Source organism: Leifsonia sp. 22587 (genome assembly GCF_052044215.1).
Lineage (GTDB): Bacteria > Actinomycetota > Actinomycetes > Actinomycetales > Microbacteriaceae > Leifsonia > Leifsonia shinshuensis_C.
Genome location: NZ_JBQENB010000002.1, coordinates 617616 through 729180 on the forward strand (window position 1 = coordinate 617616; position 111565 = coordinate 729180).

General features: G+C 69.9%; 109 protein-coding genes and 4 pseudogenes (2 of these 113 only partly in view). 35 read left to right on the top strand and 78 right to left on the bottom strand.

Annotated elements, in window-relative coordinates; all coding sequences use genetic code 11:
- Positions 1-237: pseudogene (locus tag ACTJI1_RS10925) on the bottom strand (response regulator transcription factor) (it extends 481 nt beyond the left edge of the window).
- A 123-nt stretch (positions 238-360) separates the two neighbouring features.
- Here ACTJI1_RS10925 and ACTJI1_RS10930 point away from each other — a divergent pair.
- The 3 genes from ACTJI1_RS10930 to ACTJI1_RS10940 are packed head-to-tail and all read left to right on the top strand — an operon-like array spanning position 361 to position 2353.
- Entirely contained in the window at positions 361-1026 is a 666-nt protein-coding gene (locus ACTJI1_RS10930) for a glycosyltransferase family 2 protein (protein ID WP_440742633.1), read from the top strand.
- A complete protein-coding gene (locus ACTJI1_RS10935) occupies positions 1023-1646 on the top strand; it encodes a TIGR04282 family arsenosugar biosynthesis glycosyltransferase (protein ID WP_440742634.1) in 624 nt (207 codons plus the stop codon). The genes ACTJI1_RS10930 and ACTJI1_RS10935 overlap by 4 nt, the downstream gene beginning before the upstream one ends.
- The gene (locus ACTJI1_RS10940; RefSeq protein WP_440742635.1) at positions 1643-2353 is read left to right on the top strand and encodes a class I SAM-dependent methyltransferase; all 711 of its coding nucleotides are present in this window, start codon (positions 1643-1645) and stop codon (positions 2351-2353) included. The genes ACTJI1_RS10935 and ACTJI1_RS10940 overlap by 4 nt, the downstream gene beginning before the upstream one ends.
- Before the next feature lie 25 nt (positions 2354-2378).
- On the opposite strand, the gene ACTJI1_RS10945 is transcribed toward ACTJI1_RS10940, so the two are convergent.
- From ACTJI1_RS10945 to ACTJI1_RS10955, 3 genes are read right to left on the bottom strand one after another with little or no spacing between them, the layout of a single operon-like run.
- Entirely contained in the window at positions 2379-2813 is a 435-nt protein-coding gene (locus ACTJI1_RS10945) for a hypothetical protein (protein ID WP_440742842.1), read from the bottom strand.
- A complete protein-coding gene (locus ACTJI1_RS10950; RefSeq protein WP_440742636.1) occupies positions 2813-3427 on the bottom strand; it encodes a molybdopterin-dependent oxidoreductase in 615 nt (204 codons plus the stop codon). The genes ACTJI1_RS10945 and ACTJI1_RS10950 overlap by 1 nt, the downstream gene beginning before the upstream one ends.
- Entirely contained in the window at positions 3420-3995 is a 576-nt protein-coding gene (locus tag ACTJI1_RS10955; RefSeq protein ID WP_440742637.1) for a hypothetical protein, read from the bottom strand. The genes ACTJI1_RS10950 and ACTJI1_RS10955 overlap by 8 nt, the downstream gene beginning before the upstream one ends.
- A 112-nt stretch (positions 3996-4107) precedes the next feature.
- On the opposite strand from ACTJI1_RS10955, the gene ACTJI1_RS10960 reads away from it, so the two are divergent.
- From ACTJI1_RS10960 to ACTJI1_RS10970, 3 genes and pseudogenes are all read left to right on the top strand, one after another.
- Positions 4108-5553 carry a glycosyltransferase 87 family protein gene (locus tag ACTJI1_RS10960; RefSeq protein ID WP_440742638.1) on the top strand — a complete coding sequence of 482 codons (1446 nt, stop codon included), beginning with the start codon at positions 4108-4110 and terminating at the stop codon, positions 5551-5553.
- A complete protein-coding gene (locus ACTJI1_RS10965) occupies positions 5550-6392 on the top strand; it encodes an MTAP family purine nucleoside phosphorylase (RefSeq protein ID WP_440742639.1) in 843 nt (280 codons plus the stop codon). The genes ACTJI1_RS10960 and ACTJI1_RS10965 overlap by 4 nt, the downstream gene beginning before the upstream one ends.
- A pseudogene (locus tag ACTJI1_RS10970) lies at positions 6389-7459 on the top strand (NAD-dependent epimerase/dehydratase family protein). The gene ACTJI1_RS10965 and the pseudogene ACTJI1_RS10970 overlap by 4 nt, the downstream one beginning before the upstream one ends.
- A 4-nt stretch (positions 7460-7463) precedes the next feature.
- Here ACTJI1_RS10970 and ACTJI1_RS10975 read toward each other — a convergent pair.
- On the bottom strand, positions 7464-8555 hold the full coding sequence (locus ACTJI1_RS10975; RefSeq protein ID WP_440742640.1) for an agarase: 1092 nt from the start codon (positions 8553-8555) through the stop codon (positions 7464-7466).
- Positions 8555-9223: a TetR/AcrR family transcriptional regulator gene (locus ACTJI1_RS10980; RefSeq protein ID WP_440742641.1), complete on the bottom strand. Its 669-nt coding sequence runs from the start codon at positions 9221-9223 to the stop codon at positions 8555-8557. The genes ACTJI1_RS10975 and ACTJI1_RS10980 overlap by 1 nt, the downstream gene beginning before the upstream one ends.
- Positions 9224-9307: 84 nt before the next feature.
- Here ACTJI1_RS10980 and ACTJI1_RS10985 point away from each other — a divergent pair, with 84 nt between their 5' ends.
- Entirely contained in the window at positions 9308-10060 is a 753-nt protein-coding gene (locus ACTJI1_RS10985; RefSeq protein ID WP_440742642.1) for an SDR family NAD(P)-dependent oxidoreductase, read from the top strand.
- A gap of 13 nt (positions 10061-10073) precedes the next feature.
- On the opposite strand, the gene ACTJI1_RS10990 is transcribed toward ACTJI1_RS10985, so the two are convergent.
- The 11 genes from ACTJI1_RS10990 to ACTJI1_RS11040 all read right to left on the bottom strand — a co-directional run bounded on the left by ACTJI1_RS10990 (position 10074) and on the right by ACTJI1_RS11040 (position 21505).
- Positions 10074-10778: a YoaK family protein gene (locus ACTJI1_RS10990; protein WP_440742643.1), complete on the bottom strand. Its 705-nt coding sequence runs from the start codon at positions 10776-10778 to the stop codon at positions 10074-10076.
- Positions 10778-12349 carry a gamma-glutamyltransferase family protein gene (locus ACTJI1_RS10995; protein ID WP_440742644.1) on the bottom strand — a complete coding sequence of 524 codons (1572 nt, stop codon included), beginning with the start codon at positions 12347-12349 and terminating at the stop codon, positions 10778-10780. Before ACTJI1_RS10995 ends, ACTJI1_RS10990 begins: the two co-directional genes overlap by 1 nt.
- 55 nt (positions 12350-12404) lie before the next feature.
- Positions 12405-13187 carry an amino acid ABC transporter ATP-binding protein gene (locus ACTJI1_RS11000; protein ID WP_440742645.1) on the bottom strand — a complete coding sequence of 261 codons (783 nt, stop codon included), beginning with the start codon at positions 13185-13187 and terminating at the stop codon, positions 12405-12407.
- A gap of 1 nt (position 13188) precedes the next feature.
- On the bottom strand, positions 13189-13977 hold the full coding sequence (locus ACTJI1_RS11005; protein ID WP_440742646.1) for an amino acid ABC transporter permease: 789 nt from the start codon (positions 13975-13977) through the stop codon (positions 13189-13191).
- A 3-nt stretch (positions 13978-13980) separates the two neighbouring features.
- Positions 13981-14844 carry an ABC transporter substrate-binding protein gene (locus ACTJI1_RS11010; protein WP_440742647.1) on the bottom strand — a complete coding sequence of 288 codons (864 nt, stop codon included), beginning with the start codon at positions 14842-14844 and terminating at the stop codon, positions 13981-13983.
- A 149-nt stretch (positions 14845-14993) separates the two neighbouring features.
- Positions 14994-15629 carry a TetR/AcrR family transcriptional regulator gene (locus tag ACTJI1_RS11015; protein WP_440742648.1) on the bottom strand — a complete coding sequence of 212 codons (636 nt, stop codon included), beginning with the start codon at positions 15627-15629 and terminating at the stop codon, positions 14994-14996.
- A 20-nt stretch (positions 15630-15649) separates the two neighbouring features.
- On the bottom strand, positions 15650-16423 hold the full coding sequence (locus tag ACTJI1_RS11020) for an SDR family NAD(P)-dependent oxidoreductase (RefSeq protein WP_440742649.1): 774 nt from the start codon (positions 16421-16423) through the stop codon (positions 15650-15652).
- Positions 16424-16503: 80 nt separating this feature from the next.
- Complete coding sequence (locus ACTJI1_RS11025; RefSeq protein WP_440742650.1) at positions 16504-18102, bottom strand: alpha-amylase family glycosyl hydrolase; 1599 nt, start codon at positions 18100-18102, stop codon at positions 16504-16506.
- 7 nt (positions 18103-18109) lie between these two features.
- A complete protein-coding gene (locus ACTJI1_RS11030; protein WP_440742651.1) occupies positions 18110-18958 on the bottom strand; it encodes a nitrilase-related carbon-nitrogen hydrolase in 849 nt (282 codons plus the stop codon).
- Positions 18959-18962: 4 nt separating this feature from the next.
- Positions 18963-20462 carry an APC family permease gene (locus ACTJI1_RS11035; RefSeq protein WP_440742652.1) on the bottom strand — a complete coding sequence of 500 codons (1500 nt, stop codon included), beginning with the start codon at positions 20460-20462 and terminating at the stop codon, positions 18963-18965.
- A 146-nt stretch (positions 20463-20608) separates the two neighbouring features.
- Positions 20609-21505: a LysR family transcriptional regulator gene (locus ACTJI1_RS11040; RefSeq protein WP_440742653.1), complete on the bottom strand. Its 897-nt coding sequence runs from the start codon at positions 21503-21505 to the stop codon at positions 20609-20611.
- 72 nt (positions 21506-21577) lie between these two features.
- Between ACTJI1_RS11040 and hisD the strand changes: the two genes are divergently transcribed.
- Genes hisD through ACTJI1_RS11065 form a run of 5 tightly spaced genes read left to right on the top strand, consistent with a single transcriptional unit; the run spans position 21578 to position 27702 of the window.
- A complete protein-coding gene (gene hisD, locus ACTJI1_RS11045) occupies positions 21578-22897 on the top strand; it encodes a histidinol dehydrogenase (protein WP_440742654.1) in 1320 nt (439 codons plus the stop codon).
- A 50-nt stretch (positions 22898-22947) separates the two neighbouring features.
- Positions 22948-24279: an ABC transporter substrate-binding protein gene (locus ACTJI1_RS11050; protein ID WP_440742655.1), complete on the top strand. Its 1332-nt coding sequence runs from the start codon at positions 22948-22950 to the stop codon at positions 24277-24279.
- On the top strand, positions 24276-25241 hold the full coding sequence (locus ACTJI1_RS11055; RefSeq protein ID WP_440742656.1) for a carbohydrate ABC transporter permease: 966 nt from the start codon (positions 24276-24278) through the stop codon (positions 25239-25241). Before ACTJI1_RS11050 ends, ACTJI1_RS11055 begins: the two co-directional genes overlap by 4 nt.
- Complete coding sequence (locus ACTJI1_RS11060) at positions 25238-26041, top strand: carbohydrate ABC transporter permease (protein ID WP_440742657.1); 804 nt, start codon at positions 25238-25240, stop codon at positions 26039-26041. The genes ACTJI1_RS11055 and ACTJI1_RS11060 overlap by 4 nt, the downstream gene beginning before the upstream one ends.
- Positions 26042-26058: 17 nt before the next feature.
- Complete coding sequence (locus ACTJI1_RS11065; RefSeq protein WP_440742658.1) at positions 26059-27702, top strand: glycoside hydrolase family 13 protein; 1644 nt, start codon at positions 26059-26061, stop codon at positions 27700-27702.
- A gap of 10 nt (positions 27703-27712) precedes the next feature.
- On the opposite strand, the gene ACTJI1_RS11070 is transcribed toward ACTJI1_RS11065, so the two are convergent.
- The 5 genes from ACTJI1_RS11070 to ACTJI1_RS11090 form a co-directional block, all read right to left on the bottom strand.
- A complete protein-coding gene (locus ACTJI1_RS11070; protein ID WP_440742659.1) occupies positions 27713-28729 on the bottom strand; it encodes an NAD(P)-dependent alcohol dehydrogenase in 1017 nt (338 codons plus the stop codon).
- Positions 28730-28739: 10 nt separating this feature from the next.
- On the bottom strand, positions 28740-28958 hold the full coding sequence (locus ACTJI1_RS11075; RefSeq protein WP_440742660.1) for a helix-turn-helix transcriptional regulator: 219 nt from the start codon (positions 28956-28958) through the stop codon (positions 28740-28742).
- A complete protein-coding gene (locus tag ACTJI1_RS11080) occupies positions 28952-29362 on the bottom strand; it encodes a hypothetical protein (RefSeq protein WP_310133661.1) in 411 nt (136 codons plus the stop codon). Before ACTJI1_RS11080 ends, ACTJI1_RS11075 begins: the two co-directional genes overlap by 7 nt.
- Positions 29363-29434: 72 nt before the next feature.
- The gene (locus tag ACTJI1_RS11085) at positions 29435-30148 is read right to left on the bottom strand and encodes an MmyB family transcriptional regulator (protein WP_440742661.1); all 714 of its coding nucleotides are present in this window, start codon (positions 30146-30148) and stop codon (positions 29435-29437) included.
- Between the two features lie 120 nt (positions 30149-30268).
- Positions 30269-30490 carry a hypothetical protein gene (locus ACTJI1_RS11090; protein WP_440742662.1) on the bottom strand — a complete coding sequence of 74 codons (222 nt, stop codon included), beginning with the start codon at positions 30488-30490 and terminating at the stop codon, positions 30269-30271.
- A gap of 293 nt (positions 30491-30783) precedes the next feature.
- On the opposite strand from ACTJI1_RS11090, the gene ACTJI1_RS11095 reads away from it, so the two are divergent.
- The gene (locus tag ACTJI1_RS11095; protein ID WP_440742663.1) at positions 30784-32010 is read left to right on the top strand and encodes an AAA family ATPase; all 1227 of its coding nucleotides are present in this window, start codon (positions 30784-30786) and stop codon (positions 32008-32010) included.
- 18 nt (positions 32011-32028) lie between these two features.
- On the opposite strand, the gene ACTJI1_RS11100 is transcribed toward ACTJI1_RS11095, so the two are convergent.
- Positions 32029-32931: an NAD-dependent epimerase/dehydratase family protein gene (locus tag ACTJI1_RS11100; protein ID WP_440742664.1), complete on the bottom strand. Its 903-nt coding sequence runs from the start codon at positions 32929-32931 to the stop codon at positions 32029-32031.
- Between the two features lie 66 nt (positions 32932-32997).
- Between ACTJI1_RS11100 and ACTJI1_RS11105 the strand changes: the two genes are divergently transcribed.
- Positions 32998-33336, top strand: a complete 339-nt coding sequence (locus ACTJI1_RS11105) for a metalloregulator ArsR/SmtB family transcription factor (RefSeq protein WP_310133607.1) — start codon at positions 32998-33000, stop codon at positions 33334-33336.
- A 65-nt stretch (positions 33337-33401) separates the two neighbouring features.
- Here ACTJI1_RS11105 and ACTJI1_RS11110 read toward each other — a convergent pair whose 3' ends face one another.
- The 15 genes from ACTJI1_RS11110 to ACTJI1_RS11180 form a co-directional block, all read right to left on the bottom strand.
- A complete protein-coding gene (locus ACTJI1_RS11110; RefSeq protein WP_440742665.1) occupies positions 33402-33806 on the bottom strand; it encodes a hypothetical protein in 405 nt (134 codons plus the stop codon).
- Between the two features lie 111 nt (positions 33807-33917).
- Positions 33918-35132 (bottom strand): acetyl-CoA C-acetyltransferase, encoded by a 1215-nt coding sequence (locus ACTJI1_RS11115; RefSeq protein ID WP_440742666.1) that lies wholly within the window; start codon positions 35130-35132, stop codon positions 33918-33920.
- Complete coding sequence (locus ACTJI1_RS11120; protein WP_440742667.1) at positions 35125-35775, bottom strand: CoA transferase subunit B; 651 nt, start codon at positions 35773-35775, stop codon at positions 35125-35127. The genes ACTJI1_RS11115 and ACTJI1_RS11120 overlap by 8 nt, the downstream gene beginning before the upstream one ends.
- A gap of 1 nt (position 35776) precedes the next feature.
- Positions 35777-36559, bottom strand: a complete 783-nt coding sequence (locus ACTJI1_RS11125; protein ID WP_440742668.1) for a CoA transferase subunit A — start codon at positions 36557-36559, stop codon at positions 35777-35779.
- Positions 36552-37730: a bifunctional 3-oxoadipate enol-lactonase/4-carboxymuconolactone decarboxylase PcaDC gene (gene pcaDC, locus ACTJI1_RS11130; RefSeq protein WP_440742669.1), complete on the bottom strand. Its 1179-nt coding sequence runs from the start codon at positions 37728-37730 to the stop codon at positions 36552-36554. The genes ACTJI1_RS11125 and pcaDC overlap by 8 nt, the downstream gene beginning before the upstream one ends.
- On the bottom strand, positions 37727-38842 hold the full coding sequence (locus tag ACTJI1_RS11135) for a lyase family protein (protein ID WP_440742670.1): 1116 nt from the start codon (positions 38840-38842) through the stop codon (positions 37727-37729). Before ACTJI1_RS11135 ends, pcaDC begins: the two co-directional genes overlap by 4 nt.
- On the bottom strand, positions 38835-39407 hold the full coding sequence (gene pcaG, locus ACTJI1_RS11140) for a protocatechuate 3,4-dioxygenase subunit alpha (protein WP_440742671.1): 573 nt from the start codon (positions 39405-39407) through the stop codon (positions 38835-38837). Before pcaG ends, ACTJI1_RS11135 begins: the two co-directional genes overlap by 8 nt.
- Complete coding sequence (gene pcaH / locus ACTJI1_RS11145; RefSeq protein ID WP_440742672.1) at positions 39400-40164, bottom strand: protocatechuate 3,4-dioxygenase subunit beta; 765 nt, start codon at positions 40162-40164, stop codon at positions 39400-39402. Before pcaH ends, pcaG begins: the two co-directional genes overlap by 8 nt.
- 9 nt (positions 40165-40173) lie before the next feature.
- Positions 40174-41337, bottom strand: a complete 1164-nt coding sequence (locus tag ACTJI1_RS11150) for a 4-hydroxybenzoate 3-monooxygenase (RefSeq protein WP_440742673.1) — start codon at positions 41335-41337, stop codon at positions 40174-40176.
- Positions 41327-42529, bottom strand: coding sequence for an alpha/beta hydrolase family protein (locus tag ACTJI1_RS11155; RefSeq protein WP_440742843.1), 1203 nt, complete (start codon positions 42527-42529; stop codon positions 41327-41329). The genes ACTJI1_RS11150 and ACTJI1_RS11155 overlap by 11 nt, the downstream gene beginning before the upstream one ends.
- Positions 42530-42549: 20 nt before the next feature.
- Positions 42550-43350, bottom strand: coding sequence for an SDR family NAD(P)-dependent oxidoreductase (locus ACTJI1_RS11160; protein ID WP_440742674.1), 801 nt, complete (start codon positions 43348-43350; stop codon positions 42550-42552).
- Positions 43347-44339 carry a fumarylacetoacetate hydrolase family protein gene (locus ACTJI1_RS11165; RefSeq protein ID WP_440742675.1) on the bottom strand — a complete coding sequence of 331 codons (993 nt, stop codon included), beginning with the start codon at positions 44337-44339 and terminating at the stop codon, positions 43347-43349. The genes ACTJI1_RS11160 and ACTJI1_RS11165 overlap by 4 nt, the downstream gene beginning before the upstream one ends.
- Complete coding sequence (locus ACTJI1_RS11170) at positions 44336-45469, bottom strand: FAD-dependent monooxygenase (protein ID WP_440742676.1); 1134 nt, start codon at positions 45467-45469, stop codon at positions 44336-44338. The genes ACTJI1_RS11165 and ACTJI1_RS11170 overlap by 4 nt, the downstream gene beginning before the upstream one ends.
- 46 nt (positions 45470-45515) lie before the next feature.
- Positions 45516-46514, bottom strand: a complete 999-nt coding sequence (locus tag ACTJI1_RS11175) for a cyclase family protein (RefSeq protein ID WP_440742677.1) — start codon at positions 46512-46514, stop codon at positions 45516-45518.
- 2 nt (positions 46515-46516) lie between these two features.
- On the bottom strand, positions 46517-47536 hold the full coding sequence (locus ACTJI1_RS11180; RefSeq protein ID WP_440742678.1) for a VOC family protein: 1020 nt from the start codon (positions 47534-47536) through the stop codon (positions 46517-46519).
- 226 nt (positions 47537-47762) lie between these two features.
- Here ACTJI1_RS11180 and ACTJI1_RS11185 point away from each other — a divergent pair, with 226 nt between their 5' ends.
- Positions 47763-49034 (top strand): ROK family protein, encoded by a 1272-nt coding sequence (locus tag ACTJI1_RS11185; RefSeq protein WP_440742679.1) that lies wholly within the window; start codon positions 47763-47765, stop codon positions 49032-49034.
- Positions 49035-49115: 81 nt separating this feature from the next.
- Positions 49116-50480: a restriction endonuclease subunit R gene (locus ACTJI1_RS11190; protein ID WP_440742680.1), complete on the top strand. Its 1365-nt coding sequence runs from the start codon at positions 49116-49118 to the stop codon at positions 50478-50480.
- Here the strand turns inward: ACTJI1_RS11190 and ACTJI1_RS11195 are convergent.
- The 16 genes from ACTJI1_RS11195 to ACTJI1_RS11270 form a co-directional block, all read right to left on the bottom strand.
- Entirely contained in the window at positions 50464-51471 is a 1008-nt protein-coding gene (locus ACTJI1_RS11195) for a sugar phosphate isomerase/epimerase family protein (RefSeq protein WP_440742681.1), read from the bottom strand. The genes ACTJI1_RS11190 and ACTJI1_RS11195 overlap by 17 nt on opposite strands.
- A 34-nt stretch (positions 51472-51505) precedes the next feature.
- Complete coding sequence (locus ACTJI1_RS11200; RefSeq protein WP_440742682.1) at positions 51506-52687, bottom strand: Gfo/Idh/MocA family protein; 1182 nt, start codon at positions 52685-52687, stop codon at positions 51506-51508.
- The gene (locus tag ACTJI1_RS11205) at positions 52684-53100 is read right to left on the bottom strand and encodes a C-glycoside deglycosidase beta subunit domain-containing protein (protein ID WP_440742683.1); all 417 of its coding nucleotides are present in this window, start codon (positions 53098-53100) and stop codon (positions 52684-52686) included. The genes ACTJI1_RS11200 and ACTJI1_RS11205 overlap by 4 nt, the downstream gene beginning before the upstream one ends.
- 12 nt (positions 53101-53112) lie before the next feature.
- Positions 53113-53898 (bottom strand): nuclear transport factor 2 family protein, encoded by a 786-nt coding sequence (locus ACTJI1_RS11210; protein WP_440742684.1) that lies wholly within the window; start codon positions 53896-53898, stop codon positions 53113-53115.
- A 19-nt stretch (positions 53899-53917) separates the two neighbouring features.
- On the bottom strand, positions 53918-54961 hold the full coding sequence (locus ACTJI1_RS11215; RefSeq protein WP_440742685.1) for a sugar phosphate isomerase/epimerase family protein: 1044 nt from the start codon (positions 54959-54961) through the stop codon (positions 53918-53920).
- Entirely contained in the window at positions 54958-56091 is a 1134-nt protein-coding gene (locus ACTJI1_RS11220; protein WP_440742686.1) for a sugar phosphate isomerase/epimerase family protein, read from the bottom strand. Before ACTJI1_RS11220 ends, ACTJI1_RS11215 begins: the two co-directional genes overlap by 4 nt.
- Entirely contained in the window at positions 56088-56486 is a 399-nt protein-coding gene (locus ACTJI1_RS11225; protein ID WP_440742687.1) for a C-glycoside deglycosidase beta subunit domain-containing protein, read from the bottom strand. Before ACTJI1_RS11225 ends, ACTJI1_RS11220 begins: the two co-directional genes overlap by 4 nt.
- Positions 56487-56562: 76 nt before the next feature.
- Positions 56563-58134, bottom strand: a complete 1572-nt coding sequence (locus ACTJI1_RS11230) for a GMC oxidoreductase (protein WP_440742688.1) — start codon at positions 58132-58134, stop codon at positions 56563-56565.
- Complete coding sequence (locus ACTJI1_RS11235) at positions 58131-58925, bottom strand: TIM barrel protein (RefSeq protein WP_440742689.1); 795 nt, start codon at positions 58923-58925, stop codon at positions 58131-58133. The genes ACTJI1_RS11230 and ACTJI1_RS11235 overlap by 4 nt, the downstream gene beginning before the upstream one ends.
- Before the next feature lie 12 nt (positions 58926-58937).
- On the bottom strand, positions 58938-59309 hold the full coding sequence (locus ACTJI1_RS11240) for a nuclear transport factor 2 family protein (protein ID WP_440742690.1): 372 nt from the start codon (positions 59307-59309) through the stop codon (positions 58938-58940).
- Complete coding sequence (locus ACTJI1_RS11245) at positions 59306-61936, bottom strand: glycosylhydrolase-like jelly roll fold domain-containing protein (RefSeq protein WP_440742691.1); 2631 nt, start codon at positions 61934-61936, stop codon at positions 59306-59308. Before ACTJI1_RS11245 ends, ACTJI1_RS11240 begins: the two co-directional genes overlap by 4 nt.
- Positions 61933-64098, bottom strand: coding sequence for a glycoside hydrolase family 3 N-terminal domain-containing protein (locus tag ACTJI1_RS11250; protein WP_440742692.1), 2166 nt, complete (start codon positions 64096-64098; stop codon positions 61933-61935). Before ACTJI1_RS11250 ends, ACTJI1_RS11245 begins: the two co-directional genes overlap by 4 nt.
- A complete protein-coding gene (locus ACTJI1_RS11255; RefSeq protein ID WP_440742693.1) occupies positions 64095-65615 on the bottom strand; it encodes a family 43 glycosylhydrolase in 1521 nt (506 codons plus the stop codon). Before ACTJI1_RS11255 ends, ACTJI1_RS11250 begins: the two co-directional genes overlap by 4 nt.
- A 5-nt stretch (positions 65616-65620) precedes the next feature.
- Positions 65621-66463: a carbohydrate ABC transporter permease gene (locus ACTJI1_RS11260; protein WP_440742694.1), complete on the bottom strand. Its 843-nt coding sequence runs from the start codon at positions 66461-66463 to the stop codon at positions 65621-65623.
- Between the two features lie 3 nt (positions 66464-66466).
- The gene (locus ACTJI1_RS11265; protein ID WP_440742695.1) at positions 66467-67387 is read right to left on the bottom strand and encodes a carbohydrate ABC transporter permease; all 921 of its coding nucleotides are present in this window, start codon (positions 67385-67387) and stop codon (positions 66467-66469) included.
- 93 nt (positions 67388-67480) lie between these two features.
- Complete coding sequence (locus tag ACTJI1_RS11270) at positions 67481-68770, bottom strand: ABC transporter substrate-binding protein (RefSeq protein WP_440742696.1); 1290 nt, start codon at positions 68768-68770, stop codon at positions 67481-67483.
- Positions 68771-68967: 197 nt separating this feature from the next.
- Here ACTJI1_RS11270 and ACTJI1_RS11275 point away from each other — a divergent pair, with 197 nt between their 5' ends.
- Positions 68968-69915 carry a LysR family transcriptional regulator gene (locus tag ACTJI1_RS11275; protein ID WP_440742697.1) on the top strand — a complete coding sequence of 316 codons (948 nt, stop codon included), beginning with the start codon at positions 68968-68970 and terminating at the stop codon, positions 69913-69915.
- Between the two features lie 24 nt (positions 69916-69939).
- Here ACTJI1_RS11275 and ACTJI1_RS11280 read toward each other — a convergent pair whose 3' ends face one another.
- The 8 genes from ACTJI1_RS11280 to ACTJI1_RS11315 all read right to left on the bottom strand — a co-directional run bounded on the left by ACTJI1_RS11280 (position 69940) and on the right by ACTJI1_RS11315 (position 78499).
- Positions 69940-70857: an alpha/beta hydrolase gene (locus ACTJI1_RS11280; protein ID WP_440742698.1), complete on the bottom strand. Its 918-nt coding sequence runs from the start codon at positions 70855-70857 to the stop codon at positions 69940-69942.
- A gap of 10 nt (positions 70858-70867) precedes the next feature.
- Entirely contained in the window at positions 70868-72349 is a 1482-nt protein-coding gene (locus ACTJI1_RS11285) for a C-glycoside deglycosidase beta subunit domain-containing protein (RefSeq protein ID WP_440742699.1), read from the bottom strand.
- A gap of 2 nt (positions 72350-72351) precedes the next feature.
- Complete coding sequence (locus ACTJI1_RS11290; protein WP_440742700.1) at positions 72352-73287, bottom strand: sugar phosphate isomerase/epimerase family protein; 936 nt, start codon at positions 73285-73287, stop codon at positions 72352-72354.
- Positions 73284-73685 carry a C-glycoside deglycosidase beta subunit domain-containing protein gene (locus ACTJI1_RS11295; protein ID WP_440742701.1) on the bottom strand — a complete coding sequence of 134 codons (402 nt, stop codon included), beginning with the start codon at positions 73683-73685 and terminating at the stop codon, positions 73284-73286. Before ACTJI1_RS11295 ends, ACTJI1_RS11290 begins: the two co-directional genes overlap by 4 nt.
- A gap of 27 nt (positions 73686-73712) precedes the next feature.
- On the bottom strand, positions 73713-75320 hold the full coding sequence (locus ACTJI1_RS11300) for a GMC oxidoreductase (protein WP_440742702.1): 1608 nt from the start codon (positions 75318-75320) through the stop codon (positions 73713-73715).
- Between the two features lie 22 nt (positions 75321-75342).
- Positions 75343-76836 (bottom strand): MFS transporter, encoded by a 1494-nt coding sequence (locus tag ACTJI1_RS11305; RefSeq protein WP_440742703.1) that lies wholly within the window; start codon positions 76834-76836, stop codon positions 75343-75345.
- A gap of 167 nt (positions 76837-77003) precedes the next feature.
- Positions 77004-77762, bottom strand: a complete 759-nt coding sequence (locus ACTJI1_RS11310; protein WP_440742704.1) for an SDR family NAD(P)-dependent oxidoreductase — start codon at positions 77760-77762, stop codon at positions 77004-77006.
- Positions 77759-78499 carry a hypothetical protein gene (locus ACTJI1_RS11315; protein WP_440742705.1) on the bottom strand — a complete coding sequence of 247 codons (741 nt, stop codon included), beginning with the start codon at positions 78497-78499 and terminating at the stop codon, positions 77759-77761. Before ACTJI1_RS11315 ends, ACTJI1_RS11310 begins: the two co-directional genes overlap by 4 nt.
- Before the next feature lie 52 nt (positions 78500-78551).
- Here ACTJI1_RS11315 and ACTJI1_RS11320 point away from each other — a divergent pair, with 52 nt between their 5' ends.
- Entirely contained in the window at positions 78552-79034 is a 483-nt protein-coding gene (locus ACTJI1_RS11320; RefSeq protein WP_440742706.1) for a MarR family winged helix-turn-helix transcriptional regulator, read from the top strand.
- Here ACTJI1_RS11320 and ACTJI1_RS11325 read toward each other — a convergent pair.
- Complete coding sequence (locus ACTJI1_RS11325; RefSeq protein WP_440742707.1) at positions 79019-79519, bottom strand: MarR family winged helix-turn-helix transcriptional regulator; 501 nt, start codon at positions 79517-79519, stop codon at positions 79019-79021. The two genes, ACTJI1_RS11320 and ACTJI1_RS11325, sit on opposite strands and share 16 nt — an antisense overlap.
- A 55-nt stretch (positions 79520-79574) precedes the next feature.
- On the opposite strand from ACTJI1_RS11325, the gene ACTJI1_RS11330 reads away from it, so the two are divergent.
- Complete coding sequence (locus ACTJI1_RS11330) at positions 79575-80309, top strand: NAD(P)-dependent oxidoreductase (RefSeq protein WP_440742708.1); 735 nt, start codon at positions 79575-79577, stop codon at positions 80307-80309.
- On the opposite strand, the gene ACTJI1_RS11335 is transcribed toward ACTJI1_RS11330, so the two are convergent.
- Positions 80297-81547 (bottom strand): low temperature requirement protein A, encoded by a 1251-nt coding sequence (locus ACTJI1_RS11335; RefSeq protein ID WP_440742709.1) that lies wholly within the window; start codon positions 81545-81547, stop codon positions 80297-80299. The two genes, ACTJI1_RS11330 and ACTJI1_RS11335, sit on opposite strands and share 13 nt — an antisense overlap.
- Positions 81548-81643: 96 nt before the next feature.
- Positions 81644-82327 (bottom strand): SDR family NAD(P)-dependent oxidoreductase, encoded by a 684-nt coding sequence (locus tag ACTJI1_RS11340; protein WP_440742710.1) that lies wholly within the window; start codon positions 82325-82327, stop codon positions 81644-81646.
- A gap of 101 nt (positions 82328-82428) precedes the next feature.
- Here ACTJI1_RS11340 and ACTJI1_RS11345 point away from each other — a divergent pair, with 101 nt between their 5' ends.
- Entirely contained in the window at positions 82429-83277 is an 849-nt protein-coding gene (locus tag ACTJI1_RS11345; protein WP_440742711.1) for a helix-turn-helix transcriptional regulator, read from the top strand.
- Positions 83278-83292: 15 nt separating this feature from the next.
- Here ACTJI1_RS11345 and ACTJI1_RS11350 read toward each other — a convergent pair.
- Positions 83293-84366 (bottom strand): annotated as a pseudogene (locus tag ACTJI1_RS11350) (alkene reductase).
- A 210-nt stretch (positions 84367-84576) separates the two neighbouring features.
- On the opposite strand from ACTJI1_RS11350, the gene ACTJI1_RS11355 reads away from it, so the two are divergent.
- Entirely contained in the window at positions 84577-85548 is a 972-nt protein-coding gene (locus ACTJI1_RS11355) for a DUF389 domain-containing protein (protein WP_440742712.1), read from the top strand.
- A gap of 10 nt (positions 85549-85558) precedes the next feature.
- On the top strand, positions 85559-86731 hold the full coding sequence (locus ACTJI1_RS11360; RefSeq protein ID WP_440742713.1) for a flavin-containing monooxygenase: 1173 nt from the start codon (positions 85559-85561) through the stop codon (positions 86729-86731).
- 4 nt (positions 86732-86735) lie between these two features.
- Here the strand turns inward: ACTJI1_RS11360 and ACTJI1_RS11365 are convergent, their stop codons facing one another.
- The 3 genes from ACTJI1_RS11365 to ACTJI1_RS11375 form a co-directional block, all read right to left on the bottom strand.
- Positions 86736-89000: a glycoside hydrolase family 3 N-terminal domain-containing protein gene (locus ACTJI1_RS11365; RefSeq protein ID WP_440742714.1), complete on the bottom strand. Its 2265-nt coding sequence runs from the start codon at positions 88998-89000 to the stop codon at positions 86736-86738.
- Between the two features lie 109 nt (positions 89001-89109).
- Entirely contained in the window at positions 89110-90282 is a 1173-nt protein-coding gene (locus tag ACTJI1_RS11370) for a N(5)-(carboxyethyl)ornithine synthase (protein ID WP_440742715.1), read from the bottom strand.
- A gap of 111 nt (positions 90283-90393) precedes the next feature.
- Complete coding sequence (locus tag ACTJI1_RS11375; protein ID WP_440742716.1) at positions 90394-91557, bottom strand: ScyD/ScyE family protein; 1164 nt, start codon at positions 91555-91557, stop codon at positions 90394-90396.
- A 170-nt stretch (positions 91558-91727) separates the two neighbouring features.
- On the opposite strand from ACTJI1_RS11375, the gene ACTJI1_RS11380 reads away from it, so the two are divergent.
- Positions 91728-92168, top strand: a complete 441-nt coding sequence (locus ACTJI1_RS11380) for a nuclear transport factor 2 family protein (protein ID WP_440742717.1) — start codon at positions 91728-91730, stop codon at positions 92166-92168.
- A gap of 8 nt (positions 92169-92176) precedes the next feature.
- On the opposite strand, the gene ACTJI1_RS11385 is transcribed toward ACTJI1_RS11380, so the two are convergent.
- Entirely contained in the window at positions 92177-93001 is an 825-nt protein-coding gene (locus ACTJI1_RS11385; RefSeq protein ID WP_440742718.1) for a MerR family transcriptional regulator, read from the bottom strand.
- A gap of 83 nt (positions 93002-93084) precedes the next feature.
- Here ACTJI1_RS11385 and ACTJI1_RS11390 point away from each other — a divergent pair, with 83 nt between their 5' ends.
- Complete coding sequence (locus ACTJI1_RS11390) at positions 93085-93495, top strand: hypothetical protein (RefSeq protein WP_440742719.1); 411 nt, start codon at positions 93085-93087, stop codon at positions 93493-93495.
- Positions 93496-93505: 10 nt separating this feature from the next.
- Here ACTJI1_RS11390 and ACTJI1_RS11395 read toward each other — a convergent pair whose 3' ends face one another.
- From ACTJI1_RS11395 to ACTJI1_RS11410, 4 genes are read right to left on the bottom strand one after another with little or no spacing between them, the layout of a single operon-like run.
- Positions 93506-93985: a hypothetical protein gene (locus tag ACTJI1_RS11395; RefSeq protein ID WP_440742720.1), complete on the bottom strand. Its 480-nt coding sequence runs from the start codon at positions 93983-93985 to the stop codon at positions 93506-93508.
- Between the two features lie 25 nt (positions 93986-94010).
- Entirely contained in the window at positions 94011-95204 is a 1194-nt protein-coding gene (locus ACTJI1_RS11400; protein WP_440742721.1) for a PucR family transcriptional regulator, read from the bottom strand.
- Between the two features lie 24 nt (positions 95205-95228).
- Complete coding sequence (locus ACTJI1_RS11405; protein WP_440742722.1) at positions 95229-95702, bottom strand: hypothetical protein; 474 nt, start codon at positions 95700-95702, stop codon at positions 95229-95231.
- On the bottom strand, positions 95702-96292 hold the full coding sequence (locus ACTJI1_RS11410) for an HdeD family acid-resistance protein (RefSeq protein ID WP_440742723.1): 591 nt from the start codon (positions 96290-96292) through the stop codon (positions 95702-95704). The genes ACTJI1_RS11405 and ACTJI1_RS11410 overlap by 1 nt, the downstream gene beginning before the upstream one ends.
- 192 nt (positions 96293-96484) lie before the next feature.
- Here ACTJI1_RS11410 and ACTJI1_RS11415 point away from each other — a divergent pair, with 192 nt between their 5' ends.
- Together ACTJI1_RS11415 and ACTJI1_RS11420 are read left to right on the top strand one after the other, a co-directional pair.
- Complete coding sequence (locus ACTJI1_RS11415) at positions 96485-97327, top strand: alpha/beta hydrolase (RefSeq protein WP_440742724.1); 843 nt, start codon at positions 96485-96487, stop codon at positions 97325-97327.
- 113 nt (positions 97328-97440) lie between these two features.
- Positions 97441-98286, top strand: a complete 846-nt coding sequence (locus ACTJI1_RS11420) for an alpha/beta hydrolase (RefSeq protein ID WP_440742725.1) — start codon at positions 97441-97443, stop codon at positions 98284-98286.
- A 44-nt stretch (positions 98287-98330) separates the two neighbouring features.
- Here the strand turns inward: ACTJI1_RS11420 and ACTJI1_RS11425 are convergent, their stop codons facing one another.
- Entirely contained in the window at positions 98331-99254 is a 924-nt protein-coding gene (locus ACTJI1_RS11425; RefSeq protein WP_440742726.1) for a dodecin, read from the bottom strand.
- Between the two features lie 110 nt (positions 99255-99364).
- Here ACTJI1_RS11425 and ACTJI1_RS11430 point away from each other — a divergent pair, with 110 nt between their 5' ends.
- On the top strand, positions 99365-100348 hold the full coding sequence (locus tag ACTJI1_RS11430) for an aldo/keto reductase (protein WP_440742727.1): 984 nt from the start codon (positions 99365-99367) through the stop codon (positions 100346-100348).
- A 124-nt stretch (positions 100349-100472) separates the two neighbouring features.
- Here ACTJI1_RS11430 and ACTJI1_RS11435 read toward each other — a convergent pair whose 3' ends face one another.
- Positions 100473-101174, bottom strand: a complete 702-nt coding sequence (locus tag ACTJI1_RS11435) for a VOC family protein (RefSeq protein WP_440742728.1) — start codon at positions 101172-101174, stop codon at positions 100473-100475.
- Positions 101175-101299: 125 nt separating this feature from the next.
- Between ACTJI1_RS11435 and ACTJI1_RS11440 the strand changes: the two genes are divergently transcribed.
- From ACTJI1_RS11440 to ACTJI1_RS11465, 6 genes are all read left to right on the top strand, one after another.
- Positions 101300-101881, top strand: coding sequence for a dihydrofolate reductase family protein (locus ACTJI1_RS11440; protein WP_440742729.1), 582 nt, complete (start codon positions 101300-101302; stop codon positions 101879-101881).
- 537 nt (positions 101882-102418) lie between these two features.
- Positions 102419-103183: a hypothetical protein gene (locus tag ACTJI1_RS11445; protein ID WP_440742730.1), complete on the top strand. Its 765-nt coding sequence runs from the start codon at positions 102419-102421 to the stop codon at positions 103181-103183.
- A 66-nt stretch (positions 103184-103249) separates the two neighbouring features.
- Positions 103250-104629, top strand: a complete 1380-nt coding sequence (locus ACTJI1_RS11450; RefSeq protein WP_440742731.1) for a HEPN domain-containing protein — start codon at positions 103250-103252, stop codon at positions 104627-104629.
- A 504-nt stretch (positions 104630-105133) separates the two neighbouring features.
- A complete protein-coding gene (locus tag ACTJI1_RS11455; protein ID WP_440742732.1) occupies positions 105134-105859 on the top strand; it encodes a hypothetical protein in 726 nt (241 codons plus the stop codon).
- A 295-nt stretch (positions 105860-106154) separates the two neighbouring features.
- Positions 106155-107618 carry a hypothetical protein gene (locus ACTJI1_RS11460; RefSeq protein ID WP_440742733.1) on the top strand — a complete coding sequence of 488 codons (1464 nt, stop codon included), beginning with the start codon at positions 106155-106157 and terminating at the stop codon, positions 107616-107618.
- Positions 107611-108504 (top strand): hypothetical protein, encoded by an 894-nt coding sequence (locus tag ACTJI1_RS11465; protein WP_440742734.1) that lies wholly within the window; start codon positions 107611-107613, stop codon positions 108502-108504. Before ACTJI1_RS11460 ends, ACTJI1_RS11465 begins: the two co-directional genes overlap by 8 nt.
- A 338-nt stretch (positions 108505-108842) precedes the next feature.
- Here the strand turns inward: ACTJI1_RS11465 and ACTJI1_RS11470 are convergent, their stop codons facing one another.
- Both ACTJI1_RS11470 and ACTJI1_RS11475 read right to left on the bottom strand, forming a co-directional pair.
- The gene (locus ACTJI1_RS11470) at positions 108843-109262 is read right to left on the bottom strand and encodes a hypothetical protein (protein ID WP_440742844.1); all 420 of its coding nucleotides are present in this window, start codon (positions 109260-109262) and stop codon (positions 108843-108845) included.
- A 9-nt stretch (positions 109263-109271) separates the two neighbouring features.
- Positions 109272-109565: pseudogene (locus ACTJI1_RS11475) on the bottom strand (TetR/AcrR family transcriptional regulator); the annotation flags it as partial.
- A 106-nt stretch (positions 109566-109671) separates the two neighbouring features.
- Between ACTJI1_RS11475 and ACTJI1_RS11480 the strand changes: the two are divergent.
- Together ACTJI1_RS11480 and ACTJI1_RS11485 are read left to right on the top strand one after the other, a co-directional pair.
- Entirely contained in the window at positions 109672-110706 is a 1035-nt protein-coding gene (locus tag ACTJI1_RS11480; protein ID WP_440742735.1) for an NADP-dependent oxidoreductase, read from the top strand.
- 9 nt (positions 110707-110715) lie between these two features.
- On the top strand, positions 110716-111565 hold the 5' portion of the coding sequence (locus ACTJI1_RS11485; RefSeq protein WP_440742736.1) for an MsnO8 family LLM class oxidoreductase. The gene runs 161 nt beyond the window's last position; the window shows 850 of its 1011 coding nt (coding positions 1-850); the start codon lies at positions 110716-110718; its stop codon lies off the right edge, out of view.

A 111565-nucleotide genomic window follows, 5' to 3' on the forward strand; every position in this document is an offset into this window, starting at 1 on the left:
CGCCACCTCGAGGCCGTCGATGCCCGGCAGCATCCGGTCGAGCACGACGAGGTCGGGTGGTGTGAGCTCGGCGAGGGAGAGCGCCCGGAATCCATCGACCGCCTCGTCGACGATCAGGCCGGCGGATCGCAGGTACCCGCTGGCCACCTCGCGGACCGTCGGGTCGTCCTCCACCACGAGCACCCGCCGGTCGCGCAGCTCGCGCGGGGGTCGCGGATCGGCGGGTACGGCGGTCATGCGCTCAGCATAGGTCGACCCGCCGTGCCGGGGTCCGTCTGCGGCGAGCGCAGGCGGCGACCGTCCGTGTTTCGTAAGATTCTGCGCGGGTGGTCCGACCGCGCTGCTGCATACCGTCGAACCGTGACCGTACCGATCGATGTCGTGCTCCCCTGCCTGAACGAGGCGGATGCCCTGCCTGCGCTCCTGGCCGCTCTGCCTCCGCGCTACCGCGCGATCGTGGTCGACAACGGGTCGACCGACGCCAGCGCCGAGGTGGCACGCCGGGCGGGCGCCCGCGTGGTGACCGAGTCCCGCCGGGGGTACGGCGCCGCCGTCCACGCGGGCCTGTCCGCCGCCACCTCCGACACGGTGGTCGTGTGCGACGCCGACGGCTCCATCCACCCTGCGGCGTTCGACGCGCTCGTCGCACCCCTGGACGACGGGACGGCGGATCTGGTCATCGGGCGACGGCGACCCACCGTGCGGGCGGCGTGGCCGCTGCCCGCACGAGCTGCCAACGTCGTGCTCGCGAGGATGCTGCGCTCCCGTACCGGCCTCCCCCTCTACGACCTGGGTCCTGTGCGTGCCGCCCGCCGTCTGCCGCTGCTCGGACTGGGCGTCGACGACCGGCGCAGCGGGTATCCGGTCGAGGTGGTGCTGCGCGCGCACCGGTCCGGCTGGCGAGTCGCCCAGGTGGATGTGCTCTACCATCCCCGCATCGGCAGGTCCAAGGTGACCGGCTCGCTGCGCGGCTATGTCACGGCCGTGCGCGACACGCGACGGCGGCTGGCGGAGGCTGGCCGATGACCGCCGTCGCCGTGATCGCCAAGGAGTGCCTCCCCGGCCGGGTGAAGACGCGCCTGCAACCCGATTTCAGCGCGGAAGAGGCGGCGGCGATCGCCGGAGCGGCGCTCGCCGACACCCTCCACGTCGCGGGCGGGCTGCCCGTGACCCGCCGCATCCTCTACTTCGACGGCACGGTGGCACCGGACGGGGCGGCCGGCTGGGAGCTGATGTCGCAGTCCGAGGGCGGACTGGACGAGCGGATCGCCGCGCTCTTCGACGCCGTCGACGAGCCCCTGCTGCTGCTCGGGATGGACACCCCGCATCTCGACCCCGCCATGGTCGCCGACGTCTTCTCGGACGACCCCGCGGTGGATGCGCACTTCGGCCCGGCGACGGACGGCGGCTTCTGGGCGCTCGCGCTGCGCCGGCCCGTCGGCGACCTGGTCCGGGGTGTGCCGATGTCGACCGGCTCCACCGGCGCCCACCAGCTCGGGCGGCTGCGGGCCGCCGGCCTGCGGGTCCGGCTGCTGCCGCCGCTCACCGACATCGACACCGCCTCGGATCTGCCGCTCGCGGCTCACCGGGCGCCGGCGCTGGCCCGGACGCTGCACAGCCTCCGGCCGACGCGGGTGCCGGCGTGAGCCCGGCAGCACTGGGCGGGACGACCATTGCGGCCACCGCATCCGAGACGTCGGCCGAGTTCGGACGCGGCGGTGCGGAGCCGTACGAGCTCGCTCTGCGGGTGGGCGGGGGTGTGCTTTCCGTCGTGAGGGACGACATCCCCCGCCCCGGCGACGACGCGACGTCCCTCGATGTGTCCGCCTACCTGGCCGCCGCGACCGACGCGGAGCGGGGCGTGCTCGCTCTCACGACGGGCCCGGTGCTCGACGTCGGCTGCGGTCCCGCGCGGATGGTGCGCGCCGCGATCGAGGCGGGGAGGCTCGCACTGGGCATCGACATTTCGCCGGCGGCCGTGGGGCTCGCACGCTCGCAGGGCCTCCCGGTTCTGCGGCGGTCCGTATTCGACCCGCTCCCCGCGGAGGGCACCTGGGGCGCCGTCGCGCTGTTCGACGGCAATGTGGGGATCGGCGGGGACCCGGCCGCGCTCCTGGCGCGCGGCTCGGAGCTGCTGCGCCCGGGCGGCCGCATGATCGTGGAGACCCACGCCGACCCCGAACGGAACGTACACTTCGCGGCGCAACTGGTGCATCCGGCCGGCGCCCGCAGCGCCTGGTTCCCCTGGGCCGAGGTGGGCCACCGGGCAGCGGCCCGCATCGCGGGTGACCTCGGGATGGACGTCACCACGGTCGCGACGGCCGGACGCACCTTCGTGCTCGCGACGCGCTGAGCGTCCAGGCCTCGCGAAACGCTCCTCACCGCCGTCGGCGCGACGCCCTCCGGGTGCGCAGCACGATGACGGAGCAGGTCAGGGAGACGACGATCGAGATCGCGATCCAGAGGACGGCCAGACGGCTCGCGTAGTCTCCCGGCACCACGGTCGGGTTGCGCGGGCCCCGCGCCTGCGCCACGAGTTCGGGAACGACCATGGCGGTGATAAGCGCCCCGACCGCGAAGCCCGCCTCCACGACGGCGACGACCGCGGGAGGCAGGCGACGGGCCGTGCGCCGCAGCAGCAGGTCGATCGTGGTCACCGCTGGAACCAGCAGCGCGTCGTGCAGCACGACCGCCGCCGCCAGCCAGGCGACCAACCCGGCGATCTCGGCGGGCCCCAGCCCCAGCAGGAGGAACACACCACCCACCCCGATCAGGGCCACGCCTGCCGCCCCGATGGCCACACGCGCGCGCATCACGCCGGCACCACCTCGATCGAGCTCAACCACTTGGTCTGCAGCACGCCCGGACGACCGGGCGCGATCACGCGCGCCGGGTATCCGTGATCCAGATCGAGGGTCTCCCCGTTGAGCGTCAAAGCCACCAGAGTGTCCGGGTCCTGGGCGAACTCCGGCCCCATCGTCGTCCGGCGGTAGGCTCCTCGCGGCTGGAGGCTCGTGACGAGCACCGTGGCCCCGGCAGATGCACCGACCAGCGCGAGCAGGTCGCGCATCCGCACGCCGCTCCACTCCGCGGTGGTGCTCCAGCCCTCCACGCAGGCGATCGGCAGCGTCGACCGCGCCTGCGGCAGCGCGAGCAGGCGGGCGCGGTCGAGCGTCTCGGCACGGTCGCCGTTGCGGATCGCGAGGGTCCAGTCGGCGGCCCGCGCGGTCTCCACCACTCCCGCCGACGCCGCTGTCGTGTTCACCGGAACTCCCTGGGGGCCGCGGCCCGGCACTCTCGGTGCGAAGACGTTGAGCGGAGCCAGCCAGCCGAACGACTGGCCGGCCGTGAGGCCCACAGCTGCCACCGCAGCGGCGGCGATGGTGCCGAGCAGCGCACGGCGGCTGACCCCCGGCTGGTCATTCATCGGCCACGCCCCGGTCGTGGGCGATGCTCCGCCGGCGCCAGTAGCGCACGATGGTCGGCAGTTTCACCGCGACATGAAGGGCTATGGACCCGACGATCACCCATGCCAGCGCGTAGTGCGTCTGCCGGAACGGGAACGGCCAGGGGTACCACTGGTACGTGTTGACCAAGCCGATCGCGGGCTCTAGAAGCGCGCTGGAGACCAGCAGGCCGACGGAGGCGCGCTCCACGAGCTGCAGCGGCGAGCCGGCCGGCGGCCACAGCAGCAGTCGCGGGAAGACGGTCCACAGCTTGCCGAGCAGCAGCGGGAGGATCGCGATGCCGACGGCGACGTGCAGCCCCTGCGTGAAGGCGTAGACGCCCGGCCAGGTGGGGAAGCGCATGCCCGGCAACGGTTCCTGCAGCAGGTGGCTGTAGAGCCCGGTGAGGAAGCAGACGACGAAGGCGGCGGCGAGAAGGCGGCCGATGACGACCGTGGTCCGGGCGGTGCGGGCGGGGGCCGCCAGGGCGCCGCGAGCGCGGGCCATCCGCTCCGCCAGGGCGCTCGAGGCGCGATCGGTGACCGACATGCTCCGATTCTGATCGGCACGCCGCGGCCGCACGGCCGGCAAATCTTACGATCCCCGAACAGGACGGCCCATCCGGCCCTTCGGGACGCGACGACTTGTCACACTCGACGACGTGAGGATCGCCATCGTCTCCGTGCTGCTCGCCGCCCTGACGGCCCTCACCGCCGTCGCCACGGCGGGAATCGGCGGATTCGTGCCAGGCGCCGCCCTCGCCCTGGGGATCGCCGCCGGCGCCGCCGGGCTGATCGCCGGCGCTGCCTTCCTCGTGCTGCTGAGCGTGCGCGGGCGCGCGGCGATCGTCCTCGTGCTCGCGGGATCGGCGGCGCTGGGGTGTGCCGCGCTCGCCGGTCCGCCGAACCTGAGCACGGACTCTGCCCGCTACGCCTGGGACGGCATCGTCCAGGATGCGGGGATCTCCCCGTACGCGTACGTTCCCGCCGCCGACGCCCTCGACCGGTATCGGGTCGCGTGGCTGTTCCCGGCGCCCGTGACGGACGCCGACGGTTCGCAGGCCTGCGAGGGCCGGCGCATCCAGCGGACGACGAGCGTCCCAGGCGGGGGCGCGCTCTGCACCGCGCTCAACCGGCCGCATGCGCCCACGATCTACCCGCCCGTTGCCGAGGCGTACTTCGCCGCCGTCCGGGCGGTCGTGCCGGTCGACGCCCGTTATGGCCCGCTCCAGGTGAGCGGACTGCTGCTCAGCCTCGGTACGACCGTGCTGCTCGTTGCGGGGATGCGCGCCCGGGGTCTCGACCCGCGCTGGGCGGCCGTCTGGGGGTGGTCGCCGTTCGTGGCGGCGGAGGCGGTGACGAACTCGCACGTCGATGTGCTCGGGGTGCTGTTGGTCGTGGCCGCGACCTTCGCGGCGGCGCCAGCCGTGACGGGGCGCTTGGGCGCCGTCCTTGCTGGCGGCGTTCCCGGAAGCAGAAGGCGAGCGGTGCTGGTCGGGGTGCTGGTCGGACTGGCGGCTGCGGCGAAGTTCGTCCCGGCGATCGCCGCTCCCGCACTCGCCAGGCGGCGGCCGATGACCACGGCGCTGACAGCGGCCGTCACCTTCGCAGTCTGCTACGCCCCGTATGTCGCGGTGACCGGGTGGGGGGTCATCGGCTATCTGCCGGGCTACCTGGACGAGGAGGGGTACGACAGCGGCTCCCGGTTCGCGCTTCTGTCCCCCTTCCTTCCCGGGCTCTGGGCGACCGCAGGCGCGGCGGTGCTCATCCTCGCCGCGCTCGTGCTGGCCTGGCGCACCGCCGATCCCGACGCGCCGTGGCATGCCCAGGTGGTGTCTGTGGGGGCGGTGCTGCTGATCACGAGTCCGAGCTATCCCTGGTATGCGCTCGTGCTCATCCCGTTCATCGCACTCAGCCGGCGCTGGGAGTGGCTGGCGGTCCCGCTCGCGCTGACGGCGAAGACGCTGGTCCCCGCGCATCCGGCCGGGACACTCGTCGTGGCCGCAGCCGCTCTGATCGTCACCACGGCCACACTCGTGCGGCGCCGCCGGCGCCTCGCACCCCGCCCCCCGGCGCCCCGGGCGCCCGTTCGAGAGGAGACAGCATGACGAAGGCGGAGATCGCCGTGATCGGAGGGTCGGGCCTGTACCGGCTGTTCGACGACGGCGAGGAGCGGGAGACCCTGAGCCTCGCCACGCCCTACGGACCGCCATCGGGCCCGATCCGCATCGGGACGGTGGGCGGACGTCGCGTGGCGTTCCTGGCCCGTCATGGCGAAAACCACGCGCTGGCGCCCCACCGCATCCCGTACCGGGCGAACATCTGGGCGCTCGCCGAGCTCGGCGTCCGCGCGGTGGTGACCTCGTCCGCCGTCGGCGGCCTGTCGGACCGTGCCCGCCCCGGCCGCTTCGTGGTGCCCGACCAGCTCATCGACCGGACCAGCGGTCGTCCCGACTCGTTCTTCGACGGGGCCGATGTCCAGCACCTGGCCGCGGCGGAGCCGTTCGATCCGGGGCTGCGGGAGGCGGCGGTCGCGGCGCTGACCGGACTCGGCGAGGACCCCGTGCCGGAGGGAACGTCGGTCGTCATCCAGGGGCCGCGCTTCTCGACCCGGGCCGAGTCGGCCTGGTTCCGCGCAGCGGGCGCCGACATCGTCAACATGACGCAGTACCCGGAGGCCGTGCTCGCCGCTGAGCTCGGCATGGGGCTGGCCACCCTCTCCTTCGTCACCGACACGGATGCGGGAACCATCGCCGGCGACACCGCGGACGCGGCCGACGCGGCACTCGTCCTGGAACGGATGGCGCAGGCCGGCCCGCGCATACGGGCGGCGATCGCGGCCACCGTCGCCGCCGTTCCCGCCGGTTATCGACCGCGAACGCTCATCCCGGTCGACGCGGTGCAGCGCGTGCTCGCCGCCCCGGTCGCGACGGGAGGCGCACGGTGACGCACCTGCTGGTGACCGGAGGCCTCGGCTTCATCGGCTCGCACGTGGTGGAGGCCGCACTGGGCCGCGGCTGGCGGGTGACGGTCGTCGACTCCCTGCGGCGGGACGTGCACGCGAGCGACGAGGTACCCGGTTGGTTCACGGCGCTGCGCGGCGACGTCGACCTGCTGGTGGGCGATGCCGGCGCCCTTCCCGAAGCGCTGCTCCGCTCGGCCGGCGCGGTCTGCCACCAAGCGGCCAAAGTCGGGCTGGGCGTCGGCTTCGGCGACGCCCCGGACTATGTCGAGTCCAACGTCGCCGTGACCGCACGGCTCCTCGCCGCGATGGCCGCGGCGGGGACGACGCGGCTGGTGCTGGCCTCCTCGATGGTCGTCTACGGCGAGGGCCTGTACTGCGACGGGGACACCGTGGTCCAGCCGCCCGCCCGAGCGGTGCAGGACCTGCGTGCCGGCCGCTTCGACCCCCTCGACCGCGACGGACGCCCGCTCCGGCCCCTGCTGATCCGCGAGGACGACCCGCCCGAGCCGCGCAACGTCTAAGCGATCAGCAAGCTCGCCCAGGAACAGCTCGCCCGCTCCTGGGCCCGGTCGACCGGAGGGCGAGTGGCGGCGCTCCGCTATCACAACGTGTTCGGCGCCCGGATGCCGATCGGCACCCCGTACGCAGGCGTCGCCGCCCTGTTCCGATCGCGGCTGGAGGACGGCCTCCCCCCGCTGGTGTTCGAAGACGGACGGCAGCGCCGCGACTTCGTCGATGTGCGCGATGTCGCCCGGGCCAACCTCGCCGCGACCAAGTGGCTGGACGGACAGCCGGACGGCGAGGTGCGCGCCTTCAACGTGGGCAGCGGCGCGGTGCGCACGATCGGCGACTTCGCCTCGGCGATCGCCGAGGCGATGGGCGGTCCGGACCCGGTGGTGACGGGCGACTTCCGGCTCGGTGACGTGCGGCACATCACAGCGTCGTCGGAGCGCATCGCCGCCGAGCTCGGCTGGCGGGCGCAGCAGCCGTGGCGGGAGTCCGTGCGCGCCTTCGCGGAGGCGCCGATGCGCCCGCGTACGGCGGTGTGACGGCTCAGACGGGTTGGCCGTGGCCGTACTGCGCGAGCAGTTCCGCATTCACCCGCGTCACGCGATCCGTGAGCTCCGTGTACGGCTCGTCCCAGGGGTCCTTGAGCCCGTACCCGCGCGCGGGATTCTCGACGTAGCCGCACCAGTGCCATCCCAGGCACCAGGGCCGCTCCATGAATGCCCGCACGGTCCTCTCGTAGAAGACACCGCGCTCCCACTGGTCCGCGATGCCGGAGACGCGGCCAGGGCTCATGGCCGTGGGCGCCCAGTTGCCGGTGTCGACGATCAGCACCGGCAGGCCCGTGAGCGCGTGGACGGCGTCGAGCCGCTCGAGCGCGCGCTCCAGCAGGCTCTCGTCCCGGCCGGGGAACGTCTGCACCGAGATCGCGTCGACGTGACGCGCCGCAGCGCGCAGCACAGGGTCGGGGAGCCCTGCGGTCGTGCCGAACCGGTCGCCCAGGACGAGGTGCTCGGGATCGTATTGCCGGATGGCCCCGACGAGTGTCGCGTAGTACGTCTCGGCGATCGCCTCCAGCTCCTCGTCGTCGTCCGCACCGGGGAAGGCGTCTCCGGTCGGGTGGCGGATCCAGGACGGCCCGTCGGTGAGGACGTACCCCACGAGGCGGTCGCTGTCGGCATGTGGAAGGCAGATGCTGCGGGCCAGGTAGTCGCACCACGCCGCGAAGTCGGGCGAGCGGACATCGCGGTAGTACGGATGGCCGTTCCACGACTCGATCTCGAGCGCACGGACCGGCACGCAGTACGGCATTCCGGTCGCCAGATAGTGCTCCGCCGGCCACCCGGCCGAATGGCCGATGTCGATCGCGGCGCCGCTGGTACCCAGACCGCTCCCGCTCACGTACTCCTCGGTCGCGCTCACGGTGGTGAAGTTCCACGCGGTCAGGTCGGCGGCGACCCCTTCTCGGAGCCACCGCTGCACACTGCCGTACCGCTCGCGGAAGATCGCCAGGTTGTGCGGGTACTGAAGGTTGGTCACCTCGGCGTGGGCGACTCCGGCGCTGACGAACGCCCGGCCGGCGGCGTCCACGAAGCTCCACCGGCCGGGGAGACGCTGCACGCGGAACGCGCTGCCCATCAGCCGCCGACGCGCGTCGCGGTCCCGGCATGGCCGAGCGCGCGCTCCGGCCGGAGCGTCCGCAAGTACGCGATGGACGCGTCGAGTGCCACCCGTACCGACGCCGAGTCGCGGCGCGTCTGGCTCAGCAGCAGGCCGCCCTGCACGGCGGCGAGCACGCTGGTCGAGAGGTCTCCCACGTTCGCATCGTCGCGCAGTTCGCCCCGCTGTCGCATCGTCTCCAGGCCCTCGCGCAGCAGGTCCTGCCAGCGTTCGAAGGACTCGGCCAGCGCGGTCCGGGCGCGCGCGTCCGACTCCGCCAGTCCGCTGGCAAGCGAACCCAAGGGGCACCCGCCGACGCAGTTCTGCGCGTCCAACATGCTCACGACCATGTCCCGCCACTCCTCGAGCGCCTCGAAGCTGTCCAGCCGCTCCAGGATCACCCGATGCGTGCCGAGGACGGAGTCCGTCTGGTGTTCGATGACCGCCCGCAGGAGCTCGCTCTTGTCCTCGAAATAGTGGTACAGCTGCGAGGCGCTCGCCCCGGCTGCGGCCTGGATCTCCTCCAGAGTCGCCGCCTCCAGTCCGTTCTCGAGGATCAGCCGGGAGGCCGCCTCGATGATCCGCTGCCGGGTCGCCCATCCCTTCGGCGTGAATGTGCGCTCGCTCTCGCCCCGCATGGTGATCATGCCGGAACTCTACTCGTTTTGTAGTTGCTACTCCATTCTGGCGCCGCCACGATTGTAGGAATCACTCCAATCGAAGGGAACACGATGATGACGATCGACCTGGGCGGTACGACCGCATTGATCACGGGAGCCACCAGCGGCATCGGGCGCGCCACAGCGGTGAAGATGGCCGCGGCGGGCGCCCATGTCATCGTGAGCGGACGCGACCCCGAGCGAGGACGAGCGGCCGTGGATGGGATCCGCCGCGCAGGTGGCGCCGCCGACTTCGTCGCCGCCGACCTGGCCGACCCGGCGAGCGTGAGGCAGCTGGCGGAGAAGGCGCTCGCCATCGGCGGCGGCCGTGTGGACATCCTGGTCAACAACGCGGGAATCTTCCCGTTCGGCCCCACCGTCGACGTGACGGTCGACGACATCGACGCGGTGACGGCCGTCAACGTCAAGGCGCCCTTCCTCCTGGTGGCAGCGCTCGCTCCGGCCATGGCCGCGGCCGGCCGGGGCGCGATCGTCAACGTCACGACCATGGTCGCCAACTTCGGGATGGCCGGGATGGCCCTCTACGGATCGAGCAAGGCAGCGCTCCAGCTGCTGACCAAGGCCTGGGCGGCCGAGTTCGGTCCGCAGGGCGTGCGCGTCAACGCCGTGAGCCCCGGACCCACCCGAACCGAGGGGACCGCCGCGATGGGCGACGGACTCGGCCGGCTGGCCGAGACGACCCCGGCGGGCCGCCCCGGCGACGCCGACGACGTCGCCGAAGCGATCCTCTTCCTCGCCTCCCCGCTCGCGGGTAACGTGCACGGAGCCGTTCTGCCCGTCGACGGAGGCCGGATCGCGGTGTGACAGCCGGTCGCCGTCACCTGGCGGCGACCGGCTCCCGCTCGTACGCCCTCTTCTCGTGCGCGGCCCAGTGGCCGAGCAGGGCCGCGCCTGCGCTCACCGCGGCTGCGACGCCGAGCGGGACCGCGATGTGGACCCGCAGCAGAAGGGCGCCCAGCAGAGCACCCAGCGCGATGAGCACCACCGCGGCGGCACGACGACGCCACGGCTGGCCCGAGCCGCCGGCGAGGCGTGAGTCGGCGGCAAGTCCCGTGATCGTCGACGTCACGACGACCGTGGTGACGTCCTTCACCGCGAGGTGGCGGGCGACGGCCGCCTGGAAACCCATGGCGGCCGCGAGGACCGTCGTGATCGCGATCCCCCACGGGGCGGGCGGAACGCCTCCGGAGATCGCGGTCGCGACGGTCAACGCGAGCAGCACGGCGGCGACGGCGGTGAACGACCAGCTCGTCCGAGTGTTCCACCCGGTGGTCTCCCGTCGCAGCGTGCGGCCGCCGATGACGGCGCCCGCCATGAACGCGAACAGCGCGATCAGGGGCCCGACCCAGGGGAGCCCCTCGGCTCCGGCCAGCGCCATGCCCAGCACGACGACGTTGCCGGTCATGTTCCCTGCGAAAACCTTGTCGAGGCCGAGGTAGCCGACAGCATCCACGATTCCGGTCGAGAAGGTGAGGGCGAGCATGAGCACCAGCGTCTGGTCCTCCGGTCGACGCCCCGGCATCATCGTGACCCCTCCTGCGGGTAGCGGCGCACGCTCGCCGACCCGTCCGAGCGGGGATCGCTCCCCGCGTCGAAGCCGTCCGCCGTCACGGCGATCAGGTTGGCGTGCCCGACCAGCTCGCTGAGCGCCGGGGTCTCGATGACGTGCAGGTCCGTGCGGTCGATGGACGCGCGAGCGGCAGGGCCCACGCCGGCCTCGACGTAGACGTCCGAGGGCCGGTCGCCGTCGCGTTGAGGGCCGACGATGGCGCGGGGCGCGCTGACGGCATCGATGGCCGGCGCACCGGCCAGCGCCCGGAGCAGTGTCTGCGCGTGGATCTGCGGCTGTCCCTGGCCTCCCATCGTCGCCGAGACGAAGCGGAGTTCGTCCCCCTCGGTCACGAGGACCGGCATCAGAGTGTGGAGCGGCCGCTTGCCGGGCGCGAGCACGTTCGGGGACGCCGGGTCGAGCGAGAAGCTCGTGCCCCGATTGTGGAGCAGGATGCCCGTGGACGGCTCCACGACCGCTGCGCCGAACGCGTGGTAGACGCTCTGGATCAGGGACACCGACCACCCCTCGGAGTCCGCCGCCGCGATTCCGACCGTGTCCCCCGTGGGCCGGCGGAAACCGGGCGCCACGGGCACGTGCTCCAGCCGGGCCGGCTGCTCCTCGAACAGCGCGTCGATCCCGGCATGCGGCGCGACGCGAGGGTCGGCCAGCAGTTCGTCCCGCACCAGGTTCGCCTCGCGGAACCGTTCCAGCATCGCCCCGAAGCCGGCGCCGAGCGGATCGGCGGTGCCGTCCTCCTCGACCGCCCGCAGCACCCGCAGCAGGACGAAGCCGTGTGTGTTGGGCGGGCTCGTGAGGATCCGGTAGCCTCCGAATTCGGCGCTGAGCGGTTCCACGACCTCGGGGTGGAACAGCAGCAGGTCCGGTCCGGCGACCGGCGACCCGAGCCCGGAGAGGCCCGCGACGAAACGGGCGGTCAACGACCCGTCGTAGAGCGCACCCGCACCTTCGTTGCGCAGCGCGTCGAGCGTTCCGGCCAGCGCGCGCTGGACCACGCGGTCGCCTTCGCGCGGTGCGCGCCCCCCGCGGAGGAAGACGTCCTGGAAGCCCGGATCGAAGCGGATCGCATCGTGCTCCTCGGCGAACGCCCCGGCCAGCGAGCGGGAGACGGGGAACCCGTCCGCCGCCCACCCGATCGCGTCGTCGAAGATCTCGGCCCACGGGCGGCGGCCGCCCAGCCGGTGCAGCACCTCCCACCCCCGCAGCGCCCCCGGCACCGTCACGGTGTCGATCCCGCGGTATGGGAGCAGTGCGCCGTGGGACTCCCGCATCCTGTCGACGTCGACGGCGTACGCCGCCGGTCCCGAGGCGTTGATGCAGCGCACCACGCCGTCCGGGGAGCGCACGAGCACGATCGCATCGCCTCCGATGCTCACGTTGTGGGGGTAGATGACGCTGAGCGTCGCCGCGGCAGCGAGAGCTGCGTCGATGGCGGTCCCGCCGCGCTCGAAGGCGCGCTCGGCGGAGCGGGTGGCGGCGGCGTGCGGCGTGGCGACGGCGCCGGTCACGGATGGCGTGGGCATGGTCCTCCCAGGGACGCAGGTGATGGACGGGGACGGCGGCATGACGCCGCGACGGTCAGAGGATCTTCGACAGGAAGGCCCGGGTCCTCGGATGCGCCGGCGCCGCGAACAGCTGGGCCGGGGGCGCGACCTCGACGACCGCCCCGGCATCCATCACGACGACGCGATCGGCCACTTCGCGGGCGAAGCCCATCTCGTGGGTGACGACGACCATCGTCATGCTCTCGGCGGCCAGCTCCTTCATCACGTCGAGCACCTCGCCGATCATCTCCGGGTCGAGCGCGCTCGTCGGCTCGTCGAAGAGCATCAGCTGCGGCCTCATCGCTAGGGCGCGTGCGATCGCGACCCGCTGCTGCTGGCCGCCCGAGAGCTTGTTCGGACGGGCGTCCGCCTTGTCCGCGAGCCCGACGCGAGCCAGCAGGGCCTCGGCCTGGGCGATCGCCTCCCTCTTCGCGGTACCGCGCACGCGGACCGGGGCGTGCCAGATGTTCTCGAGCGCAGTCATGTGCGGGAACAGGTTGAAGTGCTGGAAGACGAACCCGATCTCCTGGCGCTGCCGCATGAGCGAGGCGCGCGAGGCCGGTGTCCGGCGGCCCTCCGGGCCGACCCGGTAGCCCATCGGCCGGCCCGCCACCGTCAGCTCGCCTCCGTCGATGGTCTCCAGGCCGTTCATCGTGCGCAACAGGGTGGTCTTGCCCGCCCCGGACGGCCCGACGAGCACGACGACCTCACCCGGAGCCACGTCGAGGGAGACCCCGTTGAGGATCTGCCGCCCGCCGAGCGTGCGAGTGACGTGCTTCGCGCTCACGATCGGCGCAGCAGTGCTGGTGTCGGTCATGTCAGGCCTCCTGCTGGACGGGGGTGAGCACGGAGCCGCGCCGGCCGCCGAATAGGCGCTGCCAGGGCGAGACCGTCGCCTCGATACCGACGCGGGCGTTGAGACGCTTCTCGATGCCTGCCTGGATGACGGTCCAGATCGTGGTCAGGGCGAGGTAGTAGATGGCCACCACAGCGAAGATCTCGAAGGTGCGGAATGTGGCCGCACTGATGCTCTGGGAGACCAGGAACATCTCCGAGACGCCGATCACACTGAGGATCGAGGTGCTCTTCATCAAGCCGTTGAACGAGTTGCCGAGCGGGGGCACCATCAGCCGGAGTGCCTGCGGGAGGATGATCCACCGCATCGCGGACGCCCCGGACATCCCGAGCGCCTGCGCCGCCTCGCTCTGACCGATCGGCACGGAATCCAGCCCGGCCCGGATGATCTCCGAGATGTACGCGCTCTCGTTGATGATGAGGCCGACGATCGCCGCCTGCACTGCGGCCTTCACAAGCAGCCCGCCGAGGTCGACATCCTGGAAGCGGAACACGTTCGCCGCGGCGAAGCCGGTGTAGATCAGGACCAGCTGGACCAGCAGCGGGGTGCCGCGGATCAGCCAGATGTAGAAGCTGGCGATCACCCGGAGCGGCGCGAACCGCGAACGGCGCAGGAGGGCGATCCCGAGCCCGACGACGAGCGCTCCCGCCATGGCGAGGATGGAGATGACGACCGTGAGCACCAGCCCCTGCAGGAACGGGGGTCCGGGCGTCAGCAGGTTCTGCCAGAAGAATCCCCAGTCGAAGTTCACGGGTCAGCCCTTCTTCGCGTAGGCGAGGTCGCCCTGTCCCCAGGTGTCGAGGATCTTGGAGTACTGACCGCTCGACACCAGGTCGTCGAAGGCCTTCTGGATCCCGTCGTGCAGCGGGGTGTCTCCCTTGAGGGTCGCCGCGCCGATGTCGACAGCCTCGGTCGGCTTGCCGACCAGCTGGATGCCGGCGGTTCCCTGCTTCTGGTAGTAACCGATCAGCTCTGCCGCGTCGATGTAGGCGTCGAGCTGTCCGCTCGCCAGCTGCTGGAAACCAACGGTCGCCTGGTTGTTGGTGCTGATGTCGAGCGCCTTCTTGCCTGCGGCGGTGCACTTCTTCGACTGGTCCTCGGCGAGCGACTGGGCGGTCGTGCCGACGGTCACCATCACCTTCTTGCCGCACAGGCTGTCGTCGAGCCCCGTCACGCCGTCGGCGGAGCCCTTCTTGACGGCGACCCCGGAGGCAGACGTCAGGTACGGGACGAAGTCGACCACCTTCTCCCGAGCCGGCTTGATGTAGAGCGACGCCATGATGACGTCGCACTGCTTGGCCTGGAGGCTGGGGATGAGCGCCGAGAAGTCGACCATCACGAAGTCGGGCTTCAGGCCCAGCTTTCCCGCGATGGCCTTGGCGAGGTCGATCTCACTGCCCACGAGGTTCCCACTGGCGTCGGTGGTGATGTTCGGCGGTGAGCCGAGGTTGGTGGTGCAGACGGAAAGCGTGCCCGCACTGCGGAGGGCGGAGGCGGGGACCGTGGCCACCGCCGTCGCGGTGGTCTGCGTCGTGCCGGCGGCCGCGGAGCAGCCGGTGAGGGCGATGACGGCAGCCGTGATGACCGTCGCCGTGATGAGGCGCTTGCTGGTGTGCATGGGATCTCCGTCGATGCTCGATGCTCCACGGCTCGGGTGAGCCGGGAGCAGACTATCAAGTGATAGAGGGTCTGTCTATCAATTGATAGGTGACGGATGTTGCGCCGCTGTTTCGTGTGCGTGTCGAACCGGAGAAGAGTGTGCTCGCGTCAGGATGCGACCGGACGCGGGAGGCGCTCCTGGGTGCGGGTGCGCAGGTCCTCCAGGCGGGACGGCTGGACCAGGACCGCGCGGAGGATGAAGTCGGACACCTGCAGAGGACGCTCGGAGACCGGAGCCGACGCGCTCGTCTCGCGCTCGCGCATCCCCTCGAACTGCAGGCCCGTGATGGCCCTCTGCACGAACTCCGGATCGACCGCGAGGAACTCCCCCGCCTCGATCCCCGCCTCGACGAAGCGGCGCACGGCGTCATGGAAGCGCTCGATGCCTTCGCGCTGCGGGGCGAACTCCTCTTCGGCGAACAGCGCGTCACTGTAGTAGCCACGCGCGTCGTACGGGAGCGTCAGATAGTCCCGCGAGCTGAGCGTGACGAAGAAATGGAATCGCTCCGCCCATGACGCATCGAGCGCGACGGCCTCCTCGAGGCGCGACATCGTCTGGGCGAGATCGGCGTCCACGAGTTCGGCCAGGATGCTGTGCTTGGCCGGGAAGTGGTAGAAGAGCGACGGCTGCCGGATCCCCACCGCGTCGGCGATCTCCCGCGTGGTGGTTCCGTAGTAGCCGTGCTTTCCGAACAGACGGGCGGCCTGCAGCAGGATCAGCTGCCGTGTGCCCCCGTCCGTCATGCCGCTACTCTACCGGCGGCTCACATCGCCCTTTCCTCGTTGATCGAGTTCGCCCCGTCGATCACGAGGAGCTGGCCTGTGATGTACGAGGCGCCGGCGCTCGCCAGGAAACCGATCGCGGCGGCGACCTCGGCCGGAGTCCCCGGACGGCCGATCGGGGTGGCGTGCCCCATGGCGATCTCGCGGTCGGTCGAGGATGCCGTGCGGATCCACCCCGGGGCGACGGCGTTCACCGTGATCCCGGCGGCCGCGGTGTCGACGGCCACCGCACGCGTGAGGCCGAGCATGCCCGCCTTGGCGGCGTGGTACGCCACGTCCCCGGTGTAGGCCTGGACAGGCCCCGAGAGGGAGGACACGTTGATGATCCTGCCGTAGCCCGCGGCTCGCATGAGCGGGACCGCGGCGCGAGTCATCCGGAGCGCGGTCGTCAGATTGCGGTCCAGCGAGGTGCGCCACTGCTCGATGGAGATGTCATCGACCGACGCCGGGTCCTCCGGGTCGGACAGCGACGTCATGCCCGCGTTGTTCACCAGTACGGCCGGTGCGCCGAAGGCCTCCGAGGCGGCCGCGAACACCCTGTCCACGCCGTCCTGACCGGTCAGATCGGCCACCACCCCGACGGCGGACACACCTGCGGACCGGAGTTCCGCGGCGCGCTGTTCGATCCGATCCGTCGTCGACGTGATCACCACGCTCATGCCGGCTCGTCCCAGGAGCAGGGCCGTCGCCGCGCCGATGCCGTCTGCGCTGCCGGCGCCGGTGACGACCGCCACACCTCGCTGCTGATGCTCCACAGCCACTCCTCGTCGTCGACTCGACAGCGTCTATCGTCGCTCACCTGGCGCCGTCGGCGCGGAATGCGCCCGGGGCGCTCTCACACCGACACCCACGCGAACCCGTACGCGCCGAGCGTGCGCCCGTCCCATCGCTCGGCGAGCGCTGCTTCCGCGTCGTCACCCAGGTCGAGGTCGAGCTCGACCGCCTGGTCGGACAGGTTGTGCAGCGTGAGGAGCCCGTCCCGGCGCAGTGCGAGGACGGACGGTGCGCCGACGTCCTCCACCGTCCATCCGCCCGCCGCCGCGCCCTTTGCGCGACGCACCTGTGAGATCGTCCGGCCCAGCGCGAGCAACGATCCCGGGTCGTCCTCCTGCGCCCGGACGTTCACATCCCGGAACCCGTACGGCCCGTCCACCTGCGCCGGCAGGGTGAGCGGGGACTCCTCCGCGCTCGTGAAACCGCCCCAGCGCGAGTCGTCCCACTGCATCGTCGTGCGGGCGGCGCCGCGCCCCTCGATGCTCAGGTCGTCGCCGACGCCGAGCTCCTGACCGGCGAGCAGCAGCGGGACCCCGGGGAGCGCGTACAGCAGGCTCAGCGTCATGCGCACCCGCTCATGCGGCTGCATCATCGGAGCCCAGCCCCGCCGGATGCCGCGCCCGTAGATCAGCATGGACGGGTCGGGTGCGAAGTGCTCGAACGCCTCCTTCCGCTCCTCGTCGCTCAGCTGCTGCAGGTCGAGCTCGTCCGCGTTGTGGACGAAGTTGAGCCGAGCATCGGGCGGGATGGTGTCGTCCAGCCGCCGGAGCGCATCCACGAGCGGCTGAGCCCTGCCGCGTGTGAGCGCGAGGATGAGGGAGTTGTTCAGCGTGAAGTCGATGACCGCCTCGAACCGGCCGCGCTCGACGAGGGCCGCCATGAGCTCGGGCGACTCGTCCGCCTCGGCGATCAGCGCCACATCCTGTTTGACCTCGCGCAGCCGCGCTCGGAGGCGGTCGAAGAACGAGCCGTCGTCCACATCGGTGTCCGGCCTCCCCTTGCCCTGCACGATGAGGAGCGCCGCGTCGATGCGGAAGCCGTCGACGCCCACTTCCAGCCAGAAGCTGAGCACCCGGACGATCTCCTCGAAGACGTCCGGATCGGTGGCGTTCAGGTCCGGCTGGAACGCGTAGAACTGGTGGTGGTAGTACCGGCCCGCCCGCGGCTCGTACGCCCACACGGCGTCGTCCTCCCCCGGGAACATCGGATGGTCGCCCGGCTCGACGGAGTCGTCCTCGCTCCAGATGAAGAACCGTCCGGCGGCGGAGTCCGGGGCCTCGACCGCCGCACGGAACCAGGCGTGACGGTCGGAGGTGTGGTGCAGCACGGCGTCGATGAGGACGCGCATCCCGCGCTCGTGGGCCCGGTCGAGGAAGGTGCGCAGCGCATCCAGGTCGCCGAACCGCTCATCGACGGCGAGGTGGTCGTCGACGTCGTACCCGTTGTCGCGGCGGGCGCTCGGATAGAACGGCAGCAGCCAGATCCACGTCACGCCGAGGGAGGCCACATAGTCCAGGTGCTCCGTGGCGCCGGCGAGGTCGCCGAGCCCGTCGCCGTCGGCGTCCGCGAACCTCGACAGGTCGAGCCCGTACACGAGTTCGCCGGGGTCGCCCGCCCAGTCGCCGGTCCAACCGTCGGTCTGGGCAGCAGTGTTCGTCATGCTCCAGTCATACGCCCCTCGCCGGGCCAGGGTGCACCAGACGCCCGTACAGGTCCGGCCGGCGGTCGTCGAAGAGGTCGATCCTCGGGGAGAGCCGCTTGTCCCGCGACTCGGCCAGATCGAGGTCGGCAGTCGCCGCACCGCGGCCCGGCCCCGCCTCGGCGATGACGACACCTGCGGGAGAGATGATGGCCGTCCCCTCGGTCCAGTCCACCCCGCGCTCGCGGCCGAACCGGTCTGCGCAGACGATGGCCATGCGGTTGACGAGGGCGGCTGCGACGGCGATGCGCTGTTCCGCGGGGCGCTCGCCCGGCGGGGTGGGCACCAGCGGCCAGTTGGTGGGAACGGCCAGCAGATCGGCGCCCGCCAGTCCGGCGATGCGCGTCCACTCGGGGAACTCGAGGTCGAAGCAGATCATGACGCCGACGCGGCCGTGCGGTGTGTCGACGACGGGCGGCGCCGCCTTCCCGGGAGTGAAGACCTCCTTCTCGCGGTCCCACAGGTGCACCTTGCGGTAGACGGCCCGCACGCCGGAGGCGTCGACGACCGCGGCGCTGTTGTGGACCTCGTCGCCCTCGCCGAGCTCGCTGAAGCCGCCGACGACGACCCCGGCGCCGTCCCGGGCGCCGGCGGCCAGCCGCGCCCACTCGGCGAAGATCTCGTGGTCCGGGCGGATGGAGACCGATCGCGCCTCGTCGCGGTCGCGGAACACGTACCCGGAGGTGGCGAGTTCCGGGATGACGACGATGGACGCGCCGGCTGCGAAGGCCTCCGCGATCGCGGTGGCGGCCTTGCGCCGGTTCCCGTCGAAGTCACCGACCGCAGGGTCGAGCTGAACGGCTGCGATGGCGGTCATGCGATCACCGCTCGGGGGCCGGCGCAGCGTCCGGCTGCCGGCCCGCATCGACGGAGGCGACCGAACCGGGCGCCGGCTCCTGGGAGCCGCGAAGGGCGGCGCGCACGCGGTCGGCCACGCCACGGCGCAGGCTGACCGCGAAGCCGATGAGCAACCAGGCTGCGACGATGTAGGGGAAGTAGCTGTACGGGGCTTCGACGCCGACGACGTTCTTGTAGATCGTGTAGAGCACGAGGATGAGCGCCAGGATCGGGATGACCATCTGCCACTTCGGCGTGCTCACGTCGCGACGGAAGAAGAGGAACCGGAGGGCGCCGGCGGTCGCGAGCACATAGGCGACCAGCAGGGCCAGCGTGCCGATCGTCAGCGACCAGAAGGTCGCATCCAGCACCGCCGCCCCGGTCAGGCTCTCGCCGACGATCACGATGAGCGCCAGCACCACGGCCACGGTGATCGCCGTGGTCGGAGCGCCGTTCTTGGAGAGCCGGGCGAGTCGCGGGGCGAGCGCCGTATCGCGCGCCAGGGCGAATGCCACACGGGCCGCCCCCGAGAGCGTTCCGAGGAAGATCGCGAACAGACTGATCACCGCCGTCAGCGTCAGGATGTCGGCCAGCCACGGCCCGACGTACCCGCGGGCGAGATCGCCGTACGGCGCCCCGGCGGACGCGAACCGCTTGACGCCGGCTGCGTCGGTCCCGTAGCCGAGGGACTGGGCGACCGTCGACAGGAGGTAGAAGACGCCGACCAGGATGATGGCGATCTTGAAGGCGCGGGGGATGTCGCGGCGCGGGTTGTCGGTCTCCTCGCCGAGGGTGGCGGCGCCTTCGAACCCGGCGAAGGCGAGGAAGCCGAACACGGCCGCGGCGGCGATCAAGGTGACGTCGGTCCCCGGCGGGAGTTCGAGGAAGCCCCAGTTGAGCCGCAGGCCGCCCGGCGCGGCACCGACTCCGAGCTTCACCAGCACGACGATGTTGAGCACGGTGACCAGGACGGCTCCGGCGAGCTCCGCGTACAGCAGCAGCCGCGTGATGAGCCGCACCTCGCGGCGCGCGAGCAGGAAGACGAGAGCGAGGGCGGCGATCGCCACCCAGAGCCACGGCGGCTGCACCTGGAGGCCCAGGTCGGCCAGCAGCTGGTTCAGGAAGAGCCCGATCTCCATCCCCGAACCCGCCCCGATCGTGACGTAGGCGAAGAAGAGAGCCCAGCCCGCGACGAAACCGGCACGGGGCCCGAGGGTCAGCCCGACGGTGGCGTACACCGATCCCGTGTGGGCGATGTACCGCGAGAGCTTGACGAAGCCGTACGCGACGAGCGCCACGGCGACGAGGGCGAACACGAACGCCCAGACCGCACCGGCCCCGAGGAGCCCCGCCGCTCCGGCCCCGAGCAGGGCCATGACGCCGACCGGCCCGATCAGGCCGATGGAGAAGGCGGCGGCGTCCGCCACTTTCAGCTCTCGTTTGAGCCCGGACGGCTGAGCCGTACCGGCCGCAGAAGGATTCACGCTCATCAGCTTGCTCGCTCTCGGGGGTTCTGGCCGTTTGGGAAAGCCTTCACCGTAGGCGATTCCGAACACAACGGCGAATGATCCTGGCCGATCCATAGGACCGCCCTATGGCAAACCGTCGCCGCCCCGTGCGACGCCCGGGATCAACGCTGCTGCAGCAGCATCCGCTGAGCGAGCCGCGCGATCTCCCGGGTGGCCGGCGACAGCACGTTGCCCTGGCGCTGGATGATCGCGATCGTGTCGTACAGCGGCTCCGCGAAGGAGACGGTGCGGACATTCTCGGGGAAGGCCTTCGACTCGGCGACGGCCCGGGAGACGATCGTGTCCCCGCCGCCCAGCGCCACGATGCCGAGGGCCGACTCCACGTGCTCGATCTCGATGCGCGGCGTCAGCGTGACGCCCTCGAGCTGCGCCCGTTCTGCGAGCTGGCGTCGCGTCGGATCCTTCCAGCCGTAGTGCGCGTCGTACAGGACGAGCTCGGTCGCGGCGAGGTCGGCGATCGTGACGGGATGCGCGGTCTTGGCCGGATCCGCTGAGGCGAAGAGCACCTCGTCCTTCATGAGCGGCGTGACGGACAGGCCCTCGGCATCGATCGGGAGGACCACCAGCCCGGCTTCGAGCTCGCCCGCGGAGACCGCTTCCGCGACCTCCACACTGTTGAGCCCGATGATCCGCAGTTGCACCCCCGGGTACCGGCTGTGGAAGGTCTCGAGCAGTTCGGAGAGGAAGTAGTAGTTGGCGTTGCGCAGGAGCCCGAAGGTGGCGACCCCACCGCTGAGGGAGGTGAGCGAGCGCAGCGCCCGGTCCGCGCCGTCGGCGCCGTCTACGGCCTGCTGCGCGAACGGGATCAGCTGCTCCCCCGCCGCCGTGAGCACGAGACGGCGGGCGCCACGGGTGAACAGGCGCACGCCGTACGCCTCCTCCATCCGCTTGATCAGTTCCGAGATCGACGGCTGGGTCATCTGCAGTTCCGCCGCCGCCGCCGAGAAGGTCCCCAGGGCGGCCACGCGCAGGAACGCCCGCAACTGGTTCAGTGTCATAGGGCGATCCTATGCCTTCCCCAAGATGATTCGGTCTTGTCCAGGGTCTCGGCGCCGGTGAGGATCGACACCATGAAATTGAGCCCCCGCTTCGTCACCCAGCACTCCTCGCGCTTCACCGCGCTCAAGAGCCCCGGCGTCGACGCTCCGGAAGCCCAGCGCGACCCCCGCGTCGCCGAGACGGTGACCGCCATGCTGCTGGACATCGAGAAGAACGGCATCGACGCCGTCCGCCGCTACGCCCGGGAGCTCGACGGCTCCGACCCAGCCGACTTCGAGCTCAGCGCCGCAGATCTCGCCGCCTCCGGCACGCGCCTCGACACCGAGCTCCGCGAGGCCATCGAGCTCGGATCGGCGCGGACCAAGGAGTTCGCCCGCCTCCAGCTCGACCACCTCTCCGACTTCGAGGCGGAGATCGTCCCCGGGCTCGTCGTCGGACAGAAGTACGTGCCGGTGGGCAACGTCGGCGCCTACCTCCCGGCGGGGCGCTTCCCCCTCACCGCGAGCGCCTTCATGACCGTGGGCGTGGCGAAGGTCGCCGGCGTCCCGTCCGTGATCGGCTCCACTCCCCCTCAGCCCGGCGGTGGTGCGAACTCGGCCGTCGCGTACGCGGCCTACGTCTCGGGCATCGACCACCTGTACGTCGTCGGAGGCGTGCAGGCACTCGCCGCGATGGCGTTCGGCCTGCTCGGCCAGGACCCCGTCGACATGATCGTCGGGGCGGGGAACGCGTACGTCGCCGAGGCGAAGCGCCAGCTCTTCGGAACCGTGGCCATCGACCTCCTGGCCGGACCGAGCGAGGTCGCCGTGATCGCGGACGAGACCGCTGACCCGGAGATCGTCGCCGCCGACCTGCTCGGGCAGGCGGAGCACGGGCCGAACTCGCCCGCCGCGCTCGTGACGACCTCCGAGCGGCTCGGCCGCGACGTCGTCGCCGCCGTCGACCGCCAGCTCGAGACCCTGTCCACGGCCTCGATCTGCGGTCCCGCCTGGCGCGACTTCGGTTCGGTGCTCCTGGTGGAGTCGAAGGAGGATGCGGTGCTCGTGATGGACGAGCTCGCGCCGGAGCACCTCGAGATCCAGACCGCCGACGACGACTGGTACCACGCACACCTCACGAACTACGGCTCGCTCTTCGTGGGCCCGTGGAGCACCGTCGCCTACTCGGACAAGGGCATGGCGGGAACCAACCACACCCTGCCCACCGCAGGCGGCGCGAAGCACAGCGCCGGCCTCTCCGTCTCGCGATACCTGAAGCCGCTGACGTTCCAGAAGATCAGCCGCGAGGCCACCCCCGAACTCGCCGTGGCCGTCGAGGTCATCTCCGCAAGCGAAGGGATGTCGGCCCACGAGGCGACGGCGACCATGCGCCTGCGGAGCTACGCGAACTGACACCCCTGCGCCGGCGCCGCGTGCGCCGGCGGACCAACCCGAAGGAAGCCATGACCCACCACCGACTCCTGCGCCCGCTCGCCCTCGCGATCGGCGCGACCGTGACCGCGCTCGTGCTCTCCAGCTGCGCCCCCGGAGGCGGGGCCGCTCCCGCCGCCTCGTCCTCCACCACCATCTCCGCCAAGGTCACCCCGGCTCAGGTGGCGAAGCTCGGCTCCACCACGCTGTCCGTCTGGGCCGACCAGGCCGAGCAGCCACTGATGAAGAACTTCATCCCCGCCTTCGAGAAGAAGTACCCGAACGTGAAGGTCGACATCACCTACAAGAGCTTCGACGACCTGGTGGCGACGGTCGTGAACGCAGCGGCGAGCGCCAACGCTCCCGACGTCTTCGAGGGGAACATCGGCTACGCGGTCGACGGCGCCCTCGTGAAGGCCAAGCTGGTCCGCCCGCTCGACGACGTCGCGAAGGTCTACGGCTGGACGTCCGGGACCGGCGCCTCCACGCTCGCACCCGCGAGATGGGACGCTGCCGGGACGACCTTCGGCTCCGGCACCCTCTACGGCATGTCGCCGATCAGCGAGGTGCAGGGCGTCTACTACAACAAGAGCAAGCTGCAGTCCCTCGGCCTGCAGCCGCCGACCACCATCGCCGCCCTCGAGAAGGACGCGGCGGCGGCTGAGGCCGCAGGCGAGGTGCCGATGATGCTGGGCAACTCGGACCAGTACGCGGCCACCCACATCTTCAGCGACATCGCCGTCACGACGCAGAAGCCCGCGAGCATCCGCGACTGGATCGGCGGCAAGGCCGGCACGACGTTCCAGACGTCCGGCAACGAGAAGGCCGCCGACACGCTGAAGTCCTGGGTGTCGAAGGGCTACTTCGAGGCGGGATACGACGGCCTCAGCAACGAGGACGCGATCGCCAAGTTCGCGAAGGGGACCGGCGTGTTCTTCGTCGGGGGCTCCTGGAACGGCGCGTCGCTCGACTCGACCGGCTTCGGTTTCGGTTCCCTCATCTCCGGCGGCGTCGGAGCCACCGCATCCCCCTGGCACATCAGCTCGAAGTCGAAGAAGACCGACGCGGGAATCGCCTGGCTCGACATGCTGCACTCGCCGCAGACCGGCCAGTGGATCCTCGACGGCGGCCGGCTCCCGGTCATCACGGACGGGGTGAAGGCGAGCGACAGCCTGAGCGAGGAGACACTGACCGCCCTCAAGGAGACGATCGCCGCCGGGACGCAGGTCGGCTACTACGACTGGAGCACCACCGACATGCTCTCCGTGATGGGCGGCTCCCTTCAGGAGGTGATGGCCGGCCGCATCTCGAGCGCCGACTTCACCAAGACCGTCCAAGCGGCGTGGGCAAAGGGACACAAATGACCGTCCTCGCCCGCAGCGAGCTCGCCGGCGTCGCCGTCCCCCAGCGGCGCCGGCGACCCGGAGGGCAGGTGAGCTGGTCGAGCCTGCTCTACCTGGCGCCTGCCCTCCTCTTCTTCGGCCTGTTCGTCGTCTACCCCATCGTGACGTCCATCCAGACGTCGTTCTACGTCTACGACGGCCTCACCCCGGCGACGCCCGCCGGGCTCTCGAACTACCTCGCGGTGTTCACCGACCCGGACCTGCGCGCGGCTCTCGGGCACTCGCTCGTCCTGCTGGTCTTCTACGCCGCACTCCCGGTGTGCATCGGACTGGTCTTGGCGGGCGCGATGTCGCGCATCCGGGTCTACGGGCTGACCTTCTTCCGGGCGGCGCTCTTCCTGCCGCAGATCCTCAGCACGGTGGTGGTCGCCGTCGCGTGGCGGGGACTGCTCGCCTCCGACGGCCCGGTCAACTGGGTGCTCCGCCACATCGGCCTGGGCGGCTGGGCGACCAGCTGGCTCGGGAACTTCGACACCGCGCTCCCCTCCATCGGGGTCATCGGCACCTGGGTCGAGTACGGCTTGTGCATGGTGCTGTTCCTCGCAGGCATCGTCACCATAGACCGGTCGCTGTACGAAGCAGCCCGGCTGGACGGCGCCGGTCCGGTCCGCGAGTTCTTCGCCATCACGCTGCCTGCGCTCCGCCCGCAGATCTCGATCGCCCTCATCCTCACGATCACGTTCGCGCTGCGCAACTTCGACATCATCTGGAACACCACGCGCGGCGGACCCGGCACGTCGACGACGGTGCCGTCGCTGTTCGTCTACCTGGATGCGTTCCAGAACCGTCAGCTCGGTCAGGCGTCTGCGATCGCCGTCGTGCTGACCGTGATCATCTTCCTCGTCGTGACCGTGGTGCAGCTGCTGCTCCGCGAGCGCCGGGACACGCCGCGACGCGCGCGCGGACGGGGGCGGACCTCATGAAGACCGCTCTCCGCGAATCGGTCGGAACGCACGTCATCCTCATCGTCGCGGCCCTGTTCGCGGTATACCCGCTCGGGTCCATCGTCGTCTCGGCTCTCAGCAACCGCTCGGGCTCTGCCATCGACTGGGGCAACTTCGCCGTCGCCTGGACGCGCGGACACTTCGCCTCCGCGCTGCTGTCGAGCGCGATCATCGCCGTCACGGTCGTGGTCGTCACCGCAGTCGTGTCGTGCCTGGCCGGTTACGCGCTCGCCACGATGCGCGTCCCCGGCGGCCGCCTGCTGATGGCGCTCCTGCTGGTCGGCCTGGTGCTGCCCTATGAGGTGACGGTGCTCCCGCTCTACCAGCTGCTCTCGGGCTGGGGCCTGGTGGACACGTCCTGGGCGCTGATCCTCCCGCAGGTGGGCCTGTCCGTGCCGCTCGGCGTGTTTTGGATGCGCACCTTCTTCGCCTCCGTCCCCACCGAGATCCTGGAGGCGGCACGGATGGACGGGGCCTCGCGGTTCGCCATCCTGCGGCAGGTGCTGCTGCCGATCGCCGGCCCGGCGCTCGCGACGCTGTCCACCATCCTGTTCCTGTTCACCTGGAACGAGTTCCTGCTCGCGCTGGTTCTGGTGCCGGGCAACGAGGCGGTGCAGACGGCGCCGCTGGCCCTGTCGTTCTTCGCCGGCACCGATCGGGCGAGCAACCCGAGCGTCACGGCCGCCGCCGCGGTGCTCGTCGCCCTGCCGATCGTCGTGGCGTACATCGCGCTGCAGCGACGCCTCATCACCGGCCTCACCGCGGGGGCCGTCAAATGACCATCGAGGAGGAACGCATGAGCGGTGCCGACGAGTGGTGGCGGCGCGCCGTCATCTACCAGGTGTATCCCCGGTCGTACGCGGACAGCAACGGCGACGGGATCGGCGACCTGCCCGGGATCACGGCCCGACTGGACCACCTGGCCTCCCTCGGGGTCGACGCGCTGTGGCTGTCGCCGTTCTATCCGTCACCCCAGCGCGACGGCGGGTACGACGTCGCGGACTACCGGGACGTCGACCCGCAGTTCGGCACTCTCGCGGACTTCGACGCGCTGATCGCTGCCTCACACCGCCTGGGCATCCGCGTCATCGTCGACCTGGTCCCCAACCACTGCTCGTGGGACCATCCCGCCTTCCGTGCGGCCCTCGCGGCGGCGCCGGGGAGCCCCGAGCGAGCTCTGTTCCACTTCCGGGACGGTCGCGGAGAACACGGCGAGCTGCCGCCGAACGACTGGCAGAGCATGTTCGAGGGCCCCGCCTGGACCCGCGTCACCGAAGCTGACGGCTCCCCCGGGCAGTGGTATCTGCACCTCTTCGACCCGTCGCAGCCCGACTGGAACTGGGACGACGAACGCGTGCGGGAGGACTTCCGCACGACGCTCCGCTTCTGGCTCGATCGCGGTGTCGACGGCTTCCGTGTCGACGTCTGCGACGCCCTCGTCAAGGCGAAGGGGCTGCCCGACTGGCCGCACGCCGTCCACGGCGTCGTCCGCCCGGTCGACGGCCGGCTCCCTCCGATGTGGGATCAGGAGGGCATCCACGAGATCTTCCGGGACTGGCGGAACCTCCTCGACTCGTACGACGGCTCCCGCATCCTCTGCGCCGAGGCTTGGCTGCCGCCGGAGCGCGCCGCCCGGATCGTCCGCCCGGGCGAGATGCACCAGGCCTTCAACTTCGCGTTCCTGGAGCAGCCGTGGAGCGCCGCCGACCTGCGCAGCACGATCGAGACGTCGCTCGAGGCGAACGATGCGGTGGGCGCTCCCACGACCTGGGTGCTCTCCAACCACGACGTCATGCGTCACGCCAGCCGCTACGGCTACGACGGGGCCGTCGCCCTCGAGTCCGGTGTCGGCGCCGACGACCCGCAGCCGGATCGGGCGCTGGGCCTGCGCCGGGCGCGGGCGGCGACCGCCCTCATGCTCGCGCTGCCCGGCTCCGCGTACCTGTATCAGGGCGAGGAGCTGGGTCTCCCCGAGGTGACGGACCTTCCCGACGACGTGCGGCAGGACCCGGTCTGGGAGCGCTCCGGTCACCGCATCCGCGGGCGGGACGGCTGCCGGGTGCCCCTCCCCTGGACCTCGTCGGGGCCGTCGTTCGGCTTCTCCACCGTGTCGTCATCCGAGACGTGGCTGCCGCAGCCGGGCTACTTCGGCGGCTTCGCCGCGGCCGGCCAGGAGGGCGACCCGGCGTCGACCCTGTCGCTGTACCGCCACGCCCTGGCGCTGCGCCGCGAACGAGGCCTGGGCACCGGTCCGCTGGAATGGGATGAGGACGAGCGACCGGGCACCATCGCCTTCCGCCGCGGTGACCTGCACGTCCTCGCGAACGTCTCCGGCGAGGACGTTCCGCTGCCCGACGGCGCCCGGGTGCTCCTCGCGTCCGAACCGGCGCTGCCCTCAGGGAGCGTGCCCCGGGACGTCACCGTGTGGTTCATGCGCTGATCGCGGGCGCTCAGGGCGTGACGACGATCTTCCCGCGTGCGTGGCCGGTGCCGACGTGGTCGACGGCCTCGGCGGTCCGTTCGAGCGGGTACGCCGTGTCGATCACGGGCCTCAGCGTCCCGTCCGCGACGAGGGCGGCCAGCTCGCGCAGGTCCTCCGCACGATCCCGGGCCACCAGGCCCACCAGGTGCTGGCGGGCGAAGCGATCGAGCAGCGCGGCCCCGAGAGTGCGCTGGATGCCTCCGAGGAGCGGTCCGCCCGACTCCCCGCCGACCAGGACCACCGACCCGGTGCTCGCCAGGATGCGCCGCAGGGCGGAGAGCGGCCGGTTCCCCGCCGTGTCGATGATCACGTCATAGATGCGGCCGAGCGTCAGCACATCGGTGGTCGTGTAGTCGAGCACGTCGACGGCGCCCAGCTCCCGCACCAGGGGCGCCTTCGGCCCGCTGCACACGCCTGTCACCTTCGCGCCCCGCGCGGCCGCCAGCTGCACCGCGAAGTGTCCGACTCCCCCGGCCGCACCCAGGACGAGGACCGCATCCCCCTCCTGGATCCCCGCCCGGTTCACCGCCTGGAGTGCCGTCACGCCGGATACCGGCAGCGCAGCAGCCTCCTCGAAACCGGTGCCCTCCGGGATGGCGACGAGCTCCTCCGCTGTCGCGACCACGAACTCAGCCAGCGCGCCCTCGGCCGATCCGAACACCGCGTCGCCGGGGCGCCAGCCGGGCGCCGCAGAACCGGATCCGGATGCCGTGCCGCCCACGGCCTCCACGACACCGGAGAAGCCGAGGCCGCGCACCCGCGCCTTGGGGCCGCTCCAGCCGAATCCGATCGCCCGCATCATGTACGGGCGCCCGGTCGTGAGGTGCCAGGTGCCGGCGTCGATTCCGGCGGCGCGGACCCGGACGAGCACCTCCCCCTCCCCCGGGACGGGCACGGGGATGCTCTCCACCGTCAGGACGCTGGGCGGCCCGTACGCATCCTGGGTCACCGCGCGCATCTGCTGCTGCTTGGTCGTCTCGTTCATCGCCTGCATCTCAGTCCTCGGGGTAGTGGAAGACGTCATCGAGCGGCACCCCGAACACCCGCGCGAGCTGGAACGCCATCTCGAGCGAAGGCGAATAACGCCCCTGCTCGATGGCGATGATGGTCTGCCGTGTGACGCCGACCCGGTCGGCGAGTTCCGCCTGGGTCATCTCGCCGGCCGCGAAGCGCAACGCGCGAAGGGAATTCGTGACACGGGTCGGCTTCACCATGCGGGCATCCCGCGTCGATATGCGACCAGGCGCGCGATGGATCCGACCACGGCGGAGAGCACGAATGCCAGGTAGATCGCGTTGGCGATCCAGAACCAGGGCACCTCCAGCAGCGAAAGCACCAGCGCCGCGACCGCTCCGAGCACCACGAAGGCGCCGCCGATGCGCTCGCCGAACGCGTAGACCTCGCGGTCGCGCTGATCGCGCTTGTCCGCGTCCTTCGGGTTGGTGATCCCCAGCACGATGCTCGCCGCGATGTTGATCACGATCGCGCCGCCGACCGTCCACAGCAGCAACGGCACGTACGACTCGGCGCCGTGCGCCGCCAGCAGGATCAGATAGGTCGCGTAACCGATGACCGCGGTCACCAGGAACACCCAGGAATTCTTCTCGTCGAACGACACCGGACACCTCGCATGTCAAATTTTCCAGACATTCTGAGAGTAAAGCAGAGGTGACAGCGTGTCAAGAATTTCTTACATGCGCAGCGTCTCGAGGAGGTCCAGCGCGACCTCCGACAGGCTGCCCGGATCGGCCCGGTACACCACGAGCATCATCCCGTCGGTGCCCTCGATCAGCGTCTTCTCCCGGGTCAGCCGAAGCTGACCGACGATGGGATGCCGCCACTCCCCGATGCTCGACCGCTGCGGCGCCGGAATCTCCTCCGCCCACAACCGCCGGAAGCGGGCGCTGCGCACAGCCAGTTCGCCGACCAGCGCCTGCAGGCCGCGGTCCGCGGGCTCGCGTTCCGCCCGATACAGGAGGTACCGGGCCATCGAGGCGGTCACCGCCTCCCAGTCGCCGCCCAGCTCCTTGATCGCTTCGCTCAGGAAGATGGAGAGGGCCAGGTTCGTCCCCGGCTCGAAGCAGTCGGTCAGCGACCGCGCCTGACTGTTCGATTCGAGGACATCCATCAGCCTGCCTTGCACGTAGGCCGGCGTCTTCATGCGCCGCACCGCGCGCGACACCGCAAGGGGAACCACCTCAGGTCGCGACGCCGACTCGCCGCGCGGCAGCCACCGCCGCACGGCGTTCTCCGCCTGCGCACGGGCGGCGCTCTCGGCAAGCAGTCCGGCGAGGGCGGTCCTGGTCTCGTCCTCGCTCCGGGCGGAGTCCAGTCGCGCGGCCCACTCGCCCACCGCCGACTCGTCCAGCTCGCGCATCCGGTTCAACAGCGTCAGATGGGGCACGTCAACCTCACTTCCTCGATAAGGCCGCGCAGAGCGGAGCCGTGCTGGAGCCGTGGCTCGAGATCGGCCATGCGCCCGGCCTCCCACTGTTATCGGCGTTCCCGTCCCGATGCGTAAGCATCAACGTCTGCCCCCGATGAGCTGGAGGACACGGCTCAGACCCGACCGGTGCTCCGGCGCCTGCGGCTGGTCCTCGGCCTCCTCCTCCTCCGAGGTCGGCGGCGCGAACTGCAGGTAGCCGCACTCCGGGCAGTCGTAAGCGAACTCGTGCACGGCAAGGCCGACACCATAGAACGAGTTCCGCCAGCGCATCATCTGGGCGCGGCAGCGCGGGCATCGCATGGATTCTCCCTCCTCGGCGAATCGTCCTCGACCGGCACCCCGACAGTAAGGCCGACAGGTAGTTAGCGCACGAAGCTTTTGGAGCGTGCTTGTCCCCCGTTGTTCGCGCTGCAAACGGATCAGCGGCCGAGTGCTCGCCCGAGTCCGCCCGCGCACCGGCACCGCGCTCCGAGCGGACGCGACAGGTCCTCGCTGACAAACGGCTGAGCCCGACTGGACGATCGCCGGAAGCGCGTCTACCGTCGATGGTCGGTCTGCGCCGTCACGCTGCACGGACCGCGGAAGGAACCACCGTGACCCCCCAGCTATCGTCGTCGCCGCAGCTCAGCGCGCGATTCTCCCCGGATGCGACCGGCGAACTGATCGTCGACGGAGCCCGGGAGGGCTTCGCCGAGCAGAGCACCGAGCGCCTGCGCGAGACCGTGCTCACCCGAGTCGGCGAGATCGCCGCCTCCGCCGGCCACCCGGTGCGGCTCACCGTCTCCGACGAGGAGGGGGACTGGCTCCTCGCCGTTCATCCCGACGGCAGCATCGGCGACGAGGAGGCGCTCTCCGCGGCCGCAGCGGCAGACCCGGTGCCGGCGCCCTCGCGTGACGTCCCCGCCCGCGAATCGTTCCTCTACACGGAGCGCCCGCGGGCCGACCGCGCCCGGCAGGGCGTGCGTGGAGCGCTTGCCCGCGCCGGACTCCCGCTCTCGCCCTCGGCCGCCGAGCTGCGCGAGCGGGCCGAACTCGACGCGGTCAGCCGCCACTGGGCGGGACCGCGCACCATCGCGATCGTCAACGGCAAGGGCGGCGCGAACAAGACGCCGACGACGGCGCTGCTGGCGGCCGTCTTCGCCCGCAACGGAGGCTCGGGCGTGCTCGCGTGGGACAACAACGAGACCCGTGGCACGCTGGGCTGGCGCACCGAGAAGGACGACCACGACTCCACCGTCCAGTCGCTGCTGCCCGCCGCGGACGCCCTGCTGTCGGCCGGCGCCCGCACCGCCGACATCGGGCACTACGTCCACCACCAGAACGCCGACAAGTACGACGTGCTGCGTTCGAACCCGACGATGCTCGCGACGGAGCAGCGGATCTCGAGCGCGGACTTCGACCGCCTTCACACCGTCGCGACCAAGTTCTACCGCCTCGTGATCATCGACAGCGGCAACGACGAGTCGGCCGAACGGTGGCTGCGGATGATCGACCACACCGATCAGCTCGTCATCGCGACGACCGCGCTCGGCGAGCACGCCGAGGCTGGTGCGCTCCTCCTGGAGGCTCTGCTGCAGCGCGATGCGAAGTCAGCCCGGCTGGCGCGCGACGCCGTCGTGATCGTCTCGCAGTCCGAGCGGACCGGTCCCGCCTCCGACGCGCGCCGCGTCGCCGCGGGCTTCGAGCCGCTGGCCCGGCGCGCTGTCACCATCCCGTTCGACCCGGAGATGCACGGCGGGCGACTGTCGTTCGAGACCCTGGCGCCGCGCACTCGGCGCGCGTGGCTGCACGCGGCGGCGGCAGTGGCCGAGGGGCTCTAGGAGCCCGCGCGCCGAAGCTCAGCGTCGCCGGGCCGACCAACCGACGACCCGGAGGTCGTCGACCCCGAAACGGCCGACCGGGAGCGCGACTCGAATGCTCTCGTCGTCGAAGGGCCGTGACGGACGGAGGCCGACGGGCAGCTCCGGTGCGAACGGCGCAGGTTCGCTCACGCCTTCGTCCAGCATGCGCGCCTGCGCTTTCGCCACGAGGGGGACGACCATCGTCCATTCCGTGAGCCGGGCGAGAGCTTTGATCGTCCAGACGGGTGCAGGGAAGAAGACCGGGCGACGTTCCGCGACTCGAGCGATTCGACGGACTGCCTCGCCGAGCGTCATCTCATCCGCGCCCATGACGGCGACAGTCGACTCCGGAACTCGCCCCTCGAGAGCTGCGATCAGGACGTCGACCGCATCGTCGACGGGTAGCGGCCGGACGGTGCGCTCGCGGAATCCGACGGTCGCGAACATCGGCACGGTGCGCACGGCGCGGGCGACATGGTTCACCATGTGGTCGCCCGGCCCGTAGATCATGCCGCACTTCAGGATCGTGTGATCGATGCCGGATTCGCGCACCAACTCTTCCGCCGCCCATTTGGTGTCGTGGTAGCCGGATCCCGAATCGGGGCGTGCTCGCAGGAAGCTGACCATCACGATGCGCTTCACGCCGGCGAGTCGGGCCGCTTCGACGACCGCTCGGGTGCCCTCGACATGGACGCGCTCGAACGTCTGGTCGCCCAGTTCACGGTTGATTCCGGCGCAGTGGGCGACAGCATCGCAGCCGGCGAAGGCAGCGGCCAACGCATCCACATCGGTGATCGACACTCCTGTGCGGCGCGAGACCACGACGACGTCGGCGGGGTCGAGCCTCGCGGCGAGATGGCGCCCGACGAATCCGGTGCCCCCGGTGATGGCTATGCGCACGTTCTGCTCCTTCGCTTATTAGCAACGAAGCTAAACTGTATCTAGCAATAGTGCTATATTGCAACCATGACAGACAGTGCGACCGAGATCTTCGCCGCTCTCGCACATCCGACCCGGCGGCAGATCCTCCAAGACCTCAAGGACGGCGAACTCGCCGCCGGTGAGATCGCCGCACGGTTCAACGCGACGGGCCCGACCATCTCGCGCCATCTGAGCGTACTGCGCCAGGCAGGGCTCGTCACCGAGCGCCGGGACGCGAACCGCATCCTGTACTCGCTGGTGAGCGATCGGCTGGCGCTGTCTGTGGGCGACTTCCTCTCGACCGTCTGCCCCGAGCAGATCGTGCTGCGGGAGGTGCGCAAGCGCGGCTCGGGCCGCACCAGCGACCGCGCGGCGGAAGCGTAGGGGACAGCCCCGCTCCTGCCCCGTTCGGTGAGCGGCGACCTAGATGTCGTACACCCCGCAAGCGCTCAGACACCATCCTCGATCGCCCGTTCTCCTGCGGGCGGGCGACGCCTCTGCTCGCGGCGGTCCAGCTCGTCGCGGAGCGCGACGAAGAAGCGGTCGATCTCGCCGAGACGGCGGGTGTACATGAGCGCCTCGGCGCCGGCGACCCGTCCGACCGCGTCGAACTCCACACGCGTATGGGTCTCGTCCACCGGAACGAAGCGCAGCTGCGGCGCGAAGAGCGCGTAGCCGCCCAGAATCTGCGCGAACGGGTCCCGCAGGCTGGTCCCCCGCAGCGCGTCGCGGACGAAGTCCTCCACATCCTCGACCGGCACGGGCACGACCTCGCTCGGGATGTGCCGCGGAACGAGGGCCCTCTTCCGCGAGCTGCGCAGACCCCGCCTCTTCCGTGGCTCCAGCCCACTCACACGTGAAGCGTACGGCGGTCTGCGGACTCCCGACACCGGGCCACGAGTCCAGTCGACCAGTCATCGGTCACGATCGCGAGCGCGTTGCGACGGGCAGACGCCGGAGGGCGGTCAGACGCGCTCGAACACCGCGGCGAGCGCCTGCCCACCGCCGATGCACATCGTCTCCACCGCAAGCGAGGCGTCGAGGGCCGGGAGCTCGTGCGCGAGCGTCGCGAGCATCCGCAGGCCGGTGGCTCCGATCGGGTGGCCGATCGAGATGCCGCTGCCGCGCGGGTTGAGCCGGGGGTCCTCCGCGTCGATCCCCCAGTCGGCGAGGCACGCCAGCACCTGCACGGCGAACGCTTCGTTCAGCTCGATGACGTCGACGTCTGACCAGGTGATGCCGGCGCGCTGCAGCGCACGGTTCGCGGCCGGCACGGGCGCGACCCCGAACACACGCGGGTCGTTGCCGGCGACCGCCCACGAACGGAGGCGGAGCACGGGAACCAGCCCGAGCTCCCGGGCGCGCTCGGGCGTGGTCACGATCGCCGCAGCGGCGGCGTCGTTCTGGCCGCTCGAGTTGCCCGCGGTCACCGTCGCGTCGGGGTCGTCACGGCCCAGGATGGGGCGCAGCCCGGCCAGCGCCTCCAGCGTCGTATCGGCCCGGGGATGCTCGTCGCGGTCCACGACGACGTCACCGCGCCTGCCGCGCACGGTCACGGGCACGAGCTCGGCGTCGAAGGCGCCGGACTCCTGGGCGGCGACGGCGCGCTGGTGGGAGCGCAGCGCGAACGCGTCCTGAGCCTCACGGGGGATGCCGTACTCGCGGCGGAGCTCCTCCGCCGAGCCGACGTTCCCCTCCGGCGTCGGGAAGTCGCGGCCGCCGACGGTCTCCCGCCCGCGGGCCAGGGCGTCGTGCAGCAGGAGGCCGCCGGCCGGCACGCCACGGCGCCCCTGCTCGGTGTACAGCGGGGCGTTCGACATGGACTCGGCGCCGAGGGCGATGAGCACCTCGCTGGCGCCGGTCTGGACCTCCATCGCCGCGTTGATCACGGCCTGGAGGCCCGAACCGCAGCGGCGGTCCAGCTGGTAGCCGGTCGTCGTCACCGGGAAGCCCGCGTTCAGGGCGGCGACCCGTCCGAACGCGGGCGCCTCCATCGTCGGGTAACCCTGCGAGCCGATCACCCCCTCCACCTCGGCGGGGTCGATGCCGGTGCGCTGGACAAGCGCCCGCAGGACGGTCTCGGCCAGGTCGAGCGCGGGCACGGATGCGAGCGCTCCGCCCATCCGCCCGACCGGCGTGCGGAGGGGCGAGCAGATCACGGCCTCGCGCAGCTCAGGCATCGACCGCCTCCAAGGCGACGGCGAGCGGGGCGCCGGTCGCCTCGACCACCTGCTGCTCGGTCACGCCGGGCGCCAGCTCCCGGAGCACGAGGCCGTCGGCGGTGACGTCGATCACCGCGAGGTCGGTGATGACGCGGTCGACACAGCCCCGCCCGGTGAGCGGGAGCGTGCACCGCTCGACGAGCTTGGGAGAGCCGTCCTTCGCGACGTGCTCCATCACCACGATGACCCGCTCGGCGCCATTGACGAGATCCATGGCCCCGCCCATCCCCTTGACCATCTTGCCGGGCACCGCCCAGTTGGCGATGTCGCCCGCCGACGAGACCTGCATGGCTCCGAGCACCGCGGTGGCGATGCGGCCGCCGCGGATCATCCCGAAGCTGGTGGCCGAGTCGAAGTAGCTCGCGCCCGGAAGGACCGTGACCGTCTCCTTGCCCGCGTTGATGAGCTTCGGGTCCTCCTCGCCCTCCCACGGGTACGGGCCGACGCCGAGGATGCCGTTCTCCGAGTGCAGCACGACGTGCACACCGTCGGGCAGGTGGTTCGGGATGAGCGTCGGCAGTCCGATCCCCAGATTGACGTAGGAGCCGTCCTCCAGCTCCCGGGCTGCGCGGGCGGCCATCTCGTCGCGGCTGCGTGCCATGTCAGGCTCCTTCGGATCGGGGACGGACGGTGACCTTCTCGATCGGCAGGTCGGCGGACTGCTCCGGGGTGAGCGCGATGACGCGGTCCACGTAGATGCCGGGGAGGTGGATGTCGTCGGGGCCCAGCACGCCGGGCTCGACCAGCTCGTCCACCTCGGCGATCGTGATGCGGCCCGCCATGGCGGCCAGCGGGTTGAAGTTGCGGGTCGACTTCTCGAAGCGGAGGTTGCCGTGCCGGTCGCCGACCGCCGCACGCACCAGGGCGAAGTCGGTGCGGATGGCGGTCTCCAGCACGTACTCGCGCGTCGGGCCGAAGACGTCGAACGGGCGCAGCTCCTTGGGGCCGCTCGCTTCCGCGACCGAGCCGTCCGGGGCGTACCGGATGGGCATCCCTCCGTCGGACACGGCGGTGCCCGCACCGGTGGCGGTGAAGAACGCGGGGATCCCGACGCCTCCCGCGCGCAGACGCTCGGCGAGCGTTCCCTGCGGCGTGAGCTCAACCTCCACCTCGCCGCCGAGGTACTGGCGGGCGAACTCCTTGTTCTCGCCGATGTAGCTGGCGATCACGCGGCGGATGCGCCCGGCGGCGAGCAGCTCGCCCAGCCCCCAGCCGTCGACGCCGCAATTGTTGCTGACCACCTCGAGACCGCCGACCCCGCGGTCGAGAAGGGCCCGGATGGTCACGATCGGTACACCGGAGAGACCGAAGCCGCCGACCGCGAGGGACGCTCCGTCCGGGATGTCGGCGACCGCCTCGGCGGCGGACGCGTAGGTCTTATCCATTCGATTCCTCCGTGTGATCTGCCTCAGCGAGCACGTCGCGCAGCACGGCCATCGCGCTGTTCGCCGCCGGGAGCCCGGCGTATAGCGCGGTGTGGTGCACCACCTCCGCGATCTCTGTCCGGCTCAGTCCGTTGCGCAGCGCGGCCCGCACGTGCATCCGGAACTCGTTCTCGTGGCCGCCGGTGACCAGGCTGGCGAGGGTCGCGATCGAGCGCTGCTGCCGCGTCAGCTGCGGGCGCGCCCAGACTTCACCCCAGGCGTACCGGGTGATGAAGTCCTGGAAGGCGGCGGTCTCGGGTGTGATCGCGGCGTTCGCGCGGTCGACGTGCGCGTCGCCGAGCACCTCGCGGCGCACCCGCATCCCGGTGGCGGCCGCATCCGGCCGATCGACGGCCGCGGCGAGCAGCCCGGCGGACGCGTCCGGATCCTCCAGCGGGATGAGGTGGGCGGCGTCCGGCAGTTCGACGAACCGCGCGCCCGGGATGCCGTCGGCGAGTTCGCGCATGAGCGCGGGTGTGGTGACGGCGTCGTGAGCGCCGGCGACGAGGAGGGAGGGCGCGGTGACGCCACCGAGGTCGGCACGCCGGTCGAAGGCGGCGAGCGCCTCGCAGCACAGGGCGTAGGACTCGTCGTCGACGTCGACCAGGGTGCGCAGCGCGCGACCGCCGGGCCCGTCCGGATGCGTCTCGAGGTATCCCGGCGCGAACCATCGCTCGGCGCTCCCGGCGACGACCGACGCGGTCCCCGCGGCGCGGACCTGGGCCGCGCGGTCCGCCCAGCCTTCCGCGGTGCCGATCGCCGCACCGGAGCAGAACATCGTCAGACTGCGCACGCGCTCCGGCACCTCGATCGCCAGTTCGAGGGCGACCGCGCCGCCCAGCGAGTCGCCCGCGACGTGGAACGCACCGCCGCCGACCTCGTCGACGACGTCGAGGACCCCGCGGGCGAGGTCGGCGACCGTGAACCCGTCCCGCGCGGCCGGCGACGCGCCGTGACCGGGCAGGTCGACCCGCAGGATGCGCGGCCGACCGTCTCGCGCGGCCAGTCGGGCGACGACGCCATCCCAGAGCTCCGTGGTCGTGCCCAGCGACGGGAGGAGGACGAGGAGCGGCGCGGCGGCCGAGGTCGGCGCGGCCGGCACCATGGACCCTCGCAACCGGGTCGGCGTCATGAGGCATCCCCTTCCTGCAGCCGCTCGAACCTGGCGACGGCCGCATCCACCTCGTGCGATCCACGCGGAGCGGAGGCCGGCGTCACCGGCGCCCGCCGCGTCTGAATGACGAGGTCGCCTGCCGCGTGCTCCAGGAGCGACGCGCTCTCGGCGGCCAGCCGCAGCGTCTCCCGCCAGGCCTGCCATTCGGCGTGCCACTCCCCTGCCGGGCGCGCGTCGTAGCTGAGGGACGCCGTCTGCACCACGCCGAGCGGTCCGCTGACGCGGAGCCCGTTCGCGACCAGGAGCACCGCGTCCACCGGGTTCTTCTTGTGCGGCATGGCGGACGATGCGCCACCGTGCAGCGGCGTGGCGACGTCGTCGCGCGCGAGCAGCCCGAGGTCGCGTCCGACCCTTCCGCCCGCGGAGCAGACGCTCGCGGCGGCGCGCGTCACGGCCAGGACCGGCGAACGATCGGTGTGCCAGACGCGCCCCGGGTCCGCGAGACCAAGGATGGCAGAGATGCGCCGCCGCAGGATCGCAACGGCGTCCGGACGGCCCGAGAGCCGGGCGAAGGCGTCACCGTCCCCGATGGCGCCGCCGAGCTGGAGCGGGAACACGACCGAGTCGACGGTCTCGATGGCCGACGAGACGGCATCCAGCCACCCGCCGATCACCGCGCCGAGCGTCGTGGCCTCCGCCTCCTGCGTCAGGGTGCGGACCGTGAAGGGGGTGCCGCGGTGCTCGCGGGCGAGCGCCGCGAACCGTCGTCCCGCCGCCGTCAGTGCCTCCCGCGCGACGGTCAGCGCGTCGCGCGACACCATCATGAGCGCCGAGTCGAGGACGTCCTGACTCGTCATCCCCTGGTGCACCAGGGTCCCGCCCTGCTCCCGCAGCGCCTGCGCCAGACCGACGACGGGCACCCCGGAGCGGCGTGACTCCTTCAGCAGCGCCTCCCGGTCGAGCGACTCGACGTCCAGCGAAGCGGTCGTCTCCACGTCGAGCAGGCTGCTCCAGGCGGTGAAGTGGGCGCGTTCCAGCTCGACCATCGCGGCGAGGATGCGATCGTCGGAGACCACCGCGCCGGTCGCGCCGGCCGGCTCGAGCAGTCCCCAGTCGAACGCGTCAGCCACGGCCGTCTCCGATGAAGTCCAGGAACACGGTCTCCCCGTCGCCCTGCAGGCGGATGTCGAACCGGTAGCTGCGGTCACCGTCCTGCTCGACGATCAGGGTGCCCCGACGGTCGGCCGGAACGCTCGCCAGGAACGGGTCATCGGCCGCGAAGTAGGCGCGCGTGAAGAGGTGGTGCAGCAGGCCGCGCGCGAAGACCGTCACCAGGAGGTAGGGAGCGCGCCCCGGGCCCGACGCTCCCGGCAGCACGGTCGTGAACGTGTAGTGTCCCTCGCGGTCGACGGCGGCCCGGCCGAAACCGGTCACCGTGTAGCCGTCGCGGTGCAGGCTGCCGCGTTCCCGGATCGGGCGGCCCGACGCATCCGGCCCCCAGATCTCGAGGATCGCGTCGGGGACCGGCTCGCCCGCGCCGTCGTAGACCGTGCCGTGCAGGCGGATGGAGGCGGGGTCGGCGCGCGACGCGACATCCGGTCCGCCGTCGTACGGCAGCGCGTAGCCGAAGAACGGACCGACCGTCTGGGACGGGGTCTGGCCGAAGCCGGTGCCGGTCTCCTCGCTCTCAGGCATGCTCGCCCTCCTCCGGCTCCATCCAGGTCGCCGTGCTGCCGGTCAGCACGATGTCCCAGCGGTAGCCCATCGCCCACTCCGGCACGCTCAGGTCGTGATCGTAACGCGCCTTGAGCCGCTCGCGGGCGGCCGGATCGACGATGGACTGGTAGATCGGGTCCAGCGCGAACAGCGGGTCGGTCGGGAAGTACATCTGCGTGACCAGCCGCTGGGTGAAGGCCGACCCGAACAGCGAGAAGTGGATGTGCGCCGGGCGCCACGCGTTCCGGTGATTCTTCCACGGGTACGGACCCGGCTTGATGGTCACGAACCGGTACGAGCCGTCGTCGCCGGTGATCGCCCGGCCGACGCCCGTGAAGTTCGGATCGAGTGGCGCGGGATGCTGGTCCCGCTTGTGCACGTAGCGGCCGGACGCGTTCGCCTGCCACACCTCGATCAGCTGGCCGCGCACCGGCCGGCCGTCGCCGTCGAGCACCCGGCCGGCCACGATGATGCGCTCCCCCAGCGGCTCTCCGCTGTGCTGGACGGTCAGGTCGCTCTCCTCCGGCGCGACATCGGAGTGGCCGAACGCCGGTGAGACGAGCTCGATCTCCTCGGGGTCGGCGCGGACCAGCTCGTGCGTGGGGTGACGCAGGATGGAGCTGCGATACGGCGCGAAGTCGCGCAGAGGATGCGCGGGCAGAGAACCTGCGGCTGCGGCGGCTGCCTGCGCTTCGGCGATCTCCCGGCTGATCTGTTCCTGGCTGATCTCGGTCATCGTTCCACCTCAGAAGGGAAGGCCCGCGTACTGCTCGGCGAGCGCGGCCTGAGCGTGACGGGAACCGGTCGTGTACTCCAGCTGGCCCACCTGGCTGCGATAGCGGAAGGCGCGAGCGGAGTCGTCGGTGATCTCGGGGTGCACGTGCAGCATCTCCGTCATCCACTGGGAGAACTGCTGCACCTTCCACTGCCTCGCCAGCGCCGACGCACTGTACCGGGTCAGCGCAGCGCCGTCGCCGCGGTACCGCGCGGTGATCGACCGCCCCAGCAGGGCGACGTCGGCGATGGCGGAGTTGAGCCCCTTCGCGCCGGTCGGGGGCACGATGTGGCCGGCATCGCCCGCGAGGAAGAGCCGCCCGTGCTGCAGCGTCGACGCCACGAAGCTGCGCATCGGGGTGATCGACTTCTCGGTGATCGTGCCCTCGTGCAGCGTCCAGCCCTCGACGCCGAGCCGCTTCTGGAGCTGCTCCCAGATCCTGTCGTCGGGCCACTCGTCGATCGGCTCGGACGGGTCCACCTGCAGGTAGAGCCGGGACACCTCCGGGGACCGCATCGAGTGCATGGCGAAGCCGTCCGGGTGGAGCGCGTAGATGAGGTCGTCCGTCGAGGGCGCGACATCGGCGAGGATGCCGAGCCACGCGTACGGATAGCCGCGCTCGAGCGCGGTGACGCCCGGGATGGCCGCGCGGCAGACGCCGTGGTAGCCGTCCGCTCCGACGATGAGGTCGCAGTCGATCCGCTCGCCCTCGGCCGTCAGGACGTACGGAGCATCCGAGTCGACGTCGTGGGGTGCGACGCCCTCGACATCGAAGCGGACGTCCGAGCCGAGCCGGTCGTGCTCGGCGAGCAGGTGCGCCACGAGGGCCTGCTGCCCGTAGACCGTGACGGTGCGTCCGATCAGGTCGACGAAGTCGACGTGATGACGGCGCCCCTCGTACTGCAGGTAGATGCCGTGGTGCGTGAGACCGCGCGCCGCGAGGTCCGCATCCAGGCCCAGCTCGCCGAGGATGTCGACCGAGCCCTGCTCGAGCACGCCCGCCCGGATGCGGCTCAGGACGTACTCGCGGCTCTTCTGCTCCAGGATGACGAACCCGATCCCGGCCCGCTGCAGGATGTGGCCCAGCAGAAGACCCGCGGGGCCCGCTCCGATGATGGCGACGTCAGTCCGCATGCTCGAGGGCCTCCTCGGGGGTGGCCAACGTCTCAGTCGTCTCAGCCGTCGCGAACGTCTCGGCGACCCAGTCGGCGATGATGCCCGCGACGTACGGCATGTTGTCGATCGAGATGTGCTCGGTGCCGCCTTCCGGGTCGTCGAAGATGCGGAGCTCGCGGCGCGGGCTGTTCACGGCCTGATCGAAGGTCTCGTGGGCGTACCGCACCGGGATCTGCCGGTCGCCGGCGCCGTGCGTGATCAGCAGGGGGACGGTGATCTGCTCCGCGACACCGTTCAGGTGCATCCCCTGGGTCTTCTCGATGAAGGCCTCCATCGAGTCGACGCCCCAGACCCAGAACACGTGGTCCCAGTAGTGCGGCACCGGGTTCTCGCCCTCGCGGTTGCGGCGTGCCTCCTGCACGGCGGCCCAGTCGTGGTTCGCTCCCCAGGCGACCGCGAGCTTCAGCCGCTTCTCGAAGGCGGCGGCGCGCGGGGCGTAGTACCCGCCGAGCGACCAGCCGACGATGCCGATGCGGTCGACATCCGCATCCAGCTCGCCGGCATGCTCCTCGATCCAGTCGACGATCGCGGCCGCCCACACCTCGGTGTCGTGACGGGCGGTCAGTCCGCGCAGGCGCAGCGCCTCGCCCGAGCCGGGCGTGTCGATCATCAGGGTCGAGATGCCGCGCTCGGCGAGCATCCGCGGGAACCCGGAGTAGTACATCATCTCCTTGGTCGAATCGAGACCGTTCCACTGGATGATCACGGGATGCGGTCCGGCGCCGGGCGCCCGGTAGAAGTAGCCCGGCAGCGACGAGTCCTCGTACGGGACCTCCACGCGGGTCACCGGGACGCGGCTCAGCTCGACGTGCTTCAGGAGCAGGTCGATCGACTTCTGGTACGCCGCGTTCCGTCCCTCCCATCGCGGGGACTGCAGGCGCTCGGCCTGGGAGGTGTACAGCGACGCCCGGTAGAACGTCTCCCCCGCACCGATCCGCCGGCCCGCGGCCTCGTCCGCCTGCGCCTTCGCGACGAGGCGGTCGGCGACGGCCGCCCAGGAGGCGTAGAGCTCGGCGGTCCCGGCGTCGTCGCCGTTCTGCGACGCGAGCAGCACCGGCTTGCACGCCCGGTCGACCTCGTCGATGAAGCCGCCGTTGTTGAGGGTGGCGACGACGGCGAGGCTCCAGACGTAGTTGGTCGGGAAGTACATGAACACGGGATGCTCCTTCGTTACTGCGAGACGTGCTGCGCGCCGGCCGCGATGCGGTCGGCGAGGTGCTTGGCGCCGGCGGAGGAGGCGAACCCTCCATCGACGGGGAGGTCGGCGCCGGAGAGGTACCGCGACGCGTCGGACATCAGGTAGACGGCGAGCCCGGCGACGTCGTCGGCCACCCCCAGGCGTCCGAGCGGCGTCAGCTCGAGCTGCGCCTCCCGCATCGCCGCCGGCGCATCGGCGGTCATGTCCGTCTCGATGAAGCCGGGATGGATGGTGTTCACCCGGATGCCGCGGGGGCCGTACTCGGTGGCCGCGACCCGGGACAGCCCGCGCAGACCCCACTTGGAGGCCGTGTACGCGGCCGTGTAGTGACCGGTGAGCCCGGCGACCGAGCCGACGTTGACGATCGACGAGCCGTCGCCCATGAGCGGCGCGAGCGCGCGCATCCCGAGCATCGGACCGGTCAGGTTGACCGCGAGCACCCGATCCCAGTCGGCGCGGTCGGTGTGCCCGATGCCGGCTCGGTGGGTGACGCCGGCGTTGTTGATCAGGCCGTGCAGCGGGGTGCCGTCCAGGTCCTGTGCGAGCTCGCCGGCGAGCCGTGCCCACGCCTCCTCGTCGGTCACGTCGAGGTGCCGGAAGACGATGCGGTCGTCCGGGAGATCGTCGGGGTCGACGACGTCGGTCGCGATGACCCGGACGCCGAGCCCGGCGAGCAGACGCGCCTCGGCGGCGCCCTGACCGCGGGCGGCGCCGGTCACGACGACGGTCGCGCCGTCGAGCCGGGTGAAGGCATCGAGGAAGCCGGCAGTCATCGGGGCACTCGCTCCTCGCGGGCCCGGTGCCGCGAGCGCTCGCGCGCCGGCGGCAGTTCAGGGGCGGGGACGACTGCGCCGACCGGTCCGACCAGCTCGCCGATGCCCTCCACCACCATGCGCACCGTGTCGCCCTCTGTCAGCGGACGCGGGTCGAGCGAACCGCGCCGGCCCCACAGTTCGGCGAGGCAGCCGCCGTTGCCGGTCGTCCCGGAACCGAGCACATCGCCGGGCACGACCCGCGCGTTGCGCGAGGCGTAGGCGACGAGCTCCGGGAACGGCCACCCCATGTTCGACACCAGGTCGTGGCCGATGCGCTCGTCGCCGACGTAGACCTCGGCGCGGATCGCGAGGAATCCCTCGTCGTCGAGGAACGGTTCGAACTCGTCGGCCGTGACGATCCAGGGACCGAGGCTGGTGCCGAAATCCTTGCCCTTGGCGGGGCCGAGCCGCACCTTCATCTCGCGCGACTGCAGGTCGCGGGCCGACCAGTCGTTCATGATCGTGTAGCCGAAGATCACCTCGCGCGCCTCGTCGGCGGTGAGGTTCGCCCGGCGGTCACCGGGCGCTCCGCCGATCACGGCCGCCACCTCGAGCTCGAAGTCCAGCCGTTCCGTGACGGGAGGCAGCACCGGCTCGCCCGGCCCGAGAACCGTGTGCGGATTGGTGAAGTAGAACGTGGGCGCCTGGTACCACTCGGGCACGACCTCGCTCTTGCCGTCGACGGAGGCGCTGACGCCCTCCACATGCTCCTCGAAGGCGACGAAGTCGCGGATGGATGCCGGAACGAGGGGCGCGAGGAGCCGCACGTCACTCAGCGCGACGCCGTCGGACGCCGTGACGGTTGCGAACACCCGGTGCGCCTCCGCGAGCCCGCGCGCGAGCACCTCGGCGACCGTCAGGCCGTCGGGGAACGGGACGACGCGGTCGCCGACGACGAAGCCCTCGCCGACCGTGCCGGTCCCGTCGGTCCAGCGGGCGATCCTCATGCGGGCTCCGCCATCCTGTGCGCGATCCCGAACATCAGCCCGGGGGCATCGGCATCGGGGTCGTGATCGATCTGCCACTGCCCGAGCTGGACCGAGGCCTCCACGACCGCCTGCGCCCGGGGCACGCGGCGGGCGTGGAAGGCCTCCCAGAAGGCGTCGTCCACGGCGTCGGCGGCGACGAGCAGCTCGGTCAGCACGACTGCGTCCTCGAGGGCCTGCGCGGCGCCCTGCGCGATCGTGGGCGGGCAGCTGTGCGCGGCGTCGCCGATGATCACCGCACGGCCGCGGTTCCACGGGGCGGGCACGATGTGCTGCGTGAACCAGGTGTAGTTGACCTGCGCTCCCTGAGCCAGGTCGGCGCGGATGTCGTTCCACGGGCCGCCGTACGCGGCCGACTCCTCGATCATGATCGCGGTCGCCTGCTCGTCGGTCAGTCCCTGGCGCTCCTGAGCCGCCTCGACGAGGAAGGCGTACATCGTGTCCTCACCGGTGGGCGTGTATCCGGCGATGTAGACCGGCCCTCCGTAATACAGCTCGCTGCGCTCGACCGAGGAGGGCCGCGAGACGAACGCCCGCCAGATCCCCATCCCCGTCGGCTGGGGCGCGGTGTCGATCCCGATCAGCCGGCGCACCTGCGAGTTGAGGCCGTCGGCGCCGATCAGGAGGTCGAAGGTGCCCGCCGGACGTCCGCCGATCTCGACCGAGACGCCGTCCGGGGTCTGCGACACTCCGGTGATGGAGGAGCCGAACGACACGGTGGCGCCGGCCGCCTCCGCGTGGCGGAGAAGGATGCGCGCCAGATCGGGCCGGTACATCCCGCCGGTGGCCGGGAAGTCCGGGCCGCCGGTCTTCACGTCGGGCAGCTCGGCCACGACGGGCGCGTCGGGACCGGGCGCACGGAGGGTCAGCCCCTCGAAGAAGTAGCCCTCGGCCCGGACGTCGTCCCACACGCCCAGCGTGTCGAAAGCCCGGAGCGCGTTGCCCTGCAGCGTGATGCCGGAGCCGAGAGCGCTGAGCTCCGGCTTGGAGTCGTAGACATGGACCTCGACGCCCGCCTTGGCGAGCTGGATCGCGGCGGCCAGACCGGCGACGCCGGCTCCGGCGATCGCCACCTTCGTGACAGCGGTCACTTCAAGAACCTCTCTGTTCTCTGATTCAGCGGGTCCCGGAGGGCCGCTACAGCAGTGCGATCGGATTGATCGGCGACCCGACGGCCGCCGTGATGGGGAGCGGCGGCGCCGAGAGGAGGAAATCGTATCTCCCGAGCCGAGCGCACTCCTCGGCCAAGCGGTCCAGATCCCACATCTCGCCGATCGTCAGGCCCAGGTTCGGGATGACGACCTGGTGGAGCGGCTGGAACGCCGGCACGTCGAACTCGTTCGGGCGCACCTCGAATCCCCAGGTGTCGGTGGCGATGGCGGCGATCTGCGTGTCGTGGAGCCAGCCGGCGGTGGTGAGCGAGAGCCCGGGTGCCGGTCCCCCGGCGTACTCGCCCCAGCCGTCGCGCCGCACGCGCGCGAGCTGGCCGGTGCGCACCAGCACGATGTCGCCGGTGCCGACCGCGCTCGTCTCGCCCTGGGCCACCACGCAGGAGCGCAGGTCGTCCGCAGTGATGGCGTACCCGTCCTCGAGCTCGCCCGACTCCGGACGGAGGTGCCGGCCGAGGTCGAGGAGCACACCGCGCGAGACGATCGCGGACGCAGCGTGCTCGATCCCGGTCACCAGGTCGCCGTCGCTCGTCACGACATCCCCTGCACGGCGTCCGTTCCAGGCGAAGCCGTGGTCGAAGATGTGACCGAGGCCGTCCCACTGCGTCGAGCACTGCAACGGCATCGCGATGACGTCGTCGGCGCCGCCGAGTCCGTGCGGGAAGCCCTGGGAGCCGCGCTCGGCGTCCGTCCCGGTGTCGAGCATGGTGTGCACCGGGTTCGTGCGCCGGCGCCAGCCCTTCTGGGGCCCGTTCATGTCGAACGACTGCGACAGCGACACCGCGGTGCCTTCCCGCACCAGGGCGGCCGCGCGCCGGCGCGTGGACTCGCCGATGAAGTTCAGCGTGCCCAGCACGTCGTCCTCGCCCCAGCGACCCCAGTTGCGGTAGGCCTCGGCGCGGGCTGCGATCTCCGACTCGGGGTCGTTCCGGTCCAGGTCGGCGGGGTTCTCGCTCGGTGTCGTCATCGTCAGCCGCGACCCTGCACGGCGTACGGGTTGAGGAGCGCCTCCTTGATCTCGTCGGGGACACCCTCCTCCGTGGCGCTCGGGCCGTCGGCGGCGGGGAACGACTCGGTCATCGACATCGGCATGGCGCCGTTGCGGTAGAAGTTGCTCGACCCCAGCGACGGCTTCCAGGTGTTGGGCTGCCAGTCCGGGACGTAGTTCCGGTAGCCGCCGGTGTTGAGCTCGATCCGCAGGGTCGACGGCTCGCGGTAGTAGAGAAACGTCTGCTCGCCGATACCGTGGATGGACGGGCCGTACTCGATCGGCACGCCGTTCTCCATGAGGGTGTCGGCCGCGATGAGCAGCTCCTCATAGGTGTCGACCCAGAACGCGTAGTGGTTGACGCGCCCGGCGCGGGTCGAGCCGTCCAGCACGACGCCGAGGTCGTGCGACTTCTCGTTCGTGGTGAGCACCGAGAAGATCGAGATCGGGGCCTCGTCGAGCACGGTGCGGGCCATGATGCGGAACCCCAGCACGTCGTTGTACCAGGCCGCGAAGGCGTCGACGTCGCTCGTGGCGATGGTCACGTGGTCGAGCTGCCGCGGGGCGCCGGCGACCTTGCTGCGCTTCTCCGGGCGGTCGGGGTAGATCGAGGCCACGTGGCCGGGAGCCTGGTGACGGGTGACGTCCCAGTGCAGCGTCATCGAGTGCCCCCACGGGCCGGTGAAGCGGAACGCGCGGCCGATGGCGGGCACGTCGTCGAGCCACTCGCCCTCGATGCCCGCCGCCTCGATGCGCTTGGCGGCCTCCTCGAGCGCCTCGGCGCTGGACGTGCGCCAGGCCATGGTCGCGAGCGTCGGCTCGGTTCCGGGCGAGACCACGACCGAGTATGCGTAGTAGTCGCCCCAGCAGCGGAGGTACACCGAGCCGTCGGCGCGGTCGACGACGGTCAGACCGACCTGCTCCTCGTAGAACTTCACAGATGCCTCGACATCCGGGGACGTGATCTCCACATAGGACAGATGGGAGAGAAGCTTGATCATCCTTGATCCTTTCCAGATGGGCCGAATGTGAGTGCCCGGTCTCTACTTTCGGGGCCGCGTCCGCATCAGGGAACCGCGTATCGGCTATGCCGGGGATCAATGAGACTGATTTCCTAGGTCGGCAACGGCGTCGCTTATGTCGTAGTGCATCCCAAGACCCGGCTTCCAGAACCCAAGGTGGGGTCGCTTCGCCCTCTTCCACCCGGAAGTTGTGTCAAAATCAAGCATGGCTAGGGATTCCGCACTCCGATTCGGCGCGCAGACCGACGAGGTCATGAGCCTGCTGCGCGTGGTCAATCTCGTCCGTACCGGGGAGGCCGACACGCGGCCCGAGATCGGCCGCCTGACCGGGCTCGGCCGCGGCGTCGTCGCCCAGCGGGTCGACGCGGCGATCGAGATGGGGTTCCTCGAGGACGGCGAGTACGGCCCGTCGTCGGGCGGCCGCGCGCCGCGCACGCTCCGCTTCCGGTCCGACCGCGGAGTGATCGTCGTCTGCGCGCTCGGCGCCCTGCACATCCGGGTCGGCCTGGCCTCCCTCGACGGCACCGTGCTCTCCGAGGCGCACTGCGCCTGGGACATCGGCCGCGGACCGGCCGAAACCATCGACACGGCGCTCGGGATGATCGACGGGCTCCTCGCCGAGAGCGACGACCGCCCGGTCTGGGCGGTCGCGGTCGGCGTGCCGGGCCCCGTCGACTTCGAGACGGGCTCGCCGGTCGCGCCGCCCATCATGCCGGGCTGGAACGGCTTCGACGTGCGCCGCCGGTTCGAGCAGCGTTTCGACGCACCCGTCTGGGTCGACAACGACGTCAACCTGCTCGCCCTCACCGAGCGCAGTCACCGTCGCGACGACAATGTGGACCTCATCTACTGCAAGGTGGGCAGCGGCATCGGCGCCGGGCTGGTCTCGCACGGCCGCATCCACCGCGGCGCGAACGGCGCGGCGGGCGACATCGGCCACGTGCGCGTGCGCGACTCGAACGCGGCCTGCCGCTGCGGCAAGGTCGGCTGCCTGGAGGCGGAGGCGTCCGGCTGGGCGATCGTTCGGGATGCGGAGCGCGCGCTCGAGGAGGGCGCGGGCGGCATCCTCGCGGGCGTGGCCGCGCGGGGTGAGCCGATCACGCCGGAAGCGGTCTCGATCGCCGCGATGGACGGCGACGCGCTCGCGATCTCGCTCGTGCAGCGCTCGGCGCGGATGATCGGCGAGTCCATCGCCGCGCTCGTCAACATGTTCAATCCCGCGGTGATCGTCGTCGGCGGCGCGGTGTCGTCGGCCGGTGAAATCTTCCTCGCCGAGGTGCGGCAGCGCGTGTACGAGCTGTCGCTGCCGCTCGCGACGCGCGATCTGTCGATCGTGCGCTCGATCGGCGACGAGCGCGAGCCCCTGCGCGGGGGCGCCGAACTGGCGATCGAGGAGCTGTTCGAGGTCACCTTCCCGCGGTGGTTCGCCGACGGGCGCCCGACGATCGACGGGATCAAGGCGGCGGCGGCCGCCTGAACGACGGCGCCGGGGCGCACTTCTTCCGGTTTTTGACGTAAGCGTGTAACTTACGTCCATAAGCCGACACAAGGGAGTGCCATGGCCCTGCCCATCCTGAGCGACGACGCCCTGGCCGCGACCGCGGACGGTTGCGAGGTGCGCGTCAGCCTGCCGTGGATCCGTTCCCTGCCGCTTTCGAGCGTCTCGGAGGTGCGCCTCCATCTCGACGGCCGGGAATGCGCGGTCGAGGTGCCGGACGGCGACGACTGGTGGTTCGTCCAGGACCGCCTCGCGCTGCGCGTCCGCGGGCCGCTCCTCCCCGGCCCGCACACCGTCGCCGTGTCGTTCCGGCTGCTCATCCCGTATCTCCCGGCCGGGCCGGATGCGCCGCTCGTGCTCGAGTTCGAGGGCGAGCGGACACTGGAGTCGGCCGGCGAGACGCCGTGGACGCTCGCTGCCAGCGCCTTCAACTGGACGCCCGAGGTCATCCGGGCGATGCGGCCTGCCACTGACATCACGGTCGGAATCGTGGCCTCCGGAGTCGCGCGCGTGATCGAGCTCGAACCAGGTCAGCTGTGGAGGTCGTTCCCGGTCACGCCACGGATGGAGGCCGCCGAGCTCCGGGACCGGATCGCCGCCACGAGCGGCCGTGTCGGCATCGTCGGCGCCAGCCTGGACGACTGGCTGACCCCGACCACCCGGCGCGACGAGGAGGAACGGCTCGCCTTCCTCCTCCCGCAGCTCCGCACGGCGCACGATCTCGGCGCGGAGGGCGTGCGGCTGCCGATCGGGCAGGCCGGACCCGGGCTGCTGCGCCGGATGCAGCCGCTGCTGCACGAACTCGACCTCACGCTCTACGAGGAGCTGCAGGGGCAGCAGGCGCCGGACTCGCCCCCGGTCGCCCGGGCGATCGACGAGCTGGCAGCACTCGAGGATGCGCGCGTCCGGCTGCTCGTCGACACCAGCATGATCATGCCCGCGCTGCCGGTCACGTACCTCGATGCCCTCGCTCCGAGTGTCCCGGACGCCCTGCTCGCACGGCTGACGGACGCGTGGCTGGAGCCGGAGACGCTCGACGCCGTCGTGTCCCACCTGCGCTCGGGCGCGGTGCCGCCCGCTGCGCACGCGCTCTTCATGAACCTGCTGATCCGCTTCGGCCGCTCGACGACGGAGGCGCTGCGCGGCATCCTCCCGCTCGTGGGCGCGTTCCACCTCAAGTTCTGGGACCTCGACGACGCGGACGGCCGGGTCTCCCAGCCGCTGCGCGACCTCGGCGCGCTGCTGCGCGACGCCGCGCCCGGCTTCGCCGGCACCCTCTGCAGCGAGTGGGGCGGCCACGAGTGGCTGGAGGCGGACCCCACGGACCTGACGCGCGCCCACCTCGCCCTCGCGACGCGGGCCCTCACCGCGTCCGAGGATGTTCAGCGGGCGCCCGAGGGGGCTGTCCTCACTCCGTCTTCGTAGAAAAGGCGGCGTCGAATGCAGCCTCCGGCGGGTTGATGGCGTTGAGCTCGCGCACGAAGGCGATGGCCTCCGGGGCGCCCTGAAGGCGGTCCATGCCGGCGTCCTCCCACTCCACGGAGGTCGGCCCGGCGTAGCCGATGAAGTTGAGCGCGCGGAAGATCGGCTCCCAGGGCACCTCGCCGTGCGCGGTCGACACGAACGTCCAGCCGCGACGCGGGTTCGCCCACGGCAGATGCGAGCCGAGCACGCCGTTGCGGCCGTCGAGGTTGGTGATCGACTCCTTCACGTGGACGTGGAAGATGTGGTCGGCGAAGTCGAGCACGAAGGCCACCGGGTCCAGCTGCTGCCACATGAAGTGCGACGGGTCGAAGTTGATCCCGAAGCTCTTGCGGTGACCGATGGCCTCCAGCGTCGCCTTGGCGGTCCAGTAGTCGTAGGCGATCTCGGAGGGATGCACCTCGAGCGCGAACCGCACGCCGACCTCCTCGAAGACGTCGAGGATCGGGTGGAAGCGGTCGGCGAAGTCCCGGTAGCCTGCGGCGATCCACTCGTCGGAGGCCGGCGGGAACATGGCGACGGCCTTCCAGATGGAGGAGCCCGTGAACCCGGTCACCGTCTTCACGCCGAGTGCGGCGGCCATGCGGGCGGTGAGCTTCAGCTCCTCGGCGGCGCGCTGCCGCACACCCTCCGGGTCGCCGTCGCCCCACACGCGGTCGTTGAGGATGTCGCGGTGGCGCTCGTCGATCGGGTCGTCGCAGACGGCCTGGCCGGCCAGGTGGTTGGAGATCGTCCACACCTGGAGGCCGTTGCGCTCCAGGATGTCCTTCCGCGACTGCACGTAGTCGGCGTCGTCCCAGCGGGAGACGTCGAGGTGGTCGCCCCAGCAGGCGATCTCGAGGCCGTCGTAGCCCCACTCGCCGGCGAGCCGGGCCACCTCCTCGAACGGCAGGTCGGCCCACTGGCCGGTGAACAGGGTGATCGGACGCGTCATCGTCGTTCCTCCTCTGAGACTCTCTCTTGCACCCTTATACGCGCACGGAAGCCGCGGCATCCACTGCGACCCACGCCGAATCGTCGGCAGAGCTCGCCTCCACCGCCGCGAGCACGCGCTGCACCGCCAGGCCGTCGTCGAAGCTCGGGTCGAGCTCGGTGCCGTGGGAGATGGCGGTCACGAAGTCGACGACCTGGTGCGAGAAGCCGTGCTCGTAGCCGAGCATGTGCCCGGGCGGCCACCAGGCCGAGACGTAGGGATGCTCCGGCTCGGTCACCAGGATGGTCGTGAAGCCCTGGAGCTCGGACGGGGCCGAGCGGTCGTAGTACCGCAGCTCGTTGAGGCGCTCGAGGTCGAAGGCGAGCGCACCCTCGGAACCCGAGACCTCGATGGTGAGGGCGTTCTTGCGCCCGGTCGCGAAGCGCGTGGCCTCGAACGAGACGAGTGCGCCGTCGTCGAGCCTCCCCGTGAAGATCGCGACGTCGTCGACGGTCACGTCGCCGAGATCGCCGGTGGCACTGCCGGTGAAGCCGGAGCGCGCGCCGAGCACCGGGCGCTGCGAGATGATCGTCTCGACCGTCCCGGAGACCCGCGTGACGCGCTGATCGGTCACGAACTGCGTCATGTCGACGATGTGCGCACCGATGTCGCCCAGAGCTCCCGAGCCGGCGTGCTCCTTCTGGAGGCGCCAGCCGAGCGGCACCGACGGATCGACCAGCCAGTCCTGGCGGTACGCCGCACGCACCTGCCGCACCTCGCCGATCGTGCCCCGCGCGATCAGATCCTGCAGCAGCGACACCGCGGGCACGCGCCGGTAGGTGAACCCCACCATCGCCCGCACGCCGTGCTCGGCTGCGCGCTGGGCGGCCGCCGCCATGGCCTCGGCCTCGTCGACGCTGTTCGCGAGCGGCTTCTCGCACAGCACGTGCTTGCCGGCCTCCAGCGCCGCGATCGCGATCTCGGCGTGCGAGTCGCCGGGCGTCACGATGTCGACCAGGTCGATGTCGTCGCGGGCGATCACCTCGCGCCAGTCGGTCGCATGCTCCGCCCAGCCCCATTTGGCTGCAGCCTTCGACACCGCCTGCTCGTCCCGGCCGACGATCACCGTCATCTCGACGGTGTCGGGGAGGTCGAACACCCGCGGCGCCTGACGCCAGCCCACCGAGTGGGCCGCCCCCATGAAGCCGTAGCCGATCATCGCCACCCGCAACGTCATGCCAGCACCAGCTCCCGCTCGACGGGCACACGGTTCGTCACGTACCGGCCGGGGGCGCCGTCGGCACCGGGCATGATCTGCATGTAGAGCAGGCGCATCGTGAGCACGACCTCCACGGTGAGCTTCTCCCCGGCAGCAGGCGCATGGCCCAGCGGGATCACGACGTCGGGACGGTCGGCGACGAACCACAGCGTCTCCGACTGCTCCGGCAGTTCCTCGATGCGGTAGCTCCGTCCGTTGAGCTCGAAGCGGAGGTCGTCGCGCGGGATCTCGACGCCGTTGACGGTGGCCGCGACATCGTCGACGGCCGACAGCCACAGGCTGCGGTACCAGGGCAGTTGCACCGAGACGGCGATCCCGTCGTCGGTGCGCCGGACATCCTTGTCGGCGAAGAGCGAGTTGTGCGTTGCCATGTTCTCAATCCCTTACTTGAAGGTGTCGGTGAAGGTGTCGTGCGCCACCGGAGGCACCGGCTCGAGCTTCTGAACCGTGTCCGGGCTGTACGGGTGGTTCTCGCTGGGCACCGGCTCGTCGGCCGGCGGCATGAAGACGGGCTTGCCGTCGTCGCCGAAGTACATCAGGTCGAGGTCGAAGGCGGCCTGGTTCTTCTCGCCGAAGCTCACCCAGTTCTCCTCGAACGGGGCCCGGGCGAGCTCGTAGCAGCGGAACTTCCAGATCTTCCACTCGCCGTCCTGGCGGAGGAAGTCGATGGCGTACTTGCACCAGACCCAGTGCGCCCACACCTTCTTGCCCTGCACCTCCCCCGGCGAGTACATGAAGTCGGGGCTGTCCTTGGCGACCTCCGGGTCGGTGAGACCCGACTCGGTCCCCGCCATCAGCCAGACGCCCTTCGCGGTCTCGCCGTCGGCGGCCACCTCGATCACCGGCGTGGTGGTGGCGTGCAGGATGAGCTTGCCGGCCGGGGCGGGGCGCCCCTGGTGGTACCGGATGACGCTCTCGTACGTCGTGTACTGGCCCGCGTTCGTGTAGCGGGCGCGGATGCCCTCCGTGCCCTCCTTGACCCAGAGCGGGATGATCTGCTCGTCCTGGAACGCGTTGTGCAGGTACATGTAGCGGTTGAACAGGTTCTCGATCTCGCCGCGATCGGCGGCGCGACGGGCGAGCCGGTTCGCGGCGGCGACCTCGTCGCGCAGGCGCGCGACCTCGGCGGCGAGATCCGAGAGGGTGGCTTCGGCGGTGGTGTCTGACATGTCGTGGGCTCCGTGCGGATCAGGCCGGGACACCGGCAGCGGCTTCTTCGATGGTGCGGCGCATGAGCGCGTGCTGCTTCTTGACCAGGTCGATGGGATCGGCCTCTCCGAGGTCCTGGAACGCGTGGCCCTCCCACTCGCTGGAGAGGTAGCCGCGGTAGCCGCCCTGGACGAACTGGCGGACGATGCGCGGGATGTCCATCGCCGGCTCCTGCCCGTCGGCGTCGATGTCATAGAACTTGGCGTGCACGTGGAAGATCTGCGGCATGATGTCGAGCCACTCCTCCGGCGGCACCAGCCCGTGCATGTTGAACGCCAGCCGGGTGAACGGGCCGAAGCCGACGGGGTCGACACCCTCTGCGGTCAGATAGTCCTCGAACTTCTGATTCCGCACGTGCATCGGCGTCGGCTCGTGCCAGATCTCGTCCATGACCGCGAAGTGCTTCTCGTCCATGCCCATCTTCGCCAGCTGCGACAGCAGGGTCGGCGACAGGCTGTGCATCGTGGAGGAGAAGTCGGCCGTGAAGCCGAGCCGGTCGCTGCCGAGCTCCTCGTAGAGCTCACGGATGCCGAGCACCTTGGGGTCGTTCGGGCCCTGCGGCGCGTGGATCTCGTAGCCGAGCCGCTGGTCGTACTTCTCTGCCAGCGGCAGGAGGCTGCGCAGCAGCTCGCGGCCCGCCGAGCGGATGACGACCCGCTTGAAGCCGAGCGTGTGCGCGGTCTTCAGCTGCCGGGCGAGGAAGTCGTGCTCCTCGTCCGGTGTCATGTCGCGGTCCTTGCGACGGCCCATGTCGAGGTTCGTGCCGACGGCGCTCGGCTCGAGCTCGTATTTCTCGAGCGAGTCGAACCAGAGCTTCTCGAACTCGGCGTCGACGTCGGGGTACGTGCGCAGCAGCTGGGCGATGTTGAACTCGACGCCCGGGCCGATGCCGTTCTCGGCGACCGCGGCGATCAGGGTCTCGGGCGTGTAGATCCCGGCCGCGAACTCGCTCGTCATCGAGTAGAGGGTGGTGCCGAGCTTGATGCCGGTGCCGGCGATCCCGTTCGGTTCAGTGTCGGTCATGCGCTTGCTCCTTCTGTGCTCGGCAGCCACTGCGCCAGCTGGAGGCGCGCCTCGGCCGCGTCGGTGACCATGCGGCTGCCGGCGTTCTGCGCCGCCGAGCGCTGTACGGCCTGCTCGTCGCGGATGATGTCGAACGGCGACTGCCAGTAGTTCCAGTGCCAGCCCTCGTACTCGCTCGAGATCGCGCCGTTGTAGCCGTTCTGCACCAGCAGCGCGATGAGGTCGCGCACCGGGACCGAGGGCTCTTCGTGGTTCTCGTCGATGCCGAAGAACTTGCCGTGCACGTGCTTGATCCACGGCATGATCTCGAGCCAGTCGTCGACGCGCGCCGGGCCGAACAGCCCGGTGCCGTTGATCGCGAAGTCGATGCCGAGGTCCGGCCGGCCGTTCTGCGCGGCGAGGCCGATGAACCGCCCGAAGCGCTGGCCGTGGTCGGCCTGGTCGGCGGGCGGCCCCGCCTCGTAGAACTCGTTCCAGAGCTCGACGACCTGGCCGAGCAGCTCGTCCGTGGCGCCGCGACGGCGGTAGGCCTCCAGCAGCGACGGCGCGAACCCGACGGTGGTCGCTCCCCAGTCGGCCGTGAAGCCGAGGAACGGGGAGCCGACCTCCTCGTAGCGGTCGCGCAGCGCGAGGATGCGCGGGTGCGAGGCGTACTGGTCGGCGTGAACCTCCAGCGCGAGCGTGACGCCGTACTGCTCGGCGATCGGCGCGAGCGCCGCCATCGAGTCCGGGGTGATGGAGATCTGCACCCGGGCGATCGGGAAGCCAAGCTTGGCGGCGGCCTCGATCTGGCGGCGCATGTACTCGATGAGCTCGTCCTGGTTCAGCAGCCGGTCGCGGTGGATGCCGATGTCGGCGTTGATCGCCAGGGACGTCGGCACGAGGTCGACCTCGGCGACCAGGTCGCGGAACCAGCCCGCGAACGCGTCGTCGATCGCCGGGAAGCCGCGGAAGCTGGAGAAGCCGATGATCTCCAGGCCCGGGCCGTATCCGTCGGCCGCGACCTTGCGGATGAGCCCTTCGAGGTTGTATTCGCGGCCGTGGAACGCTCGCGTGAAGCTGTAGAGCGTCACGCCCTGGATCGGGGATCCCAGGTTGGGGGTTCCCGTGTTCGGGGATACGGAGGTCATGCCGCCACCGCCTTCATGGTCTTGGAGTCGTGCTCCTCGATGTGGAGCACCTCGTCGTCGCCGATGATGATGTACGGGATGTAGACGGTGAGGTCGACCGCGACGTCGTGCTCCGTCCCGTCCGCCGCCACCGGTACGTCGCCGGACAGCACCGCCGAGTCGAGCGGGAACCACCACGACTCGGTGTCGTCGGCCATCTCGGCGAAGGTGCGCTCACGGCCGTTGAGCTCCCACCGGAGGGTCTCGGCCGGAGCGGGCACGCCGTCGATCGACAGCGTGGCGCCTGCGATGCAGGACGCCGGGAGTGCGCGGTACCAGGGGATGCGCACTTCGACCGCGGCACGCGTGCCGGTGGTCGTAAGCGTGCCCTGCTCGATGATGCGATCGGGGATCACGAGTCCTCCTTGACTTTATCCGTGTTTCTACACACTAATGTCGTTTTTGTGCGTAAGGCAAGAGCGCCGAGCTGATTCATGTGGCTGCGAGCTCCCGCGCGATACGGCGAGCGCCTTTCACCGCCAGCGCGACCGACGTCAGCGTGGGGTTGCACGCCGTCGCCGTCGGGATGACGCCGTTGCCTGCGACGAAAAGTCCCGGCGCCTCCCACACCTCGCTGTCGGGGCTGCACACGCTGCGGCCGTCATCCGCCTCCCCCATCCGCACGCTGCCCTGGTAGTGGAGGGAGGCGCCCAGCGGCATGGTGAACGGCCGGTCGCCGATGGGATCGCCGACCGCCTTCGCCAGCTCCACGATCTCCGCCTCCGCCCGCTCCATCACGGCGCGGTCGCGGTCGGTGAGCGTGTAGTGGATGCTGAGCGCCGGCATCCCGTACCAGTCGAGCTCGTCGTCGCTGAAGGCCACGCGGTCGTCCCACTGGAGGTCCTTGGCGCAGAACAGCCCGAGCCCGACGATGGAGCCCGGCACCACCGGGTCGTCGTCGGCGAGCGGGATCGGCGACGCGTCGAGCTGCATCACCTGGCCGTGGAACGGCATCTCGTCGGTGTAGGGCACCCAGCTGACGCCGCTGCGCTCGCTGATCGCCCCGTCGATGATCTCGTCCGTCCCGACCTCGCCGGAGGGCCCGCCCGACGATCCGCCCCGGGGCGACTCGTCCGCCGCCACCTTCTCGGCGTCGCGGATGCGCGTGGCGTAGACGACCTGCGTCTGGTCGTTGAGCATGCGGCCGAGGGCGGCAGGGCGGATCCCGCTGGCCCACAGCACCTGCGGCGTTCGCAACGCGTCGGCGGCGACCACCACGAAGCGAGCGCGCACGGTGTGGAGCTCGCCGGTGCGGCGGTCCCGCACCTCGACACCGGCGGCCCGGCCGCCCTCCAGCAGGACGCGCGTGACGAGCGACTCGTCGTACAGAGTGAAGTTCTCGTTGGCCCGGGTCACCTCCCCGAACACCACATCGGAGCCCGACCAGACCAGCCGGCCGTCGTCGCGGCGGTGCACCGCGAGCGGCATCCGCTGCACGCGCCGGTCGGCAGGGCGCCCGTCATCGACCGCGGCGGCGAGCCGCTCGCGCACCAGCGCGGTGAACGGGGCGCCGTCGAACGCGTCGGTCGTGACGCTCAGCAGCCGGTCGCCCTCGTCGAGGAGGGCGTCGAGGTCGGGCAGGAAGGCGATGCGCTCGCTGTCGCCGGGGCGCGGGCAGGCGCCCGTCCAGTGCGCGCCCATCCCGCCGACGTTGCTGGAGAACGCGGCGACGGGCATGCCGTCCTCCCCCGGCGCCTGGTAGCCCTCCTCGAGCAGGTAGGTGCCCGGACGCCCGCGGCGCTGACCGGAGGTGACCGCGCCCGGGGAGCTCACGGTCTCGGCGCCGGCCCCTGGACCCTCGGAGCGTTCCTGCGCCGCGGCGCGGGCGGCGGGGTCCTCGATGTTCTTCACGTGCGCGCCCGGCGGGTCGGAGACCGTCGGGCCGACCTCGAACAGCGCGATGGTCGCGCCCGGCGCCTCCTCGCTCAGGATGCGCGCGTACGCGGCGCCCGTGGGGCCGCTGCCGACGATGGCGACGTCGACCGCGCCGGGATAGCGGCTCATGCGGCCGCCGCCAGTTCGCGGATGAGGGCGACGGAGGCCGCCGACTCCTGGGTCGGGTAGTACTCGAGCCCGATCGGCCCGTCGTACCCGGAGGCGCGGAGGATGCCGAGGCGCTCCGCCCAGTCGAGGTCGCCCGAGCCCGGCTCGCCGCGGCCCGGGGCATCCGCCAGTTGCACGTAGGCGATGAGGTCGCCCGCGTTGGCGAGCTCCGCCGCCATGTCCTCGCCCTCGACGGCCGAGTGGTAGATGTCGTAGAGCACGCCGAAGAACGGTGAGCCGACCCCGCGCGCCACGTAGACGGCCTCCGACGTGCGGTCGAGCAGCGAGCCGGGATGGTCGACGCGGATGTTGACCGGCTCCAGCGCGAGCGTGATACCCGACCCGTCGATCTGCGCGACGGCCTTCTGGTAGATCTCGATCAGCTTGTCGAGCTGCACCTGGCGCTTCCAGCCCCCGAACCCCGTACCGCTGCCGACGACGATGCGCGGGCAGCCGAGGTCCTGTGCGATCGCGACGCCCTGGTCGAGCTTGCGGTAGAACTCCGAGTGGTCCCACGGCGGGATCATGAACTGGGTGCGCGGCTCCGAGAGCTGGGCGGTCAGTCTGGTGCCGGTCTCCTCGAGCGCGGCCTTGAGCGCGGGGAGGTCTTTCGGCGTCGCGGGGGCGTCGACTCCGGTCGGCCCCCACATCTCCACCGCGCCGAAGCCTGCCGCGGCGGCGGCGCGCACGCGGTCGTGGTAGTCGCCGGCCTCCGTGAAGAGCAGTTCGATGTTGGGTGCGAGCTCGTACATGGGTTCTCCTGTTCAGAACATGGGATGGTCGTGGGCGGCATGCACGGGGACCTGCTGCAGCACGTCCCAGTGCTCGACGATCCGGCCGCCTTCGAATCGGTAGATGTCCGCGACCGCGGCGTCGGGGGCGCCGGGTCGCGAAGCCTTCACGTGCACCATCGCCAGGTCGCCGTCGACGAGGATGCGCTGGATCTCGAAGCGCGCCTCCGGGCTGCCGTCGAACTTCGGCGTGAGCGCCTCGACTGCGGCCGCCGGGCCGTCCACGATGCCCGGATTGTGCTGGCGGTAGTCGTCGGAGACGAGGAACGCGAAGGCGTCGGCGACGCGCTTCCGCGTGTAGAAGAGGTCGCAGAAGCGCTCGAACGCGGCGCGGTCGGCGCTCATACGGCACTTCTCCTCGTCACCGTCGCGAGCGTCACGGGGCCGAGGAGCCCGCTCGGCTCCTGCTGCGCGAACGCGGAGAAGAAGTCGGGCTGCGCCTTGGCCAGTGTGTTGGTCACGTCGATCTCGATCGTGTTGGTGCCGCGGAGCACGCCCTCCGGCACGTCGAAGCGGTAGGGCGGCGCGATCCGGGTGCCGAGGTCGACACCGTTGAGGCGCACGCTGGCGAGCTCGAACACGTCACCGAGGTCGAGGACGTGGTCGGCCGCGGCGTCTCCGGTGTCGAATGACGCCGTGTACCGCGCCGTGCCGCTGAACCGCGGCAGGAGGTCGGGGTCGCTCAGCGGCCGGAGCCCGTCGAGCTCGCTCCACTCCACGTACGTCGACTCCCCCGCCACCGCCGTGGCGACCGCCCACCTCGGCGCGAGCTCGACCGCGTCGCCGCGCTCGGCCGCCGGCCCGACCGGCAGACCGTCCCAGGCCGACGGCGAGCCGACGAGCAGCACAAGCGACTGACCGGGCTCCAGCTCGAGGCCGATGGAGGTCGACCGGCCGTCGCTCACGGCCGGGGTCTCTGCAAGGGTGCCGGTGGCCGCGTCGAAGGCGACGGCGTCGCCCGGGCGCGGGACGGTCGCCGTCGTGCGCACGGCCTCCCGAACGGACTCGTTCACCAGCATGATCACGTCGGCGTCGCCGAGGTCGCGGCGCAGCACGCGCACCGACGGCGCCGGGTGGGCGAGCCGCACAGCTCGGTCGGTCATGCCGGAGACGGCCTCCACGAGACGCTTCTGCGAGACCTGCCGGAACCGCAGCCTCAGCGCGTTCGCATCGACGCGGTCGCCGCCCGCGACCTCCGGGACCGAGCCGACGAAGACCACGGGAACCCCCGCGTCGTCGAGGCGCAGAAGCTCGCGCGCGACGTGCGACGGAAGGTAGGCGCTGCCCGGAACGATCAGAGCGTCGTACGTCTCGCCGCCGAGCGAGAGCGTCGAACCGTCCACACCGGCCGCGGGGAGGGCGTCGGCAGGGACGATGTCGGCATCGAGCTGGGCCTCCATCAGCAGCCTCAGCGGCCGCTCGCTGGGCATCGCGTCACCGAGCCACTCCGCGTCCGCGTGGTACAGCACCGCGAACGGCGCGACATGCACGCCACCCTGGAGCAGGTGGCTCAGCCGGTTCGTGTAGGCGCTCAGCAGGTGCTGGTACGGATACTGCGGGTTGTTGCCGCGCGCGTAGAAGTGTGGAGGGCAGTCCGGGTCGGGGAACGGCGCCGGTGAGAACGCGTGCGGCACGATGTGCGTGACTCCGCGCACCAGGAGGTGGTTCGTCAGCCAGGTGAACAGCCGCAGCCCGGCATACCAGCCGTACGCGCCGATGGTCTCGCACATCGCCCTGCCGTGCTTGAGCGGGTCGAGGTGCGCGGCCGACGAGGCGAGCTTGGTGAGTCCGAAGTGGAAGAACTCGCCGTCGGCGGCGCCGCCGAGGTTGCCGAACGGCCCGCGGGAGAACCCGGGGACGACCTGGCCGCCGATGATGTCGATCCCGGCCATGTCCTGGCCGGCCATCGCCCGGAAGTAGTGCCCTATGCCGGGGCCCAGCCGCGCGTGCGATCCGTTGTCCTCGATGACGTGACCGATGTACTCGACGCCGTGCGCGCGGCACCAGTCGCCGAGCCGCCGGCCGAAGTTCTCGGAGTACAGCCGCGAGACCGTGTCCATGTAGGCGTAGCGCACCTCGCGCTCGCGTCCGGCTGCCGGCATCCACAGCAAGGGGAGCAGCGTGGCGGCGTCGCGCCCGAGCCGGTCGGACAGCCGGGCGGCGACCTCGTCGTTCCACGGCAGCGGCACCGGCTTGCCCAGGCGCGACTCGAAGTCGAAGGTGTCCGGGTCGTTGTAGAAGCCGGGCTCGTCGCTGAAGAATCCCCCGATCGTGCGGCCGAACTCGTCGCCGTACCGCTCGTGGATGCGCTCGTAGACCGTGTCGAGGAGCAGCTGCGTGGAATCCGCGTTCAGATAGTCGATGTGGTGCGCGTGGCGCTCGCTGCCCCCGCTGCCGGACACGGAGAGGAAGAAGACGCGCCACCAGCCGTCCGGGATGTCCCAGTGCAGCGTGCCGTCGACGATCCGGTCTGTGAGGTCGACCGGGTCGCCGAGGAGCTCGTCGGAGTCCTCGGCGCGCTGGAACGCCAGCACGCGGACCAGCTCGCCCGGCTCCTCCGAGGCCTCCGGCCCCCAGAACTTCCGCCGGTCGACGATGAAGGAGGCTCCGCGCGCCGGACCGACGGCGTCCGTGTGCCGCTCGGTGAGGAACCGTCGGCGCAGCCCGGCAGGGGCGGTCTCCACCGCGCCGCCGGCGTGACCGGTCGGGAAGGTGTCGTCGTCGAAGAACCACACCGTCATCCCGCGGCGCCGGGCGATCTCGAGCACGGCGTCCACGTCGCGCCACCAGCCGTCGCCGAGGAACTCCGGGTGCGGCCGCGCCTCCAGGATGACCGCGCCGATCCCGGCGTCGGCGATGCGCTCCATCTCCTCGCGCACGACCTCGACCGGCCCGCCCTTCTGCCAGAACAGCGGCATGATCGCGTTCGGTACGGTGCCCGTCACGACGTCGCGGAGCCGTTCGAGAGTCATGCCGCCTCCTCCAGACGCACGATGAGCCGCTGCTCCGTGGTGCCGTCGCTGATGATGAGAGTGAAGTCTCCGGGCTCGAGCACACGGTGCGCACCGTCGGCCCAGAAGCGGAGGTCGTCGGCCTCGATCCGGAAGGCGACCGTGACCGACTCGCCGGGCTCGAGGGTGACGCGGGTGAAGCCGCGCAGGCGCCGCACGGGCTGCGTCACGGACGCGACCTCGTCCGTGACGAACAGCATGACGACGTCGTCGCCCGTGCGGTCGCCGGTGTTCGTGACGCGCACGGTGACGTCGATGCCGGCCTCGGCCTCCGCGAGGCTGACGACATGCCGCGACGCCTCGAACCCGTCGAGAGCGAACGTCGTATAGGCGAGCCCGTGACCGAAGTCGAAGCGCGGGCCGAGCGGGAGGTCGAGGAACTTCGACGTGTAATAGTCGTCGGTGTTGTTCGGACCGGTGAACTCGGCGAGCGTCGCGGCCAGCAGCGCTCCCCCGGTCCGCGGTGGCCGGCCGGTGAGCTCGTGGTCGTAGTGGATCGGCACCTGGCCGACCGCGCGCGGGAATGTCATCGGAACACGGCCTCCCGGGCTCACCCGCCCCGACAGGGTCCTGGCGATCGCGGCCGGCGCCTCCGAGCCGAGGTGCCACACGCAGAGGGTGGCGTCGACGCGCTCGATCCAGTCCTCCACGACCAGGGGCCGGCCGGTCACCAGAACGACGACGACGCGCGCACCGGCGTCGGCGAGTGCGTGGATGAGGCGCCGTTGCGCCTCCGGGAGGGTGATGTCCGCCCGCGAGCTCGCCTCACCGGAGATCCGGCTCGGTTCGCCCACCGCGAGGACGACCAGGTCGGCGTCCGCGGCACGCCCGACCGCCTGCGCGATGGCGGCGTCGGTCGCCTCGAAGAACCCGCATCCGTCGACGACCTCCCAGTCCACGTGCGGGAGTTCGGTCGCGAGCGCATCCGCCAACGACTCGGTCACCGGCGAGGCGAAGTGCTGCACCCAGGTGCCGAGGTGGTCGAGACTGCGCGCGTACGGACCCGCGAGCAGAACACGTCCTGAGGCGGGAGCCGGCAGCGCGCCGTCGTTCGTCAGCAGCACCGTGCACCGTTCCGCCGCCTGGCGTGCGAGCTCGCGGTATCGCTCGGTGGCCGAGGTGGAGGCGGTGGAGGCGTCCACGTACGGCCGCTCGAACAGGCCGAGCCGCTCCTTGAGACGGAGGACCCGGCGCACCGCGTCGTCGACCCGGGCGACCGGAAGCTCGTCCGGCGAGACGAACGCCACTCCGTCCGCATCCACCAGGAGCGATCCGCCCATCACGATGTCGACACCGGCGCCGATCGCGGCGGCCACGGCGGCACGCTCGTCGGCCACGACGCGGTGGTTCTCGAGCTGTGCGACCCCGTCCGCGTCGCCCACCACCACGCCGTCGAAGCCCCACTCCTCCTTGAGCACCCCGGTCAGCAGGGTGCGGTTGGCGTGCATCGGGGTGCCGTTCAGCGCGTTGAACGCGGCCATCACCGTCGCGGCTCCGGCCTCGACGCCGGCCCGGAACGTCTCGAGGTAGGTCTCGCGGAGACGGCGGTCGGAGACATCCGTGGTGTTGTAGTCGCGGCCCGCCTCCGCGGCGCCGTAGGCGACGAAATGCTTGAGGCAGGCGGCGAGCGCGTCGCCCGTGTCGAGGGCGCGGCCTTGATAGCCGGCCACCTTCGCGACGGTGAGGACCGACGACAGGTACGGGTCCTCGCCGAAGCCCTCGACCACCCGTCCCCACCGCGGGTCGCGGGTGACATCGGCCATCGGCGAGAACGTCCAGTTGACGCCGGCCGAGCGCGCCTCCGTCGCCGACACGCGTGCGTCGAGCTCGGCGACGGCCGGGTCGAAGGCGGCCGCCTGGGCGAGCGGCGTCGGGAAGATCGTGAACTGCCCGTGGATCACGTCGAGCCCGACGAGAAGAGGGATGCCCAGCTCGGTCTCCTCGACGGCGATCCGCTGGGCGGCATTCGCCTCCTCCGCGCTCGGCGGCCAGAAGGTGGCGCCGATGCCGCGGCGGATGAGTTCTTCCCGCTCGGTCGCGGAGGGCCTCCACACGATCTGCAGCTGCAGGAGCTTCTGCTCCCAGGTCATGCGTGCGATGAGGGAGTCGATGTCGACAGTCATCGGGACGCCTCCGTCCCGATCGGCCGGTAGCGGAACCTGCGGAACACGACGTCGCCGTCCCCGGTCGCGAACAGCGCGGGACGCAGGCTCTTCAGGTCGTTCATCGTCGCCGAGTGCGCGCCGGAGGTGTCGTACCGGACGCCGTGACGCGTCCACTCCTCCCCCGGTCGCCGGTGCCAGCCGGTCACGATGTGGTGGTCGTTCCTCAGGCGCAGTTCGATGATGTCGCCGGGCTCGGCCGGCTCGCGCCAGTGCGTGCGGATGCCGCCCGCGTAGCTCTGCATCGCGGAGCCGTCCCATCCCATCCCGAAGAACATCCGGTCGTCGAAGTAGAGGAGCAGGCCGCCCGTCCCGCCGCCGCGCACCTCGAGTTCCACCTCGACCTCGTAGGCGTCGTCCATCGACCAGGTCGTGAGCGGCGAGGAGTCGGCCGGGGACGTGCCCGTGCCGCGCAGCGTGAGCCCGTCGCCGAAGCCCGCCCGGGCCGATTCGTCGGGCCCTGGGTTGTCGAAGACCCAGCGCTCGCCCCAGGCCGGTGCGGCGAAGTCGTCGGAGGGCGCGGGGACGGCGACGGGCTCGGTCGGAGACGCAGCTGCCGGTTTGACCAGCGGCGCGCCGACATCGTCGGCCGAGGCCACCGGCCAGCCGTCCTCCGTCCACTCGATCGGCTCCAGCAGCGCCTGGCGCCCCAGCGTGCGGTACCCGTTGGCATAGCCGTGCGACACCATCCACCACGACCCGTCCGGTGCGTCGAGGATCGTCGCGTGCCCGCGCGACCACCAGGCCTCGTCGGCCGACCAGGTGCGCGCGATCGGGTTGCCCGGCGCGTTCTCCCACGGTCCGTGCACCGACCGGGACCGCGCGACGATGACCATGTGGCCGGTCGCCGGACCTCCCGTGCCGCCCACGGCGCTGACGAGATAGAACCACTCGCCGCGCCGGAACAGCTTCGGCCCCTCCAGCGCGTACGCCTCGGTGACCCACTCGTCGGGATAGCGCCAGCCGTCGTAGACCTGCTCGAGCGGTGTCACCGCGCGGAGGCCGTCCGGGCTCAGCCGGCAGCGCCGGATGCCGCTGACGAACAGGTAGCGCTCGCCGTCCTCCCCCATCACGTGACCGGGATCGATGGCGCCCGCGACGCCCGTGTACACCGGCTCGCTCCACGGCCCCTCGGGGCTGTCGGCGTGGATCACCCAGATCTGCGGCTCGCGGATCGCCTCCGACCATGCGCTCGGGATGAACGGGATGTAGAGGTAGAACCGGCCGTCGTGCTCGACGAAGTCGGGCGCGAACACCGTGCTCGGCGGCTTCTGCAGCGCGCAGGTCACGAACGTCCAGTTGACCAGGTCCGGCGAGCGCCAGATCGTCAGCCCCGGCGACGCGTCGAACGACGAGGAGGTGAGGTAGTACAGGTCGCCCACCCGAAGCACCGCCGGATCGGGGCGGTCGCCCGGCAGCACGGGATTGCGGAAGGTCCCGTTCCCCAGGTCGGGGGCGGAACGGGCGGCGGACTCCATGCGGATCAGCCCTTGAGCCCGCCGGCGTAGCCCTGGATGAACTTCTTCTGCGCGAAGGCGTAGAACGCCAGGATCGGGATCATCGAGACGATGACGACCGAGAAGATCAGGTTCCACTGCGAGACCAGCGAGCCGACGTAGCTGTACATGACGACGGGGAGGGTCTGCCACGACGTGCCGTTCAGGAAGATCAGCGAGGTGAAGAAGTCGTTCCAGACGATCAGGCCGGCGAGGATCGCCACGGTGCCGGTCGCCGGGGACATCAGCGGGAGCACGACCCTCCAGAACACCTGGTACCGGTTGGCGCCGTCGATGATCGCGGCCTCCTCGTACTCCGGGGTCAGGTTGCGGAAGAAGTTCGCGTAGAGGAACACGGACAGCGGCATGAGCATCCCGGTGTAGATCAGGATCATGCCCCAGGGGTTGCCGACCAGGCCCACTTCCCGGGCGCCGATGTACAGCGGCAGCGTCCCCAGCTGCGTCGGCAGGATGATGGCGACGAGGAACAGGTAGAACGAGCGCCGGCTCCATTTGCTGGTCGACCGCGCGATGCCGTAGGCGGCGACCGAGCCGAGCAGGACCAGCAGGACGATGCTGCCCGTCGTGATGATGAGGCTCGAGGCGAGACCCGCCCAGATGTTGCCGGACGAGCTGGAGGCCGGCGAGAGCAGCGTGACGAAGTTGTCGAACGTCGGACTGGTGGGCGGAGCGATCGCTGCCGAGCTCAGGATGTCCGGGAGCGTCTTCAACGACCCGACCAGCAGGATCCAGAACGGCAGCAGCAGGATCGCCGCCGCGATGAGCACGATGATCTCGATGGCGAGGGTCTTCTTCGTGTACCGGAACATGGCTCACGCCTCCTTGGCCGAGCGGTCGCGCGTCGCATACTGCTGCGCGATGGAGAAGAGCAGGATCAGGAGGCTGAGCACGAGCGCCAGGGCGGCTCCGAATCCGAACTGCTGGTAGGTGAACGCCTGCTGGTAGACCTCCAGCGCGAGCGTCTGGGTGGCGCCGGCCGGGCCTCCGCCCGTCAGTGCGACCACCTGGTCGAACACCCGCAGGCCCTGGATGAGCGTCAGCGTCGTGGCGATCGCGACCGACGGCTGGATCATCGGCAGGACGACGAGGCGGAAGCGGCTGAACGGGCCGGCTCCGTCCAGCGCTGCGGCCTCCTCCATCTCGATCGGCACGGTGGCCAGACCGGCCAGGTAGATGACCATGACGAAGCCGATGTTCTGCCAGATCATGACGACGAGCACGCACCAGATCGCGAGCCCCGGGTCGGCGAGCCAGTTCTGCTTCGGCAGGCCGACGCCCGCCAGCGCCTGGTTGAGCGGACCGTTGTAGTCGAAGATGAACTTCCAGATGTACGAGACGGCGATCGGGCTGACGACCACCGGCATGAAGATCAGCGTGCGGAGGACGTAGCGCGACTTCAACGTGCGGTTGAGCGCCAGGGCGAAGAGCAGCCCGAGGACGTTGGTGAAGATCAGGAAGCCGAAGGCGAGGATCAGCGTGTTCCACAGCGACCCGATGAGCTCGGGCGTCTGGAAGATCTTGACGAAGTTCTGAAGGCCGACGAAGTCGAAGGCGCCGAGGCCCGACCAGTTGGTGAAGGCGAAGAACCCGCCCGCGATGGTGGTGACGTAGATGACGATCAGCATCAGCACCAGTGCGGGGAGCGCCCACCACCAGCTGCCGAGCCGCACCTGGTACGCCTTCTTCTTCGGCGTGCGGCGCGGTACCTGCACCTGCGTCTCGAGCTTCGTCATTCTCCGCGCCTCTGACTGCGTCGTCATCGATTCGTTCCTTTCAACCGGGTCGGGCGGCCGGCCCTCGTCGGACCGGCCGCCCGGGTCACCGGATCAACCCCAGTCGGAGTCCATCTGAGCGAGGACCTGCTTGACGGTCATCTGACCGGTGAGGATGCCCTGCACGCCGTTGCCGAGGTCGGTGTAGATCTTGGCGTTCGGCCACTCGGTCGGTGCGTAGCCTCGCGTGTCGTTCTTGGCGATCTCGTCCTGGATGGCGGCGTACTGGGGCAGCACGGCCGACTTGGCGTTGACGTTCACGGGGATCGTGCCGATGAGCTTGGAGTACTCCTCCTGGCCCTTGTCCGAGATGATGTAGCTCAGGAAGTCCGTCGCGAGCTTCGGGCTCTTGGTCTTGGCGCTCGCCGTGACGCCCTGGTCGGCGCTCAGCGACAGGTAGGTCTTGGTGCCGTCCGGAGCACCGACCGGCAGCGCGATCAGCTTCACGTGGCCGCCCGCCGCCTGCATGATCTGCTGCGCCGCGCCGCTCGGAGCGAAGAAGCCGAGGATCTTGCCCGAGGAGGCGCCGTTGGTCAGAGCGTCGAATCCGGCGCTCGTCGCGCCGTCCTGGAAGCAGCCGGCGTCGTACATCTTCTTGACCGACTCGAGGGCGGTCGTCCAGCCCTTCGTGCCGGCGAAGGTGACCTTGTTCTGCGCGCGCTTCTGGTTCCAGTCCTTGTCGGGGCCGTAGACGGTCGACGTGGCGATGGCGACCGCGAGGATGCCGTTGTTCTGGAAGGTGGATCCGGCGAGTCCGTAGATGGTCTTGCCGGCGTCGCGTGCCTTGCCGCACTGGGCGATGATGTCGTCCAGGCTGGTCGTCGGGTCGATCTTCACGCCGATCGACTGAGCGAGCTCGTCGTTGTAGATGACGCCGTTCAGCTGGGTGCCGAGCGGTACGCCGTAGATCTTGCCGTTGTACGTGTACAGGCTCTTGGCCGAATCGGGCATGTTCGACTTGATCGAGGCATCGTCCAGCGGGAGGACGAGTCCGGACTTCGCCCACGGGAGGATCGACTGGGCCTGGCCCGTGCCGCCCTCGGCGTAGAACGTGTCGGGGGCGTTGCCGCCCTGGACCCGGGTCGCGATCGTCGTGCCGTAGCTCTGTGTGGGCAGGTTCTGCGTGGTGACGGTGACGCCCTTGTTCTCGGCCTCGAACGACTTGGCGAGGCTCGTGTACGCGGCCTTGTCCTGGTCGTTCGTCGCACCGAATGCGAACGTGATGGTCTGGGGCTCCTTGCCGGTGGACCCGCTGCTGGAGCAGCCGGCCAGCAGAAGGCCCGCGACAGCAGGGATGGCGAGCCAGGCGAGCCGAGCGGTGCGGCTCCTGCGTGAGTGCTTCATCGGATTGACCTCTTCTAAGACTTCGTTGTCGATGAGGGCGGCGGCTGTGTCGTCGGCCCTCTGGGGGCGATTTCGAGTTTCGCAGCGCCAAAGCAGATAAACAACGGTACTTCTGCTTATCCCAGACATAAGCTGGGTCGATACGCCGCTCGTTATAGTGAGAACGCCTGACCCTCGTCGGAAAGGATCACACCGTCGTGACCGACTATCCGCTGATGTCCCGCCTCGATCTGAACCTGCTGATCGCGCTGGACGCCCTGCTCACCGAGCGCAGCGTGACGCGCGCCGCCGAGCGGCTCCGCCTGAGCCAGCCGGCGCTGAGCGCGTCGCTGTCACGGCTGCGCATCCACTTCGGGGATCCGATCCTCGCCCGCCGCGGCAACACCTACGAGCTGACGCCCCTCGCCCTCCGGCTCGCGGATCACACCACGATCGCGCTGGAGGCCGCGCGCCGGGTGTTCGAGAGCCAGGCCGAGTGGGATCCGTCGGAGTCCGCACGCCAGTTCTCGATCTTCGGGTCCGACTACGGCTTCACCACCATCGGGCGCGTGGTGTCGGAGCTGGCCGCCGCTCAGGCGCCCGGCGTGCACTTCCGGTTCATGCTGCACAACCCGACGGTGGTCGAGGATGCGACGAACCGGCTCCGTTCGGTGGACGGCATGGTCATCCCGCACGGCTTCCTCACCGAGCTCCCGTTCACCGACCTCTGGCAGGACGACTGGGTGGCGATCGTCGCCGAGACCAACGACGAGGTCGGCGACGCGCTGTCGCGCGAGGAGATGTCGAAGCTGCCCTGGGTGATGAACTACCAGTCGCGCTCGGCGTTCACCTCGGCGGAACGCCAGGTGCAGCAGCTGGGCATCGAGCCGAACGTGGAGGTCGTGGTGGAGAGCTTCCTCGCCATCCCCCACTTCATCGCGGGCACGCGCCGGATCGGGATCATCCACCGCGCCCTCGTGCCGCTCGCCCGTCAGGCGTGCGCCGTGCGGGTGGTCGGGCTGCCGTTCGAGCCGACGCGGATCGTCAACGCGCTGTGGTGGCATCCCGTGCACACGCACGATCCCGAGCACACCTGGATGCGGTCGCTGTTCGAGGAGGCCGGCCGCATCGTGGCCGCGGGCGAGCACACCGCGCTTCAGACCTGACCGCGCTTCAGACCTGACCGCGCCTCAGATCCGGCGCGCTCCGGCCCAGTCCGCGATCGCCTGGAGGGTGCGCAGCGCAGCGGGATCGGCGGGCTCGTCGATGTGACCGTGGCCCGCGCCCGGCTCGAGATGGAGGACGACGTCGCGCCCTGCCGTCGCCAACCGCTGCGCGAACACCTCGCCGGACGGCCGGAGTCCGTCCCGCTCGCACACGACCACCAGCGTCGGCGGGAACCCGCCGACCGAACCCAGTCCGGGGAAGGCGTACGGATCGTGCAGCGCACGCTCCGAGCCCGCGAAGTTGAGCGAGAGCCGCGTGAACGGCGCATCCGGCGCCGGGGCCCCGCCGGGATGCGCGCCGTCGGGATGCAGCGCCGGGTACACCAGGACGAGCCCGGCGGGCAGGCGCTCCCCCGCATCCCGCAGGCGGGCCACGACGCCCGCGGTCAGAGTGCCTCCCGCGCTGGCGCCGCCGAGCAGCAGGTCGCCGGGCCCGACGCCGAACAGCTCGGCGCTGCCTGCCCGCGCGAACCTCCACGCGGCGGCCACGTCATCCGACGGCGCCGGGAAGTGCACGTCGCCGAGGCATTTCACGTAGTCGACCGCGAGCACGGGGATGCCGCGCGCCGCCAGCTCCAGCGCCACCCAGTTCGACTCCGGCATGTCGAGGTGGCCGCCGATGAAGGCGCCGCCGTGCACCCAGACCAGCGCCGTGCCGGTCGGCGGAACGGTGTCGTCGTGGTACAGGCGGGCAGGCCGGCGCCCGCTCGGCGCATCCACCACCAGGTCGCGGGTACGGACGTGCGCGAGCCGCGGGAACCGCCGCCGCAGCGACGCCGTGTCGATGTCCGGCCGCGGGTCCGCCGGCTCCCCGTTCTCCCGGAGCCAGGCGATCGCCTCGGGCAGCGGGAGCGAACGGAAGTCCGGGCGCGTGTCGGTCACGGTGCGCGCCTCAGCGCCCGGCGGGCTGCAGGGCGCGCATGCTCGCCCGGATGAGGTCGTGCTGTCTGCGCACGAGCAGCAGCGGATCCACCTCGCCGAGTTCGGCGAAGGCATGCCCCTCCCACTCGCTCGACCAGTAGCCGCGATAGCCGCCCTCGACGAAGACCTTCACGAGCTCCGGGTAGTCGATCGCCGGCTCCTGGCCGCGCTCGTCGATGTCGTAGAACTTCGCGTGCACGTGGAGGATCTGCGGCATGATGTCCGCCCACTCGTGCACGTCGACGTGGCCGTGCATGTTGAAGGCGAGGTGGGCGAAGGCGCCAAGGCGCCCCGGGTCGAAGCCGCGGCCGTTCAGGTAGCCGATGAACTCCTCCTGCCGGGCCCGCATCGGCGCGTCCGTCGCCCAGATCTGCTGCAGGCGCTCCACCGCCTCGTCGTCGAGCCCCGCCCGGCGCACCGCGCGCAGCAGCGTCGGCGACATGCTGTGCATGGTGGAGGAGAAGTCGGCGACGAAGCCGAGCAGCGGAGAGTCCAACTCGGCGTAGACGTCGCGCACCTTCACGATCTCGGGCGAGTTCGGCCCCAGCGGCGCGTGGATCTCGTAGGCGAGCTTGAGGTCGAGCTCCTCGGCGACGAGGAGCAGGCGGCGCAGCAGCTCGGGCTTCGCCGACTGGATGCGCACCAGCGGGAACCCGAGCTTCTTCGCGCCGCGGAACAGCAGCTCGCTGACCTCGAACTCCTCGTCCGGGGTCATGTCGCGGTCGCGGCGCTTGCCCATGTCGAGGTTGGCCCCGAACGAGCTGGCGTCGAAGCCGTGCCGGTCGAACGCGGCGCGCCAGGTGGCGACGAACTCGTCGGACACCACCGGGTAGGTCGGCAGCATCTGCGACGCCACGATCTCGATGCCGGGACCGATGCCAAGCTCCGCGACCCGGTCGAGCAGCCCGTCGAAGTCGTACCAGCCGGCGCGGAACTCCGCACTCGCCGAGTAGAGCGTCAGCCCGAGCTGGAACGGGTCGGCGTCGGTCGCCGGCGGAACCGGCGGGACGTCCGAGACCAGCGCGGGCGGCCGGGCGTCCCGGTCGGTCGCGGTGAGAGTCATCCGCTGGTGCACGATGTTCGGCACGTAGAGGCCGGGACCGCCGTCGGCCCCTGGCGCGATCTGCATGTACGGCAGCCGCAGCTCTCCGTGGATCTCCACGTCGCGCGTCTCGCCGAGATCGACCGGGCGCTCGCGCCGCACGATCAGCGACGGGTGCGACTGCAGGTACCAGAGCTTCTCGCTCTGCTGCGGGAGCTCGGCGATGGCGTAGCGCACGCCGTCCAGCTCGAAGGACAGGTCCTCTTCGGGCACCTCGGCGCCATCGACGGTGAGGCGGATGGTGGAGACCGACGACAGCCAGAGGCTGCGGTACCAGGGGATGGTGAGCGAGAGGGCGAAGCCGTCGGGGTGGAGGCGCAGGCTCGCCTCGTCGATGAGTCCGTTGGGCATGGTCAGTTCCTGTCTGCGTGCGCCGGGCGGCCGGTGACGGCGCGCTCGGCGGCGATGGTGCGGATGAGAGCGTGCTGGCGGCGCAACTGGTCGGGGGCGCGGTACGGCTCGTGGTGCCCCTCGTATTCGCTCGACAGCCAGCCGGTGTACCCGGAGTCGACGACGACGTCGATGATCTCCCGCCACGGGATGTACGCGTCGACCAGGTCGTCGTCCACCTCGTAGAACTTGGCCTGGAAGTACACCGTGTGCGGCATCACGTCGGCGAGATCCGAGACCGGCACGAACGGCACCTCCGGCGGCCGGGCGGAGCCGTCGCCCATGCGGAAGGACGCGCTCCCGCCGCGCCGGGGATACGGCGACAGCTCGAAGACGCCGGTGTCGATCAGGAGGCCGAAGTGCTCCGAGCCGGTGCGCTCCTTGAACTCCAGGTACTCCTCGACGACCGGGGACTTGATGACGGTCGGCCAGTGGATCTCGGGGCAGATCACGATGTCGAGGTCGGCGGCCAGCTGGAGGTTGCGCTCCACGGCCTCCTGCCAGATCGGGTCGACGCGCAGGTCTTCCGAGATGACGCCGATCTTGGGCCGGAGGAACGAGAACCCGAGCGTGGACGCGAGCCGCAGGTCGAGGGCGAGCTGCTCGGCGCCTTCGTCGGCCGTCATGCTCCGGCCCGGGAACCGCCGGGTGTCGAGCCACGAGCCGTAGAGCGTCGGGGTCAGCCCGAGCCGCTCCGTGCGCGCATGCCACGCGTCGATCCACTCGGTCGAGGGATTCGGGTAGTCGCGGATGTGCCCCTCACCGAGGATCTCGAGGCCGGTCGCACCGAGGTCGGCGACGTCGGCGATGCACTCCTCGACCGTCATCGTGACGCCGATGTCGTCCGTGTACGAGTACAGCGAGACGCCGAGGCCGAAGGGGAGGTCGTCCGTGGTCATTTGACGATCACCGCTTTCCGCGACGCGGTCCAGATCGACGGCTGGAGCTCCTCCGGGATGTACGACATCCGCAGCCGCAGCTCCAGGGTGACGTCGTGGATGCCGCGGGCGAGACCCCCGTCGCGCGGCACGGTCAGCGTTGCGGCCTCGCCCAGCGGCCAGCGCGCCTCCGTCGAGCTCTGGAGCTCGTCGAACGTGAACTCGCCGGCGGGCAGCGTCCACCGGATCGAGTCGCCGTCGAAGCGCTCCCCGTCGACGGTCACGGTCGGCTTCTCGATGAGGTTCGCCCAGAGGCCGCGGTAGTACGGGCTGCGCACGCGCAGCTGGAAGCCGGTCGGGGCGTCCTCGGGTCCGACGTTGCGGAAGCCCGCCGTCTGTATCAGTTGTTCTTCGAGCATCCGATCCTCCTTGGTCCGGGTGGTGGCTCAGCGGGTGACGTCGGCGGTCGCGGCGGTGGCGGCGCTCAGCCGGCGGGCGGCCTCGCGTGCACCCCGCACCGCGATGGCGACGCTCATCAGGGTGGGGTTCATGGTCGTCGCGGTCGGGATGAGCGCGTTGCCGCCGACCACGAGGTTCTCGTAGCCCCACACGCGCGAGTACGGGTCGGCGACGGAGGTGCCGTCGTCCTCCGCCCCGGTGCGCATGGTGCCCTGGTAGTGCAGGCTGGAGCCGTTCGGCAGCAGGCGCGGTTCCGCGACGAACGTGCCCAGGGCACCCCCCGCCCGGCGCAGCCGTTCCGTGGCCTCGTCGATCTCCGCTTGCTCGCTGTCGGTGAGGGCGTAGGCGATGGTCATGTTCGGGAAGCCGCGGTAGTCCGGCTCGTCGTCGTCGAAGGTCACCGCGTCCTCGAAGCGGGGCCGCTTGCGCATCCCGTAGCCCATGTTGACGTAGCCCCAGCGGTTGCCCGCGGCCGGGTGGTCCGGGTCGAGCTGGAACGGCGGCCTCTCGGCGTACATCACCTGCAGCGAGAAGGGGTGCCCGGGCTCGGAGAAAGGGATGCGGTTCACGGCGGCGACCGGGTCGGCCGGGTTCGTCGCGCGGCGGGCGAGCTCGCGGTCCAGCTCGTCCTCCGTCGTGAAGCGGCTCATGCTGTCGCCGTCGAGTGCGACGGTCGAGATGACGACCGGGTGCTCGGTGAGGTAGTGCCCGAGCGCCTTCGGGCGGATGCCGGACGCCCACAGAAGCTGCGGCGAACGGAACGCGTCGGCGGCGACGACGACCAGGTCGGCATCCACCGAGTACACCTCGTGGCTGCGGAGGTCCTCGACGGTGACGCCGGTCACCCGGCCGTCCGTGTGGTCGACCCGGCGCACCAGCGAGAGGTCGCGCAGCTCGAAGCGGTCGGCGAGGTCGCCCTCCGGGTCGAGCAGCGGGCCGAGCACCACGTCCGCACCGGCCCAGCGCATCGTGCCGTCGGGCTGCGGGTCGCCGGCGACGGGCAGCGTGCTGGGTCCGTAGCCCTCCGGGAGCTCGCCGGCGAACTCCTCGGCGAGCAGGGACCGGATCGCCGAACCGATCTCCGAGTCGGCGAACGCGGACGTCTGCACGTGCAGCAGGCGGGAGGCCTCCACCACCAGCTCCTCCCACTCGGCGTCGGCGATGAACGGGATGCGCTCGCTGAACGCCGGGCTGGGCGTCGCGCAGGTCCAGTGGGCGCCCATCCCACCGACGTTCGTCGAGGCGGCCGCCGCCGGGAACGTCGGTGCGTGCGCCGATCCCCCGCCGCCGAAGTCGAGCAGGTGCGTGCCTCCGCGGGCGGTGAACATCCCCTCGACCACCACGGACGACGGGATGCCGAGCGACTCGCGGAAGGCTCCGGCCTGCGGGCCCTGCGACCGCTCCCGCGCTCGCTCCTTCTCGTCCGGGTCGGGGATGTTGCGCACGTTCTCGCCGGCGATCGCGGTGAGCTGCGGCCCCGCCTCGAACATGACGACGCGCGCATCCGGCAGCGCGTCGAGGAGCAGCCGCGCGTAGGCGGATCCGATGGGACCGCTTCCGACGACGGCGACGGTCGGGCTCGGAGTCGTGGTCATGGTGTTCTCCTGGAGGTTGGTGTCAGGCGGCGATGGACTCGGTGGCGGCGTCGCGCAGCGGGCCGGGGTCGTCGGACAGCCGGCTGTTCGGCAGCAGGATCGAGGCGACCACACCGACGACGTAGGTCGCGGCGAGCGCGACGAAGATGGGGACGAAGATGCCCTGGTAGACCTGGGCGATCTCCTGCTGCACCTCCGGCGACTGCGCGTGCACCGCAGCGGGCGTCAGTGTCGCCGGGTCGAGCCCGCCGGGCGCCAGCGCGACGACGCCCGCGCCGATGATCCCACCGATCAGCGCGGTGGCGACGGTCGCGCCGACCTGGCGGACCAGGTTGACGCTGGCGGTGATCGAGCCCGTCTCGGTGCGCGGGACGGCGCTCTGCACGACCGCGACGATCAGGCTCATGAAGGCGCCCGTCCCCAGTCCGACGACGGCCATCGCGATCGTCGGCGCCCAGAGCGGCGCGCCCACCGGGAGCAGGGCCATCGCACCGAGGCCGACGGCGCCGAGCGTGGTGCCCACGAGCGGATAGACGCGATAATGCCCGGTGCGGCTCACCAGCCACCCGGTGGCCAGATTGCTGACGAGCATCCCGAACACCGTCGCGATCGGGACGAGCCCCGACACGGTCGCGGTCGTGCGATACGCCATCTGGAAGTAGGTGGGCAGGTACGACGTGATCGAGAACAGTCCGATGCCGACGATGGCCGAGATGGCGGTGCCGGTGGCGACCGTGCGGTCGCGGAAGTGGGCGAGCGAGACGAGCGGCTCCGCCACCCGCAGCTCGATGACGAAGAAGGCCGCCAACGCCACGACGGCGACCGCGAACGCGACGACGGTCGCGACCGTCTGCGAGCGGTCGCCGATTCCGGTCACGGCGAGCACCAGCGCGACCAGACCGACGGTGAGGGCGACGGCGCCGGCGAGATCGAACCTCCCCGACCGGCCCGGCTGGATGTGCGGCACGGCGATGATCGCGAGGACGAACGCCACGATCCCGACCGGGGCGTTGATCCAGAAGACCCACGGCCAGCCCCAGTAGTCGGTGATGATGCCGCCGAGCACCGGTCCGATCAGGATCGCGACCGGGAACGCCGCGCCGATGATCGACAGGTACTTGGGACGCTGCCGTGGGGTCGTGGTCTCGGCGATGATCGTCTGCGACATGAGCTGGAGGCCGGCCGAGCTCATCCCCTGGACCACGCGGGCGACGATCAGCCAGACGATGCCGTTCGCGAACCCGCACGCGACGGACGACAGGATGAACACGGCGACGGAGGCGAGGAAGACCGCGCGCGGCCCGATCCGGTCGCCGAGCTTTCCGAGCACCGGCAGCAGCGCGGTGCTCGCGAGCGTGTAGCCGACGACGATCCAGCTCATGTGCTCGAGCGCGCCGAGCTGCCCGGCGACGGTCGCGATCGCGGTGCTGACGACGGTGTTGTCGAGCGCTCCGAGGAACGACACGACGAGGAGGGAGATGACGAGGAGGCGGAACCTCAGTGGCGAGAGCTGCATACGCGGGCCCCGAACGATCGGGGGATCGACGCGACGGTTTGTGCCCTCGCCGCGACGTCACGGTGAGGAACGGGCGCAGGGCCCCGACGTCTCGGTCAGTCTACGACACACTTAGGTCTATTTTCAACCTAAGGGGTCAAGTGGCTGCAACCGCCCTCGAGCGCGCCTCAGCGCAGCACCGAGCCGCCCGCCACGTCGAGGGTCACCCCCGAGATCCATCCCGACTGATCGCTCGCGAGGAACAGGCACGCGGCGGCGACATCCTCCGGGGTGCCGAGCCGGCGGATCGGGTGCGCGTCGATCATCCGCTCCTGCATCTCCGCGGGGATCCGCTGCCGGTTCCGTTCGGTCAGGATCGTCTCGGGGGCGACGCAGTTCACGCGGATCCCGCTCGGCCCCGCCTCGGCCGCCAGCCACTGGGTGAGGAGCTCCACGCCCGCCTTGGCCGCCGCGTAAGCGACCGGTGACTGCGGGGTCGGACGTCGCGCGGCGGCGGAGGAGATCGTGATGATCGAGCCGTGTCCGCGCTGCTTCATCACCGGGAGCACGGCGGCGATGGTGGCGAAGGTCGCGGTGAGGTTCGCATCCACGGCGCCCCGCCACTCCTCGATGCTCATGGCTTCGAGCGGGCCGGGGCGAACGGGATTGCCACCCGCGTTGACGACCAGGATGTCGATGGGCCCGAGCGCCGACTCGATCGTGTCCACCATCCCCTCGAGGTCTGCCGCGGACGTGACATCGCCGAGGACGACGGTCGCGCGCCCCCCGGCGGCGGTGATGCGCTCCTGTACCGCCTGCGCCGCGCGCTCGTCCCTGCCGTGTACCGCGACGGCCGCCCCGGCCTGCGCGAACGCCACCGCGATCGCCTCGCCGATCCCGCGAGAGCTGCCGGTGACCCAGGCCACCCGCCCGTCCAGGCGGTTCACCGCCCGACCTCCGACGCGCTCGGCGCCGTGCCGGCACGGGTCCCGCGCCGCGGCACATCGTGACGGTCGCGGGGCAGCAGGAAGCCGACCACCGACAGCCACGCGAGCCCGAGGAACCGGCAGACCGGCAACAGGAGCGCCAGCTGCGGGATGAGGAGGGCGAAGAACGAGAGCTCGCTGAGACCGGCCAGGATGAGTCCGGCCCACGCCAGCCACCTCGGGGCGAGCCCGAGGATGAGCGCGGGCACGGCGATCCCGGCGATCAGCAGCCCCAGACCGCCGACGAAGCCGACGCCGCCGAGCGCGTAGACGACGTAGTCGAGGGTGTGCAGGAGCGCGGGTGGGCGACCGGCGACCGGCTGGCCGAGCGCCCAGGCCAGGAGCCCGGAGATCGAGAGAAGGATGGATGCGGCGATCCCGCCGACGAGGGCGATCGTGGGCCCGGGAACCCGGATGCCGAGGCGCTGCATCCGTGCATAGACGGTCGCCGCGTAGATGCCCAGCGGAACGGACGCGGCGAACACGAGGAAGCCGGCGACCGAAGCGGCCGCGGGGTGCTGCACGAAGTACCCGCTGACGGCGGCCGTCGATCCGAGGGGCGACGGGAAGGAGGTTCCCGAAGCCAGCAGCGGCGGCACGAGGACGGACGCGATCGTCAGCGCGAGGCTGACGACGGCGAGCACGCCGGCGTTCGGCCCATCCGGTCGGCGCCGTCGGGAAGTCGTTGTCTCGGTCATGCTCAAATGCTTCACCATGTGAATCATTAAGTCAATGCTCTATTCTGATCCCATGACCCCGGCGAGACGCCCCGCGCGCATCGGATTCCTCCTCACCCAGCTGGGCTCGCTGGCCGCCGAGAGCTTCGCCGTGCGCGCACGGGAGCTCGGCATCACCCCGCCGGAAGCCGGCGCGATGCGCATCCTGGGCCGCGGTGCGGACATGAACCAGCGCGAGCTCGCGGAGAAGCTCGGCGTGGCCCAGAGCCGGGTGGTAGCGCTGGTGGACTCGCTCGAAGCGGCCGGGCTGATCACTCGCGAGCGCAGCACGACCGACCGGCGCAACTTCGTGCTGCACGTCACCGCCCCGGGGCGCGAACTGCTCACCAGACTGAGGAGCGCCGCCGAAGCGCAGGAGGAGGAGCTGACGGAAGGCCTGAGCGCGGACGATCGCGACCGCCTGTACAAACTTCTCCTCCGGCTCGGGGATGCTCGCGGGCTCGACCGGGACGTCCACCCGGGCTACCGCGGAGGCTCCGCTCAGACCGATCGCTGAGACGCGCCCTCCGAGTCGGCTCCCCGCAGGTCGGCAGCGGCCGCCGCTCCCGCGGCTCGCACTCTCTCCAGGAAACCGGCGATCACATCCAGCTCGTCGGCGGAGAAGTCCGCGCAGATCTCGTCGAAGCGCGAGTTCATGCCCGCGTAGAGCGCGAAGACTTCGGCGTTCCGGTCGGGCAGCACGCGCACGACCACGGCGCGCCGATCCTGGGGATCCCGTTCGCGCGCGATCCATCCCCCGCTCTCCAAGCGGTCCAGGATGCCCGTCAACGTCGCGGGGTGGAGTTCCGCCAGCTTGGAGAGCGCTCCAGGACTCAGCGGCCCGTGGATGGAGATGAGGTCCAGGCAGTCGAAGTCGGCATCCTTCACGCCGGCCCGCGCGGCGACGTGGTGATTGAGCACCGAGAGCTGGACCCGGACATCCCGGACCGCGCCGCGCAGCACGTCCGTGCGTTCGGCAGGACTATTTGTTACGAGATTCATATGATATCGTCCTCATACAATCGGTTGTCTGAAGCATACCGGAAGGACTGCCGCAATGAGGATCGTCGTATTCGGGGCGAACGGGCCGACCGGCCGCTTGCTCGTGAGCCAGTCCCTGCAGGCGGGCCACACGGTCACCGCCGTGACCCGTCGGCCGGACGCGTTTCCCCGGTTCGGCGCCGCACTGCGGGTGGTGGCCGCCGACGTCCATGACGTGGATGCCGTGAGCACGGCCGTCGCTGGGCACGATGCCGTGCTTTCCAGTCTCGGGGTCCCGTACAGCCGCGGGCCGGTCACGGTCTACTCGGAGGGCGCCGCCCACATCCTCTCAGCCATGGAGCGTCACGCGGTCCGGAGGCTGGTCTGCGTGAGCGCGAGCCTGGTCGAGCCGCAGCTGGGACCCCACGGCGGGTTCCTGGTCGACAAGGTCGCCGGACCGCTCGTCCGGTACTTCGGCCGGACGGTGTACGCCGACATGGCGCGGATGGAGGCGCTCGTCCGGGCCTCCGATACGGAGTGGACCATCATGCGCCCGAGCGGCCTGTTCGAGACGGCGCAGGTGACGGAGTACCGAACGGCGGAGGACTACCTGAACGCGTCGTTCACCTCCCGAGCGGACCTCGCCGAGGCCATGCGGAGGCAGCTCGACTCCGACGAGTTCGTGCGGAAGGTCTGCGCCGTCGGCACGTTCGACGAGAAGCCCAGCCTGCTCCGGCTGCTCCTGCGCGAGGGTTCGAGCCGGCGTGGCCTTTCGATGCCCGATCATTCGGCAGACTCTCACGCGAGCTGACGCGCCAGCGCCGCCGCCTGGTGCCGGTGCCCCACCGTCTCGTACCCGACGACGACGACCGCGGGAGACAGGGCGATCAGGATGAGGCTCACCCCGATCGGAGCCCCCGCCGCCGCCAGCCACACCGCTGCGACGAGCGCAGCGACGGTGCCCAGGAAGAGTCCGAGGTGGAACGGATCCCCTTCGTGCACGAGATACGTGTACAGCAGGAACAGGACCACCGAGAACACGAGCACCGGAACCGCCGCGCTCGCCACGGCGCCGGCCACCCCGAGCTCACCGACCCCCTCGATCTCGTACGCGACGACGTGCAGCCCGGCTCCGGTCGCCGCGATCGAGGCGAAGAGCAGGATGTGGCTGTACCCCCAGGCCACCGCCCGACGGCGGTGGCGGCGGAGGATCTCCGACGACGGGATGATGAAGTACGTCCACCAGAGCCCGAACGTCAGCCCGACGCCGGCCAGGGCGACCAGTGCGGCCTGGACGCTCCACCCCTGCTTCTCGACCAGCGCGGCGACCGACGTGACCGTCCCGAACAGCACCTCGCCGAGCGCGATGATGGTGAGCAGACCGTAGCGTTCGGCGATGTGGCCGGCGTTCCAGGGCGTCCCGCCGAGCCGCACCTCGGCGAGGACCGGTCCGCCCAGCTCGATCACGTACAGCAGCGGCGCGATCAGCAGCACCGTCTCGAAACTCGGCCGCGCGAGCGCCAGCAGCACCCAGCCGACCTGGGCCGTCGTCACCGACGCCGCGTAGACGAGGGCGACGCGGCGCCGGGGCGGGTCCTGCGCGGCAGCCCGGAGCCACTGGGCCACCAGCGCGATGCGCATCACGACGTAGCCCGCCACGAGCACACCGACCGCGAACCCCTCCCCCGCGTCGACCGACGCGAACAGCTCGGGCAGCCCGAGCGCCAGCACGACCACGCCGACCATCTGCACCATCGTCGTCACGCGATAGAACCAGTCGTCGGTGTCGTAGGCCGACGCGAACCACGAGAAGTTGATCCAGGCCCAGCAGATCGCGAACATCGCGAACGAGAAGGCGCCGATCCCCGGCCAGACGTGCCCCTCGGCGAGCAGGTGCGCGAGCTGGTCGCCCGCTTGACCGAACGCGATCACGAAGGTCAGATCGAACAGGAGCTCCAGCGGTGTCGCCGCGCGGTGGGACTCGCCGGGGTCCCGCCCCGTCATGCGCAGCATCCGGTGACCGAGGTCGTCTCGCGTGCTCTCGGACATTGCGCCTCCCGGATGGACGCCCGGCCCCCGCAGCCGGGTGGCCCTATTCTGCGCCGCGGCCCCGCCGCCGGCCAACGGTTCCGACCTGACCCGTGCTCAGTACTCGATGCGCCCCGACCGGTTGTGGAACTCGCCGGTCGGCCCGTCCGGACCGATCGTGGCCAGCATCACCGTGGCATCCGTCCCTTCCTGGATGGTCTGGTGTCCGCTGTACCCGTTGAACTCCGTGGCGGTGTAGCCCGGGTCGCTGGCGTTCACGCGGAACCCGGGCAGGCTCTTCGCGTACTGCACCGTCAGCGCGATGACCGCCGCTTTTGCCGCGGCGTAGGGGATGCCCAGCACCGCGTACTCGTCGTGCCCCGGCGTGGACAGCCATCGCGGCCAGCCGACGCCCGAGGCGACGTTCACGATGACCGGCGCCGCCGAGCGGCGGAGCAGGGGCAGGCACGCCTGGGTGACGCGGATGAGCCCGACCACATTCGTGTCGAGGGTCTGCTGCATCGACTCGGCGTCCAGGTCGTCCACCCCGCCACGCGACGGACCGAGCACGCCCGCGTTGTTGACGAGCACGTCCAGCTCGGGCAGGGAGGCGACCGCCGCATCCACACTGCCCTGGTCGGTCACGTCGAGGGCGACGGGGATGGCGCCTAGCGATCGCGCCGCCTCCCCGCTCGCGGTGTCGCGCATCCCGGCGTAGACGGTGTGTCCGGCCTCGATGAGTCGGCGGGCGGTCTCGAGGCCGAGGCCGCGGTTGGATCCTGTGATCAGTGTCGTCGTCATGCTCCGATCCTCCGCGCCCGCCGAGAGGATGCCCAGGCACCGCTCGTCGGGGGTACCGGCAGTACCAGGATGGCGCGGGCGCCCGGACGTACGATGTTCGCATGAGCGAGTTCGCGGTCGTGCTGCGGTCCTGGCGGGACCGGGTCGACCCGGTCGAGGTCGGACTGCCCGCGGGCCCCGGCAGACGCACCCCGGGCCTGCGCCGGGAAGAGCTCGCGGCGCTCGCCGGGGTGAGCGTCGACTACATCGTCCGCCTGGAGCAGGGACGCGCGACGAACCCCTCGCCTCAGCTCCTCACCGCGCTGGCCCGGGCGCTCCGCCTCTCCGGCGAGGAGCGGGACCACCTGTTCCGCGTCGCCGGGGCGGTGTCGTCGCCGGCAGGCAACGTGCCGAAGCACCTCACGCCGGGAGTGCAGCGCATCCTGGACCGGATCGGGGATGCGCCCCTCGCCGTGTTCTCGGCGGCCTGGGACTTCCTGGTCTGGAACCCCCTGTGGGCGGCTCTGCTCAAAGACCCGTCCGAGGTCACGGGCCTCGACCGCAACCTCGTGTGGCGGCACTTCACCCACGGCCATCCGGGCGTCGAGTTCGACGACGTGCACGCCGAGGAGTTCTCGTCCGACCTCGTCGCCGACCTCCGCCAGGCCCACGGCCGCTATCCCGCCGACCCCGACCTCGGCCGGCTTATCGCCCGGCTGCGGGCGGCCTCCCCCGACTTCGACCGCCGCTGGGGCGAAGCACGCGTGGCCGCGCACCGCTCCAGCCGGAAGACGATGACGGACACGATCGTGGGCGCGATCACCGTGGACTGCGACGTTCTGACCGTGCCCGACGGCGACCTGCGCATCGTCGTCTACACCGCGGCGCCCGGCACCGACGACGCGGCCAAGCTCGACCTGCTCCGGGTCACCGGGGTGGAACGGTTCGCGCCGGCGCCGACGCTGTCGTAAGCAGCGCCCCGACGGTCACGCGCTCAGGCGCGGGTAGTCCGTGTAGCCCTCGGCTCCCGGCCCGTAGAACGTCGCCGGGTTCGGCTGGTTCTCCGGGTGCTCGCCCTTCCAGCGCTCGACGAGGTCAGGGTTCGCGATCGCGAGACGGCCGACGGCCACCGCATCCGCGTGGGCCTCCTCGACCAGGGTGATCGCCTCGTCGCGCGAGGTCACCGAGCCGAACCCGCTGTTCACGATGAACGGGCCGCCGAAGCGCTCGCGCAGATCCTGCACGAGGGTGCCGGTGGGCTCGGCGTGCAGCACGCTCACGTAGGCGAGTCCGAGCGGCGCGAGTCCGTCGACCACGGCCTCGTAGGTGGCGGTCGCGTCGTCGAGGTCGGTCTCGAAGACATCCTGGATGTTGTGCATCGGCGACAGGCGGATGCCCACCCGGCCGGCGCCCACGGCCTCGGCGATCGCGGTGGTCACCTCGACGACGAACCGGGCACGCGCCTGCGGGGAGCCTCCGTACCGGTCGTCGCGCACATTGGACACCGGGGACAGGAACTGGTGCAGCAGGTACCCGTTGGCGCCGTGGACCTCCACGCCGTCGAGGCCGGCGGCGATCGCGTTCTTCGCCGCCGCGACGAACTCGTCGCGCACGGCCGCGAGCTCCTCCGTGGTGAGGGCGTGCGGCACCGGGTAGGCGATCTTGCCGGTGGCGGTGTGGGTCTCCCCCGCGATCGCGACGGCGCTCGGGGCGACGATGCGGTCGGTCCCGGTGATCAGCGGATGCGACACGCGGCCGCTGTGCATGAGCTGCATGACGATGCGTCCGCCCTCGGCGTGCACGGCCTCCGCGACAGCGCGCCATCCGGCGATCTGCTCGTCCGTGACGATGCCCGGCTGGCCGGGCTACGCGCGGGACTCATGGCTCGGGTAGGTGCCCTCGGAGATGATCAGGCCCACGCTCGCCCGCTGCCCGTAGTGCTCAGCCACCAGCGGCCCGGGGATGCCGGCCTCGCCCGAACGGGTGCGGGTGAGCGGCGCCATCACGACGCGGTTGGGAAGCTGGAGGTCGCCGAGCGAGACGGGGGAGAACAAGTTCATCGAGGGCAGTGCCTTTCTGTCGGGGATGCGCACGGCCGGTCTGGAACACAGGACGGTCCTCCCGGGCCGAGGCCTCTGGGGCGAACCGCGGGCACATGCCCACTATTCCGATGGATGGGCGGAGATCGAACATCGTCCCCTGAACGGCGGCCTTCACCGACACACCCCCGATCGCGACACGCGCGGCTCGATTGCGGCGACACTGGCCACGTGCAGCATCTGCGAATCATCGCCCCCGCCGACCTGGTCGACCAGGTGCTCACCGCCCTCGAGGACAGTGTTGCGACGACCAGCATCGTCCGCATTCCGAAGGCCGCCACCCGGCCTGCCGGCGATCTGGTGCTCTGCGATGTCGCCCGCGAAGGCTTGAGCGACCTTCTGGACCGGCTTCAGCAACTCGGCGTGCAGCACGAGGGTTCGATCTCCGTCGACGACATCGGCGTCGAGATCTCGGATGCGGCGAAGCGAGCAAGCCGAGCCGCCCCCGGCCACGCCGCCGACGCCGTGGTGTGGCAGGAGATCGAGCAGCGCACGCACGAGGAGACCAGCCTCTCCCCCACCTTCCTCACGTTCATGTCGGTCGCCACCATGATCGGCGCGATCGGCGTGGTCTTCGACGAGCCGATCCTCATCGTCGGCGCGATGGTCGTCGGCCCGGACTTCGGCCCGCTCGCCGCACTCTCGGTGGGGCTCGTGCGGTGGCGAGGCCGGATGATCGCGCAATCCGTTCTCGCTCTCGCCGTCGGGTTCGCCGTCGCCATCGCGATCACCATGCTCTTCACCTGGCTCCTGACCGCGCTGCACCTGATGTCACCCGCCGACCTGCTGCACTCCCGGCCGCTGACGGATTTCATCTGGAGACCGAACGCGCTCAGCTGGGTGGTCGGTCTCCTCGCCGGCATCGCCGGTCTGCTCTCACTGTCGACGGCGAAGTCGGGTGCGCTCATCGGGGTGCTGATCTCGGTGACGACGATCCCGGCCGCCGCGAACGCCGCCGTCGCCCTCGCGTACGGGGCCGCAGAGCAGGCCGTCGGTGCGCTCATCCAGCTGGTCGTCAACCTCGCCGCGATCACCCTCGGCGGGGTGGCGACCCTGGTCGTGCAGCGGGTGAATCAGCGGCGGCGTACCGCGCGATCCCCGGAAGCCGGCGCGGGCGGTGCGGGCCGCGGCAGCCGGAGCTAGGGTGACTCCCGTGGGCGCCGACGCTCTCCCTTCCCGTATCCCGGCGCTGGTCATCGGGGCCGGCCCCGCCGGGCTCTCCGCCGCCGCCGAGCTGAAGCGCGCGGGCATCGAGGCCGTCGTCATCGACAAGGCCGACCGGGTGGGATCGAGCTGGGCCGGCCACTACGACCGCCTGCACCTGCACACCTCGCGACGGCTCTCCGGGCTGCCCGGCTTCCGCATCCCGCGCCGCTACGGTCGCTGGGTCGCGCGCGACGACGTGCTGAGCTACCTCACCCAGTACGCCGCCGTGCACGATCTCGGCGTCCGGTTGGGTGTCACCGCTCTCTCCGTCGAGCGGGACGGAGACCTGTGGCGGGTCGCGTGGAGCAGAGGAGACGAGCGCGGCGCCATCGCGGCCGACGCCGTCGTCATCGCGACGGGTTACAACCACAGCCCTAAGCTCGCCGAGTGGCCCGGGCTCGACGCCTACCGCGGCACGGTGCTGCATTCGAGCGCATACCGGAACCCGCGATCCCTCGGCGCGCGCGACGTGCTCGTCGTCGGACCCGGCAACAGCGGCGCGGAGATCGCGGCGGACCTCGCCGAGGCGGGAGTCACGGTGTCGCTGGCGGTCCGCACCCCGCCGAACATCGTGCGCCGCGCGGTGCTCGGCATCCCCAGCCAGGCCCTCATCCTGTCGATGGCGGCATTCCCGCTGAGGGTGCAGGATGCGCTCGCGGGTGGGCTGCAACGCGTGGCCGTGGGCGACCTGCGCGCGTACGGCATCCCGAAAGCACCACGCGGGATCGCCACCCAGCAGGCACGCGATGACGTGACGCCGACGCTCGACGTCGGCCTGCTGCGCGCGCTCAGAGCCGGCCGTGTGACAGTGGTGCCGGCGGTCTCGCGATTCACCCCGGATGCCGTGGTGCTCTCCGACGGCACCGAGCTGCACCCCGAGGCGATCGTCCTCGCCACCGGGTTCCGTCGCGGCCTCGAGCCGCTGGTCGGCGACCTCGGCGTCCTCGCCCCGAACGGTCGTCCGCTGGTGAACGCAGACGCGCAGCTTCCCGCGCACCCGGGCCTGTTCTTCCTCGGGTATTCGAATCCGCTGACCGGCAACCTCCGCCAGCTGGGAATCGACGCCGGGAGGATCGCGACCGCGATCGCGAGGCTCCCCCGCCGAGCAGGCCACCCGTGAGCCGCTAGTGCGAGAACACGAGCCAGTTGACGTTGACGAACTCGTTCGCGGTACCGGTCCCGGCGCCGACGAATCGCAGGTAGACGCGGTCGGCACCGGTCGGTGAGAGGCCGAGCGGCACGGTCTTCGTCACCCATCGCTGCCATCCTCCGGTCGAGGAGACGGGGATCCGGGCGAGCACCGGCCCTGCGGGGGAACCCGTGCGCACCTCGATCGTCCCCGTCGCGGTCGCACCGGAGGCGAGGCGAACCGAGACCGATCGCGGAGCCGTGCCCCCGAAGTCCACGTCGAACCACCCGGCGAAGTCGCCGTCGGCGAGGTGCGCGAGCGCGCGCCCGCACGCCGTGTCGCTGCAGTTCTCGGTGACCGTCCCGCGCTGGTCGTCGTAGTAGACGGCGCCGATCGTGTCGTACGCGGACTGGCCGGTCGCGGGATGGAGCCCGTAGCCCGCCGAGAAGAGGGCGTTCTGCCCGTCCCCCGCGTTGATGGGCTGCTGTCCGGCGTCGTGCATCCACGTCACCGGCAGTGTCCCGGTCGCCCGAACGCCGCCGTACAGCACGTCCGCGACGCCGGCCCCTTCCGTGCCCGGCAGCCACGCCTCGACGGCAGCGCGCACGGATCCGATCTGCTCGTCGATGTCGAGAGGGCGTCCGCTCAGCAGCACGAGCGTCACCGGCACTCCCGACGCCGCGACGCGATCGATGAGGGCCCGGTCGGACGCGCTCAGGCGCATGTCGCCGGTGTCGTCGCCCTCGTATTCCGCGTACGGTTTCTCGCCGACCACGACGACGGCGTCGTGGTAGCTGTCGTCGATGCCCGACCCGTCCGGAGAGTACGTGACCGTTGTGCCCGCAGACACCGCGGCGCGGATCCCTCCGAGGATGGTCGTCCCCGGTTCGATCGGGCCGAGCGAGCCCTGCCAGCCCATCGTCCATCCCCCGGACTGCTGTCCGATGTCGTCGGCGCCACTTCCCGCCACGAAGACCTTGCTCGCACTTCTGGGCAGGGGCAGGAGTCCGCGCTCGTTCTTCAGCACGACCGTCGACTCGGCGACGGCCTGCCGCGCCAGCGCACGGTGCGCGGCCGAGCCGACCTGGCCGGCGAGGGACCGGTCGGCGTAGGGATGCTCGAACAGTCCCTTCTGGAACTTCTTGGTCAGGATGCGCGAGACCGCGTCGTCGATGCGTGCTCGCGAGACGCGCCCGGCGTGGACCTCCGCCACCAGTTCGGCGTGGAACTGCGAGTACTCGTCGGGCACCATGACGAGGTCGATTCCCGCGTTGACCGCCGTGCGCACGTCGTAGGCCGAGAGGGTGGTCTTGTCGCCGTCCAGGTAGTCCACGCCGCCGTAGTCGGAGACAAGAATGCCGGAGAAGCCGAGTTCGTTCTTCAGCACATCGGTCAGCAGGTACTTGTCCCCGTGGAGCCGCGCGCCGTTCCAGCTCGAATAGCTCACCATCACCGCCGCGACACCGCGGCGCACCGCCTCGCGGAAGGGAGGCAGGTGGATGGCGCGCAGGTCGGCCTCGCTCAGCTGCGTGTCGCCGCGGTCCTTCCCGCCGGTCGTCCCGCCGTCCCCGACGTAGTGCTTGGTCAGCGCCAGGATGGAGTCCGGCGCGGACAGGGACGAGCCCTGCTCCCCCGTCACCATGGTCGTCATCGACGAGACGAGAGCCGGGTCCTCGCCGAACGACTCGTACGTGCGGCCCCAGCGATCGTTCCGCACGACGGCGACCGTCGGCGCGAAGTTCATGTCGATCCCGAGGGCGCTCACCTCCTGGGCGACGGCGTGGCCGATCCGCTGGACGAGCGCCGGGTCGTGCGTCGCGCCCAGGCCGATGTTGTGCGGGAAGATCGTCGCGCCGTAGACGTTCCCAGCGCCGTGCACCGCATCCATCGCGTAGAGCATGGGGATCCCGAGCCGGTTGCGCAGGGCGGCCCTCTGGAACCCGTCGTACATGTCCTCCCAGCCGGCGACGGTGTTGCTCGCCGGCGCGGAGGTGCCCGCGGAGAACCCGGCGCCGATCATCCCGCTCGCGAGTCCGTCATCCGACAGCCAGCGGCGCTCGATGAGCGTCATCTGGCCGATCTTCTCGTCCAGTGTCATGCGGCTCAGCAGGTCGGCGACCCGGGTCGAAACGCTCTTGCTCGGATCCTGATACGGCAGGGGCGCCCCATGCGCCGCCGTGGGAACCCCGACGATCAGGGCGGCGCCCAGGAGAGCGGCAGTGGTGGCCGCGATGGTTCGGGAGTGCATCCGGATGTTCACGTTCGGCTCCTCTGAGCATCGAGAATCGTGTACTCAGCGCCTTTGCCGGATTTGGGCGCGACATTAGCAGCTAGGTCGCGCCGCGCGTAAGGGCCCCGCGTGCTCATCGTCAGCGACGGAGGGTCTCCCGGTACGGCGGCAGGGGCTCGCGGTTCTGGAAGGTGAGGATCGCCGGGTTCACGACGAGCCCGTCCTGGATCTCGATCGCACGACGGATGGTCGGGTCGGCCTGCCACGCGTCGGGCCCGGCCATCACGACCTCCAGGAACGGCGTCAACGCCTCTCCGATCTCCCAGGTCGCCGAGTCCCAGAGGTAGGACGGACTGTGGTCGACGGCGTAGTACTGCACACGGTCGCCGACCTCGAAGATGGGATCGGCGAAGGTGGTCGAGCGCGCCCAGCTGAACCCCATCCCCTCGTCGCAGGAGACGTCGACGATCAGGCTTCCGGGGGCGAACGCCTCGAGATCGTCCTCCGTCAGGTAGGTGAGGGGCGCGTTCGGATCCTGCAGGGTGCAGTTCACGACGATGTCCGCCTGGGCGAGGAACGGGGCGAGCGGCACCCTCCCGGCGTCGGTGATGACGTGACTGAGGAACGGAGCGTCGTCATCGTGGTCGAACTGCACGATGCGGACGGAGTGGATGGGCGAGCCGACCGCGGCGACCTCCCGGTTGGTGAGGACCTGCACGTCGTGGATGCCGTGGGCGTTCAGCGCGGTCACCGCGCCGCGGGCGGTCGCTCCGAAACCGATGACGACGGCGTTGAGGCGCCGGCCGTAGTCGCCGGTGCGGCCGACCAGCCCGAGAGCATGGACCACCGAGCAGTACCCGGCGAGCTCGTTATTGACGTGGAAGACGTGCAGGGCGAAGTTGCCGCTGCTCGTCCAGTGGTTCATCGCCTCGAAGGCGATCAACGTCAGGCGCTTGTCGATGGCCCGCTGCGTGATCTGCGTGTCTTGCACGCAGTGCGGCCACCCCCAGAGCACCTGGCCGTCGCGCAGGTCGTCCAGGTCGGAGGGCTGCGGCTTGGGCAGCAGCACGATATCGCTCGACGCGATCACGTCGGCGCGGGAGGCGATGCGTCCGACCAAGGGACGCAACGCGTCGTCGGTCGCGCCGAACCGGGAGCCGTACCCGGTCTCGAGCACGATGCGCTCACGTAGCTCGGCCGGGATGCGGTCGAGGCGTGCCGGATGCAGGGGCAGCCGCCGCTCGTCCGGCTTCGCGGAGGTGGCGAGGACGCCGAGCGTCAACGGTACGGAAGAACGGGAATCGGCCGACATGGTGGCTCCCTCATGGGCGCCACGGTGGCTCCGTCGTCTCAGACTACGCCCGCGACGTCGCGGCCCGGGTGCCCACATGGACACCCGGGCCGACGACATGCTCTTCGGCGCTCACTCCCCCACGTTGATGCGGACGACCTGCCCGCTGTGGCCGTTCATCCCGGTGGCCGGCATGATCGACCAGTTCGACACGTAGGCGCTGCCACCGCGGAAGGCGAAGCCCGACGGGAAGAACAGCTGTCCGACCCCGTAGGTGGTGCGCTGCCCGCTCGGGCTGATCTTCACGAGCGCCCCGGTCGGGTCGCCGGTCGGGCTCGGGTTCAGTCCGTTGATCTGGAACTCCGTGACGTAGAAGTTGCCCGATCCGTCGAAACCGCAGCCCTGGATGGTGCTGAAGCCCGTCCACTTGACCCGTGCGGTGCCGTCCGGCCAGACCTGCCAGACGCGAGCGCCACCCGGCGCGTACGTGCCGCCCAGCAGCTCCGTCACGTAGAACGAGCCGTCGGGAGCTTTGGCGACGCAGGTGCTCACGCCGTCCGTGACCGACCCGGCCGGAGCGGGCATGAACGCCACCGTCGAAACGGCGCCGTACTTGTCCACCTTGGCGAGGATGTTGGCGCCGGCGTCCGCGACGTAGCGGGTGTTGCCGACGGTGATCACCGAGTTCGGGTTGGCGTCAGGGAACTGGTCTGGGACCAGGTCCTTGTGCGCGGCGGTCCAGGCGTAGTCGGCATCCCCCGTGGAGGCGATCGGCGACCAGGTCCCCGACGACGGGTCCAGCGCCACCGTGCGACCGAGCTGCGCCCGCGCGGCGTCCACGATCGGGTTGCCCGGCGGCACCGGCGGGATCGGCGCGGTGTTCAGCGCGATCTGCCCGGTCACCCACCTCCCCTGCGCGTCGACGGACACCAGGCCTTCGGCGGCTGCGCCGGACTGGTCGGCAGCCGAGAAGAACCCGGTGATGGGATGCGTCAGCACGCCGTTCTTCCACACCCCGAGCTTGCCGGTGAGGCCCGCGTACTGGTCCCCTTCGGGTCCGCCGCCCAACGGCAACGACCCGCCGTGCCCGGCTTCGGCGATAAACAGCTGCCCGCCGGTCCCGAACGACAGGCCACGCGGGTTGTCCAGCCCCGAGACGACCACCTGCACCGACCCGGCCGGCGGCTTCGGGGCGGTGACGGTGGTGGCCTCAGCGGAGGTGGCTCCGGCGGCGACCAGCGCCGCGACGAGCAGCGCGGGCATCCCCGCGCGTATGGCGATGTGCAGTGATCTCATCGACATGACTCCTTATCTCCATCGATACGGCCACGTCTTCCCCCCACAAACAGTCGAGAAGCTAGCACTGGGAGTGGGGGCGGGGCTAGCCCGACATCCCTTCCGGCACGGCCCCGATCGCATGCATCGAGCCCTTGCCCACGGGCAGGTGAGCAGAGGAGCCTGGCGTCATGACAGACCGCGACGATTTCCTGAATTGGTTCCGGGGTCCGCTCTTCGAGGCGGAGCGTGCGCTGCACAACGGCGATCCGGGTCCCCGACGTGCACTATGGTCGCGGCGCGAGCCGGTCAGCGTTCTGGGCGCCTGGCGCAACGCGACGGGTCAGGAAGAGATCGACGAGCTCTTCGCCGACCTCGCCGCGAGCTTCTCCGACTGCACATCGTCGACGATGGACCTGGTCGCCTTCGATGTGGTCGGCGACATGGCCTACACAGCGGCGCTTGAACACACCTCCGTCTCCGTGGACGGACGACCCCGCACCTACACGTTACGGGCGACGCAGGTGTATCGGCGTGAGGACGGTCAGTGGAGGGTCGCCCACCGTCACGGCGACACTCTCATCGACGGCGATGCCCAACCGCCCTCGGATGAATCCCGTCCACCCTCCTGAAGCTCTGTTCAGGAGGCCCGCTCGACGGGCGCCTGGAGTTCGGTCAGCCAGTCGGGGCCCGGGATGTGGCCGGTGGCCCGCACGTACACCTCGCGGGTGGGGCCGACGATGCGGTAGCCGTCGGCGACGAGGCTCTCGATGAGCGCCATCCACGTGTCGCCGATGCCGGACATGTCGCCGTGGTGCATCAGCGTCGCGGCCAGGGGCACCGCAGGCAGCTCGACGATGTCGTAGCCCTCGCCGGGCTGGGGAGGTGTCTCCGCAGGGTAGGAGATGTTCACCTCGAGCCGTTCGTCGTCCCGGGCTTCGTACCAGAACGTGGAAGGTGCGAGGATCGGACGCCCCGCCGCCTCCAGGGCCCGGTCCAGCGACCCGATGAGCGGCCCGACCACCGGCCCCACGAGTTCCGGCCCCATCCCGGGCGCGGTGCCGCTGACGGCGTAGACGGTGGCCGCGTCCAGGGGGCGGTATTCGACGAGTGTGGACATGATCTGTGTTCCTTCCAGTATGTGGAGGCGCCGCTCGAGCCGGTCGAGCCGGTCGCGGTCCTGGGCGATTCCCGCCACCAGCTCGGCCCGGCGTTGCCGCAGCGCCGCCGTCAGGGCGGGCCGCGGGTCCGTCGAGGCGAGCACGGCGGCGATGGCGTCCAGGCCGATCCCGAGCTGTCGCAGCTCGACGATCAGGAGCAGGCTCGCAAGCTGCACGTCCGAATAGAAGCGGTACCCGTTGTTCTCGTCGACGTGCGCCGGTGGCAGCAGGCCGATCGCGTCGTAGTGCCGCAGCATCCGCACGCTGATTCTCCCGATCGCCGCGAATTCCCCGATTGTGTACATGATGGAGGCCACGCTCCAGCCTGACACGGTGTCAGGGTCAAGCCCCATGGCGCGCGACGGGGCGACGGGAGGACCATGGGCGTGTGACCCGATTCGCCATCGATGCGCCCACGTGCGTCGCCCTCCTCCGGCGCGACATCGTCCTCAGCGCCGGGCATCAGCTCGTGGCACCGGCTGCGCTGCGATCGGATGTCCTCGCGCTGCTGTTCGACGAGGTCCGGGAGACGGACCTGACGGAGGCTGAGGGGCGCCGTGAGCTGGACCTGTTCGCCGAGATGAAGATCCGGCTCCTCGGAGACCGGGTCTCACGGGCGACAGCGTGGAAGATCGCCCATGACCTCGGATGGGCCGACCCGCGACCCGCGGAATACCTTGCCGTGGCGCACCTGCAGGCCGACTTCCTGGTGACGGATGACGCGCGACTGCGCGACAGTGCGCGGGGGATCACCCCTGTCGCCGGCCGGGACGCACTCACCGGGCCTGCGACGTCCTAGCCGCTCGACCTCATCCGGGAACGTGGGTGAGGAACAGCCACGCGCTGACGATCCCGCCGAGCACCGCGATGGCCACAGCCAGAGCGACGAGGTAGAGCCCGAGTTGCAGACCTGCCATCGTGAGGACCGCGCCGACCAGGAGGACGACGCAGGTGACGGTGCGGGGCGCGCCGATGCCGAGCGCGCGGGAAAGTCTCTCCTGGCGGCGATCGCCGGCCCTGCGGTCGAGCACCTCGAGCGCGGACGCGACCAGAAGGGCGACGACGGCGAGTTCGACCCCCGCCCACAGGGCACTCTGTCCCGGGAGGGACAGCGCGAGACCCACGAGCACGGGCACGAGGAAGAGCCCGAGAGTCTGGGCGGCCCGGCTGCGCAGCTCGGCGGATGCGGCGATCACGTCGATGCGGATCGACACGGCGACGAAGAGGAGGCCCAACAGCGCAGCCCCGATTCCACCGCTCACGACCGCGAAGGTGAACCACTCTGCCACGCCTTCACCCTATGGCAGCGGCCTCTCACACGTCATCGTCGAGAGTGCTCTGCTGGAAGGCGGCCAGTGCGAGATAGAGCTCCGTGGCATCACGGGGGCGATTCACGTCCCGGCCGGTCAGTGCAGCCACGCGATGAAGACGATTGCGCACAGTGTTCTGGTGCACCCACATGCGGTTCGCGACGTCGGCGACCGTGCCGTCCGAGGCGAACCACTGCGTGAGCGTCTCGAGCAACGCTGAACGCTCTGCCTCCGGCGCCTCCAGGAGCGGACCGAGCACGAGCGAGATCAGCGGCCGGCTCACGTCCGGAGCTCCGGCCGCGGCCATCGGCACCGGCGCGTCGTCGAAGAAGCAGAGTTCGCCCGGCCCGGCTGCGGCGAGTGCCGTCCGGGCGAGCCGCACCGACGAGCTGATGTTTCCGTATTCGAACTCCACGGGGCTCACCCCTGCGGTCGGCGTCCACAGGCCGCATGCGTCCCGCAACCGCTGGCGCCACTCCGCCGCGGCGGTGCTGACGATACCGAGCTGAACGTTCCCGACCATCACCCATGCCGAGGGCACCTCGCGGTCGGCAAGCTCGGACTCGATCCGCGGCATGGGCATGCGTCCGGACGCCTTGGAGGACGCCGCCACGATGACGAAGCCGCCCGCGCGCGGCAAGCCGAGCCTGTCCACAGCCGTCCAGGGTGACGCGGACTCCTGGCCGCGAGCGGTGAGCAGCCCGTAGACGAGCCCGAGCCGCTCCTGCTGACGACTGAGCAGCGCCTGAGCGTACTCTTTCCGGTACTCGGCCGTCATCGCTTGCACGAACTCGTCGTGCATCACCCACAGCTCGGTTCCGAGGTCGACGAGTTCCGCTTCGGTCGCCGAACCCGTCGCGCGCGCATGGTCGACGATGCGGCCCCAGAGGAACTTCGTCCCGACCCGCAGAGAGTCGGTCACATCGGACAACGCGATGCCGTCACGGGCCCGTGAGGCGCCCAGCAGCCGGGCAGGCGCGTCGCGCGTGTCGACGGTCGAACCTTGGTCTTCGACCGCCTCGATATGCGCTTGGGTCGAACGCACGATCGTCGGGAACGGAAGGTACTCGCTGGTGCGGTACACCGCCAGTTCGGCGCGGATCACCTGCGCCATCTGGGCAGCGAGCTCCGGATTGCTCGCATGCATGTCGCGGGTGAGCCGAGACAGCATGGGCCAGCCCGGGTCGGACTCGTTCATCCGGCCCAAGTTAGCGAAGGGTTCTCATGACGGCGAGGTCCCAGCGGTGTCCTGAGAAGCCGCGGCGGCATGCGCGGCGACCGCCGCCTGGGCGATCGCATCCTCGCGCGCGGCCGCCGCCGCGAGGACGGCGTACTCCGCCTCCTGGATGGTGTAGATGGCGAAGGCGATCGCGTCACGGGCGTCGGCCTCCGCCTCGTCGGCGGCCCGACCGGCACGCCTGGCCGCCGAGCGGGCCCGCCGGGCTGACTCCCCGGCCTGCAGTGAAGCGAAGGCGTCGGAGACGGAGCGCTGAGCATCCACCCACGCGGCCTGCTCGTCGTCGGCGACCCGCGTCGCTTTCGCTCGAACGTTCTCACGCGTGCGCGCGAGCTGCACATCGAGGTCGGCGGTGCGCTCGGCCAGCTTGGCGGCGTCACGCTGACGGGTCGCCTCGACGGACTCCTCGAGGTGCTTGGACTGCTGTGCCAGCTTCGCCAAGTCGTCGGAGAGTGCCATCAGCGGGCCACGGGACGTGCGGCCACGGACGCCGCGCGGACGGCGAACCCGGCCACGATCTCGGACACCCCGCGGAAGATGGCGGTGACGCTGACCACGGTGACGAGCACGACAGCGCTGGATTCGAAGGAGCTCGAGGCCAGGAAGCCCAGCACCAGCTCGGCAACGCCGGACACCAGCATCAGCCACCCGCCGGGGATGCCCGCACTGAGCAGGCCGGTGATGATGTCGACGGTGCCGATCACCACGAAGTACGCGCCGGTGATCACTGCCAGGGACGCGAACGTGTCACCCGGATTGATGAAAGCGACGACGGCGCCCACGACGAGAAAGACGCCGAACACGATGTGCCAGACGCGCCATCCACCCGGCGTGACGAACGCGCGGAAGAACTCGCCGAGCGCGGCCAGCAGCACCATGATGCCGAAGACGACCGAGACGACGTCCACGGTGGACTGGTCGAAGCGGAGGACGACGAAGCCGACGACGATCCAGGCGATACCGACGAGGACGACGGTCCACCATAGCGAGCCGACGCGTCGGGCGAGGGTCTCGATCGGGCTGACGATGGGGTTCAGGAGTGTGCTCATGCGGTCGATGGTGTCGACGCATCCGGAGCCGGACCGGAGAATTGTGGGCCCGTCCACCCGGGCTCGGGCCGCACTGTGCGCGGCCACATATCTCGGGACGTTCGGGCTCTGTGATCTGTTCGCTCAGGCACGCTACGGGTATCGCCCCTCAGACGATCCCGAGAGGCCCGGACCCGAATGGAGCATCAAGAGATGTCAGCACCGAACACCGTCGTCCTCATTCACGGTCTGTGGATGACACCCCTCGCGTGGGAGCACTGGGTCGCCCGCTACGAGGCGCGCGGCTATACCGTGATCACCCCCGGCTATCCCGGGATCGGGCCCGGCGTGGAGGGCGTCGAGGCATTGCGAGCGGACCCGTCCGCGATCGCCGATGTCGGCGTCCGCGAGGTCATGGACCACCTCACGGAGATCATCACCGCGCTGGATGCGCCGCCGATCATCATGGGCCACTCGTTCGGCGGCACCTTCGCTCAGCTTCTCGCGGGCAACGGTCTCGGGGCGGCGGCCGTCTCCCTCGACGGCGCCGCGGTCAAAGGGGTCCGGTCGATGCCGCTTTCCGAGATCAAGTCGACGTTCCCGGTCCTCAAGGATCCATCCAACCGCCGCAAGGCCGTCCCACTGACACCCGAACAGTTCCGCTACGCCTTCACCAACACTCTGACCGAGGAGGAGAGCCGGGCGGCCTACGACCGGTACGCGGTGCCCACGCCGGCACGGATCCTGTTCCAGGGCGGTTTCGCGAACTTCACACCGGAGGCGTCCACCACCTACGACTTCTCCAACGACGACCGTCCGCCGCTGCTGTTCGTCTCCGGGGGGAGCGACCACATCCTGCCTCCGTCGGTGCAGCACGAGAACTTCGAACGCAACGTCAAGCACTCCGACGCGATCACGGCTTACAAGCTCTTCCCCGGGCGGGACCACTTCACCTGCGGGGAGGCCGGCTGGGAAGAGGTCGCCGACTTCGCCCTGGACTGGGCGCTTGCACCGTCGGAGGGCGAGTTCGAGACGGCAGGAGCGAATGCGGGCTAATCCGCGGGCAACGTACGCCCTGCATCTTGTGCCCCCGCCCCGCCACCCAGCAGACTGCGACCCAGCGTTACCTTCACCCGCAGACTGGTTCCTCGACCCGAAGGAGTCGCACCATGCCCCTGACCTCCGCCGAACGTGACGAGATCGACGCCGCCAACGCCTCCGGGCGGATCCCCGTGGTGTTCGTCCACGGATTGTGGCTGCTGTCGAGCAGCTGGCAACCCTGGCGCGACCTGTTCGAGGAGCAGGGGTTCGCCACGATCGCGCCGGGCTGGCCCGACGATCCGGAGACGGTGGAGCAGGCGAAGTCCGATCCGGATGTATTCGCCGGCAAGATGGTCCGTCAGGTCACGGACCACTACGCGGAGGCGATCGACGCGCTGGATCAGGCACCGGTGGTCATCGGCCACAGCTTCGGCGGTCTGATCGCGCAGAAGCTGGCCGGCGAGGGGAAGAACGCGGTCACCGTGGCGATCGACCCGGCCCAGTTCAAGGGTGTGACGGCCCTGCCCGCGTCGGCGCTCAAAGCAGGTGCGCCCGCCCTCCTGAGCTTCAACCATTCCAAGCACGGCGTCACTCTCACCTACGAGCAGTTCGCGTACGGCTGGACCAACGCCCTGCCGGAGGAGGAGGGACGGGCGCTCTACGAGAAGTACCACGTGCCGGCGTCTAAGGTGCCGATCTTCCAGGCCGCCACCGCCAACTTCAACCCCTTCGCCGAGACCGAGGTCATCACCGACAACCACGACCGCGGCCCCCTGCTCCTCATCGCGGGGGCGGACGACCACACCGTGCCGCAGTCCGTCGTCGAGAACGAGTACCGCATCCAGCTGAAGAACCCCGAGGTGACGGAGCTCGTGGTCATCCCCGGTCGCGGGCATTCGCTGATCATCGACTCGGGATGGCGGGAGGTGGCCGACGAGGCGCTCGAGTTCGTGCAGCGTCACGTCGCGCGCTGACGCCGCTCACGACGGATGACGCGGTTCCTGCGGGCGTGTCGACGTCAGTCGGCGAGTTCCTCGAGCCGGAATCCCACCTTCAGAGTCACTTGGAAGTGGGCGACGCGTCCGCCCTCGACTTCCCCGCGGGTTTCGGTCACTTCGAACCAGTCGATCTCGCGGACGGTCCTCGACGCTCGCTCGATCCCGTTGCGTATCGCCGCATCCGTCCCGTCGGGCGACGTGCCCACGATCTCGATCACTCGGTATGTGCGGTTCGTCACGGCCACGCTCCCAACACTCGGTGTGCCTTCGGATGGGATCAGTCTGCCGCGCGGCCGGGCGGCGCCGCTAGATGGCCGAACCCGCGACCCCGATTCACCCAGACGGGAACGCGCGCTTGAACCTCTGGATCTGCAGTGCGGCGGACACGCGAACAGAGCACCGCCCACCGTCACGCCCACCACGACGGAGACCGGTGTCCCGGCACCCATCGCACCGACGAAGATCGCGACGCCCGAGCCGCCGACGACCGCGTTCACCGCACCGACCATGCTCGCCATCGTCCCCACGACCCACCGCCGCGACGACCGCATCCCCAGCATGGCGTACGCATCGGAGGCATCATCCCCCGTCGTTTCGAAGAACGGGGGCGCGGCGGGGTGGACGCCGGCGTAGTAGCGGCGGATGCGCGCCATCGCGCGCAGAGCCCGGATGTTCTCGATCGCCGTGTCGATGAGACGAGCGATGGTGAACCAGCCGAGAACGAACACGGTCGTCAGGGCCGCGGCGGCGAAGGGCAGGAACAGCTCCGGCGAGGCTCCCGAGACGAAGCCGAGTGAGACGAGGGCGCTCGACAGAGTCACCAGGTAGAGCGACGACCGGCTGCTGGACTCGCTGATCGACGCGTTCGATGCGCCCTGCAACACGAAGTACTCGGTGTTGAGGACTCCGAGGAACTGGGCCGCATCCGCCCTCTCGTCACTCACGGTCACACCCTATGCGATTCGCGGTCCGTCCGGATCGGTTGCACCCGGTACGCGGGGCCTGCACGCCAATAGAGTTGGACAACACTCTCCGATGAGCAGAGGAGCCTCGTATGCGAACGGTTCGCCTGGGTAGCAGCGGTCTCGAGATCAGCGGTGTCGTGCTCGGGATGATGTCGTACGGCGATCCGGAACGCGGCAGCCACCCGTGGAGCGTCGGCATCGACGAGGCCCGGCCCTTCGTCCGCCGAGCGTTCGAGGCCGGCATCACCGCCTTCGACACGGCGAACGTGTACTCCCTCGGTTCCAGCGAGGAGATCACCGGTGCTCTGCTGGCCGAGCTCGGCTCGCGGGAGGACGTCCAGATCTTCACCAAGGTGAACGGCCGGATGCGACCCGGCCGTAACGGCGCAGGACTCTCGCGCGCCGCCATCATGCGCGAGATCGACGCCTCCCTCACCCGCCTCGGGACCGACTACGTGGACTTGTACCAGATCCACCGATTCGATCCGACCGTGCCCATGGAGGAGACCATGGAGGCCCTCCATGATGTCGTCAAAGCGGGCAAGGCCCGCTATATCGGCGCCTCGAGCATGTGGGCGTGGCAGTTCGCCGAACTCCAACGGGTCGCCGACGTGAACCACTGGACCCGATTCGTCTCGATGCAGGACCAGTACAACCTTCTCGATCGCGAGGAGGAGCGCGAGATGCACCCGTACTGCCGAGCCACCGGCATCGGGGTGCTGCCGTGGAGCCCGCTCGCGCGCGGCCGGCTGACGCGCCCGTGGGACTCCTCCGGCTCCGGTACCCGCGCAGACACCGACGAGTTCGGCAAGACGCTATACCGCGCGCACGAGGAGTCGAACCGCTCCATCGTCGACGCCGTCGCCGCGATCGCCTCCGAGCGGGATGTGCCGATGGCGCAGGTGGCGCTGGCCTGGGTCGCCGGCCGGCCCGCCGTGACGGCACCCATCGTCGGTGCGACGAAACCGCACCACATCGACGACGCGGTGGCAGCCCTCGATCTCGAGCTGACGGAAGACGAGGTGGCCCGGCTGGAGGCGGCGTACACGCCCCGGGAGCCCGAGGGCTTCTGACGAGGCCGAACCGCGCGAATCGTCCGGAAGGCCGGTGCTCGATCAGTGGATCGACGACAGCACCAGATGGTCCGCCTCATCCACTCTCGCCTGCTCCTGCTGTGGGCCGTCGCGCCGACCGGTCTCAGGCGGCGCGCACGACGAACGCGACGCCGTCGGGATCGCGGAGCGTCGTCGCACCCGAGCGGTCCGTAACCGCATCCGTCGCTCCGAGCTCGAGCAGCCGTGCCACCTCGTCCTCAACCTCGCCAGCCGGTGCGGTCACCATGAAGTACTGACGATCTATGGGCTTGCCCGCCTCGACGGGCTCGCCGCTCCAGGCGAGCTTGGTTCCGCCAGACGGCGCCTGGATGGCGACTTCCTCGCCGTGATCCCACACGACCGGCCAGGCGAGCGCGCGGCTCCAGAACAGGCCCGTCGCCTGCGTACCCTCGCACGTGACTTCACCGAGCGGTCCGCATCCCGCCAGGTACGCGTTGTCGTCCTCGATGACGCAGAATTCGTCTCCGACAACGTCCGCCATGGCCGCGTAGCTGCCCGCCGGCACGTGGCCGTTGCCGCGCAGCCTCGCTCCGTGTTCGACGCATGCGGCGATCGACTCGCTCTGCCGGCGCTCGGCGCGGCTGAGGTGGAGATGGAGCCGATTGCGCAGCGCGCCGTGCGGTTCGCCGACGGCGAAGCGGAGTCCGACCTGTGTGTCGTCGCCGGGTAACAGGATGCCACCGTGGTCGTCGCGCGGCGACCGGCCGAGCACGGCTCCCCAGAAGGAGGCGTCTCGGGCAGGGTCGCCGGAGAGGAAGGTGACGGAGTGGAATCGGACGCCCATGAGCGCGAGGGTAGTCCTCGCCACCCGTCCGCCGACACGGCTCAGGATGCCGCTTACGCTCCTCTTTCGGCTACCTTGTTGCCCACATCGACCCGTGCCAGCCCTTCCCAGAAAAGGAGCCTCGCATGTCCGCCACCTACACCTGGGACGTCTTCTCGACTCTCGACGGCTACGGTTCCTACGCCGACCACGGCATCGACTGGGGCGGCTACTGGAGCAAGCAGGGCCCGGAACTGCTCGAGCATCGCGCCGAGATCTTCGCCGCCGAACAGCGGATCGTCTTCGGCGCCACCACCTTCCGCGAGGTGGCGGGGATCCTCACCTCGGGCGAGGACCCCAACTCTCAGGACGAGTGGAACGTGCGCCTGATGCGGTTGCCGGCGACGGTCATCTCCTCGACACTGCACGACTCCCTGGGCTGGCACGACGCCACGATCGTCAGAGGCGACGCTGTCGACACCATCAGCAGGCTCAAGGAGGAGTCCACGGTGCCGCTGCGCTCCCTGGCCAGCATGACACTGAACTGGGCGTTGATGGCCGCCGGACTGGTGGATCGCCTGCAGGTGACCATCTTCCCGGTCATCACCGGGAGCAACGGGATCAGCCCCATCCTTCGCGGAGCCGGCGACGTCGATCTCGAACTTCTGGAGAGCCGGACGCTGGACCATGACATCCAGGAGCTGACCTACCGCCCCACTCCGCGGTGATCGCGGACACCGTCACCAGCGGGTGTCGCGACTCCGGATCGGAGGGCGTGGATGCTCAACGCAACGGCCCATTCCGTTGGCAACCTGGGCCAGGTTGCCTCGCCAACAACAAAACGGCGGCTGATGATCAGCCGCCGTTCCGTTTTGCAAGACCTGTAGCGAGGGCGGGACTCGAACCCGCGACACCACGATTAGGTTCCGATGGATCTCGTAGGGTCACACGAGGCGCGTTTGGCTTGATTTTCCGCGGTTTTCGTTTGCACAAGTCCTATTTGAGTCGTCCTGGATTCGCCTGAATGTGCGGGGTAAATGCGGGGTCGTACGTCACACACGGGGCGAAGACTTCGAATCCACTTCGCGACGTCGACAAGAACGATGCCGACGCAACCCCATCTGGCGCGGGGCCTGGGATTCGAACGCTACCGACTTCCAGGAGCTCCGGCGTTCACTATTATCCACTGCTCGTACCCGCTGCGTTCGTCTAGCTCCGGCTCGGTATCGCGGCTGCGTGAGTTAGAGGATTACTCCCATGTGAATATGGTCGTAACCGCCGACGGAGAACGGTACGTTTTCCGCATGCCTTTTCCGGGATTGACGACAACTCAGGCGTTGGCTCTCCTTGCCGAGATCAATTCGGCTCGGAATCTTCTGGCATATGGCGAGCGGGTGGTGCGAACCGCCCCGTTCGCCGACACTACGCGAGACCCTTCATTGACGATGCTGTCGATCGGAGTCGAAAAGCTACTCAAGGTGTCTCTGGGCCTCTCGATCCTTAACGCAACAGGCTCATGGCCCAGTGCGCAGACCATGAGGTCCGAGTTCCGCCACGGGTTGAAGCAGATGGACGCCAACCTACGAACGCGGCTGCGCGATGGTGTACGCGGCAAAGAGTACGAGCACTTCATCTCAGGACTGCTCCAGACTCTGGAAGACGATCCGATCTGGCCGGCGATCCTTGATGCGCTCGACCGCTACGGCCGCTCCGGCCGCTTCTACTATCTGGACATCCTCGGCGATGAGCCGCAGCGCCTCGAAGACCCAGCACGGATGTGGGACGAGGCAGAGAACATCGCGGTCGACTCAAATGCCGAGTTGGAAGCGATGCGCTCGCGCGCCCTTGAGGATCTCCGGGACCAAACCCTATGGGACAGCTTCATCACGGCACTCAACAACACGATCGCGGACAGCATCCATCGATGGTGGGAAGTCATCTGCGTTTTAGGGCGGCATGGCGTGCTTGGCGATGACAATAAAGCGTTCGGCTTTGAAGCGCACCCAGACAGCGTCGGTCGCCAGGAATAGCGTGCTCGGGGCGTCGGTGGCCGCCTTTCCGGAGGAACTCGATACGGTGCCTGGCACGATGAGGGCATGACCGAGATCACAAAGATTGGGCGCTGGTGGGAACCCGGACAGAGGGAACAAGCACAGCCGGGCGTGCTGCGCATCCAAGAAGACGGCAAGGCATCTCTGGAACTCATCGGCGGTTTCGACCTCAGAGTCATTGAGCCGGTTGAACGCGGCTACGCCGTGGGTGCAGGATCGAGAGACATCGAGACCCTCTTCGGTGACTGCGAAGGTGAAGCAGTCACCCTGTTTCGCTTGCTCGAGCTGAACAACCGCGGAGCCTTCTTTGGCGGGGGTCAACCAACTTTCCAGCGCCTCCACGCCCATCGGGTCGTCATCGGGGCGCACATCGAAAGCGAGCAGACGCCGTCGTTCCGGTCCGCCGCGATCGAGATCGAGAACCTGACAGCGTTCCTAGCGGCTCATATCGCGACGTACGACCGCGCTGACGGTAAGAATGGGGCCTTTCTCACCAGAGCTGTGCCGGAATCGGTTGAGGTCGACGGTTGGACCATTCGCGCGGACCGAGCTACTAGGGGCTTCCAGCACAAGAGCACCCGACAAGGTGTTCAGATCGAGGCTGAAGCTCGCGGTGTCATCCGAGCAATACCGCCGCAGCCGGCATCGCTTGAAGAGTTCGACACACTGACCCTCGAGCTAACCGACCTCCTAACCCTCGCCGCCGGAGAGGCATGCGGACTCATTCGCATCACGCTCGAGCTGACAGAGACCAACACGACACAGGTATCCCAAGTTGAGACCATCGAGACGCCCATCTGGGTGGAGGCTTTCGCGCAACGGATTCACACCGCAAAACCAAACGAATCAGCAAACAACTCCCTCTTGTTTACCTGCGCCGAGAAGCCGTTCGCGGACGCTATCAGCGGCTGGCTGCCCCTCCGCCGTAAGACGTCCAACGCCAGCAACGTCTTCTTTGGCACCGAATACTCGCCGGGCGGGTTTATGGAAACGCGCCTGATCTCGATTGGGATCGCCGCGAAGGCCCTTCACGCTGCACTATATGGCGACGCTAAAGAAGTGACAGACGAGGACTACAAACGAATCAAGGCGACGATGCTTGCGGCACTCGACGATGCCGATGAACGAGCATGGGTGAAAAGGACTTTCCACAACGGGCACACCCTCCGTCAACGACTGCACCAACTCGGCGGGGTGCCCTCAGCCGAAGCGCTTGGTCTCCTTACTCCCGACATTGAAAACTGGATCGGGTGGTTCATCCCCGCTCGAAACGGAATTACACATACTGGCGGTGGTGCAGGCGCGGAATACAAGCTTGTCCGGATCGGCCAAGCGCTGATACGGCTGGTTTACCTCGCCGAACTTGGCCTGAGCGATGAGCAGCAAGTAACGGCAATGCGGCGCCTGACGAGCAGCTGGTTGTGAGCCCACGAAAACCCCTCAAGAAACTTGATGAGAGTCGGTTCTGCCGACGAGCTGAATACCTGGGACAGATTCCGCGAATTAATGCGAGCCCTGCGGCGGAGACGCAGGGATTTGAAACCTGACGAGGCACGTCACCCATCTCAAGATGCCCGGAAAACCGCGGAACTCCACGGCTCCTCGATGACATCACGCCGCGCTGGATTACTGCAGTTGTGGGGTTTCCTGGGGGCCCCTGGCCGTCTGCCTTCGATGTCTGTCGAGGGATTCCCGCATGGCGCTTCCGAGAGAGTTGGGGTCGTGATCACCAGTGTCCGCAGGTTTCCAAAGACAACGCCCCGTCGACTGCCCACCTCATCACATCGCTGCAGCGCTTCTCGGACCATGCCAGCGATCCGGACACATGACAGCGATGGCGAATTGGCCGCCGGCCAGATGTCAACACCCTGCAACGCGAGCCCGAGGTCACTTGCCCGTCCCCGGCGACGAAGCTCTAGACTCCGCAATGTGAACTGGTGGGCGCAGTTTTGGGCCGCCCTCGCGGCGCCGGGATGGTGGGCAACGATGCTCCAATCCTTGATTGGTGCGGGCATCGCGCTCGGCGCGGCTGTAATAGTGCTGCGCCGACAGCTTCGGCATGACCGAGCTATCGCCCGTGACCAACGTCTTCAGGACCTGGAACAGGCAGCGGCTGACCGGTCGGCTGACCGTGCGGAGATGATCGGCAGACGCATCTACGACGGACTTGACGCGCCGATGTACACGAGTGATGAGACGCTTGACATTGCGCTCCGCTCGGACCCGTTGCCCGGATGGCGCGAGTTGCGCGAAGTCGATAGAGAACTCGGGCTGGTCGTCGCTAATCCTTTCGTCGTCCATCCTTACTTCGAGTTACTTCAGACACGTGAGTTGCTCTGGCTTCAAGCTGTTCAGTTGATCCGCACTCTCAGAGAGTCGAGCGACTTCGAGCGAGACTCCTTCGCATATCCGTTTGAGCAAGCTCTCAAGAGGGTTTTGTATCCCTCGGAAGAGTGCCTCCGGCGCTTCGCTAGCGATCTCGTAGTTTGGGACGGTCATGGTGACTGGCCCGTTCCGTCTGAAATTCACTACAACGGCCAAATGGTTACCTGCCCTCCCGGTGAAGGTCGATCCGCCTGGTTGGAAGAGCGGAAGCAGTTGTTGCGGTCCACTATGTTCGATTTTGCGAAGTCCGACCTGCCGAGGAGCCTTTGAGCACAGAAGACTCGCCACTCGACACTCGCTGCCGCAACATTCTTCTAAGAGCCGTGTGCTCGCATCGATCACTTATTCCGCACTGAACCGCTCATATATCCCCCTGAATTCCGCGGTTCTCCGATCACTAGACCAACTCTCAACGACCCGTTTTGTGCGAGTGTGTCCAAATTTGTGGATAACATCCGCCTCGTTCTCAGATAGTGGCGCGACGAAAACGAGTGCATCCACGGCACCACACTGATTAGGCGCTACGCGGAGCGCGTCGCCTCGCATTATGGCTATGATCACGCGTATGAAGCGGGGGGTGTGCAAGCAAAGCATGCGGACTACCGCCTCGGTGGCCGCCCTGGCTGCACTCATGCTTTCAGGGTGCACAGCCGAAGGTCGCCCAAGTTACTCCACGTCGTGGACACTCAAGTTTGAGCAGCCAGTCAACGTCATCGCGACAAATGAGTCAACCGCACTCATCTATGGCAAGTCTTCGAAAATGCTCTTCGCCCTGGACATTGGCGACGGGCATCGAGTGTGGGCGAAGCCGATGATGCCCCAGCCAGACGATGCGAGCGTTTCCGGCAACAATTTCGCGCTCACACAGTCAGTCGGGGATCAAACCGTCCTGACTGCGCTTGACGCTGGGACTGGCGATACGGCCTGGCAACGGACGGTCGACGTTGCCACCATGCTGTCGATCGAACCATCTGGGGACGTGATTGCGTGGGTCGGGAACGAAATCACGCGTTCCGACCCCGCAGGCATTCTTGCTTGGCCGACTTGGAGGCCGACTAAAGATTGCACCATCGTGGACGCAGCGGGTGAAGGACGAGCGCATCGCACTGTAGTTGCACTTCAGAAATGCGACCATGGCCAAATGTCCGTGGCTGTGCTCAGCGACAGCCTGACTCCGCAACATGTGATCAAGGTCGCCCCATCCGTCCAGTCCCTCGCCAAAGGCGGTGGGGCCGTGGGTGTCAACGATGTCGGAGGCGGCTGGGTGATCGACACGTCGGCGGGCCGGGCCATCCCTGTCTCAGGCACACTGGACGCAGCACAGGGCATGGGCCTGGCAGTTCAAGAAGTTGGCGGCGCGCTCGTCGATGTCCGGCCCGATGTGCCTCTGCACCCAAGCCCCTACGTGACGATCGGCACGTCGGTCCTGCCCCTCTTACGCATCGAAGTCCACTCATCCGACGGCAGGGTGGGATCGGCGACAACCGTAGTCGGGCGATCGCAGCACCTCACCCGGGTGGACGACAATACCTACCTGTTCCAGTACGAAGGAAAGAGCGGCCTGACAACGCTCGAACAATTACATCTCGACTCCAAACCTGGATCAGAGCCCGCGCAGGCGGCAACTTCGCAACTCGGCGTCTCGGAAACAATCGGGACAAGCGATGGCCAGAAGCTTCAACTCACAAATGTGGGAACCGACGGTACGGCTGGCGAGATTGACACCAACATCGTGCTCACCAGGCCAGCTGGCGGACCAGAACTGGCTATGGCCAGACTCGCCATCGCGGCCACGGACGCTGATGCCGTCGACGCTTGGCGACTAACGACCTCGCGTGGCGGCAACGGGTTAGTAAGCGTCCCGGCCGGCCGTTCGAAAATCGCAGGCGCGGACAAAACTACTTGGGCCCAATTCGGACGATGCCTAGTTGAGATCACTCACGACAGCGCTCCGACCGAGCCCGAAAGGGCCGAGATCGCAGTCGCGACTATGAGTTCTGCCGCGGCCAAGGAGTGCAGGAATGGCTAGCAAAAAGAAGGGCAATAAAGCTCGGGACAACGAGCTGGCGGCTGGCAATACCGCTCAGGCTCAGGCTCAGGGCGTGGCCGCGCCGGACGAGAGACCGAAGAGCAAGAACCGAAGGGTCGCGATTGGAGCCGGCATCGCAAGCTTGGTCATCGCTCCTTTGATCGTGATCGCATTCACGCCCACCGCCGACAAGCTCGGCACCTCCATGAAGGCCGGTATATCGCAAGCCTTTGATCACCATGCGGACGCGGGCCAGCCGTTCGCCGTTTTGCGATCAATCTCATATGCCTCCAAGTCGACCTATGCAAAAGCAGACGCCGACGTCAGTCAACGAGAACGCGCCTACATCGTGTCGAATCGTGAGCCCTCCGGCTGGACACCCGCAGGCGATCGAGTGGATGGCTGGACCATCCGGAACACCTCAGACGATAAGATAACGATCGAGTCGATTTCGATTGCGGATGCTCACGCGAGTCAAGCGCTAGCGGGCGCCTTCGCCTCCCTCTCCGAGGGAGGACGCGGCGGCGACACGCCCGTCTACAACCTCGTCGTCGATCTCGATTCTGGACGGACGCTAGACACCGCCGGAGCCGACTACTTTCGGCAGCAAACAATCACTCTCCGCCCGGCGGAGAGCGCGATAATTTACTTCGCTGCCAAGCCTCCGAAGGGCACTTCTTACTCGTGGGTGCTCAAGTTCGCGGTTCTCATTGGCCCTGACAGGTCCGCAACTGTGTATTCGGGGAAAAATGGGAAGACGTATCCGAAGGCCAGTGCGGTCCCGAGCGATCAAAGATTCGCGGTGACCGCCGTCTCACCTGATTACTCAATCGCCTTCGGCACCCAATCGCCCACGGGGCCGATCCAGGAACTCCCGAACAAGTAGATCCCGACGCGATGACCAAGCCTGCGGTTCAGTTGCGGGAAACTGGGGGCAAGCCCACTGTGCGCCCCGCCTACTAGGAGTGCATCATTCGCTTCGGTCATCGAGGGTCTGCGCCTGGTCAAGCAGCAGCTCCCAAATAGCATCGACCTCCCGCCTCAGGTCGTCCAGAGTTGCGCGGCCGGGTTGCGTCGCGATCCTCCGGAGCTGCGCGATTGCTTCTCTTCGACCATTCACGCGCCGACCGTAACAGCCGGTATCCGAGCCGCAATAGTGCATGCGAAGTGCAACCTTCTACTCAGCCCGGCATCCGGCGTTCCGCGTTACCGTGGTCGGCGCGGTCAGGCTGAAGCGCGCTGGGTGGGTGCTTCAAGCGTGCTCTCGGCACCGATGAGACCAGCGGTCGCGAGGAGAGCGCGGCGGCGGGCAGCCTCCGCGTTGTCGCCGAAGCGGTCGGTAGCCCACGAGACGGCGGTGATCAGCTCGAAGATTTCCGCAGCTGAAACGTCTGGCCGAGCCGCGCCTGCTGCTTGTGCGCGCTCGAGCAGCACCTGCGTCTGCGCGATGAGTCTCGTCGTTGAGGGGGCGACGGGCGATTCGCGATCCATGTGCGCGTCGGCGAGGCAATACGGGAGGTCATGCCAGATGCGCAGGTGCCACGCCAGATAGACCAGCCACTCGATCAGGGCGTCCGCCGGCGTGAATTCGTCGGCGAGATCTACGCCGGCTGCCACCGCCTCCGCGATGTCTGCCTCGATCACTGCAGAAAGCAAGTCCTCTCGTGTCGGGAAGTTCCGATAGAGCGTTGCGTTCCCCACCCCCGCATCCACGGCAACGGCGTCCAGCGGCGCAAGCGCCCCTTGACCTGCGAAAACCCTTCGAGCAGCATCCAATATCGCGTTGCGGTTTCGCTGCGCGTCAGCCCTCTGCCTCCGGCCCGGCCCAGCCTCAGACGCCGAATTCGCAGCCACAGCGATCCTCCCGGTTGAAAGTGGGGACTGTCCCCGTATAGTGGTAGCGGGGAATGTCCCCACTTTCTTTTGGAGTATAGATGAACGCGACATCACGGACAGGGCGCACTCCGCCCGCCGAAAGGCCTGACGGCCCAAGCCACGGTCACGGTTCGCAGACCCGGATGGAGACGATCCGGGTCAACGAAGGGGTGACCCAGTGAAGGCCCTGGCCGCCGCCGAGTACGGGGCTCCGAGCTCGTTGTCCATTCTTGATCTTCCGACGCCACGTCCGGCCGCCGGGCAGATCCAAGTGCAGATTGCTGCCGCGAGCATCAACCCAACCGATCTTGCGGTAGTCACCGGGGCCTATGCGTCGCTGATTCCGGCGCCATTCCCGTACATCCCCGGAAACGAGTTCGCCGGTACGGTGACCAAGGTTGGCCGGGACGTCACTGCGTATCGGGTCGGAGACGAGGTGTTCGGCTCAGCGATGCCGCGCGCGCTCGCGGCGATGGCGTCCCCAACTCGCCCCTCGATCAGCACCGGTGCCTTGGCAGAATTCGCCGTGTTCGAAGCAGATACCCCGCTGATCACGCTTCGACCGCCGGAGGTGTCGATCCTGCAAGGGGCGACGCTCCCAATCGCCGGGGCCACGGCATACTCGGTAACTGCCGCCGCGGCGGCACGATCGGGCGAGACCGTTCTGGTCATCGGCGCGACAGGTGGCGTCGGGACAGCTACCATCCCGCTTCTGGCACAAACCGGCACGCGGGTCATCGCAACGGCCCGCCGGGAAGCAGCGGCGGAGCCGCTTCGGGCTCTGGGCGCGCATGATGTCATCCGCGCTGACACCACCGGGTACCCAGACGGGCTGGATGTCATCGTCAATCTGGCACTCGGCGCCGATTTTCTCGTCGACGCGGCACAGCACCTGCGCCCGGGTGGTCGCATCGTCGATATCATCTGGCCCGGCACGAGCTCGACAGCGCTTGGCCTACCTGACGTCAGCTACACCTATGTCCGCGACGTGGATGCCCACCCGAACGGCATGACCGATGTCGCCGGCCACGCGGCGGCCGGCACCCTGAGCACCATCATCGGCGCACGCTACCCACTCAACGACGCGGTCGCGGCCATGGAGCGATTCGCCCACGGTGGCACCGTCGGCAAGATCGTCGTCACCATGCCGCACAGCGCAGGCGAGGAACTCCATCCGGAAGCCGCCGCGCGCCCGGCCCCCTCGGAAGGATAGGAGAAGTTCATGCCCATCGCCATGTCGGTGCTCGACTACGTGCCCGTTCCGGAGGACCGCAGCCCTGCCGAGGCGTTGCGCGACGCGATATCGTTCGCACGCGCAGCCGAGGAGGCAGGGTACCTCCGCATCTGGTACACCGAGCACCACGGCCAATCCCGGGTAGCTGCGTCATCGCCGCCGGTGCTGATCGCTGAGGTGGCCAGCCGCACCGATCACATCCGTGTCGGCGCGGGCGGCGTAATGCTGCCAAACCATCCTCCGTTCATCGTGGCCGAACAGTTCGGGACCCTTGAGGCATTTCACCCAGGGCGCATCGACCTCGGTGTCGGTCGCGCACCGGGGGGCGACGCTCAGACGTTGCGCCTGTTGCGCCGGAGCTCGACCGCGCCGGATCGCTTCCATGAGGACGTCGGCGAGTTGCGCGACTTGCTGTCGGGCAGTCCCCTTGTCGGGGATTTCCGAGCAATCCCCGGATTCGGGTCGCTCGTCCCGATCCATGTACTCGGGTCATCGATCCACGGCGCCCAACGCGCCGCGGAGCTCGGGACGCCGCTGGTTTTCGCGGCGCACTTCGCTCCACACGCGCTTGACCAGGCCGCGTCGCTGTACCGGGCGCGCTTCCAGCCATCCCAACAGCAGGCGAAACCGTATCTCACCGTCACCGCGAACGTCCTGGCCGCCGCCGACTCTGCAACAGGGGCCGCTCACCACCGTCAGATGCTGCGCACCGAGACGCGCAAACTGTTCGACCGCGCAAACACACGACTGACGGACAGCCAGGTGGATGCCTACCTCAACAGTCCGGACGGGCGGACCGCAGCGGAGATCTTCCATATCACTGCAATCGGCACGGGTC

Bases quoted from the DNA above. Each gene is read 5' to 3' on its own strand.
- ACTJI1_RS11175 (WP_440742677.1), bottom strand. From the start codon at position 46,514: ATGACGACACCGAGCGAGAACCCCGCCGACCTGGACCGGAACGACCCC.
- ACTJI1_RS11160 (WP_440742674.1), bottom strand. From the start codon at position 43,350: ATGACTGCCGGCTTCCTCGATGCCTTCACCCGGCTCGACGGCGCGACC.
- ACTJI1_RS11250 (WP_440742692.1), bottom strand. From the start codon at position 64,098: ATGACTGTCGACATCGACTCCCTCATCGCACGCATGACCTGGGAGCAG.
- ACTJI1_RS11070 (WP_440742659.1), bottom strand. From the start codon at position 28,729: ATGAACGAGACGACCAAGCAGCAGCAGATGCGCGCGGTGACCCAGGAT.
- ACTJI1_RS10980 (WP_440742641.1), bottom strand. From the start codon at position 9,223: ATGATCACCATGCGGGGCGAGAGCGAGCGCACATTCACGCCGAAGGGA.
- ACTJI1_RS11030 (WP_440742651.1), bottom strand. From the start codon at position 18,958: ATGACCGCCATCGCAGCCGTTCAGCTCGACCCTGCGGTCGGTGACTTC.
- ACTJI1_RS11260 (WP_440742694.1), bottom strand. From the start codon at position 66,463: ATGTTCCGGTACACGAAGAAGACCCTCGCCATCGAGATCATCGTGCTC.
- ACTJI1_RS10965 (WP_440742639.1), top strand. From the start codon at position 5,550: ATGACGAAGGCGGAGATCGCCGTGATCGGAGGGTCGGGCCTGTACCGG.
- ACTJI1_RS11220 (WP_440742686.1), bottom strand. From the start codon at position 56,091: ATGACCTCCGTATCCCCGAACACGGGAACCCCCAACCTGGGATCCCCG.
- ACTJI1_RS11300 (WP_440742702.1), bottom strand. From the start codon at position 75,320: ATGACCACGACTCCGAGCCCGACCGTCGCCGTCGTCGGAAGCGGTCCC.
- ACTJI1_RS10995 (WP_440742644.1), bottom strand. From the start codon at position 12,349: ATGCCCACGCCATCCGTGACCGGCGCCGTCGCCACGCCGCACGCCGCC.
- ACTJI1_RS11105 (WP_310133607.1), top strand. From the start codon at position 32,998: ATGACAGACAGTGCGACCGAGATCTTCGCCGCTCTCGCACATCCGACC.
- ACTJI1_RS11015 (WP_440742648.1), bottom strand. From the start codon at position 15,629: ATGACGGACGGGGGCACACGGCAGCTGATCCTGCTGCAGGCCGCCCGT.
- ACTJI1_RS11205 (WP_440742683.1), bottom strand. From the start codon at position 53,100: ATGGCAACGCACAACTCGCTCTTCGCCGACAAGGATGTCCGGCGCACC.
- ACTJI1_RS11230 (WP_440742688.1), bottom strand. From the start codon at position 58,134: ATGAGCCGCTATCCCGGCGCGGTCGACGTCGCCATCGTCGGCAGCGGC.
- pcaH (WP_440742672.1), bottom strand. From the start codon at position 40,164: ATGACCGAGATCAGCCAGGAACAGATCAGCCGGGAGATCGCCGAAGCG.
- ACTJI1_RS11190 (WP_440742680.1), top strand. From the start codon at position 49,116: ATGGCCCTGCCCATCCTGAGCGACGACGCCCTGGCCGCGACCGCGGAC.
- ACTJI1_RS11055 (WP_440742656.1), top strand. From the start codon at position 24,276: ATGACCGTCCTCGCCCGCAGCGAGCTCGCCGGCGTCGCCGTCCCCCAG.
- ACTJI1_RS11200 (WP_440742682.1), bottom strand. From the start codon at position 52,687: ATGACGTTGCGGGTGGCGATGATCGGCTACGGCTTCATGGGGGCGGCC.
- ACTJI1_RS10990 (WP_440742643.1), bottom strand. From the start codon at position 10,778: ATGCCGGGGCGTCGACCGGAGGACCAGACGCTGGTGCTCATGCTCGCC.
- ACTJI1_RS11060 (WP_440742657.1), top strand. From the start codon at position 25,238: ATGAAGACCGCTCTCCGCGAATCGGTCGGAACGCACGTCATCCTCATC.
- ACTJI1_RS11340 (WP_440742710.1), bottom strand. From the start codon at position 82,327: ATGACGACGACACTGATCACAGGATCCAACCGCGGCCTCGGCCTCGAG.
- ACTJI1_RS10950 (WP_440742636.1), bottom strand. From the start codon at position 3,427: ATGAATGACCAGCCGGGGGTCAGCCGCCGTGCGCTGCTCGGCACCATC.
- ACTJI1_RS11295 (WP_440742701.1), bottom strand. From the start codon at position 73,685: ATGCTCGAAGAACAACTGATACAGACGGCGGGCTTCCGCAACGTCGGA.
- hisD (WP_440742654.1), top strand. From the start codon at position 21,578: ATGAAATTGAGCCCCCGCTTCGTCACCCAGCACTCCTCGCGCTTCACC.
- ACTJI1_RS11345 (WP_440742711.1), top strand. From the start codon at position 82,429: ATGAGCGAGTTCGCGGTCGTGCTGCGGTCCTGGCGGGACCGGGTCGAC.
- ACTJI1_RS11090 (WP_440742662.1), bottom strand. From the start codon at position 30,490: ATGCGATGCCCGCGCTGCCGCGCCCAGATGATGCGCTGGCGGAACTCG.
- ACTJI1_RS11385 (WP_440742718.1), bottom strand. From the start codon at position 93,001: ATGTACACAATCGGGGAATTCGCGGCGATCGGGAGAATCAGCGTGCGG.
- ACTJI1_RS10975 (WP_440742640.1), bottom strand. From the start codon at position 8,555: ATGGGCAGCGCGTTCCGCGTGCAGCGTCTCCCCGGCCGGTGGAGCTTC.
- ACTJI1_RS11285 (WP_440742699.1), bottom strand. From the start codon at position 72,349: ATGCCCAACGGACTCATCGACGAGGCGAGCCTGCGCCTCCACCCCGAC.
- ACTJI1_RS11320 (WP_440742706.1), top strand. From the start codon at position 78,552: ATGACCCCGGCGAGACGCCCCGCGCGCATCGGATTCCTCCTCACCCAG.
- ACTJI1_RS11195 (WP_440742681.1), bottom strand. From the start codon at position 51,471: ATGACGCGTCCGATCACCCTGTTCACCGGCCAGTGGGCCGACCTGCCG.
- ACTJI1_RS11000 (WP_440742645.1), bottom strand. From the start codon at position 13,187: ATGACCGACACCAGCACTGCTGCGCCGATCGTGAGCGCGAAGCACGTC.
- ACTJI1_RS11330 (WP_440742708.1), top strand. From the start codon at position 79,575: ATGAGGATCGTCGTATTCGGGGCGAACGGGCCGACCGGCCGCTTGCTC.
- ACTJI1_RS10945 (WP_440742842.1), bottom strand. From the start codon at position 2,813: ATGCGCGCGCGTGTGGCCATCGGGGCGGCAGGCGTGGCCCTGATCGGG.
- ACTJI1_RS11415 (WP_440742724.1), top strand. From the start codon at position 96,485: ATGTCAGCACCGAACACCGTCGTCCTCATTCACGGTCTGTGGATGACA.
- ACTJI1_RS11210 (WP_440742684.1), bottom strand. From the start codon at position 53,898: ATGTCAGACACCACCGCCGAAGCCACCCTCTCGGATCTCGCCGCCGAG.
- ACTJI1_RS11150 (WP_440742673.1), bottom strand. From the start codon at position 41,337: ATGCGGACTGACGTCGCCATCATCGGAGCGGGCCCCGCGGGTCTTCTG.
- ACTJI1_RS11125 (WP_440742668.1), bottom strand. From the start codon at position 36,559: ATGGATAAGACCTACGCGTCCGCCGCCGAGGCGGTCGCCGACATCCCG.
- ACTJI1_RS11270 (WP_440742696.1), bottom strand. From the start codon at position 68,770: ATGAAGCACTCACGCAGGAGCCGCACCGCTCGGCTCGCCTGGCTCGCC.
- ACTJI1_RS11375 (WP_440742716.1), bottom strand. From the start codon at position 91,557: ATGAGATCACTGCACATCGCCATACGCGCGGGGATGCCCGCGCTGCTC.
- ACTJI1_RS11040 (WP_440742653.1), bottom strand. From the start codon at position 21,505: ATGACACTGAACCAGTTGCGGGCGTTCCTGCGCGTGGCCGCCCTGGGG.
- ACTJI1_RS11380 (WP_440742717.1), top strand. From the start codon at position 91,728: ATGACAGACCGCGACGATTTCCTGAATTGGTTCCGGGGTCCGCTCTTC.
- ACTJI1_RS11305 (WP_440742703.1), bottom strand. From the start codon at position 76,836: ATGCAGCTCTCGCCACTGAGGTTCCGCCTCCTCGTCATCTCCCTCCTC.
- ACTJI1_RS11165 (WP_440742675.1), bottom strand. From the start codon at position 44,339: ATGAGGATCGCCCGCTGGACCGACGGGACCGGCACGGTCGGCGAGGGC.
- ACTJI1_RS11120 (WP_440742667.1), bottom strand. From the start codon at position 35,775: ATGGCACGCAGCCGCGACGAGATGGCCGCCCGCGCAGCCCGGGAGCTG.
- ACTJI1_RS11050 (WP_440742655.1), top strand. From the start codon at position 22,948: ATGACCCACCACCGACTCCTGCGCCCGCTCGCCCTCGCGATCGGCGCG.
- ACTJI1_RS11025 (WP_440742650.1), bottom strand. From the start codon at position 18,102: ATGACGAACACTGCTGCCCAGACCGACGGTTGGACCGGCGACTGGGCG.
- ACTJI1_RS11325 (WP_440742707.1), bottom strand. From the start codon at position 79,519: ATGAATCTCGTAACAAATAGTCCTGCCGAACGCACGGACGTGCTGCGC.
- ACTJI1_RS11240 (WP_440742690.1), bottom strand. From the start codon at position 59,309: ATGAGCGCCGACCGCGCCGCGTTCGAGCGCTTCTGCGACCTCTTCTAC.
- ACTJI1_RS10955 (WP_440742637.1), bottom strand. From the start codon at position 3,995: ATGTCGGTCACCGATCGCGCCTCGAGCGCCCTGGCGGAGCGGATGGCC.
- pcaDC (WP_440742669.1), bottom strand. From the start codon at position 37,730: ATGACGCCGACCCGGTTGCGAGGGTCCATGGTGCCGGCCGCGCCGACC.
- pcaG (WP_440742671.1), bottom strand. From the start codon at position 39,407: ATGCCTGAGAGCGAGGAGACCGGCACCGGCTTCGGCCAGACCCCGTCC.
- ACTJI1_RS11405 (WP_440742722.1), bottom strand. From the start codon at position 95,702: ATGGCACTCTCCGACGACTTGGCGAAGCTGGCACAGCAGTCCAAGCAC.
- ACTJI1_RS11155 (WP_440742843.1), bottom strand. From the start codon at position 42,529: ATGTACTTCCCGACCAACTACGTCTGGAGCCTCGCCGTCGTCGCCACC.
- ACTJI1_RS11460 (WP_440742733.1), top strand. From the start codon at position 106,155: ATGAAGCGGGGGGTGTGCAAGCAAAGCATGCGGACTACCGCCTCGGTG.
- ACTJI1_RS11370 (WP_440742715.1), bottom strand. From the start codon at position 90,282: ATGTCGGCCGATTCCCGTTCTTCCGTACCGTTGACGCTCGGCGTCCTC.
- ACTJI1_RS11185 (WP_440742679.1), top strand. From the start codon at position 47,763: ATGGCTAGGGATTCCGCACTCCGATTCGGCGCGCAGACCGACGAGGTC.
- ACTJI1_RS11075 (WP_440742660.1), bottom strand. From the start codon at position 28,958: ATGGTGAAGCCGACCCGTGTCACGAATTCCCTTCGCGCGTTGCGCTTC.
- ACTJI1_RS11065 (WP_440742658.1), top strand. From the start codon at position 26,059: ATGAGCGGTGCCGACGAGTGGTGGCGGCGCGCCGTCATCTACCAGGTG.
- ACTJI1_RS11115 (WP_440742666.1), bottom strand. From the start codon at position 35,132: ATGCCTGAGCTGCGCGAGGCCGTGATCTGCTCGCCCCTCCGCACGCCG.
- ACTJI1_RS11410 (WP_440742723.1), bottom strand. From the start codon at position 96,292: ATGAGCACACTCCTGAACCCCATCGTCAGCCCGATCGAGACCCTCGCC.
- ACTJI1_RS11400 (WP_440742721.1), bottom strand. From the start codon at position 95,204: ATGAACGAGTCCGACCCGGGCTGGCCCATGCTGTCTCGGCTCACCCGC.
- ACTJI1_RS11235 (WP_440742689.1), bottom strand. From the start codon at position 58,925: ATGTACGAGCTCGCACCCAACATCGAACTGCTCTTCACGGAGGCCGGC.
- ACTJI1_RS11180 (WP_440742678.1), bottom strand. From the start codon at position 47,536: ATGATCAAGCTTCTCTCCCATCTGTCCTATGTGGAGATCACGTCCCCG.
- ACTJI1_RS11265 (WP_440742695.1), bottom strand. From the start codon at position 67,387: ATGACGAAGCTCGAGACGCAGGTGCAGGTACCGCGCCGCACGCCGAAG.
- ACTJI1_RS10985 (WP_440742642.1), top strand. From the start codon at position 9,308: ATGATGACGATCGACCTGGGCGGTACGACCGCATTGATCACGGGAGCC.
- ACTJI1_RS11290 (WP_440742700.1), bottom strand. From the start codon at position 73,287: ATGACCACGGACGACCTCCCCTTCGGCCTCGGCGTCTCGCTGTACTCG.
- ACTJI1_RS11430 (WP_440742727.1), top strand. From the start codon at position 99,365: ATGCGAACGGTTCGCCTGGGTAGCAGCGGTCTCGAGATCAGCGGTGTC.
- ACTJI1_RS11010 (WP_440742647.1), bottom strand. From the start codon at position 14,844: ATGCACACCAGCAAGCGCCTCATCACGGCGACGGTCATCACGGCTGCC.
- ACTJI1_RS11440 (WP_440742729.1), top strand. From the start codon at position 101,300: ATGTCCGCCACCTACACCTGGGACGTCTTCTCGACTCTCGACGGCTAC.
- ACTJI1_RS11435 (WP_440742728.1), bottom strand. From the start codon at position 101,174: ATGGGCGTCCGATTCCACTCCGTCACCTTCCTCTCCGGCGACCCTGCC.
- ACTJI1_RS11335 (WP_440742709.1), bottom strand. From the start codon at position 81,547: ATGTCCGAGAGCACGCGAGACGACCTCGGTCACCGGATGCTGCGCATG.
- ACTJI1_RS11450 (WP_440742731.1), top strand. From the start codon at position 103,250: ATGACCGAGATCACAAAGATTGGGCGCTGGTGGGAACCCGGACAGAGG.
- ACTJI1_RS11215 (WP_440742685.1), bottom strand. From the start codon at position 54,961: ATGACCGACACTGAACCGAACGGGATCGCCGGCACCGGCATCAAGCTC.
- ACTJI1_RS11245 (WP_440742691.1), bottom strand. From the start codon at position 61,936: ATGACTCTCGAACGGCTCCGCGACGTCGTGACGGGCACCGTACCGAAC.
- ACTJI1_RS11255 (WP_440742693.1), bottom strand. From the start codon at position 65,615: ATGGAGTCCGCCGCCCGTTCCGCCCCCGACCTGGGGAACGGGACCTTC.
- ACTJI1_RS11465 (WP_440742734.1), top strand. From the start codon at position 107,611: ATGGCTAGCAAAAAGAAGGGCAATAAAGCTCGGGACAACGAGCTGGCG.
- ACTJI1_RS11315 (WP_440742705.1), bottom strand. From the start codon at position 78,499: ATGACCGAGACAACGACTTCCCGACGGCGCCGACCGGATGGGCCGAAC.
- ACTJI1_RS11445 (WP_440742730.1), top strand. From the start codon at position 102,419: ATGGTCGTAACCGCCGACGGAGAACGGTACGTTTTCCGCATGCCTTTT.
- ACTJI1_RS11420 (WP_440742725.1), top strand. From the start codon at position 97,441: ATGCCCCTGACCTCCGCCGAACGTGACGAGATCGACGCCGCCAACGCC.
- ACTJI1_RS10935 (WP_440742634.1), top strand. From the start codon at position 1,023: ATGACCGCCGTCGCCGTGATCGCCAAGGAGTGCCTCCCCGGCCGGGTG.